At 36.3% G+C, this 107,397-nt stretch carries 75 protein-coding genes, 1 tRNA gene and 4 pseudogenes; 43 read left to right on the top strand and 37 right to left on the bottom strand.

What is annotated here, in order from left to right:
• Window positions 1-115: DnaJ domain-containing protein (locus FNZ60_RS00420; RefSeq protein WP_185913375.1), on the bottom strand; the 115-nt coding region annotated here is incomplete at its 3' end.
• A 1,868-nt stretch (window positions 116-1,983) separates the two neighbouring features.
• On the opposite strand from FNZ60_RS00420, the gene FNZ60_RS00410 reads away from it, so the two are divergent.
• Window positions 1,984-3,330, top strand: coding sequence for an L-cystine transporter (locus tag FNZ60_RS00410; protein ID WP_142415808.1), 1,347 nt, complete (start codon window positions 1,984-1,986; stop codon window positions 3,328-3,330).
• Window positions 3,331-3,345: 15 nt separating this feature from the next.
• Here the strand turns inward: FNZ60_RS00410 and FNZ60_RS00405 are convergent, their stop codons facing one another.
• Complete coding sequence (locus FNZ60_RS00405; protein WP_142415807.1) at window positions 3,346-4,224, bottom strand: methyltransferase domain-containing protein; 879 nt, start codon at window positions 4,222-4,224, stop codon at window positions 3,346-3,348.
• Window positions 4,225-4,421: 197 nt separating this feature from the next.
• Between FNZ60_RS00405 and FNZ60_RS00400 the strand changes: the two genes are divergently transcribed.
• On the top strand, window positions 4,422-5,207 hold the full coding sequence (locus FNZ60_RS00400) for a ComF family protein (protein WP_142415806.1): 786 nt from the start codon (window positions 4,422-4,424) through the stop codon (window positions 5,205-5,207).
• Between the two features lie 49 nt (window positions 5,208-5,256).
• The gene (gene grxC / locus FNZ60_RS00395; protein WP_142415805.1) at window positions 5,257-5,511 is read left to right on the top strand and encodes a glutaredoxin 3; all 255 of its coding nucleotides are present in this window, start codon (window positions 5,257-5,259) and stop codon (window positions 5,509-5,511) included.
• Window positions 5,512-5,550: 39 nt separating this feature from the next.
• On the opposite strand, the gene ubiG is transcribed toward grxC, so the two are convergent.
• Window positions 5,551-6,294: a bifunctional 2-polyprenyl-6-hydroxyphenol methylase/3-demethylubiquinol 3-O-methyltransferase UbiG gene (gene ubiG / locus FNZ60_RS00390; RefSeq protein WP_142415804.1), complete on the bottom strand. Its 744-nt coding sequence runs from the start codon at window positions 6,292-6,294 to the stop codon at window positions 5,551-5,553.
• A 189-nt stretch (window positions 6,295-6,483) separates the two neighbouring features.
• On the opposite strand from ubiG, the gene FNZ60_RS00385 reads away from it, so the two are divergent.
• Both FNZ60_RS00385 and tmk read left to right on the top strand, forming a co-directional pair.
• Window positions 6,484-7,740: an aspartate kinase gene (locus FNZ60_RS00385; RefSeq protein WP_142415803.1), complete on the top strand. Its 1,257-nt coding sequence runs from the start codon at window positions 6,484-6,486 to the stop codon at window positions 7,738-7,740.
• A 593-nt stretch (window positions 7,741-8,333) separates the two neighbouring features.
• Window positions 8,334-8,963 (top strand): dTMP kinase, encoded by a 630-nt coding sequence (gene tmk, locus FNZ60_RS00380; RefSeq protein WP_142415802.1) that lies wholly within the window; start codon window positions 8,334-8,336, stop codon window positions 8,961-8,963.
• Window positions 8,964-10,392: 1,429 nt separating this feature from the next.
• Here the strand turns inward: tmk and nhaA are convergent.
• Together nhaA and FNZ60_RS00370 are read right to left on the bottom strand one after the other, a co-directional pair.
• Complete coding sequence (gene nhaA, locus FNZ60_RS00375; protein ID WP_142415801.1) at window positions 10,393-11,754, bottom strand: Na+/H+ antiporter NhaA; 1,362 nt, start codon at window positions 11,752-11,754, stop codon at window positions 10,393-10,395.
• A gap of 149 nt (window positions 11,755-11,903) precedes the next feature.
• Entirely contained in the window at window positions 11,904-13,610 is a 1,707-nt protein-coding gene (locus tag FNZ60_RS00370) for a hypothetical protein (protein WP_142415800.1), read from the bottom strand.
• 371 nt (window positions 13,611-13,981) lie between these two features.
• On the opposite strand from FNZ60_RS00370, the gene FNZ60_RS00365 reads away from it, so the two are divergent.
• From FNZ60_RS00365 to FNZ60_RS00330, 8 genes are all read left to right on the top strand, one after another.
• Complete coding sequence (locus tag FNZ60_RS00365; protein WP_142415799.1) at window positions 13,982-15,754, top strand: SLC13 family permease; 1,773 nt, start codon at window positions 13,982-13,984, stop codon at window positions 15,752-15,754.
• A gap of 573 nt (window positions 15,755-16,327) precedes the next feature.
• Window positions 16,328-16,999 carry a DUF2659 family protein gene (locus tag FNZ60_RS00360; protein ID WP_142415798.1) on the top strand — a complete coding sequence of 224 codons (672 nt, stop codon included), beginning with the start codon at window positions 16,328-16,330 and terminating at the stop codon, window positions 16,997-16,999.
• A gap of 4 nt (window positions 17,000-17,003) precedes the next feature.
• Window positions 17,004-18,425: a ribosome biogenesis GTPase Der gene (gene der / locus FNZ60_RS00355; RefSeq protein ID WP_142415797.1), complete on the top strand. Its 1,422-nt coding sequence runs from the start codon at window positions 17,004-17,006 to the stop codon at window positions 18,423-18,425.
• A 1,836-nt stretch (window positions 18,426-20,261) separates the two neighbouring features.
• Window positions 20,262-20,696 (top strand): AtpZ/AtpI family protein, encoded by a 435-nt coding sequence (locus FNZ60_RS00350; protein WP_142415796.1) that lies wholly within the window; start codon window positions 20,262-20,264, stop codon window positions 20,694-20,696.
• A gap of 7 nt (window positions 20,697-20,703) precedes the next feature.
• On the top strand, window positions 20,704-21,462 hold the full coding sequence (locus FNZ60_RS00345; protein WP_142415810.1) for a F0F1 ATP synthase subunit A: 759 nt from the start codon (window positions 20,704-20,706) through the stop codon (window positions 21,460-21,462).
• Between the two features lie 54 nt (window positions 21,463-21,516).
• Complete coding sequence (locus FNZ60_RS00340) at window positions 21,517-21,747, top strand: F0F1 ATP synthase subunit C (protein WP_005773968.1); 231 nt, start codon at window positions 21,517-21,519, stop codon at window positions 21,745-21,747.
• A 124-nt stretch (window positions 21,748-21,871) separates the two neighbouring features.
• Window positions 21,872-22,438, top strand: coding sequence for a F0F1 ATP synthase subunit B (locus FNZ60_RS00335; RefSeq protein WP_142415795.1), 567 nt, complete (start codon window positions 21,872-21,874; stop codon window positions 22,436-22,438).
• 11 nt (window positions 22,439-22,449) lie between these two features.
• Window positions 22,450-22,944 carry a F0F1 ATP synthase subunit B gene (locus FNZ60_RS00330; protein ID WP_142415794.1) on the top strand — a complete coding sequence of 165 codons (495 nt, stop codon included), beginning with the start codon at window positions 22,450-22,452 and terminating at the stop codon, window positions 22,942-22,944.
• A gap of 616 nt (window positions 22,945-23,560) precedes the next feature.
• On the opposite strand, the pseudogene FNZ60_RS00325 reads toward FNZ60_RS00330, so the two are convergent.
• A pseudogene (locus FNZ60_RS00325) lies at window positions 23,561-23,989 on the bottom strand (DALR anticodon-binding domain-containing protein); the annotation flags it as partial.
• Window positions 23,990-24,287: 298 nt separating this feature from the next.
• On the opposite strand from FNZ60_RS00325, the gene FNZ60_RS00320 reads away from it, so the two are divergent.
• Complete coding sequence (locus FNZ60_RS00320) at window positions 24,288-24,482, top strand: hypothetical protein (protein WP_142415793.1); 195 nt, start codon at window positions 24,288-24,290, stop codon at window positions 24,480-24,482.
• Window positions 24,483-25,038: 556 nt separating this feature from the next.
• Here the strand turns inward: FNZ60_RS00320 and glyS are convergent.
• The 4 genes from glyS to FNZ60_RS00300 all read right to left on the bottom strand — a co-directional run bounded on the left by glyS (window position 25,039) and on the right by FNZ60_RS00300 (window position 31,168).
• Window positions 25,039-27,261 (bottom strand): glycine--tRNA ligase subunit beta, encoded by a 2,223-nt coding sequence (glyS, locus tag FNZ60_RS00315; RefSeq protein WP_142415792.1) that lies wholly within the window; start codon window positions 27,259-27,261, stop codon window positions 25,039-25,041.
• Entirely contained in the window at window positions 27,261-28,202 is a 942-nt protein-coding gene (locus tag FNZ60_RS00310; RefSeq protein ID WP_142415791.1) for a glycine--tRNA ligase subunit alpha, read from the bottom strand. Before FNZ60_RS00310 ends, glyS begins: the two co-directional genes overlap by 1 nt.
• Window positions 28,203-28,302: 100 nt before the next feature.
• Window positions 28,303-29,997, bottom strand: coding sequence for a tetratricopeptide repeat protein (locus FNZ60_RS00305; RefSeq protein WP_142415790.1), 1,695 nt, complete (start codon window positions 29,995-29,997; stop codon window positions 28,303-28,305).
• Window positions 29,998-30,091: 94 nt separating this feature from the next.
• The gene (locus FNZ60_RS00300; protein ID WP_142415789.1) at window positions 30,092-31,168 is read right to left on the bottom strand and encodes a polyprenyl synthetase family protein; all 1,077 of its coding nucleotides are present in this window, start codon (window positions 31,166-31,168) and stop codon (window positions 30,092-30,094) included.
• 179 nt (window positions 31,169-31,347) lie between these two features.
• Between FNZ60_RS00300 and FNZ60_RS00295 the strand changes: the two genes are divergently transcribed.
• The 7 genes from FNZ60_RS00295 to FNZ60_RS00265 all read left to right on the top strand — a co-directional run bounded on the left by FNZ60_RS00295 (window position 31,348) and on the right by FNZ60_RS00265 (window position 38,271).
• Complete coding sequence (locus FNZ60_RS00295) at window positions 31,348-32,136, top strand: tRNA1(Val) (adenine(37)-N6)-methyltransferase (protein WP_142415788.1); 789 nt, start codon at window positions 31,348-31,350, stop codon at window positions 32,134-32,136.
• Between the two features lie 190 nt (window positions 32,137-32,326).
• The gene (locus FNZ60_RS00290) at window positions 32,327-33,175 is read left to right on the top strand and encodes a S49 family peptidase (RefSeq protein ID WP_142415787.1); all 849 of its coding nucleotides are present in this window, start codon (window positions 32,327-32,329) and stop codon (window positions 33,173-33,175) included.
• 244 nt (window positions 33,176-33,419) lie between these two features.
• A complete protein-coding gene (locus FNZ60_RS00285) occupies window positions 33,420-34,328 on the top strand; it encodes a 4-(cytidine 5'-diphospho)-2-C-methyl-D-erythritol kinase (RefSeq protein WP_142415786.1) in 909 nt (302 codons plus the stop codon).
• Between the two features lie 253 nt (window positions 34,329-34,581).
• Window positions 34,582-35,223 (top strand): ribonuclease HII, encoded by a 642-nt coding sequence (locus FNZ60_RS00280; protein ID WP_142415785.1) that lies wholly within the window; start codon window positions 34,582-34,584, stop codon window positions 35,221-35,223.
• A complete protein-coding gene (locus FNZ60_RS00275; RefSeq protein WP_142415784.1) occupies window positions 35,220-36,182 on the top strand; it encodes an L-threonylcarbamoyladenylate synthase in 963 nt (320 codons plus the stop codon). The genes FNZ60_RS00280 and FNZ60_RS00275 overlap by 4 nt, the downstream gene beginning before the upstream one ends.
• A gap of 2 nt (window positions 36,183-36,184) precedes the next feature.
• A complete protein-coding gene (locus FNZ60_RS00270; RefSeq protein ID WP_142415783.1) occupies window positions 36,185-37,594 on the top strand; it encodes an FAD-binding oxidoreductase in 1,410 nt (469 codons plus the stop codon).
• A 149-nt stretch (window positions 37,595-37,743) separates the two neighbouring features.
• Window positions 37,744-38,271 (top strand): DUF6101 family protein, encoded by a 528-nt coding sequence (locus tag FNZ60_RS00265; protein WP_142415782.1) that lies wholly within the window; start codon window positions 37,744-37,746, stop codon window positions 38,269-38,271.
• Between the two features lie 1,202 nt (window positions 38,272-39,473).
• Here FNZ60_RS00265 and purD read toward each other — a convergent pair.
• On the bottom strand, window positions 39,474-40,748 hold the full coding sequence (purD, locus tag FNZ60_RS00260) for a phosphoribosylamine--glycine ligase (protein WP_142415781.1): 1,275 nt from the start codon (window positions 40,746-40,748) through the stop codon (window positions 39,474-39,476).
• A 90-nt stretch (window positions 40,749-40,838) separates the two neighbouring features.
• Here purD and ubiA point away from each other — a divergent pair, with 90 nt between their 5' ends.
• Window positions 40,839-41,843, top strand: coding sequence for a 4-hydroxybenzoate octaprenyltransferase (gene ubiA, locus FNZ60_RS00255; protein WP_142415780.1), 1,005 nt, complete (start codon window positions 40,839-40,841; stop codon window positions 41,841-41,843).
• A 535-nt stretch (window positions 41,844-42,378) separates the two neighbouring features.
• Here the strand turns inward: ubiA and pdxH are convergent.
• Window positions 42,379-43,002, bottom strand: coding sequence for a pyridoxamine 5'-phosphate oxidase (pdxH, locus tag FNZ60_RS00250; RefSeq protein WP_142415779.1), 624 nt, complete (start codon window positions 43,000-43,002; stop codon window positions 42,379-42,381).
• A gap of 331 nt (window positions 43,003-43,333) precedes the next feature.
• Here pdxH and FNZ60_RS00245 point away from each other — a divergent pair, with 331 nt between their 5' ends.
• The 8 genes from FNZ60_RS00245 (at window position 43,334) to FNZ60_RS00210 (ending at window position 51,961) form a co-directional block, all read left to right on the top strand.
• Window positions 43,334-44,236 carry a DnaJ C-terminal domain-containing protein gene (locus tag FNZ60_RS00245; RefSeq protein WP_142415778.1) on the top strand — a complete coding sequence of 301 codons (903 nt, stop codon included), beginning with the start codon at window positions 43,334-43,336 and terminating at the stop codon, window positions 44,234-44,236.
• Between the two features lie 127 nt (window positions 44,237-44,363).
• Complete coding sequence (gene fabI, locus FNZ60_RS00240; RefSeq protein ID WP_142415777.1) at window positions 44,364-45,182, top strand: enoyl-ACP reductase FabI; 819 nt, start codon at window positions 44,364-44,366, stop codon at window positions 45,180-45,182.
• A 146-nt stretch (window positions 45,183-45,328) separates the two neighbouring features.
• A complete protein-coding gene (gene aroC / locus FNZ60_RS00235; protein ID WP_142415776.1) occupies window positions 45,329-46,417 on the top strand; it encodes a chorismate synthase in 1,089 nt (362 codons plus the stop codon).
• Between the two features lie 15 nt (window positions 46,418-46,432).
• Window positions 46,433-47,536 carry a 3,4-dihydroxy-2-butanone-4-phosphate synthase gene (gene ribB / locus FNZ60_RS00230; RefSeq protein WP_142415775.1) on the top strand — a complete coding sequence of 368 codons (1,104 nt, stop codon included), beginning with the start codon at window positions 46,433-46,435 and terminating at the stop codon, window positions 47,534-47,536.
• Window positions 47,537-47,543: 7 nt separating this feature from the next.
• Complete coding sequence (locus FNZ60_RS00225; RefSeq protein ID WP_142415774.1) at window positions 47,544-47,798, top strand: exodeoxyribonuclease VII small subunit; 255 nt, start codon at window positions 47,544-47,546, stop codon at window positions 47,796-47,798.
• Between the two features lie 245 nt (window positions 47,799-48,043).
• Complete coding sequence (gene dxs / locus FNZ60_RS00220; RefSeq protein WP_142415773.1) at window positions 48,044-49,951, top strand: 1-deoxy-D-xylulose-5-phosphate synthase; 1,908 nt, start codon at window positions 48,044-48,046, stop codon at window positions 49,949-49,951.
• 16 nt (window positions 49,952-49,967) lie between these two features.
• Window positions 49,968-50,714 carry a TlyA family RNA methyltransferase gene (locus FNZ60_RS00215; protein ID WP_142415772.1) on the top strand — a complete coding sequence of 249 codons (747 nt, stop codon included), beginning with the start codon at window positions 49,968-49,970 and terminating at the stop codon, window positions 50,712-50,714.
• A complete protein-coding gene (locus FNZ60_RS00210; protein WP_142415771.1) occupies window positions 50,711-51,961 on the top strand; it encodes a class I SAM-dependent RNA methyltransferase in 1,251 nt (416 codons plus the stop codon). The genes FNZ60_RS00215 and FNZ60_RS00210 overlap by 4 nt, the downstream gene beginning before the upstream one ends.
• A gap of 1,797 nt (window positions 51,962-53,758) precedes the next feature.
• On the opposite strand, the gene FNZ60_RS00205 is transcribed toward FNZ60_RS00210, so the two are convergent.
• From FNZ60_RS00205 to FNZ60_RS00160, 10 genes are all read right to left on the bottom strand, one after another.
• Window positions 53,759-54,529 carry a hypothetical protein gene (locus FNZ60_RS00205; RefSeq protein WP_142415770.1) on the bottom strand — a complete coding sequence of 257 codons (771 nt, stop codon included), beginning with the start codon at window positions 54,527-54,529 and terminating at the stop codon, window positions 53,759-53,761.
• A 94-nt stretch (window positions 54,530-54,623) separates the two neighbouring features.
• Entirely contained in the window at window positions 54,624-55,397 is a 774-nt protein-coding gene (locus FNZ60_RS00200) for a hypothetical protein (RefSeq protein ID WP_142415769.1), read from the bottom strand.
• Window positions 55,398-55,487: 90 nt separating this feature from the next.
• Window positions 55,488-55,979 (bottom strand): hypothetical protein, encoded by a 492-nt coding sequence (locus FNZ60_RS00195; RefSeq protein WP_142415768.1) that lies wholly within the window; start codon window positions 55,977-55,979, stop codon window positions 55,488-55,490.
• Between the two features lie 1,610 nt (window positions 55,980-57,589).
• On the bottom strand, window positions 57,590-62,554 hold the full coding sequence (locus tag FNZ60_RS00190; protein WP_142415767.1) for a DEAD/DEAH box helicase: 4,965 nt from the start codon (window positions 62,552-62,554) through the stop codon (window positions 57,590-57,592).
• 579 nt (window positions 62,555-63,133) lie between these two features.
• Entirely contained in the window at window positions 63,134-64,741 is a 1,608-nt protein-coding gene (locus FNZ60_RS00185) for a YfjI family protein (protein WP_142415766.1), read from the bottom strand.
• Complete coding sequence (locus FNZ60_RS00180) at window positions 64,738-65,667, bottom strand: DUF7146 domain-containing protein (RefSeq protein WP_142415765.1); 930 nt, start codon at window positions 65,665-65,667, stop codon at window positions 64,738-64,740. Before FNZ60_RS00180 ends, FNZ60_RS00185 begins: the two co-directional genes overlap by 4 nt.
• 99 nt (window positions 65,668-65,766) lie before the next feature.
• Window positions 65,767-65,967, bottom strand: coding sequence for a helix-turn-helix transcriptional regulator (locus FNZ60_RS00175; protein WP_142415764.1), 201 nt, complete (start codon window positions 65,965-65,967; stop codon window positions 65,767-65,769).
• A gap of 175 nt (window positions 65,968-66,142) precedes the next feature.
• The gene (locus FNZ60_RS00170; RefSeq protein ID WP_142415763.1) at window positions 66,143-67,324 is read right to left on the bottom strand and encodes a tyrosine-type recombinase/integrase; all 1,182 of its coding nucleotides are present in this window, start codon (window positions 67,322-67,324) and stop codon (window positions 66,143-66,145) included.
• A 548-nt stretch (window positions 67,325-67,872) separates the two neighbouring features.
• Window positions 67,873-69,297, bottom strand: a complete 1,425-nt coding sequence (gene tldD, locus FNZ60_RS00165) for a metalloprotease TldD (RefSeq protein ID WP_142415762.1) — start codon at window positions 69,295-69,297, stop codon at window positions 67,873-67,875.
• Window positions 69,298-69,411: 114 nt separating this feature from the next.
• Window positions 69,412-69,951 carry an invasion associated locus B family protein gene (locus tag FNZ60_RS00160; protein WP_142415761.1) on the bottom strand — a complete coding sequence of 180 codons (540 nt, stop codon included), beginning with the start codon at window positions 69,949-69,951 and terminating at the stop codon, window positions 69,412-69,414.
• Window positions 69,952-70,389: 438 nt separating this feature from the next.
• Here FNZ60_RS00160 and FNZ60_RS00155 point away from each other — a divergent pair, with 438 nt between their 5' ends.
• The 4 genes and pseudogenes from FNZ60_RS00155 (at window position 70,390) to rnhA (ending at window position 73,989) form a co-directional block, all read left to right on the top strand.
• Window positions 70,390-71,325: a heme o synthase gene (locus FNZ60_RS00155; protein ID WP_142415760.1), complete on the top strand. Its 936-nt coding sequence runs from the start codon at window positions 70,390-70,392 to the stop codon at window positions 71,323-71,325.
• 171 nt (window positions 71,326-71,496) lie between these two features.
• Window positions 71,497-72,558 (top strand): 4-hydroxy-3-methylbut-2-enyl diphosphate reductase, encoded by a 1,062-nt coding sequence (gene ispH / locus FNZ60_RS00150; protein WP_142415759.1) that lies wholly within the window; start codon window positions 71,497-71,499, stop codon window positions 72,556-72,558.
• A pseudogene (locus tag FNZ60_RS00145) lies at window positions 72,558-73,516 on the top strand (homoserine kinase). The gene ispH and the pseudogene FNZ60_RS00145 overlap by 1 nt, the downstream one beginning before the upstream one ends.
• Before the next feature lie 5 nt (window positions 73,517-73,521).
• Complete coding sequence (rnhA, locus tag FNZ60_RS00140) at window positions 73,522-73,989, top strand: ribonuclease HI (protein WP_142415758.1); 468 nt, start codon at window positions 73,522-73,524, stop codon at window positions 73,987-73,989.
• A 31-nt stretch (window positions 73,990-74,020) separates the two neighbouring features.
• Here rnhA and FNZ60_RS00135 read toward each other — a convergent pair whose 3' ends face one another.
• On the bottom strand, window positions 74,021-74,899 hold the full coding sequence (locus FNZ60_RS00135; RefSeq protein ID WP_142415757.1) for a protein-disulfide reductase DsbD domain-containing protein: 879 nt from the start codon (window positions 74,897-74,899) through the stop codon (window positions 74,021-74,023).
• Window positions 74,900-74,970: 71 nt separating this feature from the next.
• Between FNZ60_RS00135 and FNZ60_RS00130 the strand changes: the two genes are divergently transcribed.
• On the top strand, window positions 74,971-75,555 hold the full coding sequence (locus FNZ60_RS00130; protein ID WP_142415756.1) for a YqgE/AlgH family protein: 585 nt from the start codon (window positions 74,971-74,973) through the stop codon (window positions 75,553-75,555).
• Between the two features lie 395 nt (window positions 75,556-75,950).
• Here the strand turns inward: FNZ60_RS00130 and FNZ60_RS00125 are convergent.
• The 7 genes and pseudogenes from FNZ60_RS00125 to FNZ60_RS00090 all read right to left on the bottom strand — a co-directional run bounded on the left by FNZ60_RS00125 (window position 75,951) and on the right by FNZ60_RS00090 (window position 87,103).
• Window positions 75,951-78,838: pseudogene (locus FNZ60_RS00125) on the bottom strand (EAL domain-containing protein).
• A 415-nt stretch (window positions 78,839-79,253) separates the two neighbouring features.
• The gene (locus tag FNZ60_RS00120) at window positions 79,254-80,528 is read right to left on the bottom strand and encodes a M16 family metallopeptidase (RefSeq protein WP_142415755.1); all 1,275 of its coding nucleotides are present in this window, start codon (window positions 80,526-80,528) and stop codon (window positions 79,254-79,256) included.
• 84 nt (window positions 80,529-80,612) lie between these two features.
• Entirely contained in the window at window positions 80,613-82,010 is a 1,398-nt protein-coding gene (gene thrC, locus FNZ60_RS00115) for a threonine synthase (protein WP_142415754.1), read from the bottom strand.
• A gap of 987 nt (window positions 82,011-82,997) precedes the next feature.
• Complete coding sequence (locus FNZ60_RS00110) at window positions 82,998-83,411, bottom strand: hypothetical protein (RefSeq protein WP_142415809.1); 414 nt, start codon at window positions 83,409-83,411, stop codon at window positions 82,998-83,000.
• A gap of 208 nt (window positions 83,412-83,619) precedes the next feature.
• Window positions 83,620-83,943, bottom strand: coding sequence for a hypothetical protein (locus FNZ60_RS00105; protein WP_246054682.1), 324 nt, complete (start codon window positions 83,941-83,943; stop codon window positions 83,620-83,622).
• A 226-nt stretch (window positions 83,944-84,169) separates the two neighbouring features.
• The gene (locus FNZ60_RS00100) at window positions 84,170-84,544 is read right to left on the bottom strand and encodes a hypothetical protein (protein WP_142415752.1); all 375 of its coding nucleotides are present in this window, start codon (window positions 84,542-84,544) and stop codon (window positions 84,170-84,172) included.
• Window positions 84,545-86,407: 1,863 nt separating this feature from the next.
• Complete coding sequence (locus tag FNZ60_RS00090; RefSeq protein ID WP_142415751.1) at window positions 86,408-87,103, bottom strand: HAD family hydrolase; 696 nt, start codon at window positions 87,101-87,103, stop codon at window positions 86,408-86,410.
• Window positions 87,104-87,473: 370 nt separating this feature from the next.
• Between FNZ60_RS00090 and FNZ60_RS00085 the strand changes: the two genes are divergently transcribed.
• Window positions 87,474-88,562 (top strand): site-specific DNA-methyltransferase, encoded by a 1,089-nt coding sequence (locus FNZ60_RS00085; protein ID WP_425456816.1) that lies wholly within the window; start codon window positions 87,474-87,476, stop codon window positions 88,560-88,562.
• Between the two features lie 1,206 nt (window positions 88,563-89,768).
• On the opposite strand, the gene mutY is transcribed toward FNZ60_RS00085, so the two are convergent.
• Window positions 89,769-90,875 carry an A/G-specific adenine glycosylase gene (gene mutY / locus FNZ60_RS00080; RefSeq protein ID WP_142415749.1) on the bottom strand — a complete coding sequence of 369 codons (1,107 nt, stop codon included), beginning with the start codon at window positions 90,873-90,875 and terminating at the stop codon, window positions 89,769-89,771.
• A gap of 157 nt (window positions 90,876-91,032) precedes the next feature.
• Between mutY and FNZ60_RS00075 the strand changes: the two genes are divergently transcribed.
• The 3 genes from FNZ60_RS00075 to ppdK all read left to right on the top strand — a co-directional run bounded on the left by FNZ60_RS00075 (window position 91,033) and on the right by ppdK (window position 95,121).
• Window positions 91,033-91,533 (top strand): DUF721 domain-containing protein, encoded by a 501-nt coding sequence (locus tag FNZ60_RS00075; RefSeq protein ID WP_142415748.1) that lies wholly within the window; start codon window positions 91,033-91,035, stop codon window positions 91,531-91,533.
• An 84-nt stretch (window positions 91,534-91,617) separates the two neighbouring features.
• The gene (locus FNZ60_RS00070) at window positions 91,618-92,274 is read left to right on the top strand and encodes a DsbA family protein (protein ID WP_142415747.1); all 657 of its coding nucleotides are present in this window, start codon (window positions 91,618-91,620) and stop codon (window positions 92,272-92,274) included.
• 180 nt (window positions 92,275-92,454) lie between these two features.
• Window positions 92,455-95,121, top strand: a complete 2,667-nt coding sequence (gene ppdK, locus FNZ60_RS00065) for a pyruvate, phosphate dikinase (RefSeq protein WP_142415746.1) — start codon at window positions 92,455-92,457, stop codon at window positions 95,119-95,121.
• Between the two features lie 201 nt (window positions 95,122-95,322).
• Here ppdK and FNZ60_RS09920 read toward each other — a convergent pair.
• Both FNZ60_RS09920 and FNZ60_RS00045 read right to left on the bottom strand, forming a co-directional pair.
• Window positions 95,323-96,124, bottom strand: a pseudogene (locus FNZ60_RS09920) (tyrosine-type recombinase/integrase); the annotation flags it as partial.
• A 1,803-nt stretch (window positions 96,125-97,927) separates the two neighbouring features.
• Window positions 97,928-98,761, bottom strand: coding sequence for a peptidoglycan-binding domain-containing protein (locus FNZ60_RS00045; protein ID WP_142415745.1), 834 nt, complete (start codon window positions 98,759-98,761; stop codon window positions 97,928-97,930).
• A gap of 1,356 nt (window positions 98,762-100,117) precedes the next feature.
• Here FNZ60_RS00045 and FNZ60_RS00040 point away from each other — a divergent pair.
• Both FNZ60_RS00040 and FNZ60_RS00035 read left to right on the top strand, forming a co-directional pair.
• Window positions 100,118-100,492: a DUF5330 domain-containing protein gene (locus FNZ60_RS00040; RefSeq protein WP_142415744.1), complete on the top strand. Its 375-nt coding sequence runs from the start codon at window positions 100,118-100,120 to the stop codon at window positions 100,490-100,492.
• 107 nt (window positions 100,493-100,599) lie between these two features.
• Entirely contained in the window at window positions 100,600-101,010 is a 411-nt protein-coding gene (locus FNZ60_RS00035) for a SufE family protein (protein ID WP_142415743.1), read from the top strand.
• Between the two features lie 99 nt (window positions 101,011-101,109).
• Here the strand turns inward: FNZ60_RS00035 and FNZ60_RS00030 are convergent, their stop codons facing one another.
• The gene (locus FNZ60_RS00030) at window positions 101,110-101,547 is read right to left on the bottom strand and encodes a Ros/MucR family transcriptional regulator (RefSeq protein ID WP_142415742.1); all 438 of its coding nucleotides are present in this window, start codon (window positions 101,545-101,547) and stop codon (window positions 101,110-101,112) included.
• 734 nt (window positions 101,548-102,281) lie between these two features.
• Here FNZ60_RS00030 and FNZ60_RS00025 point away from each other — a divergent pair.
• On the top strand, window positions 102,282-104,381 hold the full coding sequence (locus FNZ60_RS00025) for a S9 family peptidase (protein WP_142415741.1): 2,100 nt from the start codon (window positions 102,282-102,284) through the stop codon (window positions 104,379-104,381).
• 74 nt (window positions 104,382-104,455) lie between these two features.
• Here FNZ60_RS00025 and FNZ60_RS00020 read toward each other — a convergent pair whose 3' ends face one another.
• Entirely contained in the window at window positions 104,456-105,058 is a 603-nt protein-coding gene (locus FNZ60_RS00020; protein ID WP_142415740.1) for a superoxide dismutase, read from the bottom strand.
• A gap of 860 nt (window positions 105,059-105,918) precedes the next feature.
• Between FNZ60_RS00020 and FNZ60_RS00015 the strand changes: the two genes are divergently transcribed.
• A tRNA-Gln gene (locus tag FNZ60_RS00015) sits at window positions 105,919-105,993 on the top strand.
• Between the two features lie 82 nt (window positions 105,994-106,075).
• On the opposite strand, the gene FNZ60_RS00010 is transcribed toward FNZ60_RS00015, so the two are convergent.
• Window positions 106,076-107,113, bottom strand: a complete 1,038-nt coding sequence (locus FNZ60_RS00010) for a tyrosine-type recombinase/integrase (RefSeq protein ID WP_142415739.1) — start codon at window positions 107,111-107,113, stop codon at window positions 106,076-106,078.
• A gap of 2 nt (window positions 107,114-107,115) precedes the next feature.
• Window positions 107,116-107,367 (bottom strand): hypothetical protein, encoded by a 252-nt coding sequence (locus FNZ60_RS00005; protein WP_142415738.1) that lies wholly within the window; start codon window positions 107,365-107,367, stop codon window positions 107,116-107,118.
• Window positions 107,368-107,397: the final 30 nt, after the last annotated feature.

The raw sequence follows: 107,397 nt of genomic DNA, 5'->3' as shown, positions 1-107,397 counted from the left end.
CGTCTCTATTTCCTAAATTGCGATCAGGATGGTATTGCATGGCTAATTTACGAAAAGCAGTTTTTAGCTGTTTATCATTACATGTACAGTTTACACCAAAATAATCAATTTTTATTATATTACATCATTATGGATTTTTAATACTTGAACCGTTATTAAAAAAAGATAATTTCATGTGTTTAAAGAAGAGACTATGCTGAAAAAATATTTTTAATAAAGCAATTTCTTGAAATTATATTTTCAATATGAATGTTTCTTTATTATTATCAGAAAGTGCATTTTATTCTTTTTTATTGTGCAATATATGTTATTCTGTTTTTACAGGAATGAAGTCTTTTGATATATGGAATAGAATATAAAACTTTAGTCTTTGTCATGGTAGGCAACAAACGCTTTTTTAGCTAAACATATAGAGTGCGCTTTTTAATTTTGGAGCTGTTGCCATTTTTAATTGACAATATATTGATTTACAATGATAATCTACCGTTGTTTATATTAAAATGGTCTCAAATACTGTAGGGCTCTCTCATTTCAAATCTGTTGATACTGAAGCAATTCAAAGTCATTTATTTACGCGACATAAGAAGGGGATGTATGGATAAAAGTTACTAAAGAATAGAATAAAAAATGACTTTTATGAATTTTTTCAAATGCAAGATTTATCGCAATATTTTAAATTAGAAAAATCGTATGATGGCACACTGCCATGCACCTTCATAAGGATGAAAATAATACTATTCAATGTTATTATATCCTTTACAAGTGTTGTCATAAAATGGGATAAACAAACATTGAGAGATGGCCATTATCCTGTATTTATTATTTTGTCACAAAACAACAAAGCACTTACGAAAAAATATATCGTATGGGAATGTTTTTAAAATATCTAATGATAGAGTTTAATTTGTTGTGTCATTAAATATATTCTAAAACAAATCCTTATCCTATTCTGTAGATATGAAAGGTTCTGTCTTATGCTTAAACATTTTTATATATTCTTTTGCTATTTCAGCTTTTTCGCGATATTCTGCAATTCTATCGTTTTTATTGAGGTATGACGGATAAAGTTCGTCGTACTCACTCGACCGTTCACTTTTGTGTATCCAAGTGACACTAATACAGCAAACAAAAGTATCAATAGAGAAGATAAAACAATAAATGTTATGGTACGTTTCATGAATGATTTAACTTTCTTACTTCAGTAAATAGACCAATATTGAATACGGCTATTATGGTGGTTGATATCACTTAATTTGGTTATTTCGATAAGATATATGATATTTTTGTTGCTATTGTGTTTCCGGTTGTTTTAAGTGATGTTATGCCTTATTGGTTGTATTTTCTGCAATAACTTTTGTGGTTTTCAAAGCCTTCATATATGCGATGTCTTTTGTTATTAAGAAGGTATATTTTTATGCCTATAAAAAGAATTTCGAAAAATCAAAAAGCTTTCCCCAAAAGCTTCCATTGCGAGCAAAGAAAGAATGTATAAAAGATATTTTTAATAAAATAATTGTATTTGGAGTGGAGATCAAAGTGATTGAAAATGTCGTCCATAAAATTGGTAAAAAGAGCTTTTGATGGTGTATTTTCCAGAAAATTCATGAAGGTTCGTTTGTTAATTAATCAATTGTTTCAGAAAGTCCTTTCAATTTAAAGAGCAAAATAGAGTGGATATGAATAGGATAAGCTGTGTTGAAATTATTCATTATTAAGCTGTAATGAATACTGTTTATATTTCTCTTTTTTACCTATTTTATGAGAGCGCAAATTTTAAAGAGTAGGGAAATAATTTTATTTATTTTCTTTAAACTGTCATTCGTAGGTAAAAAGTTCTTTTTTAATCTATAAATTAAAAAATAATGATTTTTCAAAAGTCTTATAAGCTTTATACTTTAATTTCAAATATCATACATTGATTTTGAATTATGCATATTATTTCTATCAATCATAACAATAGTGGGCACAGACTGGGCATCGACAATGACATTTAATTTTTTCATCAATTTGTTTCTATTTATTATTTTTTTATTGTGGGTTGCTCAAAGTAAGAAAATGGAGTGGAGCCTTTCACGCCGTGTTATGCTAGGACTTATCCTTGGTTTGATTTTTGGAAGCATTTTGCAGTTTTTTTATGGAGAGAGTGACGCTACTTTATTGAAATCTGTTGAGTGGTTTAACATTGTTGGTACAGGCTATATCTTATTGTTACAAATGGTTGTTATGCCGCTGGTTTTTGTTTCTATCGTTTCAGCGGTTGCTCATTTAAATTCTGTTTATGCTGTTGGAAAGATGAGTATCATAACGATTTCAATATTGCTTATTACAACGGCTCTTTCAGCGTTAGTTGGTGTTTTGGTTGTGAATTTCTTTGGTTTAACCGCGAGTGGTTTGGTTCATGAAGGGCAAAATGTTTCTGCTCTTCTTGGAGAGCGTATTTCTCAACTTGGAGATATGAATATACCAAAGATGATTTTGTCTATGATTCCTAAAAATCCCTTTGCTGAGCTAAGTGGCGCTAAACGTACGTCAATTATTAGTGTCGTTATTTTTGCATCATTTTTAGGGGCATCGGTTCTTCTTTTAAAGAAAGATGAGCCAGAAAAAGGAGAAAAAGCGCTTTTATTTATTCAAGTAGCACAAGCTTGGATTATGCGGTTAGTTCGTATTGTGATTGCTTTGACGCCTTATGGTATTTTTGCTCTTATGACGAAAGTAGGAGCAACTTCGCATATTGCAGATATTTTAAATTTATTGATTTTTGTCATTGCCTCTTATGTCGGTATTATTTTAATTTTTGGAATTCATGGTGTATTGCTTGGAATTTCTGGGGTTAATCCTTTTCGTTTTTTCAAGAAAGTTTTACCGGTTTTAACATTTGCTTTTAGCAGCCGTTCAAGTGCTGCAAGTATTCCTTTGAATATTGAAGCGCAAACACAGTGGATAGGTGTACCCCAATCCATTGCGAGTTTTGCTGCTTCTTTTGGGGCAACAATTGGACAAAATGGTTGTGCCGGTCTTTATCCAGCGATGCTTGCGACCATGATTGCACCGACCGTGGGGGTTAATCCTCTTGATCCTACGTGGATTGCTACGCTTGTTGGCGTTGTAACGTTGAGTTCTATTGGTGTTGCTGGTGTTGGGGGAGGGGCTATTTTTGCTGCATTGATTGTTTTGCCAATTATGGGACTCCCTGTTACTTTGGTCGCTGTGCTCATCTCTATTGAACCGCTCATTGATATGGGGCGCACAGCTCTAAATGTGAGCGATTCAATGGTCGCTGGAACGATTACCAGTCAGGTGTTGCGGACAACGGACAAAACTATTTAAAAAAATGATTTTAGGTTATATTTTTTTGGATTGTAAAACATCCGTTAGAGATATTTGCGCGGTGCCAGGTTGTAGGGGTTTTTGTTGACTGGGGTGCGGAGCCCAACCAGAGAGCCAGATAAAAGAAAAATGTGCACGAATACGTCCATCAGGATCACTAAATTTTTGTGCATAAATTTCAGCGGCACGAAGAAAAAAGCGTTTGGAGACAGGGCGCTTTGAACGATTAATGAGGGCATTTTGCATTCCCATTGCTTTAAGATCACACATAAGGTCAAACATTGTCTTATAACGTATTGTGATATCTTCAACGTCTGCTACAGGTAGAGCAAAGCCAACACGCTGTAAAAGAGCGCCAGCGTCACGAATGTCTACAAAAGGATAGACCCTAGGGCTTGCTCCACCATAGATTTCAATTTCAGCTTGTAGGAGACATTCACGTAATTCTTTGAGTGTACCAGCACCCGCCATAACGGCCAGAAATAAACCATCTGGTTTAAGGATATTTTTTATCTGACTTAGAACACCAGGAGTATCATTCGTCAATTGTAATGAAAGAAGTGAAACAATAAGATCGCAGTAATTTTGAGGAAAATCAAGAAATTCTCGATGGCGTAAATGAAACTTTTTATCATCGCTTTGATAAAGCGTATCGGTTTCAATACGTTCTATAGAACAAACTTTTTCAGACTTCATGAGCGCTTGTGTGGCAAGGTCTGTATGGCTGTGTAAATCGAGTGCTAATGTAAAGTGGCGATCAACAGTGCTAAGACGTTTATAGAGATCTTCTGCCATGAGAGAGAGCAAAAAGTCATATCCTTTTTTTGCTTTTTGGAAGGCGCGTTTGCGGAATTGTTCAATGCGGTTATGATCAAAAATTAAAGGATGCGACATATTGTAGAACACTTTCGATCTATAAAAGAATATATTTTGAAAAGGTTCATATTTGTGGAAGCTCTGTCAAGTTTATAATGTAAAAGAAAAATAAATTTATGAAAGGTTAAGAGTTTTTAAAGAAATTAAATTTATAAATTGAGGAAATGCAAAGGAACTTTTGTTCTGTGGGGAAGTTGTAAAAGCCTAAATTCATAATGTTTTATTTTCGAGAAGCGGCTTTAAATAGCGGGGATATACTCAGTCAGTTCATTGAGCGCTTTAAAGCGGTGCTTTATCCACCGATTTGTCCTGGATGTAAGCAAAGTGTTTCTACTTATGGTACAATTTGCTCTGAATGTTGGAAAGATCTTCAATTTATCACAAAACCTTATTGTCCTGTTATGGGGACGCCGTTTGTTTGTGATATGGGGGATGGTTTTCTTAGTGGTGAAGCGCTTCGTAATTCTTACCCTTTTTCACGTGTTCGCTCAGTCATTGTTCATAAAGGGCTTGCACAAACTTTAGTAACGCGCTTAAAATACGGTGATCATATAGAATTGGCACCCTTTATGGCCAATTGGATGATGTTTGCTGGACGCGAGGTTATTGATGAATGTGATGTTATTATTCCCATTCCATTGCATTTTCGTCGTTTTTGGGAGAGACGTTATAATCAATCTGCTGAGCTTGCGCGTTATATTGCAGCATCACAAAAAAAGCTTTTAAAACCGGGTTGGCTTGTTCGTTGTCGGCATACGCGTCCACAAGTTAGTCTTTCTTCAAAAGAGAGAAAACTTAATGTAAAGAATGCTTTTAAGGTTTCGCATAAGGTTAAAAAATATCTCAAAGGACGCTCTGTTTTACTGATTGATGATGTTTTTACAACAGGTGCAACGGTTATGGCAGCAGCTTCTGCATTAAAATATGCAGGCGCACGACAAGTTGATGTGCTAACATTTTCGCGTGTCCTTAAAGAAGATTCTATTTTTCCCTCTTCTTAAAGGGAACTAAAAGTGGATATTATTAAAAAAATATTGGAGGATAATACTTATGAAAGAGATAATCATTTATACACGTCCTAACTGTCCTTATTGCATAAAAGCATGTGATTTACTTGATAAAAAAGGCGTAAAATATACGGATATTGATGCTTCCACATCTCTTCGTCAAGAAATGGTACAGCGCGCGAATGGGCGCAACACATTTCCACAAATTTTTATAGGTGATTATCACGTTGGCGGTTGTGATGATCTTTATGCTTTAGAAGCTGAGGGAAAACTCAATTCTTTATTGCAAGGCATATAACCGTTGTAAATGATATCCCCTTCAGAGCATGGTATATCCTTAAGATCGTTTTGCGAGAAGGAGATAGTTAACATCCATGTCTTTTGAGCGATTCCAGCTGTCGTTTAATGGATTATAAGTAATCCCTATCTCATCAATGACAGTTAGAGCGTTTTTTGATAAGAAATTTTTAAGCTCTTGGGGTTTTAGAAATTTTTTATAATCATGGGTTCCTTTAGGGAGCCAACGGAGGATATATTCAGCGCCTATAATAGCGAGCCCCCATGCTTTCCACGTGCGGTTGAGTGTTGCGACAAACATCAACCCTTGTGGTTTTAGCATTTTTGCTGTCGCTTCTATGAAGAGATTAACATCAGCGACATGTTCAACAACTTCCATACTCAGGATGATATCAAATTTTTCTCCTTCATTGGCGAGTGCTTCTGCTGTTGTGACGCGGTAATCAATTGAAAGATCATTTTGAGCTGCATGGATTTTTGCGACTTCAATATTCGTTTGTGCAGCATCAACGCCTACGACCATAGCGCCAAGACGTGCCATGGGTTCACATAATAAGCCTCCTCCACAGCCAATATCAAGAATTTTCAAATTATCAAAGGGCGTCAGTGAAACAGGGTCACGATTAAACTCTAAACAGATTTTTTCTCTGATGTAAGCAAGGCGTGTTGGATTAAATTGATGAAGAGGCCGAAATTTTCCTTGTGGATTCCACCATTCTGTAGCAATTCGTGAAAAGTGATCAATTTCACTTTGATCAATAGTGGTTTGAGTTTCCTCTACCATGTTACCTTCCTTTTATTTTTAACGATTGAGTCATGTGGATTTTATAAAAAGTTAAGAACAATTAATATAATTATAATGCAACTTGCACAAATGATCGATATTCGCTATGTCGAGAAAATGGTTAGTTGATAGAACATCTTATTCTCATTATTGGGCGAGATAAAAGATGTAAGGTTAAGAGTGTTATTAATGGCACGCATTGTCATGAAATTTGGTGGAACGTCTGTCGCAAATATTGAATGTATTCATAATGTTGCACGGCATGTCAAAAGAGAGGTTGATGCAGGTCATGAAGTTGCCGTTGTCGTATCTGCGATGGCCGGTAAAACTAATGAGCTTGTCCAGTGGACATGTGATGCATCCCCCATATATAAAGATGCGCGTGAATATGACCTTGTGGTTGCTTCTGGTGAACAGGTCACTTCAGGTTTGCTGGCTTTGACACTTCAAGCAATGGGCGTGAATGCACGTTCATGGCTTGGTTGGCAGATCCCTATTCATACGGACAATGCGCATGGTCGGGCACGGATTACTGATATTGATGGCTCTTTTTTAATAGAGCGTTTTCAGGAAGGTCAGGTTGCCGTTATTGCTGGTTTTCAGGGGGTAACCCCGGATAATCGGATTTCTACTTTAGGGCGTGGGGGATCAGATACAAGTGCTGTTGCTATAGCAGCGGCTGTACAAGCTGATCGCTGTGATATTTATACGGATGTAGATGGTGTTTATACAACGGATCCACGTATAGAACCAAAAGCGCGTCGTTTACCAAAAGTAGCTTTTGAAGAAATGTTGGAAATGGCGTCTCTAGGGGCAAAAGTTTTACAGGTTCGTTCTGTTGAATTGGCCATGGTTCATAAGGTTCGTACCTTTGTACGTTCAAGTTTTGAGGATCCTGATGCATTAGGCATGGAGGATCCAATGAATTCTTCTGGAACACTTATTTGCGATGAGGATGAAATCGTGGAACAACAAAATGTTACTGGTATTGCGTTTGCTAAGGATGAAGCACAAATTTCGCTGCGTCGACTTGCTGATCGTCCAGGGATTTCAGCAGCAATTTTTGGTCCTTTGGCTGAAGAGTGCATTAATGTTGATATGATTGTGCAAAATATTTCTGAAGATGGCTCAAAAACTGATATGACTTTTACTGTACCATCAGCAGATGTAGAAAAAGCCGTTGCATTGTTGGAGAAAAATCGCAAAGAAATTGGATTTGATGTTCTCCAATTTGAAAGAGATCTTGCAAAAATATCTGTGATTGGTATTGGAATGCGTAGCCATGCAGGCGTTGCTGCCACAGCATTTAAGGCATTGGCCGAAAAGGGTATTAATATTCAAGCAATCACGACTTCCGAGATTAAGATTTCTGTTTTGATTGATAGTGCTTACACTGAACTTGCAGTCAGGACATTACATGCTGTTTATGGATTGGATAAGAGCTAAATCTTTTTAAACGCTCAATTTTAAGAATATAAATTTTTAATAGGTTAATATGTATGAATGATTTGCTTTATAAGCATAATTTATACTTTTAATTTAAATAAGAATAATTAATACCGTGAAATTTTTTCATTAAAGATTTTCTTGTGATGAAGAAAAAAACTGTTTGCTTGCGTGTTACAAACAAGTTTAGCATATGCATAAAAACTATTTAAGAGATAACATAAAGTACTTCTTATAAATTATTTAGATATAATATAAAGTAAAATAAGAATTGTTTGTAAGTTAAGTGTTTTAAATAGAAGAAGAAGGTACCATATATATTTATAAAATGGTGATTTATACTTCAGAAATAACCCTCTAGAGCTTACATAACTTGCTTTTTAGTTGGTTCAAAATTAAAAATGTTATCCTAGTAGTCAATCAGTTATAAAAAATTTTAAGCCTTTGCGCTGAAGAGGATGGTGCTCTTGATATCATATCTCTGATATCAAGAGATAAAATGCTTTATCTCTAAACAAAAAGGTTTTAGATGTAAAATGATGTAAATTATGGATGGAGAGAAAATATATCTTAATAAAGATATTTATAATTCCATGTGGTCTTTGGAGCCATATTCTGGTTCTTTTGTTGCTTTATGTGGATTTGATGGGAGTGGAAAGACTACTCAAGCACAAGAAATTTCTCGCCATTACTCACAAGAAAAACATATAATGCAAACTTTTCAACCCAGCCACTGGTATAGAAATAATCAAGAGGTGAGAGGTTATTTAGAGAGTGGAAAACCAATTGATTCATTGCTTTTAGCGCTTTTAGCCGCAACAGATAGACGAAAGCATATACTTGAAATCATCGAACCTTCTTTAACTTCATCGCAAAATTTATTAATCAATGATCGATATGTTTATTCTAGTCTTGTTTATTTCTATGCTCGAGGACTCTCTCTTGAAAATGCGATTAAATTAAATCAATCTATTCCAAGACCTCATATCACATTTTATCTTCATTTACCGCTTGCTGCTATTATCGAACGATTGCAAAAAAGGGATGGTTTAACCTTAAAACACGAGGAAAAACGCTCATTTATTGAAAAAGTTTCTAAGGCATACCAACTTTTATCAGAAATAGATGAACGATTTATCGTCATTGATGGAACCGCCTCTGTTTCTTTAATTCATAATCAAATACGACACCATATAGACAAGGTTTGTTTTGACGATAAATAAAATATATCCATCTATGAATATTATTTAAAAACTTATCTATTCTCCTTTATGGCCTCGTTTAGATTTTATATCGAGGGCTTTAAAAGTTTGATTACGATAATCTAAGATTTTTTGAAAAAATATTATCTTAATACGTTAAAGAGACGTTTGATAATCATTACACTGCAACGCACTTTTTTGAAAAATTCAAAGGAAGCAAGCTATCCAAAAAGCTTATCAATTTCTGCACTGATCATGATATTTTTATTCTCATGAGAGATTCATATGGCAATATAAGAGCGACCTCTAGAGATATGCACAAAATATATTTGAGTATAGCAAATAAGCTAAGGGCAGAGGCTATAATAAAAGAAACTCTTGTTGAGGTTTAATATTTTTATCTCATGATAAATAAAACAACAAGAGACAATCCTTACATGTTTTTATGGGGATCTTTAAATTATTCATTAAACCAGCAAGAACATAAGATAAAAATACTCTAGCAAGCAAATACATCCATTTCAAGGACTGTAGGTAAAATCTTGATTATGCTAAAAGATCAATCCAACAAAGCAAAGGATTGTTTTTGTTTTAAAGAAACATCTCCCAATTCTCTCAAGCTTATTTCGCGCCAGTTACCGGTGCATGGTATAACGATAAAGCCATTGAGCACCACCATCTTTACGTTTGTGGAAAAACAAGCCAGCACCATCTATTTGCCAGCCTTTGAGTGTTGCGGACCAATCCTTGGCACTTAAGACTCTTCATAAAAGGCATTTTTAGTCCTTGCTTTAACAGTTCCACCCACAAAGCCACTCTCCACTTTTGATACGCAAGATAATGGTTTTGATTGATGCAATATAAACAGATTTGAAACGAGAGAATCTTACGTTATTCGGGACTCTCATTCAATATGAACAACGCTAGATTTCCATTATAAATCAATGTGTTATCTTTCCCATAAGGTTTATCAGTTGAGGGGATAGTTACAAAGAGAGTAATTCTTTTACGCATTTAACAATGACAAAGAAGAATATATTAAAATTTCTTTTCTTATTTATTATAATTAAATATAATATATTGATTTATAATAATAATTTACGGCTACTTCATAGTGAATAATTGCTTCGACGAAAGATAGTTTCTCTGAATCCATGAAATCTTTTATATTGAAACAATTAAAATTATTTCTGTGCACGTTACGAGCAGGATTGGTGTAGAAGTAAAAGATTCTTGAAGAAAGGAATAAAAATATCTCTTATGAATCCTCTTAAGTGTCAAAGGTTGTTTCAACATTAGAGGCTGGTAATAGTATGATAATGTTAGTTTTCTCCTTCATAAGTGTAAAGATGAGGTGAGAGAATAAATTTTACATTAAATATCATTCAAATCCAACAAATGAGCAAAATCACTTTTAAAAGGTTCACATAAAAATATATTTTCAGTTCGTTTATTGAGAACTATGAGAAACTTCTTTATTGCGCTTAATATAAATAAATCCATATCCCAGACCGATAAGAGCAGATAAACCAGAGCCACAAAGAACCCCAATTTTTGCCGCATCGAGCAGGATAATATCTTTAAAGGCGAGCATTGAAACAAAGATAGACATTGTAAAGCCAATTCCTGCTAAAAAACCAATGAGTAAAATGCCAGCCCATGTCATTTGTGGAGGGAGGCGGCATAGTCCTGATTTTATGGCTAGATAACTGGCTGTGATAATGCCAAGGGGCTTACCAACGAAAAGACCAATGACAACACCAAGAATAATTAAGAATGATTTGTCAGAAGAAAGGTCAAAGTTCGCAAAACTCACACCAGCATTTGCGAAGGCAAAAATCGGCATGATACCGTAGGCAACCCATGGATGCAATGTTTTTTGAACACGTGTTACTGGAGCAATCATAGCACGCTGTCCTTTGCGCATTTTTTTCAATGCAGTTGAAATATGGTGGAGATCTGTTTTTGCATTTTTTTCTTGAAGGATTTGCATAGCGTTGCTGAGCATGGTGAGCGGTGCAACAAGAGTGCGGGTAGGAAAAACAGGTGTCATCATACCTAAGATAACACCAGCAAGTGATGGATGAACGCCTGTTACCATTAAACCCCACCAGATGATTGCACCAGGTAAAGTGTAAAGCCATGCTGATGCAATCCCGATCCATTGAAAAAAGAGTACCAGAGCAATACCTGCTCCTGCAATCATTAAACCACTAGGATCAATGTTTGTTGAGTAGAAAAAAGCAATAATAAGAACAGCTATAATATCATCAATAATCGCTAATGATAGAAGAATAACATGAAGATTAGCAGGAATCTTTTTTCCAAGAAGAGCTAAAATACCTAGAGCAAAAGCAATATCTGTTGCTGTTGGCACAGCCCAACCGTGGATATGTCCACCGTTAGAGTTGAAGATGAAATAAATGATTGCAGGGACACAAACACCACCTATTGCAGCAATAATTGGTAAAATTGCTTGTTTAAAATCAGCAAGAGCCCCTTCATGAATTTCACGTCGAATTTCCATGCCTGCGACAAGAAAGAAAATAGTCATAAGGGCATCATTAACCCAAAAATGTAAATCCCATGAAAGAGTGAAATGACCCAAATTAAAGCCAAGAGGTGTATGCCAAAAAGATTCATAGAGATCAGCATATTGAGAATTGGCAAAAATCAGTGCGGCAGCAGCAGCGAGTAAAAGAACAATACCACTCAGAGCTTCAATATGAAGAAAACGCTCGATAGCAGAAAGCGCTTGATTGGTGACACGAGAAGCGCGATTAGGCAAGCGATTTGAAGATAAATCAGACATGAACAACTCCAACTATCGACAATTTTATAATTCTATATTTTTTGTGTAAATGACTCTATTCTGATGCTTTCTGTATCATATAAAAGCAAAAAGAGGAATAAGGTTCTAAAGTTTATAGACAAGATCATTATGTCGAAAGCACAATATGTTTAAGGGGATTTTTCATTTTTAATAGCGAGATCTACTTTACTTAAAACCTTGGATAGATCATTTTGTAGAGCGGTTTCCAGATCAACCATTGTGAGCCCTTTATTATCTTTTGCTTTAATTTGAACAATCAATGTTTGCGGGTTTTTAGCAAATTCACCTAAAGATTTTGAAATTTTCTCTGCTTCGTCATGATTTTTTAGCAATATTTTGGGGGTTTGCGTCATCATTAAATAGAAATCATCATAGAGTTCTTTTTTAAGATCATGTTGGCTGTCATTAAGATTTTTTGCAAGATAAGAAAAAAGCTTATCAATGAAGCCGGCATCTCTATATTGTATATCAATTTCATTGATGCCAAGGTCTTGAGAAGCAGCAATCATGACATTTTGTTGACCAGAAAAAAGCGTTTCATCAACATCAATAACTTTAGCTGATATGTTTCCAGAGCCAACGTCTTTCATGTTAAAAGCCATTGCATCAAGAAAGAGCATACGTTTCTTTTCATCGTAAGAAATATCAACTTTTCCTGAAATATCAATTTGTTCAAATCCCATCTTTTTTAAAAGTTCTAAATCTTTTTCATTCATTTTTTTAGGTGAAACGGAAAAGTTATTGAGAGAAAGAAAAAGCTTTTTAGGGATAGGATGTTTCCATAAGCTTGGTTTGAATTGGAATGATTCTAAAGTTGCTTTCAATGACGGGATATCAACGGTGACATTATTAACTTTGGCATCTGCTGAGGTAATGGCGAGCAGGATGTTTAGAAGAAGACCATTTTGTGCTATTTTTTCAGCGACTTTATTATTCTCTTTTCTTGCATTAAGATAAGCTTTGACCAGTTTTTCAGGCGTTTGTTCAAGGGGCTTCATCTTTAGACCAGATGTTTTAAATTGTCCGAGGGAGAAAGAGCTATTTTTTTCTGCTTCTTCAAAAATATCGATACTGATATTATTCAGAGAAATAGGGCCAGTGACGGTTTTTCCTTTATTGAGGACATTATTTTTTCCGAAAATGATAGAATAGGCATAATTGATATCAATATCTTGGGCTTTTACTGTATCACTTTTAGCTATCAGCTGCATCTGTTTATTACCATTGATTGCAACCGTTTTAAGATCCATATTTTTGATGCTAATGGAACCGATATGACCACCTTTAAAATCAGAAAGCTGAAAATTCTTAAATTCAATCGTTTCTGTGCGTTTTTTTTCATTTTCTATAGAAAGTTGTATATTGGGTGCAATAATTGAGGCAAGATTAATACGCATCACTGATTGTAAAAGATGTGATGTGATTGTTCTATCTTTTTCTTTTAAGGATACACTTTTAAGAGAAATTTGCGGAATTTTTATGTGAATATTATTATACTTTAAATCAACATTATAAAATGTAAAAGTTCCAGGAATAAAAGAAAGAGGAGGACGGGCAGACATGGCACCAATTTTCAATGATATACCGGCTGGAGCGGGAAGTGTAACATTCTTCAAATTGACTTTACCTAGAATACTGACTTCAGATTTTTCTGCCTTTATGGCACGACGGGCGATCTCTTTTCTTATAAAACTATCAAGATAGGGTTTTGCGATATAAAATCCACCAACAACTATAATTGCCAAGATAACAACAAATCCAATAATGCAAGTAAGCCAATATTTTAGGTGATTTTGATACCCACTATTAAGATTGCCCATTCTTTTTTCTTTCATTTTTGTCACCCTTTGACTGAGGGTGAAGATAAACTCTCACATTTAAGCAACGACAAAGGTTAAAATATAGCGTGTACCAGTTTCAACAGCCATCACCCTTCTATATTAGAGTTATTCTCATCTTTTTTGCAATATAGCTTTATCAACTTTTATCAATTTTCTTTGAATTCAGCATCTTATAGAGAAAGTATGCATAATAAATACGCATAATAAAAGAGAGGTGAATTTATGCACAGTATATTTTTTATCACTTTAAATTATCCTAAAATATTCTTATGTCTGTTTTTATCTTGCTGCTGTTTATAGGAATATTTAAAACATATAAAGATATGTTTTTGTTCATGATAATTTAATGGGGAGAGCTAAGTGTTATGACAGAAAATCAAATAATGGCCTTTTTGGTCATTGGTCTCATGATGGTTGTTTTTATTTGGGATCGATTTCGTTATGATCTTGTTGCTATTTGTACATTATTAACAGCGTGTGCTCTTGGTCTTGTCAGTCCGAAGGAAGCTTTTAGCGGGTTTAGTAATGATATTGTTATTATTGTGGGGAGTGTATTTGTTGTCAGTACGGCTGTATCACGCTCTGGTATCATGGAATTTGTTATTCAACGGATATGGCCAGATGTAAAATCGGTGCGTCTTCAATTAGCTTTTTTGGTTCTTTCTGTTGTCGTATTATCAATGTTTGTTAAAAACATTGGTGCTTTGGCGATTATGCTTCCAATCGCCTTTCAATTTGCGCGTCGTTCTCAAGTTTCTCCTTCTGTCTTTTTGATGCCCATGGCCTTTGGTTCTTTGTTAGGGGGACTCATGACACAGATAGGAACCTCGCCCAATGTTGTTATTTCAGCGATGCAAGAACGTTTAGCCGGAACACCTTTTACGATGTTTGATTTTACACCAGTTGGTGCGGTTGTTGCGACGGTTGGTGTCTTATATTTGGTCGTTTTTTATTGGCTTTTGCCTGTACGTGTGCGTTCAGGGGGATCATTTGATGACGCCATTGATATTCGTAATTATGTTGCAGAAGTGCATATTCCAATAAATTCACCGATTGTGGGGAAAAGTGTTGTTGATTTGGTTAAGCCATCAAGTGGTGATGTTATGGTAATTCAAATCATTAGAAACAAAGTATCGATTTCACCATTGCCAGATTTTGTCTTGTCTGAAAACGATATTGTTTTGCTGGAAGGATCGCACACAGGAATAGATAGTGTGATGAACTCTGCACGTTTAGAGTTTTCTAAGGAGAAAACGCTTTCTACACGTGATAAGGACAGTGATATTGATATTATTGAAGCGGTCATCACGCATAACTCGCCTCTTATTGGTATTAGTGCGAAAGAGTTTTCTTTATTTGATCACTATAATGTCAATTTACTTGCGCTAAGTCGTCAACATGAAAGGGTGCGAGGAAGACTTAATGATATTATCTTCCATCTTGGGGATGTGATTGTTTTGCAAGGACAAGATGTGGTTATTCCAAATTTATTAAGAGAATTGAAATGTTTGCCCCTAGCAAAACGAAATATTGTGTTTGGAAATTTACGATATGGTCTTATATCTTTAGCGATTTTATTTGTAGCCATTATTTTTACAGCTTTTCATATTGTTCCAGTTGCTTTTTCTTTTTTTTCTGCAGCCGCTGCAATGGTTATTTTTCGCGTTTTGCCTGCGCGTGATCTTTATCAGGCATTAGATGGTCCAATATTAGTCCTATTAGCAGCTCTTATTCCGGTGAGTGAAGCGTTAGAGAAAACAGGATGTACGGATCTCATTGGTCAATGGCTGAGCCAACTAGCAATATTTTTCCCGCCATCTGGTGCTCTAGCACTGATGTTGGTAACCGCTATGTTGGTTACACCATTTTTGAATAATGCGGCAACAGTGATGATGGTCGCCCCCATCGCATCAAGTTTTGCTCATTCTCTTCATTATAAGCCTGAAGCTTTTTTGATGGCGGTTGCCATTGGTGCGGGGTGTGAGTTTCTTACACCTATTGGACATCAAAGCAATATGCTCGTGATGGCGCCAGGAGGCTATCGTTTTAGTGATTATCCGCGTTTGGGGGCTCCATTGGCGGTGTTGATCGTTATTGTTGCTGTTCCCATGCTTATGTGGGTTTGGCCATTACAATAGGATATTTTTTAAATCTTTAAGGATTGATGACAAAAAGTTTTTAATCGTATGAAGATTAAGTTGAAGGGATATACTTTGAGTAAAAAAAATCTTGAAGCTTGGGGAATGTACTTTTGATAACGCTTCAGTATTTTTTCTACTTGGTGACAATTTGTTTATTTGATTTTAGGCAGAGACGTTTAGCTTTATTTTTTTGTAAAGATTGCGCATGTTGAATACAATTCTAAAGCCGAAGATAAGCTATCAGTTTTTTTTAAGGACTTTAAAAAATTGTCTTTCGTATACATTAAATTAGGAAAGAAGGGTTAACATTATCAAAAAGCATGTTAGAGACATTCAGTTCGTGATCTTTTTTATAAGGCATCAAGAGATGTAAAAGCAGTAATGCAAATCAAAAGGGCTTTTACATCGTTTTTGATTAAGATAGTTGCAAAAATATAATCAATTTTGTTACATGCTGATTTGAAGTAAATAAACGAACAATTTAGAGATTTTTCGTCAATTTAGGGCTACCATCTTTGTCCATTTATGCGTAAAAGTGTAGAAAGTAAACTTTTTTACAAGGTATATTATATGTCGTATGATAGTTTTATTGCTGAAGTTAATGCTGAATTTCGTCAGGAAAAGGCGCTTGCTTTTTGGAAACGTTATGGTTTTTCAATTATTGGGGCGGTTATTCTTTTCATACTCATGATAATTATTTATCAAATTTATCATCATACGCAAATAAAGAAAGCCAGCCATGTTGGTGATACATTTGTAAAAAGCCTTAATTTTGCCGATACACGTCATTTTGATAAAGCGATAAAGCAATTGGAGAGTGTTAAAGACTCTAATTTTGGGGGGTATCCTTTTCTTGCCCGCTTGCGGGAGGCTTCTTTACGTATGGAGCAAGGTGATTTTATCAAGTCAGTGGAGATCTTTGATTCTGTTGCAGGAGATGAGAAAGCACCGCAGATTTTGCGGAAAGTTGCAAAAATTCGAGCTGCCTATATTTTAGTTGATACAGGAACCTTGGATGATGTCAAAAAGCGTGTCAAAGATATGGCAAGTGATATTGATCCTATGCGTCTATCTGCGAGGGAAGCTTTAGGCTTAGCTGCTTATAAAGCAGGGAAGATTGATGAGGCCGTTGATTATTTCCAGAAAATTTCTAACGACGGTGCAATGGGATCAAAAATAACAGATCGGGCTCGAATGATGCTTGAGCTTATGCAAGCTGAGGGCAAGGCAAATAAGGAATAAATTGATGAGCCTTACCATTGCTATCGTTGGTCGTCCCAATGTTGGGAAATCAACACTTTTTAATCGTTTGGTTGGGCAAAAATTGGCTTTGGTTGATGATAAGCCGGGTGTAACACGTGATCGGCGTATTCATGCGGCAAAACTTCAAGACCTACGTTTTGATGTGATTGATACGGCTGGGTTGGAAGAAGCAGGGGATCATACACTTGAGGGGCGTATGCGTTCTCATACAAAAGCGGCAATTGATGAAGCGGATCTTATTTTATTCGTATTTGATGCAAAGAGCGGAATAACACCGAGTGATTTAAACTTTGCTTCATTGGTTCGCAAATCAGGAAAGTCGATTGTTCTCGTTGCCAACAAATCTGAGTCAAAAGCGGCAACAGGGGGAGAATATGAGGCATGGTCATTAGGTTTGGGGGAGCCGTGCCCAATATCGGCAGAACATGGTTTGGGACTTAGCGATCTTCGTGATGCCATTATAGATGCTGTTGGGTCAAAGCGCGCTTTTGGCAACAACAAAGAAGAAGAGATGATACAGACAGCATCTAGTGGTGATGACATCAATTCTTCGAAAGAAGAAGGGCTTATTTACGATGAAAGTAAGCCCATTCGGATTGCCATTGCGGGGCGGCCCAATACAGGGAAATCAACCCTTATTAATAGCATGTTGAAGCAAGAACGGTTGTTAACGGGACCAGAAGCAGGGTTGACACGTGATTCTATTTCTGTCGATTGGGAATGGCGTGGTCGTCATATTAAACTTTTTGATACTGCGGGTTTGCGTCGAAAATCGAAAATTCAAGAAAAATTAGAAAAGCTATCGGTCGCTGATACTTTGCGTGCTATTCGTTTTGCAGAAGTGGTGGTTATTGTTTTTGATGCAACAATACCTTTTGAAAAGCAGGATTTACAAATTGTTGATCTTGTGATTCGTGAAGGGCGTGTTCCAGTTATTGCTTTCAATAAGTGGGATCTTATTGAAAATAGTCAGGCCACATTGATTGATTTGCATGAGAAATGTGCGCGATTTCTTCCTCAAGTTCGTGGTTTGAGGGCAGTTCCTTTATCAGGGCAATATGGTCAAGGGATTGATAAGCTCATGGAAAATGTCATGATGATGCACCGTGTATGGAATCGCCGCATTTCTACGGCTAAATTGAACCAATGGCTTGAAGCTGTTGTGGCACATCATCCACCACCTGCAGTTTCAGGGCGTCGACTTAAGGTTAAATATATCTCACAGGTAAAAACACGTCCTCCTGGATTTATGATTTCTTGCTCACGACCCCAAGTTATGCCACAGTCGTATTTGCGTTATCTTGTCAATGAATTACGTGATACATTTGATATGCTTGGCATCCCAATTCGCTTATCATTACGAACCTCTGATAATCCTTTTGCGACACGTTCTAAAAAGAAATGATATCTCTTTATTTTAGAGTGAATGAAATCTACAGAACTTTTAAAATAAGTTTTTTCATGATGATAATGTTCTAAATATCAAAAATAAAATGATAACTTGCAACAGACAATTGCCTTCATTTTTATAAAAGAAAAAATTTTTATTCGCTAAAGTCTTGATTTATCGGGTTATTGAATAGAATTTTCTCATTTTTATTATCTTTTGATAAAGATTCTTTGCTTTCATGTTATGAGATGAATTTAATCGGGGTATTTTAGAAAAAAAAGAGCACACAGTTCTTTTAAGGATTATTTTAATGCAAAAACAGAAGCGCTATGAGGAGAAGAGAATACAATGGGATGCTCGTTTGAAAAGAAAATTTAAATGCTCTTTTCATGAAAAATAAAGGGTATTCATAAGCGCTTGTGCTTGCGATGGTTTATTCTAAATAAAATAGTAAAAATATCTGCTGAATTGAGCGATGTTCAATTGTAAAGGGTAAGATTCAAAAAATGGATTAAAATTGTATAAGGCGGTAGAGTGGTCATATTCAAGTTTTATTGTATTCTATTTAAAATTTTAAATTTATTCTATCTTGTACTTAAAGAAATCTCTTTATTCTTCTAAGCCCATTTCACGGTGGTGTCTGTAAATAGCTATAATGTAAAATAGTTTGCGAATGGCATCCTATACAACCCATTGAGCATTTTCATTTAAACAAAAAGTGCAAGTTTATTTGAAAAAAAGCATAAGCTCATGCTTTCATATTATTTTTCAGCTTTCAGTGTTATATCAATTTTATTTTTATCAATCTTCTTTTTGAAAGAAAATATAAAAGGTCGTTTTTTCAATTTTAAGCACGCATCACCCCTTCTTGTGATATGCAAAAAACAGCTTGGATTATTTCGATACGAATACGCAAGAATATCTTATCAGAGTTCTTATTCAAGCCGAATAATTATAAATTACTATTATAAATCAATGTGTTGCATAAAAAGTATAAGAATTCCATTGGCATCCATTTTTTTAACGCATAATGGATAAAGCTTACATCATTGATTCACAACCAGTGAATATGTATTTAGTATGTTACCAAGAATAACACTTCAGTTATATTTATTAACTTTTATCAAAGTGTTACACGATATACTTTATATGTTTTGTGTAAATGAATTTATATATTCAGAATATTGCAGTGACATGAGACATAAATATAATTTTGATGGAAAGCAAGACAGCATTATATTCGTTTGTAAAATAAAATGATTTATGGCCAAGTCTGTAAATTTTTAGTGTTATAAATTTTATAATCCTTTGATTTATGATCATAAATCATCATTTTTTTATCTAAAATTAATAATGCCAAATATCGTACGCCTTTTTATATTTCAAACATGTCCATATTGAATGAATTAAAGCTATTTTCTTGTACATCACAAGTAGGGTTGATGTGTGCGTAAAAACGATGAAAGAAAAGAAATACCTTTTATGCTTTTTTCAAGATGAGAGCTGTTGCAACATTGCAAGTTAGCAAAGTGTACAATGATGTTGGCTTGTCTTTTATATTGAGTATAAAGATGTATATTGAGTATGATGGTGAATTTATGAGTTTTATATGTTTCACGGAATTTTATGTGTTCTCAGGGGATACTGTAAAATCAATTTAGGGACTTTAAGACATATCGTTGGTAAAAAAGCATATGAATTAAAAGATACGTCAATTTATGTGATAAAATTTATACGATAAATTGGTGATAGATTTCTTTTAGTGTCTTGACGAATAAATTCGAGAACAATATGATGCACACGGTTTTATGAGATGCATTTTTGCTTTGCTTTTTGATTAGGGAGCCAATAATGGCTATGGGCGAAAAATCCCTTACAAGCCGCAGAGAGGCTGAAGAGAAAAAGCAAGGAGAGTGTTTCCATTCAGAGGATTTGGAATGTCGTAGTAAGAACTTAAGCGCGGCTTTAGTGCGCAAACAAGCATTAAAGGAGCGCGAGCATAAGGATAGGCAGGAAAAATCACAAGGAAGAATGGCGGATGCAATTAAGCTTTCCAGTGAGTTTCTGGCAAGTGTTATTGTTGGTGTTGTTTTGGGGGTGGGATTTGATAAGTTAGCAGGTTCATGGCCTTGGGGATTGGTGTTTTTTCTCTTCCTTGGATTTGCTGCTGGTGTATTGAGTATTCTTCGGTCTGTGGGGACTATTTCCTCCAGTCAATTAGGGCAAAAAGGCGTATTGCGCCAAGATAAACAAAATAAAGGGGCCAATGAGAGGTCCGATAAATGAGGTTGAAGTGACGGCGCACGCTCCAGATCCTATTCATCAGTTTGAAGTTTCACGGCTGATTAAGATTTCCATAGGAAATATGGATTTATCGTTTACAAATGTATCGTTGTTTACAGTCATTACAGTTGTTATAACTTCTATTTTTCTCTTCCTTTCATCATCAAGTCGTGGATTGGTTCCAACGCGCATACAATCTCTTTCAGAAATGGCCTATGAGTTTGTAGCATCGACTTTGCGCGAATCATCCGGCGCGCAGGGAATGCAGTTTTTCCCTTTAGTTTTTTCTCTGTTTACTTTTATTTTGGTTGCTAACTTTATTGGTCTTTTCCCCTATTTTTATACGGTGACTTCACAGATCATGATCACGTTTTCGTTGGCAATGGTGGTTATTTTGACTGTGATTGGTTATGGTTTTTATAAGCATGGGGTTAGTTTTTTGAAACTGTTCGTTCCCAGTGGGGTTCCAGTGGTGGTTTTGCCTCTCGTAACAATGATTGAGATTATCTCTTTTCTTTCACGCCCCGTCAGTCTTTCGCTTCGTCTTTTTGCGAATATGCTTGCTGGTCATATTACGCTCAAAGTATTTTCGGGGTTTGTGGTTTCAATGATTGGGGTGGGAATCGTAGGTGTTGGCGGTTCGGTTTTGCCCCTTATTATGACTGTAGCGATTACGGCTCTTGAGTTTTTGGTTGCATTTCTTCAGGCTTATGTCTTTACAGTTTTAACATGTATGTATCTTAATGATGCAATTCATCCAGGACATTAATAGAATTGGCGGGTTTCCGTCGGATAGTGCAATTTCACTTTAAAGGAGAATAATATGGAAATGGTGCTTGCAGCAAAATATATTGGAGCTGGTCTTGCTTGCTTTGGTATGGCTGGAACGGCTTTAGGGCTTGGTAATATTTTTGGAAGCTATCTTTCTGGGGCGTTACGTAATCCATCAGCAGCAGATAGTCAGTTTGGACGTCTCGTCTTTGGTTTTGCTGTGACAGAAGCTTTGGGTATTTTTTCATTGCTCATTGCTTTATTGCTTCTTTTTGGGGTCTGATCGTTATCGAAAGGGTATGTTTGTTCTCGCTTATGAGGAAAGATTTACCCTTTTAGCTCTCAAGCTGAGAAATGTGATTGATCATCAGTTATAGAGGGTTAAGTTATTGAAAGGATGAAAGAAGATGTTCGTTTCCAGCGCTTATGCACAGAATACTGAAATGTCGATGGGACATATCAGACAAGTGGCAGAACATGCAAATCGTGTGTTTCCGCCTTTTGATTTTGTTCATTTTAGTTCGCATTTTTTCTGGTTGGCAATTTCTTTCGGACTTTTTTATCTGTTTATCTCTCGTGTGATTGCGCCGCGTATTGGTGGTGTTATTGAAACACGTCGAGATCGAATTGCATCTGATTTAGATCAGGCAATGCGCATGAAGCAGGAAGCAGATACTGTTGTTGAAACTTATGAGCGTGAATTAGCACAAGCGCATTTAAAAGCTCATACGATAGCACAGGCAGCTGGTGAAGAATTAAAACAAAAGGCAGAGCTTGAACGAAAGGAAATTGAGGAGAGTTTAGAAAAAAAACTTGCAGATGCTGAAAAACAGATAGCAGAAATTCGGGATAAAGCGATGCAAAATGTTGGTTCTATCGCTGAGGAAGTCGCTCTTGAAATTGTGAAAAAATTGATTGATGTTGATATCAGTAAAGAGGCCGTTTGTTCAGTTGTTAAAGCTGCGGATTATTGAGGAAGACAAAGATGAGTGATACTTTTTGGGCTTTTGTTGGGTTAGTTCTTTTTTTGGCTCTTTTAGTCTATTTCCAAATTCCACAGAAAATTATACACCATCTTGATGCACGCGCGAAGCGTATCAAAGATGAGCTCGATGAGGCTCTGCGTCTTCGCGAAGAGGCACAGGAAATATTAGCTGAATATCAACGTAAGCATGCAGAAGCAGAAAAAGATGCACAAGAAATTATCGCAGCAGCAAAACATGAGGTTGAATCTGTTATTGCTGAGGCGCGTAAAAAAGCAGAAGAATATGTAAAAAACCGCAATAAAGTGGCAGAGCAAAAAATCGCTCAAGCAGAAGCGGATGCAATACGCATGGTTTCTACATCGGCTATCGATTTGGCAATTTCTACGGCACATATCCTTATTGCAAAGGAATTAGATTCTAACAGGGAAGATGGACTCGTTAAAGAAGCTCTTTCGAAAGAGTTATTGAGCAAAATGAAAACACATCTTAATTAATGGTATTTTAGAGATAAAAACTGTTTCTTGAGGTTTATAGTTTTTTCAATATTAAATGTTTAATCTATTATGTTGTGATGCGAGTTCTTGAGTTGGTTACGCATTGACTTTAGAGAGCCGTATTCTCTAGCTGAAATTCGTCTTTTAATTCTATTTATAAAAATTATTAAGGCAGTCTTATTGTCTTTGTTTTTATGAAGCAATAAGCAAGCACTGTGATTATGTTATCAGTTAAGATATTGTGACGATTTTTATATTGAGCAATTGCTTTTATGTTTAGCAGTTTTATGGAAAACGCCTCTTTTATTTTTCGAGAGATCTTTTTATCTGTTGTTAATTCCTCTTATGAAGACGGTTAGATTCATGAGGGGAGAGTTTTAGGTAAGAAAATTTAATTCTATATTCTCATTGAAATATTGAATATGAGAAAGCGATAAGGGACTTAACACGACGTGCAACCCATAAAAAATCATCAGAACTCTTGTTTAAAACGGCTTCAAGACTATCATAACGAGTCCCTTCTTCTTTGAGAGCTTTCATATTGATTTTTTTGTTGTACGAAAAAATTGGTTGCCAACTGAAATAGTGGCATAAGATTGATTTTCCAATCCTTCGAAAGGACAAGTTTTGAGAAATCTGCAACTGCTTGTGTAAGTGTGTAAGTACGTTTGAGAAGAGCAAGACGGTTAGCGCGCACATCAGGATTTTTATCGTTCACCAATACCTTTTCAAAAAATAGATCAATCCATTTTCCAAGTGGTGCTAGAAGATCGAGTCCAATGATAAATTTGTTGCATTGATAGCGTCAAGAATCTTATTTTCGATCTCACAGATTGCATGAGAGAGCTGCTTTTCTTTTTTTCTCAACAAAGAGCTCAGGATTAATTTCATTCGCTATTACGGTGCTTTTTTGAAATTCATTTTCAAGAATATTGGCTGTATGTTTTACAGGGGCTACAAAGCTCATGCCGTTATGGGTATTGATAAAAGCGATAAGCTGATGATTATAAATCAATAAAAATTTGTTTTTTGATGATTTAATCAATCATTACAAAGTATCATTTACACTTGAGAGTCTACAATTTTTAAAAGTTACCTCAAAATTCACAGAGAAATGTTTTTAAGTGGAAGCATGCTTTTTATAAAAACAGGTAATATACCATACAACATATTGATTTATAAGGATAATTTTGTGTTATTTAATTTGAGTTGAGAACTCTGAATATCATAAGATTTTTTCATTTCAAATCTGTTCTATGTTGAATCGAGCAAAATCATTTTCTTGTACGTGACAAGTGGGAATGGTTTGTGGGCAAACATTGTAAAAGAAAGGATTATCTCTTATGATTTGTCTCAAGTTTCTAAAGGTTATCGGCATTGGGATTGGGCAAAAGTGTGTGACAGTACTCGCGCGCTTTTTTTATAAGTGTAAAGATGGTGGTACTCAATGGCTTGATCATGATATCATTCCTAGACTCCATCGCGAAAAAGGCTCGGCTTTCTTTAAGAAATATTTCTTAAAGAAAGCCAATGAATAAGCTATCCAATAGCGTTTTGTTTTACACAATACCTATGTTGCTACACATTGATGCGTTTGTTTTGAAGAGACAGTTCTTAGGCATATATTCTTTCTTCATTTTAAGACGATATTTGTGAAGAGTAGCAGCCTTTTCGTAAAATGTATAAAATCTACTTGGCATGAGAATTTTTTTGTTTAATAAAAGTGAAAATCAATAGCACCTATGCTATTTGATCCATTCTCTTAATTTTGCAACAGTACTTGGCACTGTTCATGAAGAACACTTTTACTCTTTTCTTCAATATTTTATCCACACACGAATTCCCCGTATGGTGTGCAGAGGAGTATTTTAAATTGATTCAATTAAAAGAAGAGGGGACTTATGATGAGAAAAATTGACGATATTTAGTGTTTATTATTCAATATAAAGTACCATTGACGATAAAAAATTTTACTTCTTTTTAAAGTAAGAGCAAATTTCATGGGGAAGTTCTTTATAATATTTTGAAATATTCATAAATACAAAGAAACAATTTATCTTTATTATTTTTATCCGTTAATAGAAGATTTTTGTTTTAAAGGACAAGTTTTGAGAAATCTGCAACCGCTTGTGTAAGTGTGTAAGTACGTTTGAGAAGAGCAAGACGGTTAGCGCGCACATTAGGATTTTTATCGTTCACCAATACCTTTTCAAAAAATAGATTAATCCATTTTCCAAGTGGTGCTAGAATATCGAGTACCAATGATAAATTTGTTGCATTGATAGCGTCAAGAATCTTGTTTTCTATTTCACAGATTGCATGATAGAGCTGCTTTTCTTCTTTCTCAACAAAGAGCTCAGGATTAATTTCATTTACTATTATTGTGCTTTTTTGAAGTTCATTTTCAAGAATATTGGTTGTACGTTTTACAGAGGCGACAAAGCTCATTCCGTCATGAGTATTGATAAAAGCGATAAGGGATTCAACACGACGTGCAACCCATAAAAAATCATCAGAATCTTTGTTTAAAACGGCTTCAAGAGCATCATAACGAGCCCCTTCCTCTTTGAGATAGATTTTCAAACGGTCATGAAAAAAGAACAACAGATCTGATAAAATATACGCTGTGTTTTCTGGAAGCAGATTCTGCAATTGTCGCTTTTCGCTTTGAGAGATCTCATATTGATTTTTTTGTTGTACGAAAAGATTGGTTGCCAACTGAAACAGTGGCATAAGGTTGATTTTCCAATCCTGCGAAAGGACAAGCCTAATAATTCCTAAGGCTGCTCGTCTTAACGCATAGGGATCTTTTGAGCCTGTTGGTTTTTCATTAATGAGCCAAAAGCCAACCAGCATGTCAATTTTGTCGGCGAGCATAACGGTTATAGCAAGAGGTTCTTGCGGAAGATGATCTGTTGGTCCTTGAGGTTTATAATGCTCTTTAATGGCTTCAGCTACGCGAGGATCTTCCCCTTGAAGAAGGGCATATTTTTGCCCCATTATCCCTTGTAGTTCAGGAAATTCTCCGACAATTTCTGTTTGCAAATCAGCTTTTGCAAGGATTGCTGCACGTTTCGCTAAAAGAGGATCTGCTTGTATCAAAGGGGCAATTTTTTGTGTGAGTTGAGCAATTCGTTCTACTCTTTCACCTTGCGTTCCTAATTTGGCATGAAAAGTTACATTCAAATGATCAAGTCGCGCTATTCTTTGATCGAGAGGTTTCTTTATATCAAGATCAAATTTTTTTATAGAAGATTCTAAATGTTGAATATCAGGTAAATCACGCTGATCTGTTTGCCAAAAATAGAGTGCATCAGAAAGACGGGCATGGACAACCTTACTATTTCCTTTTGAAATTTCTTTGCCTTCATCATTTGCAAGAATATTAGAAACGAGAATAAAATGATGAGAAAGTTTTACTTTTTCTCCTTGTTTACGGGTGACAAAACATTTTTGATTGGCTCGAATAGTCAAGCGAATAATTTCTGGAGGAATATCAAGAAATGATTTTTCAAAATCACCCATAAGGATAACAGGCCACTCAACAAGACCAGCAACTTCTTCGAGGAGAGCATCGTCTTGAACCAGTTCTAAACCGTTTGCAAAGCAAAGATTTTGGGCATCTGCTAAAATAATATTCTTTCGTCTTTCAGCATCCAAAATGACTTTATGGGTTTCAAGTTGCGTCACATAATCATCAAAGCGGCGTACTTGAAATGGCTTTCCATCACTTAAGAAACGATGACCATAAGTGAGATTATTACTTTTTAGAGAACCAATTGTAAACGGAATAACATGCGTTTCACCAATTTCTGGTCCGAAAATGCAAAGAATGTTTTGTAAAGGCCGAATCCACTTTAAAGCACCACTTTTTGCCGAATCTTTTCCCCAACGCATAGATTTTGGCCACGGAAAGTTGCGGATAATATTCGGTAAAATATCAGCAATAATTTCTTCTGCTGTTCTGCCTTTTTTTACAATTTTAGCAATATAAAAATCACCTTTTTTATCATCATGTCCAATATGGGCTTCAGAAATATCGTTAAGCCCCGTCGCACGCAGAAAACCATCAATCGCCTGCTGTGGTGACTTTGTAGAGGGACCTTTACGTTCTTCATGGATATCTTTTGAGCGTATAGAAAGTCCGCGTATGTCTAATGTTAGCCGACGAGGTGTCCAATATTCTCGAGCCGCTTTATAGGTCAACCCAGCATCTATAAGTTGATCTGTAACTGCTTTTTTAAGATCAGCAGCCGCTTTTCGTTGCATACGTGCAGGGATTTCTTCACTGAAAAGTTCAAGAAGAAGATCAGACATTAGGCTTCTCCAGTGTATATTTGTCCAGCTTCTGTGAGTAAGAAGGCTTCCCCACAACGGCGCGCGAGATCACGAACACGAAGAATGTAATTTTGTCGTTCGGTTACAGAAATAACACCACGTGCTTGCAAAAGATTAAAGATATGGCTTGCTTTAATACATTGATCATAGGCAGGAAAAACACAGCGATGGAATGTACCTTCTTTATCGGGGCTTCCCGCATCAAGAAGTGCATCGCATTCGCGCTCGGCATCGATAAAATGCTGGTGGAGGAGTTTGGTATCAGCAAATTCGAAGTTATAATATGAGTATTCCTGTTCTGCTTGTAGAAAAATATCTCTATAACTTATTTTGTTTTCTTCTTCCAAACCATTAAAGTTCAGATCATAGACATTATCAACCTCTTGAATATACATCGCTAGACGCTCAAGACCATAGGTGATCTCTCCTGAAACCGGGGCGCACTCAATGCCGCAAACTTGCTGAAAATAAGTAAATTGAGAAATTTCCATTCCATCACACCAGCATTCCCACCCTAACCCCCAAGCACCAAGGGTTGGACTTTCCCAATCATCTTCAACAAAGCGAATATCATGCAATTTTGTATCAAGCCCGATAGCTTGTAGCGATTTGATATAAAGCTCTTGTAAATTAGGCGGAGAAGGTTTGAGAAGCACTTGGAATTGATAATAGTGTTGTAAACGATTTGGATTTTTACCATATCGGCCATCTGTTGGACGTCGAGAGGGTTGAACATAAGCAACATTCCAAGGCCGTGGACCTAGAGAGCGTAGTATGGTTGCTGGATGAAAAGTTCCAGCGCCGACTTCCATATCATAAGGTTGCAAAATCGCACATCCATAGTGGGCCCAATAATTTTGCAAGGTTAAAATTAGTCCCTGAAAAGAACGTTTGGGGTCAAGGTGTTCAGGCAGTTTCACGCTTTATACTCTTTAAATATTGAACAATATAGATAGCAACCAAAGAAACCTTAGCTTCTATGACATCTATTATTTTATGTGGTTTACGGTTAAGCATCATTTATTGCAAACCAAATTTCAATTTTTCTTGAATTTGTTTAGCATTTTCTGGTTTTCCATCAATGGCGTGGTTCCATTGAAATATGGCTTCCCGTTTACGTCCAACTTTCCAATAGGCATCCCCTAAATGATCATTCAATGTTGGGTCTTCTGGTTGTAGTCTGACAGCTTTTTCTAATATTTGCACTGCTTTGTTATAGTCTTTTAATTTATAATAAGCCCATCCTAAAGAATCGAGGATATGACTATTATGAGCTTGCAAAGTAGAAGCTTTTTGCAGCATATGTAGCGATTCTTCAAGCTTCTCACCTCTCTCTACAAGGGAATAGGCTAAATAATTAAGAACTTGCGGCTGGTTTGGAAAAAAATCAAGGGCTTTTCGCAAGTCAATTTCTGCTTTTGGCCACTGTTTTAAACGTTCAAAAGCAATACCACGTTGATAAAAAAGTTTCCAATCGTCCTGCTGAAAGTTTTTTATTTGGGCAATCGCATAGTCTAGAGTTTTCGTGGCTTCCAGAAAATTATTGTTCTGCATATAAAAAGCAACGAGTGTTATCAAAATGCTACGATCATTGGGAAACTTTTTATTTAACAATATGAGTAACTTTATTGCTTCTTTATAATTGTTGTTATTGGCAAGAAGAAATGCAAGATGAAGTTGTCCATCTTTATAATAAGGAGATTTAGGGGATAAAGCGCGATAAAGCTTAATGGCTTGCTGAGAATCATCTAATTTAGCAGAAATGTGTGCGAGCTGAAAGAGTGTTGCGTCATTTTGAGGGTATAAGGTGAAAGATAATTGTTTTAAAATACGTGCAATCCGCCCTGAGTTTTTGTAGTTGAGAGCTGTTCCAAAATTATACAATACCTCGGCTACTCCTTGCTGAGGTGTTTTTATCAACCTTTCTAAAAAAACATTTTTTTCAATTTTTTCTCGAAGGTTTGTGAAGACTTCTCGAGTTGACAACATTTGTTCACCATGCTGGATTGTCTGAAGAGCTTGGTTGCGCATATTATGGCGGAATTGGAATGAGGCATAGGCTGTAATAATACGTTCATAGGTATTTGGAGCAATAAGAGTTCCTTGTTTGTTACTCAGTGCTTTAATGAAATATTTTTTTGCATCTTGTGGTCGTTCTGCAAGATCGCTCATAAGTGCTAGATGATAAGATATAAAAAGCTCATACCAGACAGGACCTTTGAGCTTTTTAAGAGTAGCGATTGCTTGAGATTTTTGTCCAGATCCAAAAGTAATCCAAGCATCGATGAGTTCAGGTATTGGGTTATTGGCTGTAGGAGGTTCTTTTAATTGCAGGAGAAGCTTGGCATTCTTATAATCTTTTTTGATGAGACTTTCTATTGACAATGTTAAGGAAACAAAGGGCGTTATAACATCTTGCTTTTTGAGCTTTTGGGCTTGTTGTACAGCTTCTTTAAAATCTCCCACCGAGAGCATAGCTTCAAGGAGTTCTTTTTGTGTTTCAATGTTATCAGGTTGATAGACGAGTGCCTGTTTAAAATAATCGATAGCAAGATCTATTTTATTTTCATGATTTGCAACCCTTCCAGCGAGATATGCACCTGTAAAAGAGGTTGTATGAATCGCGGTGCTTATTTTACTGTAGGTAGGGGATGGCATCAGCATGATACCCACGATAAAGAGGGTAAAAAGTCGGACTACCGTTACAGAGCACATGGAGTTAATCCTTTTCAAGATAATCAATTGATTGTGTCGTTTATAGATCATATCTCATTACTTTGTTGAGAAATACTGTGATTCTTGCAAAGAATCAGTTTACGCGCGCAATACAAAACTCAACAGTTTCAACGAGAGCATTGTAAGCAGGATTTCTATTCATAGGAATAAGAGCATCAATAGCATGTTTTCCATAGATACGTGCTTGTTCTATGGTATCTGCAATGCTATCACATTTTGCCATTAAGTTTTGTGCATGTGTAAAGGCTTCGTTATTGTTATTGCCGTCTTCAAGCGCTTGTTTCCAGAATTTTTTCTCCACCATACTCCCACGCTCATATGCGAGAATAACAGGCATTGTAATTTTTCCTTCTCTAAAATCATCGCCTATATTTTTTCCTAAATTTTGAGCACTACCACTATAATCAAGGGCATCATCAATCAATTGGAAAGCTAAACCTAAAGATGTTCCATATTCACGTAATGCAGAACGCTCTTTGTTTCCATAACCAGCAATAATGGGGCCAACTTCAGCTGCCGCTGAAAATAGTGCTGCGGTTTTTGCATTGATGATTTTGAGATAATCTGAAGGACTAGTTGTGATATTGTTTGCAGCAGAAAGTTGTAAAACTTCTCCTTCAGCAATAATTGCTGCTGCGTTTGCTAGGACAGAAAGCGCTTCCATGGAACCGACATCAACCATCATTTTAAAAGCTTGCCCTAACAGGAAATCCCCCACAAGAACACTTGCTTGATTTCCCCAAATCATCCGTGCCGTGGATTTTCCACGTCGCAAATTACTTTCATCAACCACATCATCATGGAGCAATGTTGCTGTATGCATAAATTCAACAGCTGTTGCGAGTTTTATATGCCCATCACTTTGATAACCGAACATATGAGCAGAAGCGAGTGTGATCATTGGGCGTAATCGTTTTCCACCAGATGAAATAAGATGATTAGAAATTTCAGGGATCATTTCAACTTCTGATTTTGCCATAGAGAGAATAAATTGGTTGACGCGCTCCATATCTTGTTGCGTAAGATTGACAAGAGACTGCAGAGAAATTTGATTATTTCTTATTGGTTCTGTTTCGATAGCTACACTCAATATATTTACTCCTAGAGTATTGCAATGGACATATCTAAAAATTATTTTATTGACTAGCATAAAGGGGGTTTTGTTTTGACTCAAGCTTTTGATGACGTTTTAAAATGTAAGATTGGAATGGTATTGGCAAGAAATGTTCTTTAGCGTGTGTAATGTTATTGTTATGAAATGATAAAAAAATTAAAACAACCGCTGAATGACAAAAGGGTGGTTTATAAAGGTGAATATTAGACTTTTAAATGGATAAAACAACGAATCAGAGTGGTGAAACAATAGACAGTTTTCATCGTGGAAAATTTTATTTGGTTCAACCCTATAAACAGGGTCATCGTTCTGGGATGGATGCGATGTTATTAGCCAGTTTGGTTCCCAGTCATTTAAAGGGCAAAGTTGTTGATTTAGGGGCAGGTAGTGGAGCGGCAGGGTTGGCTGTTGCTTCGCGTTGTTGGCAAGTTCATGTTACATTGGTTGAACGCTCATCTTTTATGGTATCGTATGCTCAAAAAACGCTTATGCTAAAACAAAATAAACAACTTGCTGACCGAATTTGTTTGCTAGAAGCCGATGTTACCTTGAGAGGGAATGCGCGTATAAAAGCAGGTTTGATAGACAATAGCTTTGATTTTGCAATTATGAATCCACCTTTTAATAATCCTACGGATCGCAAAACACCTGACAAGCAAAAATCTGAAGCACATGTTATGCCTGAAGCGATGTTTGAGAACTGGTTACGCAGTGCAGCAGCAATTGTTAAGCCAGGGGGATACTTAGGACTCATTGCACGTCCACAATCACTGACAGATATTTTACGTGCTTTAGAGGGGCGTTTTGGTGGTATTTGTATCATTCCTGTGCATGCGCGTGCCAAAACAGCAGCAATCCGCCTTTTATTTTATGCAAAACGAGGAAGCAGAGCTGCATTATCTATTTTACCGGCATTGGTTATCCATGAAAGTAATGACCATACTTTTTCGCCACAGATTGATGCAATTAATAATGGATATATAAGCTTGTGGGAACTTTTTTAATGGTCTCTTGTGTTTTCCAGTTTATTATTTAAAGTCTAAACTTTGTTACTAGGGAGATTTTGATTTGTGGGAAATTGTATTTCTGATTTTCATGTGGGGATTGATTGGCTTTTTTGGATACTATCGTATTCTTCCTTTTTGTTGTTCTTGCCTATTTAATTATTCTTAAAATTAAGGAGATTCTGTTTTGATGGATGTTATCAAAAATTTTATTCCACAGCGTTTTTCTTCCAATAAACTTGAAATTCCTGTTGTTCGCCTTCAAGGGGCCATTATGGATTCATCAGCATCTATATCGCGTACCCTTTCTCTTAGCAGATATGCAAATATTCTAGAGAAGGCTTTTGCGCACAAAAAAGCACCAGCTGTTGCACTTATTATTAATTCTCCAGGTGGTTCTCCAGTACAGTCGCGTTTTATCTTCAAGCGTATTCGTGACTTGGCAGAAGAAAAAAATAAAAAGGTTCTTGTGTTTATTGAAGATATCGCAGCCTCTGGTGGTTATATGATTGCTTGTGCGGGGGATGAAATTTTTGCAGATCCTTCTTCGATTGTGGGTTCCATTGGGGTGGTTTCAGCTTCCTTCGGTTTTCCAGAACTTTTGAAGAAAATTGGTGTCGAGCGTCGTGTATACACAGCAGGAAAGAACAAAGTTTCATTAGATCCATTTCAGCCGGAAAAAAAGGCGGATATTGAGCATTTGAAATCTCTCCAACTTGAAGTGCATCAAACTTTTATCGATTTAGTTAAAGAACGGCGTGCGGCAAAATTATCAGATGATTCTAATCTCTTTACAGGAATGTTTTGGAGTGGAAAAAAAAGTGTTGAACTTGGTCTGGTTGACGGATTGAATGATGTACGTTCTGTTATTAAGGAGCGTTTTGGTAATGAGGCAAAACTTCGACTTATTACACCTCCAAAAAGTTTTTTAGGCCCTAAAATCCCTGCAGGAGTAACGGCTCATACGGTTTATACAGCTATTGATAGTGCATTGATAGCAGCAGAAGAGCGGGCACTTTGGCAGCGTTACGGTTTGTGAGGGAAAGAATTTTTCGAGTAAGGAAGATTTTTATCTAAAAATAGATGTTAGAAGAAACAAGCTTGAAATGATACGAATGAGAATATGCCATTTATTTTGTGTGAGAGCTCTCCATAATATTTATTGTTTGTTTAGAAAAAAGTTAGAATATTTCGAATTCGAACTAGTTGATAGGTCTGATACTAATATGGGTACAAAGGGGGATTGTTGTAAAATCACCCTGTAAAAATGAATATGACGTTATATGATACCGGATGTACAAGTTTCGTTTCAAAGACATTCTTATGTGTTTACACCCATTAAATTGAACTTAGCTCTGCATGTTGTAGGGCAACGTGCTGATGGTTATCATCTAATAGAAAGTTTGGTTTATTTTAGTCTTAGCGGTGATTGTCTACACTATGCACCTTGTGAAAGTGATCAGTTTGTTTTAACGGGACCATTTGCAAAAGAGCTTGTGTCTCATTCAGACAATTTGGTTATTCGCGCACGGTATTTTATGCATAAGACTTTTCCTGAAAGTGCTCGACCTGCTTTTTTTCGACTTGTAAAAACACTTCCTATTGCTTCAGGCATTGGTGGTGGTTCAGGCGATGCTGCTGGGGTTATCAGTATATTACGTCAACAGTGGAATCTTGATTGCTCTTGTGAAAAATTAGCAAAAATGAGCTTAATTCTTGGTGCTGATGTTCCTATGTGTCTTTTTGCATTGGAATATCAGCAGCCACTTTTGGTTAAAGGGATTGGCCAAGAGATTATACGACTAAAAGAAGCCTGTTCTCTTGCGCTAGTCTTGGTTAATCATGGACAAGAGATTTCAACACAAGCTGTGTTTAAAGCGTTAGACAAGCGTCATCATCCTTCTTTAAAAATTGATCCCGTTGCTTTAAAGAGTGTTGATTCATTGGTTGAAGCTTTACAAGAAACGCGAAATGATCTTTTTGCCCCTGCTTTTAAAATAGCACCTCAGCTTGCTGAAGTGTTATCTGTATTAAATGAGAGTGGGGCGCTTTTTTCTCGTATGTCTGGAACAGGGGCAACGTGCTTTGGCATTTTTAAAAGTCAACAAGCAGCGCAACAGGCAGCTCTTTTTATCAAGTCAACGCACCCAAACTGGTTTGTAAAACCGATTATGACGTTAGGGACTATTTGAGAAATAACGATAAAAGCTTTTATTTTTTCATGATTTTTTATACCCAATGGGGAGGGGAAACAAAGAAATGTATTTTTTTGTTTTTCAGATAAAACAAATACATGCTAAAATGCTCTTTGTTACCTATTTTTTTAATCTTTTGTGCCAAGAATTTTCAGAATGCTTGAAGAGCTATTAAAAACTGTAACATTTACAAAAAATAAGCAGGTTACAGAAATAGATGGATATTTGTTGTATTTGTGATTGATCAAAGATGTTGAATTTGCCGCTTCAACCAAATTTTTCGTGCGAATTAGATTTGCAAAACCAAGGTTTTTTGCATATAGCAGGGGTTGATGAAGTAGGACGGGGGCCTCTTGCGGGGCCCGTGGTAACGGCCGCAGTTATTTTGGATAAAGAGTATATTCCTGATGGGTTAAATGATTCAAAAAAGCTCTCTTTTCTTCAACGGAGTAGGCTTTATTATGAAATCTTGCAAAGTGCCTTAGCGGTTTCAGTTGCTAGTCTTTGTGCCCATACAATTGATCAATCTAATATTAGAAAAGCAGCTTTAGAAGCAATGCGTCGTTGTATTACTGGGTTAGCTGTTCCAGCTCACTACGTCCTTGTTGATGGACGTGATATCCCCTCTCGGCTGTTCTGTCCCGCAACGGCGTTAATTAAGGGGGATCAGCGGTCGGTTTCAATTGCAGCCGCATCTATTATTGCGAAAGTAACGCGTGATCGGATGATGGAATGTGCAGGGCAAGTTTATAAAGGGTATGGTTTTGAGAAGCATGTAGGGTATGGGACACTCGTTCATCGTACAGCTCTTGATAAAAATGGTCCAATTTTAGGATTACATCGTTATAGTTTTGCGCCACTCAAAGAGCGTTATAGGAATGATGTATCATGACGATTCGACCTCTCAATAGAGCTTCGATAAAAGAAGCAATAGCGCTTCTTGAACAAGGCAGGTTGGTAGCGTTACCAACGGAAACTGTTTATGGATTAGCGGGTGATGCAACCAATGGAAGGGCACTCTCTTCTATTTTTTCTACAAAAAAGCGTCCGCAATTTAATCCTCTTATTGCGCATGTTAACGGTATCGAAATGGCGGAGCACTATGTTGAGATTGATTTTCTTTCACGCCAATTAATGGAAGCGTTTTGGCCCGGTCCTTTGACATTGGTTTTACCTTTAAGGAAACAACATAATATCCATCCTTTAACGACTGCTGGTTTGAATACATTGGCTATTCGTTTTCCAGACAGTCGTTTTGCGGAAATTGTACAATGTTTTGGCCGTCCACTTGCAGCGCCTAGTGCAAATCAATCGGGGCGTCTTAGTCCTACTTCGGCTGAAGCTGTTTTTGCATCTTTGGGGGAAGCTGTTCCTTTGATATTGGACGGAGGACCCTCTCAAATAGGGCTTGAATCGACGATTATTAAGATTTGTGGTGAAAATGTTTATCTTTTGCGTCCAGGGGGGCTTGCGGCTGATAAAATTGAAGGAGTTTTGGGAAAGCCTTTAAAACGGATCGATCAAAGGGCGGCGATTGAAGCTCCAGGGATGTTAAAGTCACATTATGCTCCCAATACTGCGATTCGTTTGAATGTAGAAAAGGTGGAAAATGGTGAAGCGCTTTTAGCATTTGGTCCAAAGCGCGTTATGGGGGCTGAAAATGCCATTTTTATTTTAAACCTTAGTGAGGAAGGAAAGTTGGAAGAGGCAGCTTCTCATTTATTTCAATACATGAAGGAATTGGATTCATTGAAAGTGAGATGTATTGCCGTAGAACCTATTCCATCATATGGATTAGGGGAGGCGATCAATGATCGTCTTATACGTGCTGCGGCTCCAAAGGAGAAATGAACATGGAGCAGGAGTTAATTGAGAAATTTACTAAAATTGTTGGTGCCAAGCATGCGATAACAGATCAATCCTTGATTGCACCCTATTTGCTTGAAGAGCGAGGGCTTTTTCATGGAAGAACACCCTTACTTTTACGTCCCTCTTCACCGCAAGAAATTTCATTAATTATGCAGCTCGCAAGCCAAACACGTACACCAATTGTACCTCAGGGTGGAAATACAGGTCTTGTCGGGGGGCAACAACCAGATGATAGCGGAAACAGTGTTATTTTATCCATGGAGCGATTAAATAAGATTAGAGCAACAAATCTTGAGGGGAATTTTGTTGTTGTAGAAGCTGGAGTTATTTTACAGGATTTACAAAAAAAAGTGGATGAATTAGGTCGTTTTTTTCCTCTTTCTTTGGCATCTGAAGGTTCTTGCCAAGTAGGGGGAAATCTTTCATCGAATGCTGGAGGAACAGCTGTTTTAGCTTATGGCAATATGCGTGATCTTTGTCTTGGTTTGGAAGTTGTTTTACCCGATGGCCGACTTTTGGATGATTTGCGCTTTGTTAAAAAAGACAATAGCGGTTACGATTTGAAAAATCTTTTTATTGGTGCGGAAGGCACGCTGGGTGTTATAACCGCAGCCGTTTTAAAGATTTTTCCAAAAATAAAAGGAAAAGCTGTTTCTTTGGTGGGATTACATAGTCCCGCAAAGGCTCTAGAATTTTTATCTCTGGCTCAAGAATATGGAGGAGGGATGGTGACGAGTTTTGAGCTTATGGGAGATCTCAGTTTGCAAATGGCTTTAGATTATAAGATGTGTGAGAAGTCTCCTCTCCAGCAGAAACATGAATGGTATGTGTTGATGAATATTTCATCGTTGCAAGGTAATGATGAGGCGTTATCTGTGTTGAGTGTTATTTTAGAAAAAGCTTTAGAGAATGCGATGATAGAAGATGCAGTTATTGCGCAATCTTTAAAACAACAAGAATTTTTTTGGCAATTGCGAGAAAGCATATCACCAGCACAAAAGTTAGCGGGAGGGTCTATTAAGCACGATATTGCCGTACCACTTGCTTCCATGCCTGATTTTATTGCTAAGGCAGCGCTTATTATTGAAGAGATTTCTCCAGGGGCACGGGTGGTTTGTTTTGGACACATGGGCGATGGAAATTTGCACTATAATATTACGCAGCCTATTGGTGCTGATCCTAAAGTCTTTTTGAAATTATGGTCAAAAATGAATCATCACATTCATCGTTTAGTGATGGACTATCAAGGTGCATTTTCTGCTGAGCATGGAATTGGTCAGCTTAAGCGTGAAGAACTTCGTTCTTTTAAATCGCCTGTCGCATTGGATATTATGCAAGGGATTAAAAAAACACTTGATCCTTTAGGGATAATGAATCCTGGAAAAGTCTTATGATTCAAGAATAATGAATTTTATCATGTGTTTTTGTTTAGATTTTAATAACCAAAAAAGAAACCAGTTGTTTTTTTATTCAAACTTTTAATAATTCAATGAGGAAAAGCTGCTAAAAGGGTATGTATTTAAGATCAATTGGGACACTATATATGGCTAATCAATGCTTTAATCAGGCAAAAGCGGTGCTTGAATTTCGGTTAGATCCGTGCCATTTGCCACAAACAACGACATATTTTTCATCCAAAACGGGCAATCAGGTTATTTGTTCGTTAAATGAGCGTGGCGTTTTTTTTAAAACGGATACACCTTCAAGCATATCGCATTTAATACCTCCTTATCATTTTAAAGGAATTGCAGCACGTACCGTAAAAACACGTTCAGGAGAAAGAGCTGTTGCATTAGAGTTACTTCATGCAGATGAAGAATCTTGTATCCCGCTTTTGGTTTCTAGAGATTTGAATAATGTTCTTTTGGATTGGCGATTATGGGCGGACACTTATGGTCTCCCCATGCTGATGATTAATGAAGATAATCGCATTGTTGTTGTAAAAGATCGTTCTGATTTACATCGATTTTTTTGCACAACGCGTCATTCTAAACAAAAGCATTTTTTACTTCGTTATAGCAATCCGTTAGGTTTGCGTTTGGTTATTGCAAATCAAATTGCACTTCAGTAACATTCATATGCATTCATTTTTATACGACCATAAGCATTGATTTTGTTGGGCCGTAAAATGCTCTTATTTAGTGCGGTGATATAAGTCATGCAAGTGTTGCGCATGAAGTGTTTTTAGAAGATGTGGTGAATATTCGTTAAGTTTTGTTATTGGTTCTTGTGTAAGTGAAGTACATGGGTGAGAATTAAAAGGAAGCCACTCAATAAGAGATTCTAACTTTTTACAAATCGAATAGGGTAGGCGTTTTTATTCTTCAAGGCGGTGAGAAAGTTAGTGATTGTAATTAACTGTAAATGAGAGATTTTGACAGTACCATTTTCAGAAAATATACAATTTATATATCCATTTTTTGTTGTAAAAATCGAAACGCTTTTTTCAGGTCGGGGAGTTTTTGCAACAAATAGGATAATTTGTTGGCAGTATAAATTTTTGTTTTTGTCACATCATTAAAGCAGGAGCAGATTTCTGTAAGTATTTTTTTACTTTGTTTTTTATAAATCAAGTTTATGGATTTATAAAAGATACCTCATCATTTTCTTATTGAATGAGAGATATGAATATCGTAGGCTTTTTTTATTTAAAATCCTCTTAGAAATAATCAAAATGATTGCCTTGCACGTTAACAAGGAGGGGATACTCATGTGGATGAAGACCATTAAAACAGAGCAAAAACTCTCTGATAAATTTTCTAGATAACAAGGGTTATCGTCACATTGGACGTTGGATACAATGATGGTATCTTTTTTTATTCAATAAAGAGAGCAGAATGGACTTATACTCTTCACGGTTAATAGCGTGAAATGGGAAAAAGAGCATGAAAGCTATTGCTTTTTGCGCAACTAACATGAAGTGCGTTTTTGGGGAACATTTTATTGTCTGAAGAAGGTAGAATTGTAGTAAGAATGCGATAAATGAAAATGCATGATATTTATCTTGAAGGTTTAATAAGAAAAAAATTTTTATAAAATGGGTAAAAAACGCGTTTAAAGTCTATAAAAGAGTGAAATAATCAGTTTTTATTACAATTGCACTTTCAAAAAAATCTTCTTTTCACAGAAGTCGATATTTCCTTTGAATATTTTATTTTTAAAAGGAAAATATACTGTTTTTTCCAAAGTTACGGTCAACATAAAACGGTGAGAAAATTTGTGTCTCACGTTCTTAAGAGAAAGAAACAAATCGCAAAAAGAATAGCAAAAGATTTAGTTTTCTCGTGCAATAGCGCGCCATCCAATATCACGACGGACAAAGCCTTCTGGCCAATCAATACAATCAACAGCTTCATAAGCACATTTTTGTGCGTTGGTAATCGTTTTTCCTGTTGCTGTTATATTGAGAACACGTCCACCATTTGCAATAAGTTCTCCATTGCGCAATGCGGTACCAGCGTGAAAAACTTTCACATCGGGAAGCGTGTTTACTTTATCAACGTTACGAATAACAGTTCCTCTTTGGGGGGAACCTGGATAACCATTTGCGGCCATAACAACAGTGAGAGCCATTTTTTCAGACCACTGAAGAGGTTTATTTTCGAGCCTTCCTTGAGCTGCGGCAAGAAATATCGGTAGAATATCATCTTTGAGACGCATCATTAAAACTTGACATTCAGGATCGCCAAATCGTACGTTAAATTCAATGAGTTCGGGGCCCCTTTGTGTTATCATTAATCCGACGAAGAGAATGCCTTTAAAGGGGGCGCCCATTTCATTCATGCTTTTTAAAGCGGGTTCAACAATTTCCTTAAGGGTACGATTTACCATTTCTTCGGTCATAATGGGTGCAGGTGAATAAGCCCCCATTCCACCAGTATTTGCTCCCGTATCTCCATCCCCCACACGCTTATGATCTTGAGCAGATCCAAAGGGAAGGGCAATTTTACCATCACAAAGACAAAAGAAGCTTGCTTCTTCACCTTCAAGAAAGGCTTCTACAACAATTTTGTTTTCTGCATCGCAGGAGGCACTTTTGAAACAAGCATCAATGGCGTTCAATGCTTCTTCCATGGTTGTTGCAACCACGACACCTTTGCCAGCTGCTAAGCCATCCGCTTTAATGACAATGGGAACACCTTGTTGATGAATGTAAGCTTTGGCTTGAGCTGCATCATTAAAACATTGGTAACTTCCTGTAGGAATGTTATTCTTGCGGCATAAATCTTTTGCGAAAGATTTTGAACCTTCCAGTTGAGCAGCTTTTTGAGTAGGACCAAAGACACAGATGTTAGCGCTATTAAGAGAGTCGGTTATACCGGCAACCAATGGTGCTTCTGGTCCTACAATTACAAGATCAATAGAATGTGCTTTACAAAATTCAATAACAAGGGGGTGATCATTAATATCTAAATTAATATTTTCACCAAATTCTGTTGTTGCAGGATTTCCAGGAGCGCAATATAATTTTGTGAGCAGTGGTGACGCTGCGATTTTCCACGCTAAAGCATGTTCTCGTCCACCTGAGCCAATAAGAAGAATATTCATTGCTTGCTCCTCTCATAAAAGATGATTAATTTCATCTTCTTCTCATAAGAATGAAATGTCTCTATCGCAAGACTAAAGGTAAATCATTTGATGAAAAAAAATAAAAATATTCCTCATGTTCAGTCCTATGATAGTCAAGGACGGGTTATGGATGCATCTTCTAAACAATGGGTCTATAATTTTCTTCCCAGTTCTTTATGGTTTTATGCTCAATTGGCGCGTTGGGATAGGCCCATCGGATGGCAATTGTTGATGTGGCCTTGTTTTTGGTCAACAACAATGGCTTTTCTCTCTTATGACATGCATTATGAGTCTCTTTTATCAATGTTGTTTCATTGGGTTTGGTATCTTTTTCTTTTTTTTCTGGGATCCATTGCTATGCGAGGGGCAGGGTGCACTTGGAATGATCTTATTGATCATAAAATCGATTCTCAAGTAGAGAGGACACGTTCTCGTCCCTTACCGACAGGTCATGTGAGTCGGTTTCAAGCAAAAATTTTTATACTTGTGCAATGTTTGGTTGGTTTAGGTGTTTTATCACAATTTAATAGGTTTAGTTTTTTTCTAGGTATTTCATCATTGATCGCTGTTGCGCTTTATCCTTTTATGAAACGCGTAACCTATTGGCCGCAGTTTTTTTTAGGGATTGCATTTAATTGGGGGGCATTAATGGGGTGGGCTGTTGTGTTTGGAAATTTAAGCTGGGCACCCATTTTACTTTATGTGGGATCAATCTTATGGACGATAGGATACGATACAATTTACGCACATCAAGATAAAGAAGATGACGCGACGATAGGTGTCCGTTCTACAGCACTTCTCTTTGGTAATGGAACCAAGCAAGCTTTAGTCTTTTTGTATGGTGGTTTTGTCCTATTCGTGAGTTTAGCATTTTATTTGGCGAAAGTACCTCTATTGAGTTTTTTGGGAATTTTTGTGGCAAGCATCCATATGTTTATTCAAATTAAAGTCATCGATATCGATAATAGTTCACAATGCCTTAGGCTTTTTAAATCTAATTCATTGATTGGTTTTGTGATTTTTGCTGGTTTAGTCTGTGGTGGTCTATGGATGATATTTTATCCTAAAGTTTAACAACATGTTGGATAAAGTCACATATTCTGTAATGATGGTGAGAGAAATGAAAACTCAAAGATATTTTCTTAAAGTTTATAATTCTTTTGAATTTTCAAAGTTTATTTGTATTTTATGATGAGTTTTGTTTCAGAGCTTTTTGGATAGAAAGAATGATTTTATCAAATTTTATTGAAATAAAAATAAACTTTTAAGAGGGATGAATTTTTTTAATTGAAAGTGCACTTTCTATTTATTCATTAGAATCAAAATATATAGGACTATTTTATTAATCTAGGTTTCATTTAAATATCACCGTTTTCCTTATCATAAGTGCAAAAGTCAAATCATCATTTTTGCTGATACAGAATTTTCTCTTTAAAATAAATTTGTCGTTAACCTAGCTATCAAGCGGTAGAAAATATTATCAACCAACGTTTATCGTAAAAATAAAATGCTTCTTTAAATGAAATAAATCATCTCTTTTTAGAATTTTACCAATAAAAAAATCATTTCATTGTTAGGAAAAAGCGCAGAATGATGAAGCTTGAAGGATTTAAGGGTAGAGTTTTTGTCTTTTCCAATTGCTATGTTCAACACAGTCGCGTGTAAAAAGCAGCCGATCATGTAAACGAAAAGGGCGATCAGACCAGAATTCTATAGAAAGGGGTTTAACACGAAAGCCAGACCAATAAGGTGGTCGTGGAATATTGCCTACAGCATAGCGCGCCGTATATTGAGCAATTGCTTTTTCGAGCACAAAACGATTTTCTAAGGGGTGAGACTGTTTCGATGCCCATGCACCAATTCGGCTGCCACGAGGGCGCGATTGGAAATAGGCATCGGCTTCCTGTTGACTGACTTTTTCAACAATTCCTCTTATTCTGATCTGACGACGGAGCGATTTCCAATGAAATCCTAAGGATGCTTTCATTGATTTTAAAATTTCTTGTCCTTTACAGCTTTCATAATTGGTATAGAAAACGAAGCCTTGAGGACTATAGTCTTTGAGAAGAACCATACGAACATTCGGGAGCCCTGTTTCGTCAACTGTTGCGAGTGCCATAGCATTTGGATCATTTATTTCGCTTATCGTTGCTTCTTCAAGCCACTTTGCAAAAAGTTCAAAAGGTTTTTGCATTTGCATAAAATGATCATCTGTTGGTATTTTATCGCTCATAGTTTCTCCAAATGTCAGTAAACATGGGCATTTTTTCATTTACTTTTTTATCAAGAAGTAAGGTAGCATTTTTTCTTATTTCCAAAAAGCGAATGTCTGCATATATTTTTCATGAGTATTTTTATGGTGTCTGCGTTATTTTTATCTTTAGCATAGATGATAATGAACTATATTAAATAAATATCTCATTTTATCTGGTATTTTAGTTTTTTGATAGACATATAAAGAAAAGAAGAAATTATTCTTTAGGATAGGTTGATAAATCTGTAAGGAATACTGAGCAACGTATCTGTTGATATTTGTAAAACGAAACAATTGAAAGAGGACAAATATGCGTGATCCCTACACGATTCTAGGTGTGGCACGTACCGCAAAACCGCAAGAGATTAAATCGGCATTTAGAAGATTAGCAAAGAAGTATCATCCAGATCATAATAAAAATGATGTAAAGGCTAAAGAAAAGTTTGCTGAAATTAATCAAGCTTATGAGATTATAGGTGATAAAGATAAAAAAGCACAATTTGACCGCGGTGAAATTGATATGGAAGGTAAACCGCTTTATCAAGCTTATGGCGCTGGTGAAAATTTTAGCAATAAACAAAATCCCTTTTCAGGAAGAGCGAAAGGATTTGATTTTTCTTCTTCAGGGGGGGCAGGTTTTGATGCGAGTGATATCTTTCGCGATCTGTTTGGAGGAGGCAGTAGCTTTTCAAATTCCGCACACTATAACCGTTCTCAACAAGGAGCCCATATCCGCGCTAATCTTACCATAACATTAGAGCAGATGGTTAGCGCAGAAAAGGTGGAAGCTGTTTTTCCTCATGGAAAAAAATTAAAAATTAAACTTCCAGATTATATTGAGGATGGGCAAACTATTCGTTTAAAAGGTCAAGGAGAAGAAGTGCCTCATGGGCAAGCAGGAGATGCGTTGATAACCATTCAGATTCAAAAACATCCTCGCTTTCGAGTTGAAGGAAGGGCGCTCCATCTTGATTTACCGGTTTCTCTTAAACATGCTGTTTTGGGGGCAAAAGAAGAAGTTAAGACGTTGGAGGGACGTGTGGTTTTAACGATTCCTGCTTGGTCAAGTTCTGATCGCGTTTTGCGGTTGAAAGGAAAAGGGCTTCGTTTAAAAAATGGTACAAGAGATGATCTTTATGTGCATGTTCGTATTATGTTGCCGGAAGATAAAAATGCTGCGCTAGAACAGTTTTTGCAGACGCAAAAAGGTTAATTTAAATTTTTTTATATATTAAAGCGTCGTTTTTGTTTGATTTTAATCCAATTACTTGAAGAAAAAGTTGACCTGTGTCATAGGCAGATGAATAATATTAATTTTAAGTAACAATGGGGCAGTGCTAATGGCTAAGGGTAATGGTTTATTGTGCGGTAAGCGTGGTTTAATTTTGGGATTGGCCAATAATCGCTCCATCGCTTGGGGAATTGCTAAAGCAGCGAGCGCTGCGGGGGCAGAGCTTGCTTTCACTTATCAAGGTGACGCAATGAAAAAGCGTGTTGAGCCTTTGGCTGATGAATTAAAGGGGCTTGTTTTTGGACATTGTGATGTTTCTGATAGCGCTTCTATTGATGCGGTCTTTAGAACCATAGAAAAGAAATGGGGTAAACTCGATTTTTTAGTTCATGCTATTGGTTTTTCAGATAAAGATGAATTAAGTGGTCGTTATATTGATATCAGCGAATCAAATTTTATGATGACCATGAATATTTCCGTTTATTCCCTAACGGCTTTGACAAAGCGTGCAGAAAAATTGATGCCAGATGGTGGTTCAATCTTAACACTGACCTATTATGGGGCAGAAAAGGTTGTTCCCAATTATAATGTAATGGGGGTTGCCAAAGCAGCTCTTGAAGCGAGCGTGAAATATCTAGCGGTAGATTTAGGCCCCCAAAATATTCGTGTTAATGCAATATCTGCTGGACCCATCAAAACGTTAGCGGCTTCAGGTATTGGTGATTTCCGTTATATTCTAAAATGGAATGAATATAATGCTCCCTTACGTCGTACGGTAACAATTGAAGAGGTGGGTGATTCTGCCCTCTATTTTCTTTCGGATTTGTCTCGTTCTGTTACCGGTGAAGTTCATCATGTTGATTCGGGTTATAATATCATCGGTATGAAAGCCGTTGATGCACCAGACATTTCCGTCGTTAAAGAATAAAGTTTGGTTTATAAGATTGTATTGGACAGCGGTGATTTGACCAATTTAAATCGGCCAAGAATATTTTGGCGTAAAGAGCTGTTTTGTGTAGAGCTCAACATGCGTTGTCGTTGTGTATATTTGACAAAGAAACGGATCTTTTTTTCATGTCGCATAATACATTTGGTCATTTGTTTCGTGTAACAACATGGGGGGAAAGCCATGGGGTTGCTCTTGGTTGTGTCATCGATGGTTGTCCCCCCGGAATTATTTTTACGCGTGCAGAAATTCAAGCTTATCTTGATAAGCGTAGACCTGGGCAATCCTTATATACAACGCAGCGTCTTGAGCAAGATCAAGTAGAAATTCTTTCAGGAGCGGTTGTTCAGGACGACGGAATAACATTCGTTACAACGGGCACACCAATTTCTCTGTTGATTCGAAATACAGATCAGCGCTCTCAAGATTATGGAGAAATCGCTCATCAATATCGTCCTGGTCATGCCGATTATACTTATGATGTTAAATATGGTATTCGTGATTTTCGAGGAGGAGGACGCGCTTCAGCACGTGAGACAGCAGCGCGTGTTGCGGCTGGTGCTTTTGCGCGTAAAATTGTTCCTGGTTTGGTTGTACGAGGAGCCGTGGTCGCCATTGGTCCCCATAACATTAATCGTGATCGTTGGGATTGGTCAGAAGTTGAGAACAATCCTTTTTTTACACCTGATGCAGAGATGGTTCAGATTTTTAGTGATTATATCCGTAAAATCCGTAAAGATGGTACATCTGTTGGCGCGGTTGTAGAGATTGTTGCGGAAAATGTTCCGGCAGGTTTAGGAGCCCCTATTTACGCAAAACTGGATCAAGACATTGCATCCTTCCTTATGTCCATTAATGCGGTCAAAGGGATTGAAATTGGTGATGGTTTTGCGGCAGCCCGCTTGAGGGGAGAAGAAAATGCTGATGAAATGCGGATGGGAAATGATGGAAAACCACTTTTTTTATCTAATCATGCTGGTGGTATTTTAGGGGGAATATCGAGTGGACAGCCGATAGTTGCACGTTTTGCTGTCAAACCTACGTCATCAATTTTAACGCCTCGTCGCTCTATAGATGTTGATGGTCATGATGTAGACGTTATAACGAAGGGTCGCCATGATCCATGTGTTGGGATTCGTGCCGTTCCTGTTGGTGAAGCGATGGTTGCTTGTGCACTTGCTGACCATTATTTAAGACATCGCGGTCAAGTTGGGTGATTGAGAAGGTGAATAATGGCGTATGATGAAAAAAAAATTGTTTCTGCACTTAAAGCTTTTGAACGCGGTAAAATTGTTGTGGTAACAGATGATGATGACCGTGAAAATGAAGGTGATTTAACGGTTGCTGCTGTCCATTGTACAGAAGAAAAGATGGCATTTATTCTTCGTCACACAACAGGTATTGTGTGTACACCTATGCCAAAAGAAGAAGCGCAACGATTTAATCTTACTCCTATGGTACAAGATAATAACTCTGCACACGGGACGCAATTTACGGTTACTGTTGATTATAAACACGGCATAACAACAGGGATTTCAGCGCACGATCGTACATTAGCGGTACGTAATCTTGCAAATTTAAATGCAAGTGCGGATGATTTTGTTCGTCCAGGACATGTTTTCCCTTTGATTGCGCATGAAGGGGGAGTTCTCATGCGTTCAGGTCACACGGAAGCTGCTGTTGATTTATGTAAATTAACTGGTTTACCGCCGGTTGGTGTTATTGGTGAGTTAGTCAATGATGATGGTAGTGTTAAACATGGTGATCAGATTAAAAAATTTGTACAAGAACATCGGTTGCATACCATAACGGTAGCAGATTTAATTGCTTACCGCCAGCGTAAAGAAATATTAATCAAGCATGTCGGAGAAATGCCGATTGAAACACCTGTTGGTCCCGCTATTGTTCAAAGTTATCAACTCCCTTGGGAAACCATTCAGCATATTGCCATTATTTTTGGCGATATCAGTGAGGGTAAGGATATTCCTGTGCATTTACATTATGAAAACATTATAAATGATGTTTTTTGTCAATCTTCAGATCTCATGGTTATGATGCAGCGTATGATGGAAAAAGAAAAACGCGGTGTATTTGTTTATTTGCGTGAAGGATCTGTTATAAAGTCAACTCTTGGCATTCAAAACATGGCAAGAGAGAGTTCAGAAAACCATGTGCAGGCGATTGAACGCGAAGAAGAATGGCGTAAAATTGGTTTAGGATCACAAATTTTAAAATATTTAGGAATAGACTCTGTTATTGTTTATGCTTCTAAAGAGCATCATTATGTAGGTTTAGAAGGTTTTGGAATTCGTATATCCAGAACAGATATTTTTTGAGGTTCATATGACAAAAGAGATACAAGAGGGGGATATTTCAACTTTAAGCTTTGAGCAAGCGCTTAAGCAACTTGAAGTTATTGTTGAAAAATTAGAGCGTGGCGATGTGCCTTTGGAACAATCTATTGATATTTATGAACGTGGTGAAGCGCTGAAAAAACATTGTGAAAAACTTTTGAAGGTTGCTGAAGCCAAAGTTGAAAAAATTCAGCTTTCACAGGAAGGTTCTCCGGAAGGAGTAGAACCACTTGATGCTCAATAATATTAAATATTTTTGGATATTTAAATTGTGGGACTGAAGAGATGCAATAATCCTAGTTTATAGAGAATGAAATTTATTGATTTCTTTTTTATAAAATAAGTTAAAAACAGAAACAATCATCAATCACCTCAAAGAGAGAAAAGTATTTTTCAGTAAAAAAGATGCAATGCTTTCAATAAAAGATTAAAAAAGATATATTTTTATCGTTGCTTTCTTTTGAATTAAGATAATAGGAAGGATTTTTTTTGTCTCAGGTCTTAACACCATTACTTGACCGTGTTTGTTTTCCGCAAGATTTGCGGGCATTACCCGAGTCTGATTTGGCACAGTTAGCTGATGAGTTGCGGGCTGAAACAATTGATGCTGTTTCTGTAACAGGTGGTCATCTTGGGGCAGGACTTGGTGTTGTTGAGCTTACGATTGCATTACATTATATTTTTAATACACCAGAAGATAGGATTATTTGGGATGTTGGTCATCAAACCTATCCGCATAAGATTTTAACGGGGCGTAGAAAAAAAATTCGTACATTACGTCAAGAGGGGGGGCTATCAGGTTTCACAAAACGTTCAGAAAGCGAGTATGATCCATTTGGAGCGGGTCATTCGTCTACTTCTATTTCGGCAGGTCTTGGTATGGCGGTGGCGAGTGCTTTGAAAGCGGAGACAAAACGCAATATCATTTCTGTCATTGGTGATGGTGCAATGTCTGCCGGCATGGCTTATGAAGCAATGAATAACGCTGGTGCTTTGGATGCACGTTTGATTGTTGTTCTGAATGATAACGATATGTCTATCGCACCGCCTACAGGTGCTATGAGTGCGCATCTTGCACGGTTAGTCTCTCGTCCTTCTTATCGTCATTTGCGTGAACGCGTAAAGGTATTGAGCGAAAAGTTGCCAAGATTTTTTTTGGATAAAGCACGTCGTTCAGAGGAGTTTGCGCGTGGCCTTTTGGTTGGGGGAACTTTATTTGATAAGCTTGGCTTTTATTATGTTGGTCCCATAGATGGGCATAATTTGGGGCACTTATTGCCTGTTTTAAAAAATGTTCGTGAATGTCCTCATGGTCCTGTTTTGGTTCATGTCGTAACCCATAAGGGGAAGGGATATCCGCCTGCAGAAGCTTCATCTGATAAATATCATGGTGTTAATCGTTTTAATGTTACAACAGGACAACAGGTTAAAGCATCAAGCAATATTCTACCCTATACCAAGGTATTTTCTAGAGCTTTAATAGAAGAATCTTGCCATGATGATAAGATTGTTGGCATAACAGCAGCGATGCCAACAGGGACAGGACTTGATGCTTTCGCAGAAAAGTTTCCTGAAAAGATGTTTGATGTTGGGATTGCTGAGCAACATGCCGTAACTTTTGCAGCAGGGCTTGCTTGTGAAGGGTATAAGCCTTTTGTTGCAATTTATTCTACTTTTTTACAGCGTGCTTATGATCAAATTATTCATGATGTATCAATTCAAAAGTTACCGGTACGTTTTGCCATTGATAGAGCAGGTTTTGTGGGGGCAGATGGCGCAACGCATGCCGGCAGTTTTGATATTGTTTTTTTGGCGACACTTCCTCAGTTTGTTGTTATGGCGCCTTCAGATGAACTTGAACTGATGCATATGGTGCGTACAGCTGCAGCTTATGATCAGGGGCCCATTTCTTTTCGTTATCCGCGTGGTGAAGGTATTGGTATCGATTTACCAAAACGTGGTGCGGTATTAGAGATTGGAAAAGGACGTGTTCTGCGTGAAGGGAATAGGATCGCTCTGGTTGGTTTCGGAACACGGATGTCAGAAGTATTGCGCGCTGCTGATATGTTGGGAGCTAAAGGGTTATCGACGACGGTTGCAGATGCACGGTTTGCAAAACCTTTGGATAAGGATTTAATGCGTCGTCTAGCACGTGAGCATGAAGTACTGGTAACTATTGAAGAAGGGGCAATTGGTGGATTTGGAGCACATTTATTACAATTTTTAGCACAAGAAGGGCTTTTAGAGCATGGTTTAAAAGTTCGTACACTAAAACTTCCTGATGAATACTTGAATCATGGTTCACCAGAAAAAGTTCTTTCAACTGTTGGGCTTGATGCTATGGGTATTGTCAATATGGTGTTGATGGCTTTGGGACGCGAGATTCGCATGGAATAGAAAATTCAAATATGAGATGGCTTCTAGAAAAAGGCTCGATATTCTTTTAGTTGAAAAAAACTTTTTTAAGACACGTTCCCGTGCACGTGATGCTGTCATGCGCCAAACTGTTAAAGTTAATGGTGAAATCGTCTTTAAAGCGGGGCAAATAGTGTTTGATAACGCAGAGATTGTTGTTTGTGATCCAGCGCAAAATTATGTTTCACGGGCAGCATTAAAATTGATTGCTGCACTTGATGCTTTTCCGATTGTAACAGATAAAGTGACAGCCATTGATATTGGTGCATCAACAGGTGGTTTTACACAAGTTCTTTTAGAGCGTGGAGCAGTGCATGTCATTGCTGTTGATGTTGGGCATCATCAATTTGATAAACGTTTATTGGGCAACAGTGCGATAACCTTATTAGAAGGCTTGAATGTTAGAGATTTTCAACAGGAGCATTTAGGTGGGCGGGAAATTGATCTTATCGTTTCAGATGTTAGCTTTATTTCTCTCAAACTTGCATTGCCTCCTATTTTATCCTTAGCCAAAAAAGGGGCTCAAGCTGTTTTATTGGTAAAGCCTCAGTTTGAGGTTGGCCGTCAATACCTTGGTAAGGGGGGGATATTAAAAGATCCATCAAGGGCTAGAGAAACTGCTAAAAATCTTTTTGATTGGCTCAATATACAAACGGGATGGCGTGCAAAAGCTTTACTTCCTTCCCCTATTACAGGTGGGGATGGCAATGTGGAATATTTACTATTCGGAGAAAAACAACAGTGAGTGACAATGTCATCATCAACCATATAGGAGAAAATGGTTGTGGTGTTGCTAAGACAGCGCACGACTTTGTTTATGTTCCTTTTACTTTGCCAGGAGAGCATGCTGAAATTATTGTTCACGGAAAATATGCGACATGTATCGCATTAAAAGAAAAATCATCAGAACGCATTGATGCTCTTTGTCAGCATTTTGGAGAATGTGGAGGGTGTGCTCTTCAGCATTGGCGTGCTGATGCTTATCGCGTATGGAAACGACAATTGGTTGTTGATGCGCTTCAAAACTATGGAATTAAGAGCGTTGTTGCGCCTTTAATAGAATGTAAACCTTATAGCCGACGGCGGATGACTCTCACTGCATCCATGACCCCACAAGGTCAAAAAGTTGGTTTTAACCGTTATCTCTCTCATGAGATTGTCGCTTTTGAGGAATGTCCAGTAAGCCATCCAGAACTTATTTCTCAGTTGCATAATATCAGAGAGCTCTGTGCTTTTTTAAGCAGTTCTGTTAAACGGTTTCATGTCACGATAACACGCGTTAAAAATGGTTTAGATGTTGCGTTAAGCGGTTGTATTGTACCCCAATCACTTCGTCAAAAGATGATCAATGTCGCTCTTTCATCTGGGATAACACGTTTATCTGTTGCTGGTGAAGTTTTGATCGAACGAGAAAAACCAGTAATTTATTTTGGAGATGTCCGTGTTGAATTTCCTTCTGGTGGTTTTCTTCAAGCAACCTGCGAAGCTGAAAATATAATGGACAATATTATTTTAACTCATTTAAAAAAAGCAAAGAATGCTCTTGATTTATTTTCAGGGGTAGGAACATTTACTTTGCGTATGGCAAAAAAGATGAATGTTCATGCTGTAGAAAATAATGAAGGTGCATTAAGAAATTTAAACTCATCCGCTCGTTTTGCAACTGGTTTGAAAAGAGTCACGTGTGAAAAACGTGATCTTTTCCGTCATCCTCTTTCTGTCAAGGAACTTGAGTGTTTTGAGAGTGTTGTTTTTGACCCTCCTCGTTCTGGGGCAGAGGAACAAGTCCGTGAACTGGCGAAGGCAACAGTATCACGCGTTGTAGCAATTTCGTGTAATCCTGCTACATTTGCGCGTGATCTATCTCTTCTTGTTGCAGGCGGATATATGATAGAAAAAATCATACCAATCGATCAATTTTTATGGTCCCCCCATGTTGAAGTTGTTGCTGTTTTGAGCAAAAAGAAAAAGAAGAAGAGCTGGAAGCTTTAGCTTGAAGTTTTTTTTACGCCATGAAGATTTTTTAAAGTCTCGTTGAGTATTATTATAAAAATATCTCCAAAATTTATCGATAATAATGACTTTTTTCTCATGGAATGAAGAACACGAAATATCGGAAGCTTTTTTATTTGAGATTTTTTATTATGAAATATAAAAAACAGTGTTACTCCACACAAAGGAAACATTTATTGCATAAAAACATAGTAAATTCAGTATCTTATGTGAATTTATTTTATATGAATCCACTTAGGAATCCACACTTTTATACGTGATTCATTTGACCATTTTTTATATAAGATTGTCACGTATGAATAGAGCATAAAAAGCAAATCATGATGTAAATATTATAACGCATGTGTGTATTCGAATGAAATGAAAAGCAGCTATCATTCATAACAGTTTATAAATTTTATGATACGTTTTTATCACTCAAAAATCGCATTGTTTTAAAATTTAGTCGTTTTAAATTATCGATAACATAATTTCATGCGTTTAAAGAATGGTATGTATTTTGCTCTTTTTTGAGCGAAACTTAAAAGGAATAATCGTTTGAAACTGTTATAAGCTTATAGGTTTTCATTCATTAAAGGCGCATAAAAAGATTTAAAGACAAAATCGTTTTTAAAGCGCTTTCTAAAAATTTAGAAAATGATAGGCAGATAATTATACAGACACTACCATCATGCATTATAACAACTATGAAATTCAAAACGTTATATCTTATGAAATCAAAAGCCTTTTTTGACGTATGCAAGCAAGCTATCAAAAAACGTTTTAAAAGTTATCGTTTAAAAATACAAAGTCAAATGGGGGCACCTATTAAGACAAAGATAAGCAAGCAAAATTCAAAACCGTTGTAATCTCAATACATAGGATTTTACTCAATTTTGAGTCAAAAGCTATAATGTTTAAAGAATGCTTTATCTAAAGATAACGAGATCAAATTTGAGCTGGTTAATTTGCAAAGAAATTATGTTTGAGTGCAAAATTAAAATACGCTTATGAGAACCTCTTTAAGTGAATGTTTAAACTTTGAAACATAAAATGAGATCTTTATAAGAAACGTTTAAAACACTTTTTATAACAGTTATCACTTAGTTATCATTTTCTCTTAAGAACGTTTCATTTACGAAAAAACAAAGATCTAGATTTTATAGCAGAGCAAATCTTGAAATCTTTACATTCTATAAAAAAAGCATTTGTTTATTTGTCTTATGAAAAGCTGCTTTTAAAAACCAACGCTTGTAAATATTAAAAACGGGTTTTGTTATAGACATTTCACTTAATACATATTTGCTTTTGATTTGTTTTATAAATTTGATTTTAGAATGTCATTTATTTCAATTTACTCAATTCAATTTTGAGCTTAGTAGCATATTAAAACGTTTTAAAGAAGCGTTTTGACAATGTGCTTTATTTCAAATGAATCTCTTTAAAGAAAAGGGCGTTATGATTAATACGTTTGATAGTCATAAAAGCGTTTATAGGCTCTAAATTCACTCTCTCATTCAAATGCATGCTATCAAAATTATAGCCATCATTTAAGGTTCTTTTGATAAGTTTTCATAAAGACAATAAAGCGCTTGCAATATGATACGTTTTGTATATAGGCATTCATTATTGATTTCATTTGTATGAATCATTTTTACATACCTCCGTTAAAAAGCCGCGTCATATCACTTGGCACGGCTTTCTTTTTGAATTCTCTTTTTTATGATACGTTTTAAACAATGTATTTTATAATGCGTTTATAGCCATAAAGAAGGCACTCACACACTATTATTTGTTTTATTTCTCAATCTTTACAACCTCATCGCTTTTATAGACCTCATAATTATCAGGAACCAATTTTATCTTACTTTGTGTATCTATTTTTGCTCTTCCATAGGCACGACCCCAGACTTTGACATAACCAGAGATTTTTGCATTCCCATAAACAGAGCCATAAACCGCGGCACGACCACTCACAATCGCATTGCCATAGACCTTGCCATAAATCTTTGCAAAGCCTTTGATAGCAGCTTGTCCATAAATTTTTGCACTGCTGTAAATACAAGCAGACCCAGAAACCTTTGAATGACCATAGATCCTTGCATGATCATAAACAAAAGCATTATGAGAAACGCGCGCATGATTATAAATATGGGAATTGCTATAAACGCGGGCGCCACCACTCACATGCGCATTGCCATAAATATTGCCTGCGACATGAGCACTGTCATAGACACAAGCATGGTCATAAATTTTCGCATATCGAGTGATTACAGCCTTGCCATAAACCTCAGCATTGCCATAGACACGCCCCCGCACATGAGAAAGATGCCTTACTTTAGCATGATCAGAAACATGAGCATAGCCATAGACAAGAGCCTCATCATAAACCCAGCAATTGCCATAGTGTGATAAGTTGCTTTCATTTTCGATATAGCCACCTAGATCGCCAGTCTTGACATCATCAAAATCTTTTAAAGCCCGAATGCGATAAAGGTTTGTCATTTGTTTTGTTAATCTGTCTTTAATTTGTTTTATTTGATTGGTTAATTCATATTTTTTAGACATAAGGATACCCTCACAATCTAATGTGATAAACATTGGATAAAATTTGAAATAGAATGTTTTAAAGAGAGGGCGCCCCCGCCGCGCCCGCTGTTATTTAAGCAACGTCTTTTATAGACTGATCATTATCACAAATATCATTACGAATTTTTGCACCGCTATTCACAACAGCATTGCCATAGATTTGCACGTGATGATCAATATTGGATTTACCATATACATGGGCATCATCATAAATTCTCACAAAGCAACCAACACGCGCCGAGCCAGAAACCCTAGCATTGCCATAGATACTAGAACAATTCTTAATCCAAGCATTACAAAAGACATGGGCATTATCATAAACCCGTGCAAAGACATAAATACGTGACTTGCCATATACACAAGCATTGCCAAAAACATAGCCACAAACATGAGCACTTTCATAAACATGCGCATTGTCATAAACATAGGCATCATTAGAAATGGTAGCATTATCACTGATCACGGCATTGCCATAAACATGGCCACAGACCCTAGCGTTATCATGAATTTTTGCATTTTCATAAATATGAGCGGTTGTATCAAAAACCAAAGCTTTTCCATTTATGATAGCATTGCCATAAACCTTTGCACCTCTAAAGATTTTAGCTTCCTTATAAATTTTAGCATTCTCATAAACAGTTGCATTCAAAAGAACGGCAGCATTATCATAGACCCAGCAATTCCCATTATGAGAAAGGTTATCTTCACTTTCAATAAAGCCGCCTAAAGAACCGGCTTTAACATCATCAAAATCTCTTAAAGCACGAATGCGGTATAAAGTAATCCCATCAAAAGTGAAACTTTCATTAGTAAATTCATATTTTTTAGATACAATTGTACTGGTCATAGGTAACTCCTAATCTAATATTCGATAAATTTTTAAATGAAATGAAATGTTTTAAAGAGGGGGCGCCCCCGCCGCGCCCGCGTTTATTTATTACTGCTTTATTATGGGCCTACACATCACAAATGAGATCTCACCATAAGGAGAAAGGCGTTCTGTATAAACATTCTCTCTTGTATCACCAAAGGCATTTTTAGTGACAATAGCCATGCCATAAGCACAAGCATTTTCATAAATATGCACATGACTGATAATTTTTGCACTGTCAAAAACCTGAGCGTTATCATAAACATGAGCATGAGCAAAAACCTTGGCAAAATCATAAACCTTGGCATTACCATATACATAGCCACCAACACCAGCATTGCCAAAAACCCTTGCATTTTCATAAACACGACCAGTTTTTACAACATAAGCATTATCACCAACCCAGCAATTCCCATTATGAGAAAGGTTATCTTCACTTTCAATAAAGCCACCTAAAGTACCTGCTTTGATATCAGCAAAATCTCTAATGGCTTTAATGCGATGTAAGGTAAATCCTTCAATAATCTTAGTTTCATTCGTAAATTCGTATTTTTTCATTGGAATATTTCCTAGTAGTTTAAAAAGTTTTGAAATTGACAGCCTATAAAGGCGCCGGGCGCTCAAAACACGGCTACTAGTCCGTTGTTACACTTTTCTCATAAAAGAGTATTGTATGGTGTAACTACACCCGACAAAAATCTCTATATACTAATAAAAGCATAAAAGACAATTAGTATTTTAAATACTTTGGAAAGGTTATTTCGTAACCTATTCGCTAGTAGTTTAGTGTTTTGATCACTTGAGTATTTATATAACAAAATACGTATTTATTGTCAAATAATATTTTATCTTTTTTGATATTTTTTATGATTTTTTTAATGCATTGTGTATAAATATTTATCATATGCTTATTAATTTCTTCTTTTGTATTATGTGCTTTTAAAGATATATTATGGGCTTTATTAAGCGATTGCGTTATTTTTTGAATCTATACATTTATAATATTTAGAAACGCTCTCATCATGCGTATTTTTAACTTTATAACCTATCTTGTTTTTTACTAAATGGTTTTAAAGATTTCTGTTAATTTCTTTTAATAACACATTTGCAACTTAACAGATTTTTATAGGAACTGTCTTTATAACCAATGCTTTCATTTGCATTTTGATTATAAAACCTGCTTTTTTCACGCATTCTCTATAGCTCTTATCTGCTTTATAGCCACCGCATCATTTTTCATTTTCATAAGAGAGATTATAAATAGGATAATTGTGATTTATAGCTTGTTATGAAAACATCTAAAGAGAGATTGATAACTATAGAGATGAGCAAAATCCCTTTTAATAGACTTTTGTCAGTGCTGTCAGTTAACTCTAGACCCTCTATTATTTTTTTTTTTAAATGAGAGAAAATTAAAAACATTATATTTCAATATATTAGCATTTTAATGATACAACCTATATCGACAACACAACCATAAATTCAATCCATAATATATATATGTCAGTTATGTGTCAGTAAATTGAACTGACAAAAGTGATCATTTTAGTGAGTGATTAAAACATGTCTTATGAAAGCATGTGATCCTTTAAAGCCTTTCAATAGAAAGGGGGTATAATCATAAGAAATGCTATTAAAATTATTATGGTTATGAGTTTTGGAGGTTTAGGGGGTTTTGGGTGTTCTTTTTACACCCCTTCTATATATTTTTTAAATCAAAAATAAAAGTTATTATATTTCAATATGTTAATGTTTTAAATAAACAACCTATATTAAACACAACACGTAAATACAATCTTTAATATATATTTAAGAGGGTTTTGTAGGGGTTTTGGGTGTTTTAAACACTGTCAAAACCTATAGATAAAATTCTCTTTAAACAAAGCTTATGAAAACAATAAAGCTATCATTTGAGATTACGGTATAACCTTTTAAAGGTAATCCAAAAGAAGCGTATTCTATTTAAGAATGGATTTCTTATAAGTCTTAAAGCAATACAAATAAGGGTGTTTAAAAGTGCAAATGATTTCTTTTTAGAAGAACACATATAAACACTCCTTTTAAGATTGTATCTAATTAACTTAATAAAAGAAGTATAGATTATGATTATAAGACTCTATACCCCTTATAAGATAGCATACCCATTATATGAGCATACCTTAATAAGCTTATTCAGTTTCTTTAATTTCTAATTTTGGTAGTTTTTTCACGATTTTCATTGTCTCTAAACTTACGGTAATAACCCTTTGAAACAATTCTAGAGGGTATGCAGGGTTTCCAACGGTCTCAACAGCATAGCGATTGGCATCATTCACAATACCACTCTTTTTATCAGTCTTTACACATTGACGACCCATAACCCATTCAAGGGCGGGTCTACCATTTACGATATACTCATAAGCTTCAAGAGGGATATCTGTTATGATGATATTGCTGTTATAAATAACTGTTGTTTTATCCTTTTCCTTACTATTCTTAACTTTTGCGAATTTCATTTCTTTAACGTGGTAAAATTCTTCTGGATTAGAAATATCTGTCTGTTTTGGATTGCCTTTTTTAAAGGTCACTGGATAAGGCTCTACATCTTCATAATTTACGTGCAAATGACCCAGTTCACGCCCTGCTGTAACAAATTTCCAAAAATCATCAGCACTCTTTACACAAGGGATACGAGGTAATTCTTTAGAGAGATTATCAGCATAACGGGTACGATAATCTTCCGAATGTAAGATCCCATAAACATAATAGAATAGATCATCTTTAGTAATTTTTTCATTCGGATAAGTAGCTTTAAAATGGTCTAGTCCTTCATCAGTAATGGCATCACGCCTCTGTAAACCAGTATTTTTGCTTTTCTCTATAGAATTCGTAAATAAATAAGACTGATTATTATCTTTTAAGGCTGTAACATCTTCATAAATATATAGTGGAAAGCATTGGCTAGTATCTATTGCATGAAAATCAGGTACTTTCTTAATCATGATGACAGAAAAGTCTTTTGTTGCTCCTGTACTTGTAAGTTGTATCACCTTATTATCAACCGCTTGCCCTATTGGGAATATACGCGGCATTTGATAAATTGCTTCATTAAAGGTATGATTATAATAGAGCCATTGTTGTGTAAAAGGGCGATATGAACTTTGCATAAGGCATGTATCTTCAAAGTCAAAAACCTTTCCTCTAATTAATTGCTGTTTAATACTAAAACTCCAACTAATTTTTTTCACATCTGAATTTACGAAATCATTTACAACTTTTACACGTGATTTACGTTCAGCATGTGCATAAGTATCATTAAAACGCTCCACTTCACTATTATAAAAAGTGATCATAGATTTCATATTTTTCGCTAAAGCTTCACGGCTTGAGTTATAAACCCATGCATCACGACTTGTTACAATACCACAAGAAAAAGTATCAAAAAGCTTTTTATTACCAACCTTTTTATCACCTAACACTAAAAATGATTTGAAACTTTCATCACGTTGATTGATCCAATCACCGTGCTTATCTGGTGTAATTATTTTCCAACCTTGTTCACTCCGTGTGATGCCATCAATGCTTCCAAGGGATTCAATTATCGTAAGTTTTTCTTCTCTTTTAAGATAATCTCCAATATCACGGAAATATATCTTGCCACGTTGTTCAGATTCTGGATTTTTTACAAGAATGGAAATAGCTATAGGGGCTCGAGATCCCTCACCAAAAATTCCCCCACTTTCTTTTTTACGCTGCTCTCCAGACGTTCGTGCATTCCCCCGTAAATGGAAAATATAAAGGCTGCTAAATTCCTCAACGAGGCATTTTCGTAAGCCAGCCATAGCGTTTGCATCTACAAAACTTGCATTTGTAACAAAACCAATAACACCACGGTCTTTTATACGGTCACTAGCCCAGCGGATAGCACGGATATAACTATCATACAGATTTCTTTTTAGTGTTGCTTGAGATCTTGATGCATATGTATTACGAATTCTTGTATCAAGTGCAATATAGGTTATATTAGCATTATTATCATTTTCACTTTTTTGTCCTATGGAATAAGGAGGGTTACCAAAAATAACTTTGATATCCAGTTTCTTTTGATGTTCTAAATATTCACTGTTTTCTTTGAGTATACCTTCCATAAGATCTTTCTCTTCAAGCATTCGAAACGTATCGGTTAAACCAATATGCTTGAATGGGATATAATCACCTTTCATAAGACTATGATAGGTCGATTCAATGTTAATCGCGGCTATGTAATAGGCGAGCAAGACAATCTCATTAGCATGAATATCATGACGGAACTTATATTCCATATCTTCTGGTTTGATGAGATTTGATTGTAACAACCGTGTGATAAAGGTTCCAGTACCTGTAAAAGGGTCGAGAATAGAAACACCCCGTGATCCTAGACTTTTGCCAAATTCATTGCGTAAAACATCATCAACAGAGTGAATGATAAAATCAACAACCTCAACGGGGGTATAAACAATTCCAAGCCTATCCGTGGTTTTCTTAAATGCCTTGGTAAAAAAGTCTTCATAAAGTTTGATAATAAGGTTCTGTCTTGCTTGGGGGGTTGTAATTCCAGAGGCACGGAATTTTACACTGTCATAAAACTCTTGTAATTCTTTAGAGACTTGCTGGATATTGGTTTTATCCAACTCAGCTAAGATCTTTTCCATCGCTTGAGAAATGGCATTGTTTTGCACAAATTCATTGCCATCAAACAAAGCTTCAAACACGGGGCGCGTTACAAGATGTTGTCCTAACATCTCTAGAGCTTCTTCTTGTTTGATGTCGCTGTTTAAGTTGTTTTTTAGTTCTTTATGAAAGCTCTCAAAAGCATGATAGGCTTCACTGCTTTCATCGGATAGGATATCTTTAAGATGATTGATATGATTTTGCGCAATCTCAGCAACATTGCCAGCCCATATGCCCCAATAATCCGCAAGGGTAAATTTCTTAGCCAGAAGAGTTTTAAGGGCATTAGGAAACTCTTTATAAAAGGGTAATCTTCCGGTTACGCTATGAATGTATTTTTGTGGTTCATAGGCTGCTTTTCCAATATCAAGACCCGTGCTTTCTGGTTTCTCATAAACATGGAGTTTATCTTCAACCGTCGTCATACTCTTTAAGGCAGCAATCTCTAAAGTATGACTGACGTCTTGACCTAAAATCATCTGGTTAAGGGTTACTTCAAAATTCTCATCATGGGAAAGCAACGCATTGATCACTTGCCAGACAACACTGTATCTCTTGTTGTATTTTAAAGCCTCTTCAGCAGAAACCCCAGCAGGTACCCCAACGGGTAAAATGATATAACCTCTCTTCTTGCCTTTGGAACGACGCATGATACGCCCCACCGCCTGTATCACATCCACTTGGCTTTTGCGCGGGTGTAAAAACATAATCGCATCAAGAGCAGGAACATCGACACCTTCAGATAGGCAGCGCACATTGGTCAACACACGACACGCATGCTCCCCCGCATCTTCCTTTAACCAATCAAGGGCTTCATTGCGTTTCTTGGCACTTTGTGTTCCATCAATATGCGCAAAGGTGCACTGAAGAGGCGGTGTCTCTTTATAGAGCTTATGAAGATTTAATAATTCTTTCTGGATTTCTTGAGAGTTAAATGTATCACGGATACGTTCAGAGGTCTTGATATCTTTACAAAAAGCCAAAGCCCGCCGCATAGGGTTAGGGTCATCACTCAAATCAACTTTCAGATCTATTTTACTCAGAGCTTGATAACAGCCTATAATCTTAGTCTTATCATCAAGGGTAAGTTCATAATTTTCATCGGTCATCAGATGTTGAATGGATTCACTCACTTCTTCTTCATTAACACCCAAGATAATAATCTTATAAGGGACTAAGAGTTCATTCTGGACGGCTTTTGAGAATGTATAGGTGTAAAGCTCTTTTCCATAAAGCGCTTCATCATCCATAGACGCCAGAATGCCATTCATTTCATGAGCTTGTTTTTTAGCATTGTCAGCAAAGATCTTAGGCGTTGCTGTCATATATAGACGTTTTTTGCCGCCAATGATGCTGTTGTCATGAACCTTGATAAATTCAGATTCATGCTTGTCTGTTCCCAATACAACCCCCGTCGTCCTATGAGCTTCATCGCAAATAATCAGATCAAACTCGGGTAACCCATAATCCTTTTGTGCATCCGAAATCACTTGAATGGAATGATAGGTTGAAAAGATGACGGTCATCACATCAAGAGAGGTTTTATTGGCTTTACGTGCAAGCTCTTGTGAATCCGTGGTAGCGGGTAAAACAAGATCAGAAGCATCGAGACCAGATTCATCATCATGTTTCCCTTTACGACGTTTTCCTACTTGTGTATCAGAACATACCGCAAAAGAACGTAAAGGAATTTCTGTATCAATGGTCCATTCGCGTATCGTTTGTGACATCAAAGCAAGAGAAGGCACTAAAAACAACACACGCTTGCCTTTTCCGGCGAGAGTTTCTGCTATCTTCAAACTAGTAAACGTTTTCCCCGTACCACATGCCATAATCAGCTTGCCACGGTCTGCTTCTGTTAAACCTTCACAGACATCTTTCAGTGCTTCCTTTTGATGATCTAAAAGCTTTTTTTTCGGTTGCTCTTTAAGGACGGCTTGTCCTCTTTCTTTATAAGCCCCCCAATCAATTTGACTGTTTTCTAAATCAAACAGATTAATCTGTTGAATACGAACTTCTTGACCATCACATGTGTTGTTCGCATTATCACTCCAATTGCTTTCAGTGCTATCAACCAATATGCGACGTGTGAATATTTTCTTCCCAGAGGCAGCGATAAAACTATCAATATCTTCTTTTTTAATGATGTGAGAAGCATCATAGCATTTACATTGAATAGCCGCATAGCCTCCGTCATCACGGATTGTAGCGACCAGATCAATGCCAATATCACGCCCATCTTCATCATGCTCCCCAGCCCATTCCAAATAAGTTTGAACCTTTTCGTATTCTTGCTTTTGCAAGGGGTCTTCAGACAGATAATCCTTCACAAGATTTTCAAACAGAGTTCCCAATTCACGGGGTGATTTTGCTCGTTTACGATAATAGTCCAACAGAGAGCGTAGAGTGACTTGTTCATGATCAGACTTAATAGATTGCAGCATATTACAACAGAGCTCCATTTTGGTATGATATGGTCAATTCTTTTCAAAAGAATCGAAATGAAGCTTATTAAATCCATTTTGAGTGAATTGAGAAAAAAATGTAGAAAAATGCGAAAAAATGGATAAATTTTTTCAAAATGGTGTTTTTAAAGGGACTTATCCACAGCCTATGAGAAAGATCAGATCAGCAAAATAGTGAAATTTGCTTATCGTTTGATATGTTAATCAAGACAGATGCAATACGTTCTTTTAAAATATCATAATGATTATTTTAAAGCATTTTATCACGAATTTAATAGATAGGTTTTGACGGTGTTTAAAACACCCAAAACCCCTACAAAACCCTCTTAAATATATATTAAAGATTGTATTTACGTGTTGTGTTTAATATAGGTTGTTTATTTAAAACATTAACATATTGAAATATAATAACTTTTATTTTTGATTTAAAAAATATATAGAAGGGGTGTAAAAAGAACACCCAAAACCCCCAAAACCAATAGATGCGGAATGCTTTGAAGGCTCTCTTCGATAATACAAGGTTATAGGGTTTAATGTTTTATAAGATATCCAGATTGCCTATTGTGTTGTTTTATGACTTTTTATTAAAGGATTCCATTCATAGCGTATGGTAGGTCGACCGCCTTGAGAGTTATTGTCTCCAGAGATTTCACGAATATAGTTACAACAGCATAAAAGCTCTAAAGCTTGCTTAACTGTTCCATTGTCCTTTAAACATTTCCAATTACGTTTATAAACATCACGTGAAGTAAAACCATCGGGTAAATAATCACAGCGTTCAACAATTAATTTTGCACGCTCTGCTATTAATGTATCATGCGCCGCATAAAGGCGTTTTGCGTGACTTATCAGATATTTTTCCCAATACAAAGCTCTCTCAAGAGCATTTCTATTGATTTCAAAACGCCCCCCTTCGCACAGTTCAAAAATCAACGCAAGGGTTGGTATGGTTTTATCCATTTTCAAGAGATGTGCTTGTAAACTTTCGGAGAAATTTTCCCCTTTGGTTGTTTTTTGAAAATTTTCCCACCATTCACGAAACATCTCTTGGGCTTCGGCAGAAAAACGTATGGTAATGGGGTGTTTTGGTGATCCTAAAGGTTTATCGTAAAGAGAACGAAAGACTTCTTGATAATTTTCCCATGCCTTTTGCTTGAAAGGTTTATCAACCCATTCACGTTCTTTTCGTTCATCGGGAAAAACTAGCATTTGAAATCGTTGCAATAAACCATCATCGTTTATTCCACGGTGCATTGCTTGAATGACTGGAATAATTCGTGAAGGTTGAATGCCCCCAATAACGGAAAGAGTTGCATTAGGAATATGAATGGTTCCACGCTCGATACGGTCATAGGTATATGGCTTATTGCCATTAAAAGCTGTTAGATAGAAAGAACGGTCTGATTGATATTCCTTTCTTTCTAGATTGGTTAAAAAACCAGATAATTCATCACGAACCAACAACAGACCACGGGGGTTTTCTTTTAACAATTCCCCAAGCTTTTCGACCGTGACATCATTGACGATAAGACGTCGTTTATTAAGCGTGTCATCATCGTCACTTTCTTTGTGTTCAAGAGCTTGAGAAAGAAGAGCAAGGGCGTGTTCCTCGTCTTGATCTTTGAGTGCTTTGTAGGCTTGTTTTTTCTTTTCTCTCTTGTCTAATTCAATCAGAATATCTTTTGTTTCTTGCTGTTTTTTCTGCTTTATCCATTCTTGATGCCATTCCTCTTGAAAAGCATAGAGAGGGGCTAAAGCAGCTTCCATGGTAGGTGTTTTCATGGTTGAAGGTTGCCCCACAATGGCGCCCCAGAGATTAGGAACAATTTCCCAATTGGCATATTGTTTTGGAGCGATACGCACGCCATTTCCAATAACAGCAGCCAAACCGCATAAAGCAGAGATAGCAACAAAGTCGATAGAAGATTGTTGCATATCAGAAACGTCATAAACATAGTCTATTAATGGTGTTGGGAGCAGATATACTTTAAAAGGCTCGACGGGTAAAAGAGCTTTATCAATAGACTGTAATTCCCCCCAACCGTTTTGTTGCAAGGCTTGTTCATAAGGAATAGCTTTTAAACAAGTATTATCATTTAAAAAGGCATGATCGTTATCATTAACGGGAGCAGTTTTATTATTGTGTTGTAAATTACTATTTTTCATATTTTCCTTTCTCTAGAAACTAATACGTTATTAAAGTCCATTCCTTTTGGGGCTTGCATCATAAAGACCTCAAAGCCTTGTCTATAAGCACGATTTGCTAGGGTAAAACCTGCTTTACGACCCGCATCATCGCCATCCATTGCAATTGTCAGACGCCCTTTTATCGGGGGTAAATTCACACGCATCATGCCATTGGTAGAAAGAGACGCCCATACATTCACGGGCTCTGATAACAATCCAGACAGCAGAGACAGCCCCGTTTCAATGCCTTCACAAATAACCAGATGTTTGGGATTGTCTTGACTTAAATGCACAGCACCGCCCATGACAGAACCCAACATGGCTTTGGCTGGTTTCTGATCTGTTTTGCAGCCATTGGCTTTTAAAAAGGTCCTATGAATGGCAAAAGAGCCAGCCCCCTTAACAAGAGCCACCAACGCGGGCAGTGTCATTCCTAATGGATGTGGACATTTATCGTGAAAACGTAAATCAGCAGGCAATTCACATGTGGGCCCCCGCATGCGTAAATAGGTTTCTGCTAAAGTATTTTTGATCGGTTGACTTTGTTGCCAAATCTTTTTTGCTCTTTCTGCTTTCTGTTTTGCTCTTTTGAAATCAGCACAAAACTGTTTTGAGAAAGAAAGCGTATGATCATAAGTTTTATCAACAAAGGCTTGTTTCTCCAGCAAGCCAATTCTTCTAAGCGCTTGTATGATCTCTCTAAAAGAGCAACCGGCATAACAATAGAGTAAAAGACGCCCATCAAGTCCATTGGTAATGGATAAACTAGGCAGCCTATCATCATGAGCAGGGCAACGGGCTGTTCCATAACGTCCATGCCAAACTCCACGTAATGCACAAGTAATTTTTCGAGCTGTTGTATGCAATGCATAAGCATTGCTTGTTGTAGCATTTGTAAAATGCATAAAATCCCTTCCTGCTACTTGCATTACAGGACAGATTCTGTTATTTCAGGATTTGTGAAAGTCGAAATACTTTGTCTGTCCTATAAGGCGAAGTTTTCTTTAGGCGGCGTCGTTGCTGCGTTGGTTTTTTGCCTTTTCGATTACGTCGTCAAGGTCGGATTTTAACCAACGCGCTAAGGAACCAATCTTTAAAGGTTTTGGCACCGAGCCATCAGCGACCCGCCGCCAAAGTGTTGAAACGCTTATATTAAGTATTTTTGCACTCTCACGTACCGTGAGAAGTGGTTCATTTGGAATCACGGAATCCCCTCTCTATTTAAATGATCGAATCAGCATCAATTTGCTATATATAAATAGCAATTCGTAGCAAACTTTTCCAGCAAAAAAACAATATCTTGTGATTTTTTATTCAAAATAAGCCATAATTTGTGATTATACTATTCATTATGGATTAAATATGAAAAAAGAGATAGAGCTATCCACAACTTTTATTGTTTTGACCAGTGACATAAGAAGCCCATTTATCCATATAGATGCGACGCTGTTCTAAATAATCTGTACGACGATAGGCACGTTCCACTTTACCCCCGACCGTATGACCTAGAATGGTTTCTGCGACCTCATAAGGAGCATCGGTTGTTTCTGCGAGCCAATCGCGTAAACTAGAGCGAAAACCATGGGGACAAGCTTCCAGACCAATTTTTTTCATGTATTGTAGCATGCTGTTTTGTGCAAGAGGACCACGACCGGTTGCAGAAAAAAGAAAACCATTACGAGAAAGCAGATGTGCTTGTTTAATCACTTTTAGTGCTTCTGATGATAAAGGAACGCGAAATTCTTCTGTAGCATCGCGTCGTCCTTTCATACTTTCAGCAGGGATAGTCCATATATCCCCATCAATCTGATCTTCACGCATATAACGCAAAGGGCGAGTACGAACACCAGTCAAAATAAGTAAACGCAAAGCCAGTTGTGTCATGGTTGTTGTTTTGCAGAGTGACTGATAAAAGGCAGGCACATCTTTCCAATCCATTGCAGGTAAATTTTGTGCTTTATGGCGTTGCTTCCCTAACAGAGCGCGTGCTTTTATTGTTGCTTGTAAATCAACATCCAATCCTAATGCAGCAGCGTGTTTGAGACAAAGATTAAGACGATTTATTGCTTTCTCTGCTGTTGCAGCTTTTGTATGCCATATGGGAGCAAGTACATTGCGTATCTCTGTTTGGGTAATCTCTGAAATGGGAATACAGCCTAATTTGGGGAGAACATAAAGTTGTAAAGGTAGAAACCAGTTCCCAGCCTTGCCATCTCCTTTTAATTCAGCTTTACGACTTTCAAAAGCATCTAAGGCAATGTCTTTTAGATAATGGAGGTTACTTATTGCCTCACGCTTTTGTTTTTCACGTTCTTTAATAGGGTCACGACCCTCATGTAAAACAGAACGCCATTGGTTTGCCAATTCACGGGCTTTTTTTAAAGAGACGTTTCTCAACGCGCCTAATCCCATTTCGCGACGACGCCCATGAATAGTATAACGATAAAGCCATTGAGCACCACCATCTTTACGCTTATGGAGTAACAAGCCGGCACCATCATTATATTTGCCAGCCCCCAATGTTGCGACAGATCTTGCATTAAGACGGTTCATAAGAGGCATTTTTAGTCCTTTCTTCTATAGTTTTTACCCACACGCCAGCCCCGCTTTTGACATGCAAGCAAGTGATATTAATTGATACGATATGAGAGGGTTTGTGATGAAAGAATCTTACTATATTCGGAGCTATGATTCAAGTTGAAAAAGAATGATTTATCATTATAAATCAATGTGTTGCCACACAAAAGACGAACATATTATGAAAAAGATATGTCTGAGGGGGCCTAAACAAGTCGATACCACCTTTATATTTACTACCTTGCAATATCATGACGGCCTTTGGCATGTGGAAGAATTCATGAAAGGTATGTTTTTCTTATACAGTTTCACGCCACACAGCTCTCTTCGCTTATAGCATATAAACCAATGATTTTTATTGCTTCAATATACACAGATTTAAAATAAGAGAATTCTACGGTTCGAGGTTTTCATTCAAGTTAAACAACGCTAGACGATCTTTATTAAATAATATGTTGCATAAAAAATGCACCCCCTTACAAACCGCCTTAATAGATTAAGAAGGAGAAAACCTTTGGAAGAAATGAGCAAGTTTATTCATTTATCAGTGCAGTTCCACCGATTGTCATATTATTGATTCGCAAATGAGGCTGTCCAACACCAACAGGAACATTTTGCCCTGCTTTTCCGCACATCCCAATACCATTATCCAATTTACTATCATTTCCAATCATTGTGATACGTTTCATAGCATCCGGACCATTTCCGATAAGAGTTGCTCCTTTGATGGGTGCACAAATTTTACCATTTTCTACGCGGTATGCTTCAGTACATTCAAAGACAAATTTTCCAGAAGTAATATCCACTTGTCCTCCACCAAATGAAACAGCATAAATACCATTTTTTAGGGAAGAAAGGATTTCTTCCGGTGTTTTGTCTCCTCCTAACATAATTGTATTGGTCATTCGTGGCATTGGGGCATGTGCATAGGATTCACGCCGTCCATTTCCAGTTGATTGTCCCCCCATAAGCCGTGCATTAAGCCGATCTTGCATAAAACTAACGAGTTTTCCATCTTCAATGAGAACGTTATATCCTGAAGGGGTCCCCTCATCATCGATAGTAAGTGAACCACGGCATTGCGGAATTGTTCCATCATCCACAACTGTAACACCTTTTGCTGCAACTTGTTGTCCTAAAAGTCCAGCAAAAGCAGATGTTTTTTTGCGGTTAAAGTCACCTTCTAAACCATGCCCCACGGCTTCATGGAGCATAACGCCAGGCCATCCATTGGCTAAAACAACATCAAATGTTCCAGCAGGTGCTGCTTCTGCTTCTAAATTTGTTAAAGCCATACGTAAGGCTTCATCTGCGGCTTTTTTCCAATTGTCTTCACGAATAAATTGGTCAAATGCTTGTCGCCCCCCACAGCCATAAAAGCCATTTTCACGTCGATTGCCTTCAGCAGCAACCACAGATATAGAAAGCCGTACAAGGGGACGAATATCACGAATCAAATGTCCATCTGCCCGTAAAATCTCGACATGTTGTAGTGAACCAGAAAGAGAAACAGTCACTTGGTGCAATTTATCATTTTTAGCCCGTAAATAGGCATCAATTTTTTGCAAAAGAGCACTTTTTTCTTCAAAAGACGGCGTATCAAGGGGATTCTGCGGTTGATAAAGTCTCTTATTTGTTTGTTGAGGAGCTATGCTATAAGGCCCTCCATGATTATTATAGGTAACAGCTTTAGCTGCTTCACTAGCGCGTTTGAGTGCAGCAGCAGATAATTCACTAGAATGTGCATATCCAGTCGCTTCTCCAGCAACGACACGCAGACCAAACCCCATATCTTGATGGAAAGAGCCGTTTTTAAGCTGTCCATTATCAAATAAAAGAGCTTCGCTTTCTTTATACTCGAGGTAAAGCTCGCCATCATCAGCATGATGAAGCGTTTCCTGTACCAGAGACTGAATTTTAGAGGAAGCAACATCAAAATGATCAATCAGCGATTTCATAAGAATTATCCTATTGTTATTATTGAGGGTTCAGAAGATTTTTATTGATCTAATTTAAGAAGCTCTTAAGACATGCGTTGAGATTTTAATCGTCCAATATGCATTTGGTTCCATTCATGTAGGGAGGGCTGCATAGGCTTCATTCAGGCCTTGAAGATCAACGAGACCTCCAATTCCTTGTTCAGGGGTTGTAAAGATAAAATAGGTTGCCATTTTTCCTTTTAAAAAGAGTTGCAGTATGTCTTCTTTAAGAAAAGCTTCAGCAACACAATTATCACCAAGACAACGACGATATTCCATTCTTCCCATATTTTTATCATCAATTTTAATTCCAACACCGGGACGTAACTCAACGCGACTTGGAACAAAAACACGCATTAAAGTCCCTTGCTTTTGAGGAAGTTTATAAAATGTAATGCGCAAGGTAATATCATGACGCCCTTGTGTGTGGACGTTTTGTACAGCTTCACATTGCATATTAGGTGTCCCTGGTGGTAGAGCACAAACCTTTGTCCATGCACCATAGTTTTGTGGCGCAGGCACATTTTGCGCATAGGATGTTTGTGCAAAAGCATGACTGATCAAAGCACCATAAAGTATGTGAAGAACAGCACCAATAAAAAAAGTTTTTTTAAGTAATTTATAAAATATCACAGAAAATCCTATCCGACTCAACACACACACAATCATGCATAGATTTGCATAAAAAAATGAATTCTTCACATAAAAACTATAACACAAAACCAGTATTTACCAAAATATATTCATTTCTATGCAAGAAAATAAAGAGAAATGAGAGACAAGAGCATTTTATAGGAGATAAATTTTCAGCATGGCTTTATGATGCTAGGTAGGATACATTTTTATGATACATTTGTAATATAGAGAGAGCGTGTTAATTGAAAAAGTGTATTTTTGTTGCAAATATTCCTCCCTATTTTTAAGGGGTACAAGAACAGTATGCCATATTTTCTCAAAAATACGATGGATCTTAATTGGTCATTACCATACGCTAGATAATGTTTGCCAAATAATATTTGCCAAATAATATTTGTTTGTAAATGACAGAAATGAAAAAGGGTTTTGAGTGGAATGTCTGTTTCAGAAGAGTTATCGGTTGCGAATGGTAAATCAACGCCACCAAAATCCAGTATCATTGATTATATCACATTATTAAAGCCACGTGTTATGTCACTCGTGGTCTTTACAGCATTGGTTGGTTTAGTGGTATCTCCTGTTCCCATCAATCCGTGGTATGGTTTTTTGGCAATCTTATGTATTGCTGCTGGTGGCGGTGGTGCGGGAGTACTGAATATGTGGTATGATGCTGACATTGATTCCGTGATGGAACGGACCAAAAAGCGTCCTATTCCTATGGGTAAAATCAGCCCCCGGAGAGCATTTATTTTTGGTATGGTTTTGTCTCTGCTTTCGGTATTGGTTATGGGGAGCTTTATTCATTGGTTTGCGGCATTTTTTCTTGCATTTACAATTTTCTTTTATGTTGTTATCTATACAATTTGGTTAAAGCGTATTACACCACAAAATATTGTTATTGGTGGTGCTTCTGGGGCTTTCCCACCAATGATTGGATGGGCTGTAACAACTGGAACAGTGAGTTTCGATAGCTTTTTATTATTTTTAATCATTTTTATGTGGACTCCTCCTCATTTTTGGGCACTTTCTTTATTTTCATCTCTTGATTATGAGGCTGCGGGTATCCCAATGATGCCTAATGTACGAGGTGAATACTCAACAAAAAAACAGATCTTATTTTATACTATTTTGATGGTGCTCTGCGCTGTGGCGCCTTGCTTTACAGGTCTTGGTGGAATTTTTTATGGTATATTTTCGACAATTTTAGGCATTATTTTTATTCATTTTGCTTATCGTTTGTTGAAAGCTGATACACATGATGAAACTATTTTGATGGCCAAAAAAACATTTTTCTTTTCATTACTTTATTTGGCAGCTCTCTTTGGCGTTCTTTTGATTGAATCCCTTGTTTGGCATTTTATCGACCTTTAGGCTAATAAAATAAAAAAAGCGAATTTTAAAAGAGCCTTGCTGCAAGAAAACACTATAGAGTGTGTTCTTATGAAAAAGATGGTATTGCGCATTTTTTTTACATTACTTATTCGTGTATAATGATAGGTTGTTTGAATATGAGACTAAAGCTATAGAGATTAAGGATGGTGTATGTCTGGACTTCCCCCTTTAACGATACGTCTTTGTGGGCCGCGTGGATTTTGTGCAGGGGTTGATCGTGCTATCCAGATTGTTCTCCTTGCATTAAAAAAATACAGTGCTCCCGTATATGTTCGTCATGAAATTGTACATAACCGCTATGTAGTTGAGGGATTACAGCAAAGGGGTGCTGTTTTTGTTGAAGAACTTGATGAGATTCCAGAAGAACATCGCAATCAACCGGTTGTTTTTTCTGCCCATGGTGTCCCAAAATCTGTCTCAGAAGAGGCACGACGCTATAATTTGTTTTATCTCGATGCAACATGTCCGTTGGTCTCGAAAGTTCACAAACAAGCAATAAGGCATCAACGCCACGGTCGTCATGTTATATTGATTGGTCATGCTGGTCATCCCGAGGTTATAGGAACAATGGGACAGCTTGAAGAAGGGGCTGTGACGCTCATTGAAACGATAGAAGATGCTTTGCATTATCATCCCAATGATCCAGATAAATTAGGGTTTGTTACCCAAACAACGCTTTCTGTTGAAGATACAGCAGGAATTTTGGATGTATTACAACGACGTTTTCCTACATTAGTAGCTCCAGCAGCTGAGTCAATTTGCTATGCTACAACAAACCGACAAGATGCGGTTAAGGCAGCAGCAAAGGGGAGTGATTTGTTTTTGATTGTTGGAGCACCCAATTCTTCTAATTCACGACGTTTGGTAGAGGTCGCCCAAAAATCTGGTGCGCAGCAGGCCATTTTAGTGCAGCGCGCTGATGAAATTAATTTTGAAAAACTAAAAGCTCTTTCTGTTTCTGTTGTTAGTCTTTCAGCAGGGGCTTCGGCGCCTGAAATTATTATTGATGAAATTATCTCAGCATTTCGTGCGCGTTATGAGGTAACAATAGAATTAGCTGAGACACTGGTGGAAACGGAAAGATTTTTAGTGAGTCGAGAATTACGTGACGTCATTTTAACATCCCAAGATATGGCATTTGTGAATGGTCGCGCAAATACTGCAAAACATGAAAATCAGAACACAGATATGTCTACAACGAAAGCAGAATAATGGCCGTTTATACAAATATTCACTCAAACGATTTAAAAGCGTTTTTAACACGCTATGCAATAGGATCACTTTTGTCTTATCAAGGGATAGAAGAGGGGATTGAAAATTCTAACTTTATGCTGGAAACAACACAAGGGCGGTTTATTTTAACACTTTATGAAAAGCGTATTTCAAAAGATGATTTACCTTTTTTTGTCGCTTGATGCAGCATTTAGGGCAGCGTGGGATTTCTTGTCCACAACCGGTGATTCAAAATGATGGAATGATGATCAGTGAACTAGCAGGGCGTCCTGCTGCTATTATTACCTTTCTGGAAGGAGAGTGGATCCGACAGCCCGATATAGTTCATTGCAGCGAAGTCGGTAGAGGATTAGCACAATTGCATTTAGCAGGACAGGACTTTACACTCAGTCGTAAAAATACGCTTTCTGTTATGGATTGGCGAGTATTGTGGCAACGTTGCCAAAACACACAAGATGCATTGTTAAAAGAATTTGGACAAAAAATTGAGTTAGAATTGGCTTTTTTACAAGAAAATTGGCCATTCAATTTACCAACAGGTATTATCCATGCAGATTTATTTAATGATAACGTCTTTTTTGTGAATCATCATCTTTCTGGTATAATAGATTTCTATTTTGCTTGTAATGACTTTTTTTCTTATGATTTAGCGATTTGTTTAAATGCTTGGTGCTTTGAGCCTGATCATTCCTATAATCTTACCAAAGCACGTAAGTTATTAGAAAATTATCAAAAAATAAGACCATTGATCCCTTTAGAATTGGAAAAGATTGTTTTATTGGCTCGTGGCGCATCTTTACGTTTTTTACTCACACGTCTTTATGATTGGTTTTATACACCGCCTGATAGCTTTGTTATTAGGAAAGATCCATGGGAATATTGGCATAAGCTTTGTTTTTTCAGTCATGTAAATTCGCTCAGTGAATTAGGTTTTTAAATTTTATGGCAACTCAACAAAAAATCGTTGAAATTTATACAGATGGTGCGTGCTCAGGAAACCCTGGAGTCGGAGGTTGGGGAGCAATTTTACGCTGGAATGGTCATGAACGGGAGCTTTATGGTGGTAAGGCCCACACAACAAACAATCAAATGGAACTCATGGCGGCAATTTGTGCATTAAAAGCGCTTAAAGAGCCTTGTTCAATCGATCTTTATACAGATTCAGTTTATGTGCGTAACGGTATATCTCAGTGGCTTGAAGGTTGGAAAAAGAATAATTGGCGCACAGCATCAAACAGTCCTGTGAAAAATATGGAACTATGGCAGACTCTTGAAGATGCTTGTTCTTGTCATACAGTCAGATGGCACTGGATAAAAGGGCACGCAGGACATCCAGACAATGAACGCGCTGATGCTCTTGCTCGCAAAGCAATTACTCAATACCGCGAAAATGGGGGGGGCGCAACGTAGTTGCTGTTTTAAGAATTTTTTCTCTCTCTTATCATGGGATAGCAAGAGGGGATGATTGTGTATGGAATATAAATGTTCCACTTAAAGCATGATCTTTAAAAGAAACTGTATAAAAAATTTTTTGATCTGTTTCCTCTGGTACGAAATAGAGTGGAGCGCTAAAGAGTGTATATTCTGCGTTATCACTGATCTTTTTTGCGACTCCAATTTGCATTTCTCCTCCATCTAAAAAGAGAGAAAAAGGCTTAGTTTTGTTGTTATTTTGTATTTTTATAAGGAGAGTATTATTATTTTTTTCGGCACTTATTTTTAAAGCATTGTGCATCATGCGCGGCAAAGAATCTTGGGCATTTTTTAACAAGGAAGCGGGAAGAGGGTTGTTTTTTAGAGCAGATGGTGAAAAATCAAAGTTAACAGTCAATGGAAGGCAGATTTCATGGCATAATCCAAGAGTGAGAGTACCACTTAAATTTTTGCTGGAAGAAGATAGCTTAAAGGGCAATATCACTTTATCTTTATAGCCTAATGACCAATCATTTTCTGTTTCAAAAAGTTGTGGAGTAGGATAAAAGATTTCATAAGAAACCTGTTGGTTGAAATTAAAAAAGGGTGCCATTCCTGAATTACCTGGATTACGCCAGTACGTTTTCCATCCTGGTGTAAGCACAATTTCAATAAAGCCCTCTCTCATTCCACTAAGAGAAGGTTCTGTGATTGCCAATCGAATACGACCGCCCTCTGATTCATACCAAGAGGTTGGAAAAAGCTGGAATTTTTGTTCTGTTTGAGCCTTTACAGAAATATTAAGTAATTCTAAAATTATGAATGTTAAGCTTAAAGTAACGAAAATCTTTTTATAAAAGAAATTTGAGATATTTTGTAAATTTGTAAATATGTAACTTTTTTTCATTGGAGTTTTATTTTCCTACTGTAATAAATGAACAAACTTTTATCGTATAAATTATGGAGAATAACAGATTAATGAAGCAGTGTAATGGCTTTTGGGGCGGACAATTACTCATAGCAATGCCTGGGATCAATGACAAACGCTTTATTCGTTCTGTTATTTATATTTGTGCGCATTCTGATGCCGGTGCGATGGGCATTATTCTCAATCGATTGCATCATATTGATTTTCCAGAGCTTTTGCTTCATCTTGGCGTCATAGATAGTGGCCAAAAAAAATGTCTTTCTGAACCAATAAAACAGTTTCCAGTTCGCTATGGTGGTCCTGTTGATCCTTCGCGTGGTTTTGTCCTTCATTCAGATGATTATGTTTGTGAAGAAACTGTTTTTATTGCAGATAAGGTCTGCTTTACTGCAACAATTGATATATTAAAAGCGATCAGTTGTGAACAAGGTCCACAGCATGCGTTGGTAGCATTAGGCTATGCCGGATGGAAAGCAGGGCAACTTGAGGCAGAAATTTCTACAAACGGTTGGTTAATCAGTTCGACATCACCTAGTTTTCTTTTTGAAAGTGATTTAAGTTGCAAATATGATAAAAGTTTAACACGCATGGGGATTGATCCAACTTATCTTGCGTCTGAAATGGGACATGCGTAGAGCTTTTTGAGCTTTTTAACTGTACACGTTATTCTACTCCTTATGTTTTAAAACATTTCTCAGTACGCCCAAACCCATTTCGCGATGGGGCATGCTTGTGAATGGTATGGTAAAACCATTAAGTCCTCATTTTATGCTTGTGAAGCCATAAGCTGGTAGCACCATCACACACTTTATTAGCCCTAAAATATTGCAGACAAGCTCTTGGCATTTCTCGACGATTCATAAAAAGGCATTTTTACTTCTTTTTTTTAATAGTTTTTGAGCCACACGGCTCTCCTCACTTTGTGATGAACCAAGCGAACGGTTCAACATGAGAGAGATTTGAAGTAAGAAAATCGTATGGTATTCAGAATTTTCATTCAAGTTTTATAATGCTAAACTATCATTATAAATCAGTATGTTGTCTTATAAGGGAAATGGCTTTGAACGAGAGTGATTAATTCTTCTATGGCAATAGGTTTTGTTACAAGTGTGCTTTGAACATATTTACAACCCTCTTGACGGAGGAAGATCGCTTCTTTTTCATTTTCAACACCTTCTGCGATAATTTGCAAGTTAAGATCTGTTGCCATATTAATGATAGATTTAAGAACAAGTTTCTTTTTGAGTGAGTCAATTGAGATAAGTGAACGATCAAGTTTAACCATATCAAATGGATAACGCACAAGATAGGTCAGTGATGAATAACCAGTTCCAAAATTATCAAGTGCGAGATTCATTCCAAGTGCTTTAATTTGTTCGAGAAAGTGTGCAGATTGTTCAGGATTGTTTCTTAAAACAAATTCAGATATTTCAATCATCAAATGCCCTTTGTGGAGCGGATTGCGAAGCAGAGCGGCACGCAATTGACTGATAAAACGAGAATGAATCATTTCTGCGCTTGGTAAATTAATTGAAATAAAGAAAGGCTGTTGGGAAAATTTTTCTTGTACATTTATAAGATCGATAATAGCATTATCGATAATAAATTGTGACAAATCCATAACGATTTTCTCGTTTTCTACGATCTTTATGAAATCAGAGACATTTAATTTTCCATAAGTTGGATGATGCCATTCTAAAATTGTTTCAAAACCAATAATATGTCCGTCTGATAAATTAAGAATAGGATGGTAGAGGATTTTCATCTCATGGCGTTTTATGGCATAGTGGACATCCTTTTCCAGCGTATTATGTTCGAGACCCAAAGTGCGAAAATTAGGACGAAAAGGTTCAATATGGTTTCCACCCATTTGTTTTGCACGAATCATCGCTAATTCACTATCATTAAAAATATCTTTCGCTGTCGATCGGCTTTCGCTCCATGTAACCAATCCGATAGACGTTGAAAGGACTATTTTATTTTCTGAAAGTGAAATAGGGGCTGAAATTGTTTTGTGCAAATGATCTGCAAATGCTGCAATTTTTTGTGGTTCAGTTTCACTGAGTAAAATAATTGCAAAACGGTCTGCTGAAAGGCGCGATAAAGTATCTTGAAAGTTAATAAGGCGATTTAAACGACGGGCGATTATAAGGAGTACAGTATCGCCAACAGCTATGCCTAATTTACGATTAATTTGACGAAAATTGTCAAAATCAATCATAAAAACCGTGGGTCTAATTTTGATATTTGCTTTCGCCAAAGAGGTATAATTTTGTAGCCTATCAAAGAAAATTTGTTGGTTAGGAAGGCCGGTTAAGCTGTCGTGGATTGCATCATGCAATAAGCGTTCTTCAGATTTTTTATGGTTTGTAATGTTGACAATGGTTCCAATGACACGCGTGATTTTCCCATCTTTTTGCATAGCTGGACGTGCACGAAGAGAAAACCAATGATAATAACCTCCACCAGAAGAAAGCCGAAAAATTTGATCAATGCGTCCTTTTTTTATTTTTAAGAATGATATCCAATACGGCTTGAAAGCGCTCACGATCATCGTAGTGCAAAGCTGAAATCCAGTTGCGCATAGTTCCATTGAGGTTGTGGCTTTCAGTACCAAAAAAGGGTTGTCATGTTTGGATGAACAACAATACGATCACGTTCAATATTCCAATCCCAAATAATATTTCCAGCTCCTTTTGCTGCGAGAACTTGTTGTTCAAGGTCGGAAAATATTCCTTCATGGAAAGCGTCATTAGAAAAAGTTTGTTGCAGGACAGTAAAGCTAATGAGAAGAACAATGAGAACTAATCCTCCTGCCAATGCTGGCTGGATAATATCATTGTTTAAATGTCCTTCTATGCAGGCATAGGCTCCAACACACCAAAAGCTAATAAGCAACCATGTTGGGATAAGCATAATGGCGCGGTCATAATTTCGGATTGAAAAATAGAAGATTAGCAATATGCCAAGCACTGCGGTAAGGCCAAATGATAGACGAGCAATTCCTGCTGCTCTGATCGGATCATAAATAGCAAAGGCTCCTAAACTGCAAAAGGCAATGATCCAAGCAATAGCACCATAACTAAAGTGATAATGCCAGCGATTAAGATTGAGGTAGGTAAAAAGAAAAATAAAGAGTGTTGCCGCAAGTGCGACCTCTGTACCAGCACGCCAGATTGGTTGTGTTGCGAGGGTAACGGAAAAAAATTTATTTAAAAAATTAAAGTCAATCCCAATATAAAAAAGCACGGCCCAAGCGACAGCGGCTGTTGCAGGAAATAGGCCTGTCCCACGGACAACGAAGAGAACAGTTAACAAAAGTGCTAAGAGACCGGATATTCCAAGAAGAATACCATGATAAAGCGTATAAGAATTAATAGCATCCTTATAAGCTTCAGGCTTCCACAAATAGATTTGCGGTAAATTTGCAGAGTTAAGTTCGGCTACAAATGTAACAACAGCACCAGGGTTAAGGGTAATACGAAAGATATCAGAACTTGCACTAGGTTGACGATCAAGAGAAAAACCTTCACTTGGTGTTATAGATTGAATCCGTTCTGATCCAAGGTCTGGCCAAAAAAATCCAGAATGCGCCATGCGGTAATGGGGGGCAACGATGAGACGATCGACTTGTTCATCTGTTGGGTTTGCAAGAGAAAAAACTGCCCAGTTTCCAGAAAATTTTTTACTTTTTGCCTGCACTTCAATACGCCATACAATACCATCTGGTCCTGGCGCTGTACTTGTTTGAAAAATAGCGTTGTTTGTATGATGAATTTCAATTGCTTTTGAGAGATCAAGAGCAGCATCCTGAGAAGAAATCTTAACGGGCTCAATGGCATATGCTGATGTAAGATGGACAAGAGAACTAAAGACGATAATGAAAATGATGTCAATTATTTTACGCAAACTCTTCACAATGTCCCACTCTCAATATTTTAAGATGTTTAATATCATTTAGATTTTTGAGAAAAACATCCACCTTTTATCATTTTACAGAATAAATTGTTATCACTTTCTCTTAAAGTTATATGATTTTATCTATAAATAGATCATATACCCATTTGCTTCAATAAAACTTGAAGTGGATGGAATCTCATATTTTAAAAGGGCAACGTTAAACCATGAATCGCTAAATTTCGCAGATATATCTTTTTACTCATTAGGATCTCTATCACATGAAGGAGGAATTGGATAGTTTTGTATACCTCTTTGTCCAATATTTCCAAAACTTATTTAATGAGGAGAGTCTTTGTAGTAAATTTTATGATAAAAATAAAGTATGTGTATATTGGTGTATATTATTGTGATGCGGCTTTAGAAAAGCAGTTTTTTACTTTAACTTGTGTGAAAGAGTTGATGTTAAATCATCAAAATTCATGAGGGATCCTACAGGTCCTACAGCTGTGAGTGTTGGTGTGGAACTTGTAAAAAGACGATGGGCTAAATCAGTTAACTTTTTAGGCGTGATGAGATCGAGACGTTCAATTGTTTCTGAGATTGGAATGGGGCGACCGTAAAGAAGTATTTGGCGCGCAATGAGATGTGCTTGACTAGAAGGATTTTCTTGTGACATTATGAGATTAGAACGATATTGCGTTTGTGCTCGTTGGAGTTCATTGGCATGAATGTTGTTGCTTGCCTTGGAAAGTTCATCAAGAATCACAGGCAGAAGTTCTTTGAGACCTTCTTGTCCAGTTGCGGCATGAACACCAAAAAGCCCAGTATCTGAAAACCCCCAATGGAAAGCATAAATAGAATAGCATAATCCACGTTTTTCTCTTATTTCTTGAAAAAGACGTGAGGACATCCCCCCACCAAGGAGGATGGAAAGAATTTGGGCCGCATAAAAATCACGCGCGTGATAAGCACGTCCTTCAAATCCTAAAACAACTTGTGTATCCATTAAATCGCGATATTCACGAAAGTCGCCACCAACATAATTTGCAAGATTAGTAAGGGAGGCGGTTGAATGAGAGCGAAAAGTGCCAAGACGACTTTCAACTTCTTTTAGAAAGCTTTCGTGCTTTACAGCTCCTGCTGCAACGACAATCATACGATCTGCACTATATTGTTTATTGATGAAATCATGAAGATCGGCAGATGTAAATGATTGAATAGTTTTAGCTGTTCCTAAAATAGAACGACCAAGGGATTGATGACGAAAGGCTGTTTCAGTAAAATGATCAAAAACAATGTCATCAGGCGTGTCATGAGCGGCACCAATTTCCTGAAAAATGACTTGCTTTTCTCGTTCTAGTTCATCTTCGTCAAACTTTGAATGCATCAAAATATCGGCTAAAATGTCGATAGCAAGTGGTATATCGCTTTTAAGGACACGTGCAAAGTAAGCTGTTGTTTCAATACTGGTTGTGGCATTGATTTCACCACCAACATCTTCAATATCGGTTGCAATTTGAAAAGCAGTACGGTTTTCGGTTCCTTTAAAAGCCATATGTTCAAGCAGATGGGCGATACCATGCTGTGTGAAGGTTTCATTGCGTGAGCCTACTTTAACCCATATTCCAAGTGCAACACTCTCAATCTGTGGCATTGTATGTGTGGCGATAGTCAAACCATTACTAAGACGACTAACATCTACATCCATGTATTTACGACTCCATTAAACAAGCTACACACCTCATTGTTAAGGGTATTAGAATATTCTTGATTTAAATTAATGCAGCTAACTTTAATAAGATGCACGTGATTTTAAAGAAATATAATCTTTTACTATTTTTTCATCATTAGCAAGGCTTATGAAGTGTTCTTCGCATTCCATGATATCATTGAGATGAGATGGCCATGGGGCATGAAGTCCACAAGCACTTTTGATTGTATCAGGAAACTTAGCTGGATGAGCTGTGGCAAGGACGATCATGGGAATATGCGGTTTTTTATTTTCGCGCGCTACTTTAAGGGCGACGGCTGTATGTGGATCAATAAGATAGCCACTTTCTTTATAGACACGATCAATTGTTTGTGCTGTTTCAGCTATGTTACTTTTTCCAGCCGAAAAGAGGGAACGAATATTTTTGAGTTGCTTTTCATCAAGAGTAAATGATCCCGTTTTTTTCAAGTTTTCCATCGCATTGCGAATCCACATTGGGTCACGATTGCTACTTTCAAAAAGTAAACGTTCAAAATTAGAAGAGACTTGAATATCCATAGAAGGTGATGTGGTATGGACGATTGGTTGTGTTTTGTAAGTACCGCTGGTCAATGTCCGAGCGAGGATGTCATTATCGTTGGTTGCTATAATCAGTTGAGCAATGGGTAGTCCCATACGAGCAGCGACATAACCTGCAAAAATATCACCGAAATTTCCAGTAGGAACAGTAAATGAAACAGCTCTATCAGGAGCACCTAAAGAAAGAGCAGATGAAAAATAGTAAACAATTTGTGCTATGATACGCGCCCAGTTTATAGAATTAACACCTGAAAGCGCTCTTTTTTTACGAAAATCATGATCGTTAAACATTGCTTTAACCAGAGCTTGGCAATCGTCAAAATTTCCTTCAATGGCAATGGCATGAACATTGGTATTTTTATTGGTTGTCATTTGTCGTTGTTGAATCGGCGATACACGTCCTTTAGGAAATAAAATAAAAATATCTGAGTGTTTTTTTCCAGCAAAAGCTTGTATCGCAGCTCCTCCAGTATCACCCGATGTTGCAGCAATAATTGTTGCACATCTGTTTTTTTCAGTTAAAACATAATCCATCAATCGAGAAAGAAACTGCATGGCAACATCTTTAAAAGCTAAAGTGGGCCCATGAAAGAGTTCAAGGATAAACTCATTTGTTCCAGTTTGTCGTAACGGGCAGATTGCTGGATGGTGAAAGGTTGCATAAGATTCAGCAACCATATTTTCAAAAGCTGTATACTCGATCTCATTATTCACAAAAGGCCACAGAAGTGTTTTAGCAATTGTGGTATAAGACTGACCACGAAGTGCGCGTAACGCATCAAATGATAGTTGCGGAAATTTATCTGGAAGGTAAAGTCCACCATCACTTGCCAGTCCTGTCATGATGGTTTCTGTAAAGTTTAAAGCAGGAGATTGACCTCTCGTGCTGATATATTTCATAAGTTTTATCCTTTTTTTATTTCTGTTTTTTTATTTCTAGCAAATTGGTGAAGTTATTTATTTCACGTTTTTCATAATATTTAAATTATTAATTCCATAGAAGTTTATTTTTGAGCTATAAACTCAGATATTTACAAAAAATCTGTTACAACTGAAAATTTTCTCTCTATTATTCATTCACTTGAAATTTATAGCATATCTTCACTTAATGTATCTTTTTAAATCATGAAATCAAATAGATAAAATAGTATTTATTGAAGATCTCTTCTGTAAAACTCAACTGTTCAGAGCTATTTTATGCTCTGAATACTTTGTGACAATTAAGTTCGCTAAAATGAATATTGAAGTGATACCTCCTCAAATTCATACTGGAAAATTTATAAGGTAAATTTAGGGCATTTCATATGCAAATATATTTTTAATAATCTTTGTTTAGCTTAATTTCTCTGCTTATATACGAAGAATAGAGTGCCATTGGTTTGCACATTCACGGGCTTTTTTAAAGAAACATCTTTCAAAGCACACACCACATTATTTCACGATGCTGCCTGTGAATGGTATAACGGTAAAGCCCCCCTAGAATAATATAAAATCCATTGATCTCCCCCATCTTTACGCTTATGGAGTAACAAGCTGGCACCATCATACTATTTGCCAACCTTTGAGTGTTGCGACAGATCTTGGCACTTAAGACGGTTCATAAAAAGCCATTTTTATTATACAGTTTTATCCACACACTCATCTCGTTTGTGACGTGCAAGCAAGTGATTTTTATTGATTCAACATGGAGCAGGTTTGAAATGAGAAAATCTTACGATATTCAGGACTCTTATTTCAAGTTGAATGACGCTAGGTTATCGTTATAAATCAAAGTATTATCAGAATAGATATTATGTTTGTGCTACACAGGGTGGTCATGTAAAGTTTATTCATAGAAAGCATAAAAACAGCCTGCTAAATGATGCAAAGCAGGCTGTAAATTCCTATTTAACGCGAACACGCGTATCCAAATGGCCAAAATAATTGAGCCTCTTTAGCTTGTTCGCCTTTAATTTTCCCTATGGCGTATCCAATAACCGCACTAAACATAGCCATAACAGATCCGGTCAGGAATCCAAAACCCAAAGCACCTACTGTAGAAAAAACGCCTAGAGTAATGGGTTCAAAGACTTTCTCTACTTTTCCTTCAATGGTAGATTCATTTTTTGCTCCATGAATGAAATTAGGGATATAGAAAGTAGCGATATTGACAGCTTTTTTCTTTGCTTGTTCCATGAGAGTAATCGTTTCCCATTGAGTATCATTTTTCAAATGATTGGCATGAACATTTGTAATTTGTGAAAGTAAAAAAGCAACTGCTATAAAAACATTTAATACATAAGTTTTCAATACCTTAATCATCATTTCACCAATAATTTTATTTTAATCTGAATTGAATAGATACATCAACAAAATGAGTGTACATTAAGAAAAACAGAAGCATTCAAAGCTTTTTTTATTCTTAATGGGATAATTCATTCACCTTTTATCATCAACAATGGATAAAAGCAGGGTGTATCTATAGTTTATGTTTTATAAAATAAAATTGTATTCTTATGAATTTTCAATTTTAACAAGATTTAAAATAGCATATCATTTTAAAGATCATCCATCCTAACAACATGCCTACCGCATGTGATGCATATCCAAGTGCCATTCCCAAACCAAAATTCCCCAGTCTAAGAGATTCAACGACCTTTTCAAAGTTTCCCTCAAGGGTAATTTCATTTCCTACACTACGATTTATATTTGGTGTATAGAGAGAAACGAGATGGACTGCATCCTTTCTTTTTTGTTCTATTGCAGAAACAAAAATATTTTCACGGTGAGTACTCTCTTGCCAATAGCTTGCATGGACATTTGCAACCTGTGAAAGAGAGAAGGTAGATATCATGAAAATACTTAATATATGACTTTTAAAAAACTTAATCATAATTTACCTCAAATACTTTATACTATTCAATATATATGCGTACATTTATAATTTGGATATTTGGTATTTGGATATTTAAATGTATTCTACAGCGTTTATATTGTTAGTAAAAGTAGCTTCATTATGTAATTACTTACAACAATCCAATAATACATAATGAAGCCATTATTCTCGTGTTATACTAGATTTAATATTTAAACATCACTACGATGTCTTTTATCCAACCTATGATCGATCCTATAAAACTCACTGCATATCCAGCAAATAATAGTCCCATTCCTAAAGTCACAGGTTCAAGGACTTTTTCAACTTTTCCGTCTGCATTGGTTTCATTTTCTGTTTGATAACTTACAGATGGAGCATAGAAAGCAGTTGTAGAAACAGCATCAGATTTTGCATTCTTTACGTGCTCGATGAAAGAAACAGAAAGTTCCTCTTTTGGGGTATTGGTTCTCAAATAGTTTGCATTAACATTTATAGTTTGTGAAAGAAAAAAAGCGCTCGCTATACAAACACTTAAGACATAACTTTTAAATATTTTACCATAACTTACCTCAAATATTTTAATTTTTATATATTAGTAAATATAACAGTATGTGTATATAACTTCATTTATAATGAGTATAGATATATCATTATGTATTTTTAGTCAATATTAAAAATACATATTAAAAAATATAGATATACTTTTTTATAAAATATTGCAAAAAAAGTAACAGTAATAGTTACGAAAAATATTTTTAAAATTTAATTTATAAGTTAATATATATTATTTTATAAAATAATATATAATGATCTTATCAATAATAAATATGAAGTGAAGCACTGAATTTTTATTTGCTATGATGGTTTTTATTATAAAGTGTGTGTTCTATAGATGGTATAAATTATTATACAATTTTTTTAATTATATCATGATAATATATTAATATTAATTACTTTACGCTTAATTATATTTCCTTTTGTTTTATAGATGCTAAAAAATGTACATTTTTTGATAGTGAAATAGACCTCGAGTTGGATAGAGATGAATATTATTATCTTTTTCATTAATGTGAACAGCATGACCGCGGATAGTGTATGAAGAACATAAATTCAGACAATATTTACGCATGCTGAAAAATGAGCATTGGATAATTTTTTCTATATTCTTTGTTTAAATGGAAAAGCCATTTTTGTTTTTTAAAAAGGGTATTTTTTCTAAAGTTAAATTACGATAGAAAGATCTGGTTTCATTGCTTATTTTTAAATTTTATTAAGTGTTTTCAGAAAATTTTAAGCCGTTTGCGCATATCTCTTTCGTTATTCAATATTATTACAATATTATTATATGCTTTATGTTAATCTTTTTTGTTTTAAAGAAATCTTTCTCAAGGTACACAAGCTTATTTCACAATGATGTACGTGAGAGGTGTAATGATAAAGCTCCATAATATCAAATTCATAGGGCACTGCCTTTTTTATGTTTATACAGGAAAAGATGGCACTATCACACACCTTTCTCGTTCTGAATGTTATGCAAATCCTTGGTTTTTAAGATGCTTCATGAAGAGGCGTTTTTATTCATTGCTTTAATTGATTTAACATATCCAGATTTGAAAGGAGAGAATTTTACGATATTCATTTTTTTGCTTAATCTAAATAAGGCTAGATTATCAATTATTATCATTATAAATCAATATATTGATCATCAGTTTCTTGGTAAGAAATATTGCTTATAAAAGCGCATATCTTTATCAAAGATATATTCTCTTAGTTTTTATATAATCTTAGAGAGATTACACCAATCGATGTTGTCAAAAGATTGTTTAAGCAGTAAGATCAATAACTCTTCAACAAATTTACGAGATTTGGTTTGAGGAAGCATAAAATCTTGTAACCCAGCAAAAGTTCTTTTGTTGTTTTCAACAAACTTTTGTAATCTATAGATTTCGTGAATTTTAATGTGTTCCCTTATGCTCAATACGCACATACCACAAAATTTTATCATGCTGGGTCATGTATTGAATAAGCTAAGGGGGCGTTGTTTCAGCATAGCAATTTTTATATCTTATTGAATAAGGTAGCATAATATTCTTTTTTTGACAAATCTAACCATTTATCGGGATGGACGACTGATGGTGAGACTAGGCTATTGGATTTGAGAGAGATAAGTCGTTTACCGGTAGATTTGATTTCCAAGAGGCTGGATTTTATGGGTTCATATCCTTACTTTTTTGCTTCTGTTAAAGCATGTGCAATGGTTAGACTCGTGGTTTATGGACGAGGGACCATATTTTTCTTCACATTGAGATGCAGTTATTCCGTATTGTGAATCGCGTATTTCTTGAAGTTATTATAAAAGGAAAGAAACGAGAAGGGGAGGACATTTGGGGTAAAATGCCCTCTTAAAAGAGTTTACAAACTGATATAGTCAAGAGTTTTTTTATAATAAATCGCGCCATACTGCCATTGCTTCTAAGACTTCTCCTAAATGTGCATGTTTTGCGATAACCGTTTCCGCACCAGCTTCTGCAAGTGCATTAGAGTGGCCAAGATAGCTATGGGATCCTCCTGTAAAGCCGATAACACGCATACCTGCTGCTATGGCAGCATGCACACCATGAAGTGAATCTTCTATAACAATCGTGTTTTGAGGCTCTACCTGTAATTGTTGTGCGGCAAAAAGGAAAACATCAGGGGCAGGTTTCGTTTTTTTTGTTCCAACTTCAGGTGCTGAAAATATTTTTCCTTCAAAAAGGTCATAGAGATCAACCGTCGTGAGCATCTCTTTTATGTCTAGGCTCTTTGCATTAGAGCAGATACAGTAGGGATAGCGCGTTTGAATAATTTCTACGGCTTCTCTTACATCATTAATAGCCCGTAATTCAGTTTTTATTTGTGTACGAAAAATATTGGACATCTGATCTATGAGATGAGCAGAAACTGGTTTTTCTGTTTCCTGTTCAACGTGTTTAAGAATATCGCGAAAGATAAGCCCTGAAAAACGTTCACTTAATTCTTCGGGTGATATTTCATATCCTGTTTGTTTGAGCAATTGGGATCCAATTTTTGCGGCAAGATATTCAGAGTCGACGAGAACGCCGTCACAATCAAAAATAATAAGATCTATCTGAGGCATAAGATATTCCTTTATATGTTACGAGATGGATAACTTTCATGAAAACAATATGAAGAGGACCTTATTTCATAAAAATATGCTTTGAAAATGATTTTTAATTCTTTTACGAAATAAAAGATATGGGAATAGTACATTAAAGAAAGAAAAATAAGCATTCATTCAGATGAAAGTTCTTTTACTTAAAAAAATAAAAATGAATATCAATTTTGCAGAACTTTAACGATACGTTTACTCTATTTTGTAAATATGGATTGGTAATGCGGGCCTATAAACTATTTTGATTGATTATAGGGCAAATTAAGTTCATTTTGTTGGGTTTTTCATGACAGTTATTCAGCTTCAAAAAGATTTCATTCGTACTCCCTCACAGATGCCATGGCGCAATAAAATTTTTAAAGGAGATTGTGTTGCCGTTTTAGAAAAATTGCCAAAACATTCCGTAGATATGATTTTTGCGGATCCCCCCTATAATTTGCAATTGGATGGTGCTTTATACCGTCCGGATCATTCGCTTGTTGATGCGGTTGATGATGCATGGGACCAGTTTGAGAGTTTTGCTGCTTATGATGCTTTTACCCGTGCATGGTTGCTTGCGTGTCGTCGTGTGTTAAAACCCAACGGAACGCTTTGGGTGATCGGATCCTACCATAATATTTTTCGAGTTGGGACGGCATTACAAGATTTAGGTTTTTGGATGCTTAATGATATCATTTGGCGCAAGAATAATCCGATGCCTAATTTTAGAGGGCGCCGTTTTCAAAATGCCCATGAGACACTCATTTGGGCTGTGCGAGATCAAAAAGATAAAAAGTACACCTTTAATTATGATGCTTTGAAAGCAGCCAATGAAGATTTACAAATGCGATCAGATTGGCTTTTTCCTCTCTGCACTGGTGCTGAGCGTTTAAAGGATGATTCAGGGCGTAAGTTACATCCGACACAAAAACCACAAGCGTTATTAGCGCGTATTATTATGGCTTCTAGTAAACCTGGAGATGTTATTCTTGATCCATTTTTTGGTTCAGGAACAACAGGTGCTGTTGCCAAGCTTTTAGGGCGTGATTTTGTTGGGATTGAACGCGAGCAAGATTATATTGATGCAGCATGTGAGAGAATTGCGGCGGTTAAACCTTTAGCGCAACCAGAATTGGCGATTTTGGATAGAAAAAAAGCAGAACCGCGCGTAGCATTCAATAGTTTGCTTGAAGCCGGTTTACTCTATCCTGGAGAAGTTCTTTATGATCGCAAGAAGCAGGTATCTGCTATTGTAAGAGCTGATGGTACGATCATGCATGGTGGTGAAGCAGGTTCAATTCACGCAATGGGAAGAAAGGCTCAAGATTCCCAGAGTTGTAACGGTTGGACCTTTTGGTATTATGAGGAAAACGGACGGTTAAAGTCTATAGATCATTTAAGAATGATCATACGTTCACAAATGTTAAAAACGGGTGTTTTATGAACTAGGCTGATCGCATCATTCTTGTTTTATTTTATTGATCACCAATTTGCTTTCGATAGAGTTACGCCTTTCATTCAAAACACAATGCTATTGGGTTGCCGATTGATGTGCTTTTTAAAAGAAACATTTTTCAATGCACTCAATCTCGTTTCGCGATGGCATATATGACATCCATGAATAATGTAATGGTAAAGTCCTATGACATGTATAAAATTTATAGAGTATTCCGATTTTTATGCTTATGAAGGGGCAAACGGGTGTTACCACACACTTTGCCAACTTCTATGTTACAACAACCCTTGGCATTTGAGACAATTCATGAGAGACATTTTAGTTCTTTCTTGTTGAGCTGTTACCCATGTGCCAGTCCGCTTTTGGTGTGCAAGCAAATAATTTTGATTGATTTAACACGCAACAAGTCTGAAATGAAAAAATCTTACGTGATTTTAGGCTCTAATTTAAATTAAATAACTCTAAATTATCTTTATAAGTCAATATGCTGCATGATTTTAGGTGAACATGAGAGCATTTTATGCTTTGTCCGAGGCATTTTTTCAATATAACAATCTCGCTTGTAAGCGGTAAACGCGTGTTTTTATGTTTTTTATAGAAAAATTAAAATGAGAAATTTTTACTCTATGCTTTCATTTAAGTTCCAAAATAGTCAAATTCTCAATCGATATACTTTTATGCAAATAAAATAACAGAAAGGCTCATTCAGAAACTCAAAATTGAATATTTTTTTAAAGGCAAACATACATCTATAAATTACATACAATGCATTGATTTATAAATATAATTTATCATTATTAAACTTACCCCCCGAATATTGTAAGACTTTTTCATTTCAAACTTGTTCCGTGTTGCAACAATTAAAATTACTAGGCTTGCGTGTCATAAGCGGAGCTGCGTATGGATAAAAGCCTACAAGAAAAAATTAAATATCTCTCGTGAACTGTCTCAAGTGCCAAGGGCTGTTGCAGAGGGCTGACAAAATGTATGAGATGGTGCTGTTTTTTCATAAGCACAAAAAGGATAAATCTTGAAATTTAAATCTAAGATTTCTAAGTTTCTTGATTCCTTTTTAAATTTTATCTGTCAAAAACTTATTATTTAACGTTCTTAAATTTTTCTTTTACAGAGGAAGAAATGGTTTCTAGAGATGCAAAATTCTCTATTAGAAAGCATTTTCACGAATAGGAACGGTTATTTAAATTTGAAAGCATTGGGAAGTGCTATGGATATGGCTTTTTTCATAACAGTAGGGAGCGCTTCTTCGGCAAGATGTTGAATGTTACACCACCAACCATTTTCACAATTCATTTCATGAACCTCCTCAGTATAGTAAACATCGAGTTTTAGAGAAAAGTGAGTAAAAACATGGGTAATTTGTCCTTTGAATTGCCAATTGGCAGTAAAGGGTGCATTTTGGAGTCCATTTTCATTATTTATGCCAATATTGTTAGGAATTTGAGTCATTCCGCCAAGGAGTTTTTGCGTTTGTCGTTTTTCCAAATAAATTTGTTTCTTTTTATTAAGAACTACAAAAGCAATACCTGTTTTGGAAGGACGTTCTTTTTTAGGAGCTTTGACTGGAAAAGATTCCGCTTGTTGCATCTTTGCTGCTTTGCATAAAATTTCAAGAGGGCAGATATAACAAGATGGTTTGCGTGGAGTACAAATTGTTGCTCCCAAATCCATCATTGCTTGAGCAAAGTCACCAGGGCGGTTTAAATCAGTAATTTTTTGTGCTTTTTCTTTGATTTCAGCTTTTGCTTTTGGCAATATTGAAGTGATAGCAAAAAGGCGGGCGACCACACGTTCGACATTACCATCAACCACGGCTACAGGGTGGTTAAAAGCAATTGCAGCAATGGCCGCGGCTGTATAATCTCCAATACCAGCGAGAGTTCGCAAGGCTTTTACAGATTGTGGAAATTGTCCTGCGTAGTTTTCAACAAGCTGTCTTGCACATTTTTTAAGATTACGTGCACGTGAATAATAACCAAGCCCAGCCCATGCTTTCATGATGTCATCTTGTGAGGCTTTTGCTAAAGAAGAAAGATCAGGCCAAAGTTTCAGAAACTTTTTAAAATAAGGCTTAACCGTTTCAACGGTTGTTTGTTGAAGCATGATTTCAGAAAGCCAAATTTGATAAGGATCAGGACGGATACCTTGTTTTTGCTCTTCAGGAGTGATCCGCCATGGGAGATGTCTGTGCTTTTGATCGTACCAAGAAAGGAGGTGCGAAGAAATTTCATACATAATTGTTTTCAAGCATAGGAAGAGGTAAAATGCAAAAGAAAAAAGCATTTATTGGGGAATTCATGTGTTTTTGTTCTTTTATTATCGAGGCTCTGGTTAGGAGACAAATTTCTATTTTGTTGATATTTTATAAATTAGAAAAGAAATATTTTTTAGATGAAACAAGTGATTTTAATTGGATAAACAGTTGAACAATGATCTAAAGATGAGAAAACAACTAAAAAAACATGCTTTTCATTCTCTTTCTGAGACGGTATTCAAAATACTTGATCCAGTTTTACGCAAACGGACAGGGCTCAATGTCGCGCTAATAGAGCATTGGCCACAAATTGCGGGCTATGATATCAGTGAACATACAATGCCCCTTAAAATTATTTGGAAACGTCACGCGGATCAAGATGAAGTTTTTCAGCCAGCAACACTTATTGTTGCATGTGAAGGATTTTCTGCGTTAAAATTGATGCATGAAACAGAGGAATTGCTTCATAGAATTAATGGATTTTTTGGCTATATTGCTGTTGATCGTATCAAGATTGAGCAAAGGAGTATGTCGATTTTTATGAAGCATGTGTCTTTCAAGCCGATTTTGAGTGAACAGGATAAAAAATGCGTGGAAAAAATGCTTGAAGGAATTGAAGATAAAAGCTTACGCCAATCACTTTACAAACTTGGCTGTTGCATTTTCTCGGAAAAAAATAATAAATAGAAAGATATTTTATATATTTTCCTTATAGTATATGAGAAAGCATTGGGTTCCTATTCGTTTAATAACAACAGAAAAGTAATATTTATGATAAAGTGTCGTTCTTTTTTATTTTTCGGGATAATTTTTCTCTTCATAACGATTGTACAAAACAGTATAACAGTTGCTTTAGCGCGTGGTCCCAAACCCGTTGCAACGGTGGATATGGCTGAACTTCTTCAATCAGGTAAAGTAAAGGACCGCTTTGAGGGAGAGGCAGATGCACCAGTGATCATTGTTGAATATGCTTCGTTAACATGTACGCATTGTGCGCATTTTTATAATGATATACTTCCTCAAATTCGTAAGAAATATATCAAAACAGGAAAAGTAAAACTGATTTTCCGCGATTATGCTTTTGATCCTCGGGCAACAGCGGGTTTTATGTTAGCGCGCTGTGCGCCAGAAGATCGTTATTTTCCTTTGATAGAGGTTTTATTTCAAAAACAAAATGATTGGGTTTGGGGAAAAGACGCTCTAACACCATTGAAAAAAATTAGCTTAATGGCAGGTTTTAGCGATGAAAGTTTTACTGCGTGTTTGAAAAACCAGACCATTTTAGATGAAGTGAATGCATCTTTTGAGCGTGGTAAAGAACTTGGTGTTACAGCAACACCTACTTTCTTTATCAATGGTGATAAATATGAAGGTGCTATGAACGTAGAAGACTTTTTGTCGGTGATTGATCGTTATCTTAAAAACTGATTTTTAATTTTCCAGAAGATGGATAGTGGTACTTGTGGTTATTATCTCTTTTGGAAGGATTGGTCTTATGCACTTATGAAGCGGTATTATTTTGTTTGTTCGATTTTTAAATCAAATCATTGCTTTTAAATGAACCTAGGTTGAATAATGTTTTGATGCTGATATGGGAGGATTTGTACAATGAAAAAATGGGTTTATAGTTTTGGAGATGGCAACGCAGAAGGAAGTGCAAGCGAGCGTAATCTTCTAGGAGGTAAAGGCGCTAATTTGGCAGAAATGAGTAATCTTGGTTTGCCGGTACCGCCTGGTTTTACTTTGACAACCGAAGTTTGTAATTTTTATTATGCCCATGACAAATCATATCCAGAAGAGTTACAGGAAGCTGTTAAAAAAGCACTAAGACGCATTTGTGAACAAACAGGACGTGAATTTGGGAATAAGCAAAGACCACTTTTGCTTTCTGTTCGTTCAGGAGCACGAGCATCTATGCCTGGGATGATGGATACAGTGCTGAATCTTGGTATGAATGATGAAACCGTAAAAGCAATTGCTTTACAAGCCAATAATGAACGTTTTGCTTATGATAGTTATCGGCGTTTTATCCAAATGTATTCTAATGTTGTTTTGGGATTAGATCATTCGTATTTTGAAGAGATTCTTGATGAAGCAAAAGCACGCAATGGTTACACTATTGATACAGAAATGACAGCTGATGATTGGAAGGATGTTATTACTTCTTATAAGGCTTATGTTGAAGAAAAATCAGGAATCCCTTTTCCTCAAGAGCCCGAACAACAGTTATGGGGGGCGATTGGGGCTGTTTTTTCAAGTTGGATGACAGCACGTGCGGTGACTTATCGCCGTTTACAGAACATTCCTGAAGATTGGGGAACAGCAGTGAATGTGCAGGCTATGGTTTTTGGTAACATGGGAGAAGATTCGGCAACAGGTGTGGCTTTTACACGCAATCCGTCGACGGGGAAAAAAGAACTTTATGGTGAATTTTTAGTTAATGCGCAAGGGGAAGATGTTGTAGCGGGTATTCGAACGCCTCAAAATATTACAGAAAATGCGCGTATTGTTGCTGGTTCAAATAAGCCGTCTTTAGAAAAAATCATGCCTGAAGCTTTTTTGAAGTTATGTCAGATCGCACAGAAGCTTGAGCAGCATTATCGGGATATGCAAGATCTCGAATTTACCATTGAAAAAGGTAAATTATGGATGCTGCAGACTCGTTCAGGAAAACGCACAGCTCGTGCCGCTCTCAAAATGGCAATTGAAATGGTTGAGGAGGGGCTCATCAGTCGTGAAGAGGCTGTGATGCGTATTGATGCAAAGTCACTTGACCAACTTTTACACCCAACACTGGATCCAAAAGCAGAACGTTTTGTTATAGGACGTGGTTTACCAGCTTCTCCTGGAGCTGCAACGGGTGAAATTGTTTTTACCTCAGAAGAGGCAGAAACAGCGTCGGCAGAAGGGCGCAAAGTTATTTTGGTCCGTGTAGAAACAAGCCCAGAAGATATTCATGGTATGCATGCGGCTGAAGGAATTTTAACAACGCGTGGCGGCATGACAAGCCACGCTGCTGTTGTCGCGCGGGGGATGGGAAAGCCATGTATTTCTGGTGCTGGTAGTGTACGAATTGATTATAACACAAATACGCTGTTTGCTTCGGGAGAAAGCTTTAAAAAGGGTGACATTATCACGATTGATGGTGGAAGTGGAGAAATTTTCAAAGGGAAGGTTGCGATGTTGCAGCCAGAGCTTTGCGGAGACTTTGCAACGTTAATGGAATGGGCTGATGGCATGCGACGTATAAGGATTCGCGCTAATGCTGAGACACCATCTGACACGCGTATGGGGCGTTCTTTTGGGGCTGAAGGTATTGGTCTTTGCCGTACAGAGCATATGTTTTTTTCTGGTGAACGTATTGTTGCCATGCGTGAAATGATTTTAAGTCATGATGAAAGTGGTCGTCGCAAAGCGTTAGATAAGCTTTTGCCAATGCAGCGTTCAGATTTTAGCGAATTATTTGAAATTATGTGTGGTTTGCCTGTGACCATTCGCTTGTTAGATCCGCCACTCCATGAATTTTTACCTAAAACCGATGCAGAAATTCTTGAAGTTGCAACAGCTATGGGCGTTTCGGCTGAGGTGCTTTCTGAACGAGCACAGCAGTTGCACGAATTTAATCCTATGCTTGGATTACGCGGGTGCCGTTTAGCCATTACTTATCCTGAAATTGCTGAAATGCAAGCGCGAGCGATTTTTGAAGCAGCAGCAGAAGCTGCCCAAAAATCTGGCTCTCCTGTTATGCTTGAAATTATGGTGCCACTTATTGCGCTTAAATCTGAACTCGATTTTGTAAAAGCGCGTATTGATCAGGTTGCTAAGGACGTGATGCAAGAAAAGAAAAGTACTATTCAGTATATGGTTGGGACAATGATTGAGCTTCCAAGAGCAGCGCTTCGAGCCGATGAAATTGCTGAAACAGCGGAGTTTTTTTCATTTGGAACAAACGATTTGACACAAACTACTTTTGGAATTTCTCGTGATGATGCTGCTCCTTTTTTGGCAACCTATTTTCAAAAAGGCCTTTTGGAACAAGATCCTTTCGTATCGATTGATCGTGATGGCGTAGGAGAATTGATTGCCATTGCTGCACAGCGTGGACGCTCAAAGCGTGCAAAAATAAAATTGGGAATTTGTGGTGAACATGGAGGTGATCCTGCTTCTATTGCTTTATGTGAAGAAAATAACCTCGATTATGTTTCATGTTCTCCTTTTCGAGTTCCAATTGCTCGTTTAGCAGCAGCGCAAGCCGCAATAGCAAAAAGGGTATAACAGGTTTAATATTTTTATTATATCGTTACCACTGCAATAAATTTTTATGGACACTCTTTTATTTCTTTCCTTAAAGAAAATAAAAGCATTTCTATAATGCACTTATAATTTATATCATGAGAAAAAGTATATTCTTGATAGAGCAGGGTGTGCCATTGTGCAGTTAATTCATACGCTTGCTATTTTATAGGGGGAGCTTCTATATTGAGCTATACAGTTTGCAGTAAGGAGACCGCGACTGGATATAAAAAAAGAAATCATGGCGAGAAAGCAAGCGTACTTGTTGTTAAATTTCTAATGTTATCTGATGATAGAGGCACGCGAAATTCTGTTGTAGCATCACGCTTGCCTTTCATATTCTCGAGTTAAGAATAGTCTAGGTATCTCCATCAATTTGATCTTTATGAATATGACGCAAAGACTATATACGAACACCTATAAGAATAAGCAAGCGCAAAGCCAGCTGTGTTATGGTGGATGCTTCACAAAGTGTTTTATAAAAAGTTGGTATATCTCTACAATCCATAGCTGGCATGTTTTGCGTTTTATGGTGTTGTTTTCCTTAAGAGAGCACATGCTTTCTCTATTGCTTGTAAATCAACAGCCAAACTCAAGGCAGCCACATGTTTGAGACAAAGATTAAGACGCACCAATGCTATCCGAGCAGTTCTAGCTTTTGTATGCCAAATAGGGGCAAACCTATTGCGTATTTCTGTTTGTGTAATCTCAGAAACCGGTAGACAGCCTAATTTGGGGAGAATATGAAGTTGTAAAGATGCAAACCAATCACTAGCCTCACCCTCTCTTTTTAATTCAGCTTTGCGACTTTCAAAAGCATTTAAAGCAATGTCCTTTAAATCATGAAGATTACTTATTGCCTCACGCTTTTGTTTCTCACGTTCTTTAATAGGGGCACACCCCTCACATAAAATAGAACATCACCCTGTTGCCAATTCACGGATTTGTTTTTTAGAGACATCTCTCAAAGCGCACCCAAACCCATTTCGCGACGACGCTCGTGAAGAGTATAACGATAAAGCCATTGAGCACCGCCATTTTTACGTCTGCGGAGAAGAAAGCCGGCACCCTCGTTATATTTGCCAGCCCTAAAATGTTGTGGACCAACCCTTGGCACTTAAGACGATTCATGAAAAACCATTTTTACACCTTTCTTATACAATTTTTACCCACACACCAGCCCCGCTTTTGATGTGCAAGAAAGTGACATTAATTGATTCAATATAAACAAGTTGGAAATGAGAGAATCTTACATTATTCGAGGGGCTAATTCAATATGAATAAGACTAGATTATTTTTATAAATCAATGTGTTGTCTTACAAAGACAGAACACTCTAAAGGAATGTCTTTATCTTGCGGATTTATTTGTTATTTTGAACAAATGTCTCTTAACCCATTTCATGTTATTAGCTGTGGAATGGGGCTATGTAAAACTCTTTGTAAGTTTATAAAATTCCCTCTAGAGTTTAAAAATCCATTACGTGCGACCAACTTTACACATATGAAGGAATATTATAATTATATAACATATTGATTTATAATGATAATTTTCATTTCTTATATTGAGTGAGAGCTTTGAGTATCGCGAAATTTTTCTCACTTCAACTTCTTTTATAATTGAATCAATCAAAACTATTTCTTTTGCGCATTATAGATGGGGAAAGCAAGATGAATAAAAAAATTAAAGCAAGGATATATCTCTTATAAATTGCTCAAGTGCTAAGAGTTATCGCAACATTGGAGAAAGGCACAGTGTGTAATGGTGCCTGCTTACTTATTTACAAGTGTAAAGATGATAGATAGCCCCAGAGGGGTATATTATTCATGGGTGTTGTTGTGAAATGGGCTTGGGGATTTTGAGAGATGTTTCTTGAAAGAAAGCCCGTGAATATGCAACCCAAGTATATTCCATTTAGGATGTTTTGTTTTCCATGAGGGGGGGCCTAAAAAGACACGTGTTAAAAAAGTGTAGGGCAATAATCGCCATTATTTAAAAGAAGTCACTCCTTTAGATATCTTTGAAAGCCGTAAAGCCGAATGAAAAGAAATGGGCAAAATGGGAAGATGGTTTCTACCCTTAAAATTTTATATTCTGCTCAAATTACAAGCTGCCTCTCTATTTCAAGAGATTACACAAAACGAGATACACTATGCGCTTGTATCCATTTGGTATGCAAAAGCCACAACAGCAGAAAAAACATGCATGGTCTTTATCACAATCATGCGATTGAATGAGGATTGAATATTGATTTACAGATAACAAAAAAGCATAGGATTTTTTAGAAAACAACGTCATAAAATACAAAACTTTTCCAGTCATGAATTAGAGAAATGTGCTGTCCTTTTATAAAATACTTTGCAAAACAAAAATTATAACACAACTAGCTTTTCATCTACTGATTCTTATAGCTGTTCGTATATAGTCTTTGCGTCATATGCATAAAATCAAATTGACAATAAGAAATGGATCATTGCTGGCTAGAGAATATGAAAGGCAAGCGTGATACTACAACAGAATTTCGCGTTCTTTTATCATAAGAAGCAATAAAGTTTTTAAAATAAGGGCGTTGGCTTTCTCACAATGATTTTTCTGCAACCGGTCATAAGTTGTTTGCAGAAAAATGTATGGTTCAATATGGAATGTGTATAAGAAAACCATTCTGATTATTTAATATAAAAGGGTTTGCGGGGAAGGAATATTTTTGTATTTGGAGGGCATTAAACAAGAAGATGATAAATTATCATTATCGATCCATAGCTTGTTTTTATAATATAGATGATTAGCTTTTAATTTAATAAACCAACTTCACGCATTTTCATCAAAACTGTGTGGTTAATTTTACCTGTTACAGAAAGATCAAACATTTTTTGAAACTGTTTTAAGGCTTCTATTGTCTCTTGATCTTCTATTCCTGTGACAATAACCTCTTCATGACCAAAAATATGTAAAGCTTTTTGCACCTGTATAATATCTTCGACAGAAGGCTCTAAAACAGCTTCTTTTGAGTGCGCCATATTTTCTGTCTTTGCTATTTCTACTTCGCTCTGTTTAATTAATATTGCAATTTCATCTTTTTGAGAGTTAGGTGAAATATTGTTTGGCATTTTCTGAGCCGTTTGTTGTTTCCATAAAGCGATAGCATGACGCGTCTTAGGTCCTTCCAGTCCATCTAAAGGTCCATCATAAAGTCCCAATTCTGCTAGTGCTTTTTGCTTTTCCAGCATTCTTGCTGATTGAGAGGGAAAAGATGAGTTTGTATGGGGATGATTTGGAAAATTTACAGAATCTACACGAGAGAGTTTTTGTGATTTTACTGTCTTTTCAGATAAATGAGGGGTTTGCCCTATATTTTGAGCGGAGGAAAATTTCATTTGAGTTAAAATATTTTGATGCGTTGTCATTTGTGAAAATAAAGCATTAAATGAAACAAATAAAAAACTGATGCTAAAAAGAAGAGATCCAACAAAAAATAAAGTATTTTTTCGTGTATAGAAATAAAGAGTTTTTCCTATCCAAAAAATAACATGAAAAATTATAAGAATAAGTGTGATAACAATACTACTCTGGTATTTACGATGTTTCACAGTTTTTCTTCGGGATGTCTTTCGTTTTGCTGTCATTATTTTTTATTTTCAGTTGCGTTTATTTTTCAAAAAAGAAACGAATGTAAATTAGTTCTTACTTTTAGCCAGAGAAGAGTGTGTTTACATTATTGATTTTTTCCTTTCAAACTCCTGAAATAAGCAATCTCATTATATCAATTTATACGTTGATAAATCAACAAGAGCTCTTAGCAACGTTCATTAATTTTATATTTTAAAAATCTTTAATATGTATAAAGAAAGTGTTGAATGAATTAACATTCAAGGTTATTTTGGTTTTTGCAAGTTGCCTATAATTTAAAATTAAGTTGAGACTATTTGTCTATAACGCTCAAAAAAGACAACCATTATATATATTTTTCATAATTTACATATAGAAGGGGTACTGTTCTGTAAAGGGTTTAAGAAGAGAAATGATCTCTTAATAGTGTTATATTTTCGTATAAATGCCTTCTACGCATATTCAATAATTTGTATAAGGATTAATGAAATTGATGTTTACATATTATAGAAAAACTTCTCCTTTAGATGGAATTATAAGAAATGTATCTATTTTTTTAATGTTTTATCGACATGTTGATTATTGTCATGACGTGCCAGTAAAAAATTCATGAATAAAGTAAAATTTTATAGGCAATGTAAAGATTTTATCGATAAGAGAATAAGAATAACAGAATTTAACTCTTTTTAGACTTTGCAGCTAAGATTAAAATGATGCGTTATTATTTAAAATAAATATATAGACAACATAGGAAAGAAATTGGACTATATATTTAATCCTTATCTTATTGTTGCATTTTTTGTGGAATAAAAAGTTGCAGAGCTGTGTTGTAACGGTAAATTTATTGAGCACCTTTATCTTTGCGCTTATAAAGCAGTAAGCTACACTATCACACATTTCTCCAGCGTTCAACGTTTTTAACGGCCCTTACCATTTGAAACTCTTCAATAAGAAGCATTTCTAGTTTTTTATAAGGCTTTTATCCATATAGCTCTCCTCGTTTGTAATGTGCAAATGAATAGTTTTGATTGTTTCAATATGAACAGACTTTCAATGAGATGATCTTGCGATCTTAAGGTCTTTCATGCAACATAGGCATTGATAAGTTATTATGATAAATCAATATGCTGTACATTCTCTATTCCTTATGCACTAACATAATTATATCTCTCCGTATACTCATTATATATAATGAGCCTGTAAGTGTATAATTTTTATGCCGCGGCATTATATTATTTATAAAAAAACCAATGATATGGATCAAAGAAATGAAGACTCAATTCTATAAAACTCATTTTATAAATTTTTTATAAAGAAGCGGCGTATAAAATGCTTTTTTTATTGTGTTGACCACTGCGGTACAGTGATTGCCTATGATACGTTTTTTAATCAAATTATCATTTTTTTTGTTTTTTATTTTTATCATTATTTCATTTTTTGTCGCAAATCCAAGTAGTAACCATTCTCCTAGCTCCCAAAATAATGAGACAACAACGAGCGATGTGATTGTTGCTTTTAAGGAAGCTTTAAGTGACTTAGGAACATTTTGTGACCGTAATATAGAAGCCTGCAAAGTAGGTAAGTCCTTTTTAAGTTTACTTGGCGAACGCGCATATTACGGTGCAAGAGCTGCTTATGAATATTTAGGGAACATATTAGGAAACAAAAATAATATAGAGAATTCTTCTAATATTTCTCGCAAAATGGAAATACAAAAGTTCTTACAAAAATGTACAATGTTATCCTGAAATAATATTTTTTAACGCACTTCATATTCATTATGTTAGGAAAATAAATATTGATCTGTCAATAAATGTACTTAACATGATTATTCAGATAAAACAGGACCAAGATAATGACAGAAACAATCAATAATATTATAGAGAACTTTTCGCTTTTGGATAATTGGGAAGATCGTTATCGTTATGTCATTGAGCTTGGTCATGAGTTACCGCCTTTTCCAGAAAGTGCTCGAAACGAAGCCCACAAAGTTCCTGGTTGTGTTAGCCAAGTATGGCTTTTATCTTCACGGAATAATTCGGAAGATCCAATATTAACCTTTCAAGGCGATTCCGATGCTCATATTGTACGTGGACTCATTTACATTCTTCTGGCTTTTTATTCAGGCAAGAAAGCTTCTGAAATTCGTAATTCTAATGCTCAAGATCTTTTTGAAAAACTTGGCTTAAATGAAAATCTCACACCACAACGATCAAACGGTCTAAAATCAATGATTAAACGGATTCGCAACGAAAGTTATGTATAATCCTCTTTGCAGAGAGGACTATACACATAAAAACTCTACAAAAAACACATACAATAAAAAACAACTTTATATACGAATCATTTTCTCGCAAAATATGACTTATTTAGCTTTTTTTCGTTTGCTTTTGCGTCCAAGCCCCATTTCTTTAGCCAAAGCTGATCGTGTTTTTGCATAATTAGGCGCCACCATAGGATAAGAGCTGTCTAACTGCCATTTTTCACGATATTCCTCTGGCAACATTCCATAATGTGTCATGAGATGACGCTTGAGAGATTTAAATTTTTTTCCATCTTCAAGACAAATGAGATAATCAGGAAATACTGAACGCTTTGGATTAACGGCAGGCCTTTGTTTTTCAACTTCGACTTCCGTTAACTCTGGATTCCCTGCTTTACGAAAAGCAGCATGGACATCAGCAATTAAACTTGGCACTTCAGTCGGTCGAATAGAATTATTACTCACGTAGGCAGCAACAATATCAGCAACCAATGTAATAACTAAATTGCTTTCAGTCTCTAAGACTGCACGATGTTCCATTCTTGTTTCCTTTAATTTAAAATCGAGTAATTCAAAATCGAGATATAGTGCATATACTCATAATACAAAGATGCCATGCACATGAGCTTCATATTGTACAAAAATCTTTTTGTCAATTCAATTATTCTATAAAATTGCCAAAATCACAAAAAATCAAATAAATACCTCTTTTTTGTCATAATATACAATAAGAAAAATGAAATTTTTTACATGTTAAAATATAGTTCTATTCTATAACATGTTATGCATAATATATAGCATATCACAAATATAAAAAAATATAAGATAATTTATTGATTTTTTTTGAGAATGTAAAATAAATTTAGGAATTATAAAAATATAACTATAAATATGACAATATATTATTGTTTATAGTATAAACTATTTATCGATATTTGATAGAATATTTATTTATTTTTTTATGGTATGATGACAAAAAAATTAGATATATTTATTTTACTGCTATAAAACTATAAATTTATACTGTTTCAAAAAAAATCAATTATTCCTCTTATGACTTATATTGTCTGACCAGTCACTTCTATTATAAAAGTGGTATTCCATCTTTAAAAAACAATAGCTATGACAGCTAATGAATAGAAGGATATTAAGTGTAAAAATTATCACGACGTTATTTTTGCAGTTAAGTAGAATTTATATTTTTGCGCTTGCATCAATAATTGTGATTCTAACATATAAATGAAGCTATTAACATATTTTATATAGGATTGTGTATGACCCACACTTTTGTAATTCCTCCCAAAGCATCTAGAATCACTCATAAGGAAATATATCATGGTATTTTTCGTGATGATCCCTATCATTGGTTACGTGCGTCTAACTGGCAAGATGTTTTAAAAAATCCTAACTGTCTTGATTCCAATATTCGACATTATCTCGAAAAAGAAAATGCTTATCAGGCGGCTCAAATGGCTGATACAAAGCCATTACGAGATTTGCTTTTTAGCGAAATGAAAAGCAGGATCCAAGAGAACGATAGTTCCGTTCCTATACAAAATGGACCTTTTGCTTATGGTTTTTCTTATGTTACCGGAGGGCAACAACCACATTATTTTCGGACACTAAGGAATGGTGGAGAAAGACATGTTTATCTTAATGGTGATCTTTTGGCTGAAGGTAAGGAATATTTCAATTTTGGTTCCATTCAAGAATCTCCTGATCATAAATATGTTGTATGGACCTATGACGATAAAGGATCAGAATTTTATACAGCTAAAATTCGTAATTTAGACACATTATCTGATTTTATGGACACCATTACTGATACATCTGGACAAATTGTGTGGGATGCTCAATCTGAAGGTTTTTTCTATACAAAAGTAGATGAAAATCACCGTCCTTCTAAGCTTTATTATCATCGCTTAAACACAGATCAATCGCAAGATATACTTATTTTTCATGAAGATAATCCAGGCTTTTTCTTAAATGTAAGCGGTTCTAAGCTTCATGATGTTATTTATATGAGTATTCGTGACCATGAAACGTCAGAGATCTGGTTAATTTCTGCAAAAGCGCCTCTTAATGCTCCTCAATGTGTACGAAAACGGCAAAAAGGTGTTGAATATTCACTGACAGAAGGTGGTGATGTCTTTTATATCCTTACCAATATAGATAATGCAAAAGACTTTAAAATGATGGTTGCGCCGTATGCTGCGCCGCAATCAGAAAATTGGTCAGAGCTTGTGTCTCATCAGCTTGGACGTTTGATCCTATCTCATGATGCGTATCAAGACTTTCTTATTTGGCTCGAACGCTTTGAAGGACTTCCTCGTATAAGAATTATGGATCGTACGACAAAACAAATCCATTCCATTGCTTTTGATGAAGAGGTTTATTCTTTAGGTTTGCAAGGTGCAGCGGAATATAATAGTCAGTCCATTCGTTTTTCTTACTCATCGATGACAACGCCTGATCAAATCTTTGATTATGAGGTAAAAAGTCGCAAAAGAACATTGTTAAAGACGCAAATAATTCCCTCTGGCCATAATAAAGATGAATATATAACGCGACGCATTATAGCCACTGCAGAGGATGGTGAAAAAATTCCCATCTCACTTTTTTATCATAAAACGACACCTCTTAATGGTCGTGCACCTTGTCTGCTTTACGGTTATGGTGCTTATGGGATCTCTATTCCTGCGAGTTTTAATAGTAATGCACTTTCTCTCGTAAACAGAGGTTTTATTTATGCTATTGCACATATTCGTGGAGGCAAGGAAAAAGGGGTTGAATGGTATGAGAAAGGAAAACATCGTTTTAAATATAACACATTTACCGATTTTATTGCGTGTGGGCGTTATCTTGTAAACAATAACTTCACAGCTCATGATCGGCTTATTGCGCACGGTGGGTCGGCAGGAGGAATGTTGATGGGGGCTATTGCCAATATAGCGCCACAAGATTTTTCTGGAATCGTAGCGAATGTGCCTTTTGTTGATGTTTTAACAACGATGCTCGATGCTTCCTTACCCCTAACGCCCCCTGAATGGCCCGAATGGGGAAATCCTCTTGAATCACGAGAAGATTATAATCTTATAGCTTCTTATTCTCCCTATGATAACGTCAAAGCGCAAAAATACCCCCCCATGCTTGTAATCGCAGGATTAACCGATCCTCGTGTAACTTACTGGGAACCTGCAAAATGGGTAGCAAAATTGCGTGCGTTAAAAACAGATGATAATGCAATTTTATTGCGGATTAATATGGACGCAGGACATGCTGGTGCAGCTGGACGTTTTTCAAAGTTAGAAGAAGTTGCCTATATCTATGCTTATATTCTAAAGATAGCAGAAAAGACAGTTGTTAATCTATAATATCTTTGCTTATCAGACCCTATAATTCATTGAATTATAGGGTCTGATAGACACTAAAAAATTATCTAGATAGTTTACAAACCGCAATTTTCATAAAGTTTTAAAACATAATCCCAATTGATCAAATGATCTACGAAAGCTTCAAGATATTTCGGGCGAGCATTGCGATAGTCAATGTAATAGGAATGTTCCCACACATCCACACCCAGGATAGGTTGAGCATCATGGACCAAGGGATTTTCACCATTCGGCGTTTTCATAATTTCAAGCTTACCATCTTTAACAACAACCCATGCCCATCCGGAACCAAATTGGGCACCAGCAGTAGCAATAAAATCAGCACGGAACTTGTCATAGCCACCTAGATCAGATTCAATCGCTTTTGCTAGCTTTTCAGGCAGCTTTTGACCACCACCATCTTTTTTCATCCAATGCCAGAAATGGTTATGATTGTAATATTGCGCTGCATTATTAAATAAACCAATATTTTTTCCAAAACTTTTTTTAATAACCTCTTCAAGGCTTTCATTTTCTAAGCCTGCGTCTTTTATAAGATTGTTGGTATTGGTGAGATAAGCGAGGTGATGCTTATCATGATGATATTCAAGCGTTTCACGTGACATATAAGGCGAAAGAGCATCGTAATCATAAGGCAATGCAGCCAATTCAAAAGCCATTTAAAAATCTCCTCGATTCTAATTGTTAAGCTTACTTTAAAAGCCTAATTTGCCATTTGCAGCATCTAAAAGCAAATGTTGAATGCTTATATTAATTAATTTTAATGTCTTTCTTTTTGTTGTAAAAGTAGCTTTTAGGAAATGTATGTTAATGAATCAAAAAAAAGACTCTGATCTATATAAATAGTGCTTTTGAAGATTTTTTATGTCTATGAACGGGCAAAAATATCATGATTTTGCGAATGAAAAGTAAATGGAGAGAACTGTCATTTTTTGTTCTTATACCTAAAAATATTTTTTCACATACGACATAAAATACTTTTATTTTTTTGCAAATCTTTTCTAATCCATTCACGGATCATAGTATTTACAATAAAAATTAAGTCATATGTTTAAGAGACATTTCTCAATGTGCTTAATCTCATTTGATAGCGCTATCTATGAATAACAAGCCATTGGATATTATCATCTTTATGCTTAATGAAAGAGCACAGCGGTCATCATACATTATGTCAGTTCTCAATATGGTGACAGCTTTTGTTTTAATTGAGCAAGATGAGATTTGGATATATCAAAAAAAGTAAAGCATATGTTAATTTATTAGAGACATGAGTAAACGATAAAATTTTCTATTTCTAGAAAATCAACAAAAGAGCAAAATAATTGATGGATCAAGGTTTATGACTTGTGTTAGAAGGATAACAGTCTATCCCTTTCTGTTGCGAATGGGTATCGATGCATTATATTGCACACAGCAGGGAGATTTTGTGATAAAAAAGTAAAGTCTTTGATTTTCAGATATTGCGTCCAATCACAGGAATCGCTATAAGGTGCAAAAGTAATTATGAGGCATATTTTTTTGGGGTATAGCCAAGCGGTAAGGCACCGGTTTTTGGTACCGGCATTCCCTGGTTCGAATCCAGGTACCCCAGCCATACTTTAATGAAATCAATGAGTTATCAGGAAGTGCGGGAATTTTATTTCCGTTGATTCTTTTAACTTATTTTCTGTATATCCCTAACTTTTTTGAAGCTTTTTAATTGCTTCTATTGCGAGACGTTTACGATCTGCGCTCTTTGTGTAAAGAGATGCCATATTATCCTCAGTCCAGCCAAAAAGTGCTTTCATTTGTGAAACTGTAGCACCGGCATTAGCTGCGCGGGTGGCTGCTAATTTTCTCAATCCATGGGCTGATTTTTTTATCCCTGATGCATTGCAAGCTTTACGAAATAAGTTGCCAAAACTTTCCTTAGTCAGTTTTTTACCTTCTTTTCCACAAATAAATGTTTCATCACCTACGGGACCAACTTTAAGGGTTTCTGCAAGCTCTGGTAAAATAGGAAGAAAAACATCTGTTTTAAATTGGCTCTTTTCTGTTTTGAGATGAATAATATCATCTTTGACATCTTTCCAGCCAATGCGAACGGCGTCACCACGGCGTAAGCCCGTATACAAAAGAATATCAATCCAAACGCGTTCATGGGTACCATGATGCCATTTGTGATAATATTTATCTATGTCTTCTTCTAACCATGGGGTGAAGCCTTCTGCGTTAAAGGATTTTGGCGGTTTTATGTTAAAAGCGGGGTTTCTGTTTAAAAGAGCATTATCAACCGCCCAATTAAAAAGACCATTTAAAGCCGTTAAAAAGTGTCTTGCTGCTGCGGGAGTATTGCGTCTTCTTTCTACGGCATCAAGAATATGTTGTTTTTCTATGCTTTTATAAGCGCGATTACCAATATGTTTAGAAACATTGTTTAGAATTCTATATTTAACTTTTTTTGTTGACTCTGATTGATTATGCCATTGCATGCTTTGTAAATACTGATGCAATAACCAGTCAAAAGATCCTTCTGTAAGCTTAGTGCGTTTTATTATTTTAGAAGAGCCATTTTGCGCATGCTTAAGGGCAAGTGTATAATTGTCAACAAATTCTTGCGTTCCGTAAGTTCCTTCAATCCGAAGCCGTGGTCCATGACCAATACGGACATACCATATGATTTTACCATGGCGTGTACGTTCACGAACAAGATAGGGTGGACGACGTTTAGGCATGGTTAGAATTCTATGCCGTCAACAGAGGGACAAGATGACTGAGTACGACATTCTTCTTGTTCGTTTTCAAGAGGTGGAAAGTCTTCAATACTATAAGCATTATGCCTTGTTGTTGGTGGTTCTACAGTTTTATTGATATGAATGAGTAACTCTCCAGTGGGTTTTATTTCTACAATCTCTGCACCTTGTTTTTTGGCTTCTCTTAAAGCGCGTGCAATGGCTGGTTGGGTTATGGTAGGTGGGCGGTGTGCCATGTCAGTTCCCCTTAATTTAGGTGCAATTCC

The organism is Bartonella massiliensis (genome assembly GCF_902150025.1).
Lineage (GTDB): Bacteria > Pseudomonadota > Alphaproteobacteria > Rhizobiales > Rhizobiaceae > Bartonella > Bartonella massiliensis.
This window is presented reverse-complemented; position numbering and strand designations above follow the sequence as displayed.

What these genes read in the sequence shown, in the direction of transcription:
- FNZ60_RS00185 (WP_142415766.1), bottom strand. Translation starts at nt 64,741, where the DNA reads ATGAAAAATAGTAATTTACAACACAATAATAAAACTGCTCCCGTTAAT.
- FNZ60_RS00120 (WP_142415755.1), bottom strand. Translation starts at nt 80,528, where the DNA reads ATGGATGTAGATGTTAGTCGTCTTAGTAATGGTTTGACTATCGCCACA.
- FNZ60_RS00295 (WP_142415788.1), top strand. Translation starts at nt 31,348, where the DNA reads ATGGATAAAACAACGAATCAGAGTGGTGAAACAATAGACAGTTTTCAT.
- FNZ60_RS00400 (WP_142415806.1), top strand. Translation starts at nt 4,422, where the DNA reads ATGTTTTATTTTCGAGAAGCGGCTTTAAATAGCGGGGATATACTCAGT.
- ppdK (WP_142415746.1), top strand. Translation starts at nt 92,455, where the DNA reads ATGAAAAAATGGGTTTATAGTTTTGGAGATGGCAACGCAGAAGGAAGT.
- FNZ60_RS00075 (WP_142415748.1), top strand. Translation starts at nt 91,033, where the DNA reads ATGAGAAAACAACTAAAAAAACATGCTTTTCATTCTCTTTCTGAGACG.
- ubiG (WP_142415804.1), bottom strand. Translation starts at nt 6,294, where the DNA reads ATGGTAGAGGAAACTCAAACCACTATTGATCAAAGTGAAATTGATCAC.
- FNZ60_RS00200 (WP_142415769.1), bottom strand. Translation starts at nt 55,397, where the DNA reads ATGACCAGTACAATTGTATCTAAAAAATATGAATTTACTAATGAAAGT.
- FNZ60_RS00195 (WP_142415768.1), bottom strand. Translation starts at nt 55,979, where the DNA reads ATGAAAAAATACGAATTTACGAATGAAACTAAGATTATTGAAGGATTT.
- FNZ60_RS00130 (WP_142415756.1), top strand. Translation starts at nt 74,971, where the DNA reads ATGAAGCAGTGTAATGGCTTTTGGGGCGGACAATTACTCATAGCAATG.
- FNZ60_RS00300 (WP_142415789.1), bottom strand. Translation starts at nt 31,168, where the DNA reads ATGCTAGTCAATAAAATAATTTTTAGATATGTCCATTGCAATACTCTA.
- FNZ60_RS00225 (WP_142415774.1), top strand. Translation starts at nt 47,544, where the DNA reads ATGACAAAAGAGATACAAGAGGGGGATATTTCAACTTTAAGCTTTGAG.
- FNZ60_RS00410 (WP_142415808.1), top strand. Translation starts at nt 1,984, where the DNA reads ATGACATTTAATTTTTTCATCAATTTGTTTCTATTTATTATTTTTTTA.
- FNZ60_RS00170 (WP_142415763.1), bottom strand. Translation starts at nt 67,324, where the DNA reads ATGCCTCTTATGAACCGTCTTAATGCAAGATCTGTCGCAACATTGGGG.
- FNZ60_RS00070 (WP_142415747.1), top strand. Translation starts at nt 91,618, where the DNA reads ATGATAAAGTGTCGTTCTTTTTTATTTTTCGGGATAATTTTTCTCTTC.
- FNZ60_RS00025 (WP_142415741.1), top strand. Translation starts at nt 102,282, where the DNA reads ATGACCCACACTTTTGTAATTCCTCCCAAAGCATCTAGAATCACTCAT.
- FNZ60_RS00270 (WP_142415783.1), top strand. Translation starts at nt 36,185, where the DNA reads ATGGAGCAGGAGTTAATTGAGAAATTTACTAAAATTGTTGGTGCCAAG.
- FNZ60_RS00180 (WP_142415765.1), bottom strand. Translation starts at nt 65,667, where the DNA reads ATGCATTTTACAAATGCTACAACAAGCAATGCTTATGCATTGCATACA.
- pdxH (WP_142415779.1), bottom strand. Translation starts at nt 43,002, where the DNA reads ATGAGCGATAAAATACCAACAGATGATCATTTTATGCAAATGCAAAAA.
- FNZ60_RS00275 (WP_142415784.1), top strand. Translation starts at nt 35,220, where the DNA reads ATGACGATTCGACCTCTCAATAGAGCTTCGATAAAAGAAGCAATAGCG.
- FNZ60_RS00385 (WP_142415803.1), top strand. Translation starts at nt 6,484, where the DNA reads ATGGCACGCATTGTCATGAAATTTGGTGGAACGTCTGTCGCAAATATT.
- der (WP_142415797.1), top strand. Translation starts at nt 17,004, where the DNA reads ATGAGCCTTACCATTGCTATCGTTGGTCGTCCCAATGTTGGGAAATCA.
- tldD (WP_142415762.1), bottom strand. Translation starts at nt 69,297, where the DNA reads ATGAAATCGCTGATTGATCATTTTGATGTTGCTTCCTCTAAAATTCAG.
- FNZ60_RS00340 (WP_005773968.1), top strand. Translation starts at nt 21,517, where the DNA reads ATGGAAATGGTGCTTGCAGCAAAATATATTGGAGCTGGTCTTGCTTGC.
- FNZ60_RS00090 (WP_142415751.1), bottom strand. Translation starts at nt 87,103, where the DNA reads ATGCCTCAGATAGATCTTATTATTTTTGATTGTGACGGCGTTCTCGTC.
- FNZ60_RS00330 (WP_142415794.1), top strand. Translation starts at nt 22,450, where the DNA reads ATGAGTGATACTTTTTGGGCTTTTGTTGGGTTAGTTCTTTTTTTGGCT.
- fabI (WP_142415777.1), top strand. Translation starts at nt 44,364, where the DNA reads ATGGCTAAGGGTAATGGTTTATTGTGCGGTAAGCGTGGTTTAATTTTG.
- FNZ60_RS00155 (WP_142415760.1), top strand. Translation starts at nt 70,390, where the DNA reads ATGTCTGTTTCAGAAGAGTTATCGGTTGCGAATGGTAAATCAACGCCA.
- FNZ60_RS00135 (WP_142415757.1), bottom strand. Translation starts at nt 74,899, where the DNA reads ATGAAAAAAAGTTACATATTTACAAATTTACAAAATATCTCAAATTTC.
- grxC (WP_142415805.1), top strand. Translation starts at nt 5,257, where the DNA reads ATGAAAGAGATAATCATTTATACACGTCCTAACTGTCCTTATTGCATA.
- FNZ60_RS00035 (WP_142415743.1), top strand. Translation starts at nt 100,600, where the DNA reads ATGACAGAAACAATCAATAATATTATAGAGAACTTTTCGCTTTTGGAT.
- FNZ60_RS00005 (WP_142415738.1), bottom strand. Translation starts at nt 107,367, where the DNA reads ATGGCACACCGCCCACCTACCATAACCCAACCAGCCATTGCACGCGCT.
- purD (WP_142415781.1), bottom strand. Translation starts at nt 40,748, where the DNA reads ATGAATATTCTTCTTATTGGCTCAGGTGGACGAGAACATGCTTTAGCG.
- rnhA (WP_142415758.1), top strand. Translation starts at nt 73,522, where the DNA reads ATGGCAACTCAACAAAAAATCGTTGAAATTTATACAGATGGTGCGTGC.
- FNZ60_RS00020 (WP_142415740.1), bottom strand. Translation starts at nt 105,058, where the DNA reads ATGGCTTTTGAATTGGCTGCATTGCCTTATGATTACGATGCTCTTTCG.
- FNZ60_RS00335 (WP_142415795.1), top strand. Translation starts at nt 21,872, where the DNA reads ATGTTCGTTTCCAGCGCTTATGCACAGAATACTGAAATGTCGATGGGA.
- FNZ60_RS00085 (WP_425456816.1), top strand. Translation starts at nt 87,474, where the DNA reads ATGCCATGGCGCAATAAAATTTTTAAAGGAGATTGTGTTGCCGTTTTA.
- FNZ60_RS00010 (WP_142415739.1), bottom strand. Translation starts at nt 107,113, where the DNA reads ATGCCTAAACGTCGTCCACCCTATCTTGTTCGTGAACGTACACGCCAT.
- FNZ60_RS00245 (WP_142415778.1), top strand. Translation starts at nt 43,334, where the DNA reads ATGCGTGATCCCTACACGATTCTAGGTGTGGCACGTACCGCAAAACCG.
- tmk (WP_142415802.1), top strand. Translation starts at nt 8,334, where the DNA reads ATGTGGTCTTTGGAGCCATATTCTGGTTCTTTTGTTGCTTTATGTGGA.
- FNZ60_RS00110 (WP_142415809.1), bottom strand. Translation starts at nt 83,411, where the DNA reads ATGATTAAGGTATTGAAAACTTATGTATTAAATGTTTTTATAGCAGTT.
- FNZ60_RS00205 (WP_142415770.1), bottom strand. Translation starts at nt 54,529, where the DNA reads ATGTCTAAAAAATATGAATTAACCAATCAAATAAAACAAATTAAAGAC.
- FNZ60_RS00105 (WP_246054682.1), bottom strand. Translation starts at nt 83,943, where the DNA reads ATGATATCTACCTTCTCTCTTTCACAGGTTGCAAATGTCCATGCAAGC.
- FNZ60_RS00365 (WP_142415799.1), top strand. Translation starts at nt 13,982, where the DNA reads ATGACAGAAAATCAAATAATGGCCTTTTTGGTCATTGGTCTCATGATG.
- FNZ60_RS00045 (WP_142415745.1), bottom strand. Translation starts at nt 98,761, where the DNA reads ATGACAGCAAAACGAAAGACATCCCGAAGAAAAACTGTGAAACATCGT.
- FNZ60_RS00370 (WP_142415800.1), bottom strand. Translation starts at nt 13,610, where the DNA reads ATGAAAGAAAAAAGAATGGGCAATCTTAATAGTGGGTATCAAAATCAC.
- FNZ60_RS00320 (WP_142415793.1), top strand. Translation starts at nt 24,288, where the DNA reads ATGATTTGTCTCAAGTTTCTAAAGGTTATCGGCATTGGGATTGGGCAA.
- ispH (WP_142415759.1), top strand. Translation starts at nt 71,497, where the DNA reads ATGTCTGGACTTCCCCCTTTAACGATACGTCTTTGTGGGCCGCGTGGA.
- FNZ60_RS00030 (WP_142415742.1), bottom strand. Translation starts at nt 101,547, where the DNA reads ATGGAACATCGTGCAGTCTTAGAGACTGAAAGCAATTTAGTTATTACA.
- FNZ60_RS00350 (WP_142415796.1), top strand. Translation starts at nt 20,262, where the DNA reads ATGGCTATGGGCGAAAAATCCCTTACAAGCCGCAGAGAGGCTGAAGAG.
- thrC (WP_142415754.1), bottom strand. Translation starts at nt 82,010, where the DNA reads ATGAAATATATCAGCACGAGAGGTCAATCTCCTGCTTTAAACTTTACA.
- FNZ60_RS00305 (WP_142415790.1), bottom strand. Translation starts at nt 29,997, where the DNA reads ATGTGCTCTGTAACGGTAGTCCGACTTTTTACCCTCTTTATCGTGGGT.
- FNZ60_RS00290 (WP_142415787.1), top strand. Translation starts at nt 32,327, where the DNA reads ATGGATGTTATCAAAAATTTTATTCCACAGCGTTTTTCTTCCAATAAA.
- FNZ60_RS00190 (WP_142415767.1), bottom strand. Translation starts at nt 62,554, where the DNA reads ATGCTGCAATCTATTAAGTCTGATCATGAACAAGTCACTCTACGCTCT.
- ubiA (WP_142415780.1), top strand. Translation starts at nt 40,839, where the DNA reads ATGAAAAAAAATAAAAATATTCCTCATGTTCAGTCCTATGATAGTCAA.
- FNZ60_RS00215 (WP_142415772.1), top strand. Translation starts at nt 49,968, where the DNA reads ATGGCTTCTAGAAAAAGGCTCGATATTCTTTTAGTTGAAAAAAACTTT.
- glyS (WP_142415792.1), bottom strand. Translation starts at nt 27,261, where the DNA reads ATGTCTGATCTTCTTCTTGAACTTTTCAGTGAAGAAATCCCTGCACGT.
- FNZ60_RS00265 (WP_142415782.1), top strand. Translation starts at nt 37,744, where the DNA reads ATGGCTAATCAATGCTTTAATCAGGCAAAAGCGGTGCTTGAATTTCGG.
- nhaA (WP_142415801.1), bottom strand. Translation starts at nt 11,754, where the DNA reads ATGTCTGATTTATCTTCAAATCGCTTGCCTAATCGCGCTTCTCGTGTC.
- FNZ60_RS00040 (WP_142415744.1), top strand. Translation starts at nt 100,118, where the DNA reads ATGATACGTTTTTTAATCAAATTATCATTTTTTTTGTTTTTTATTTTT.
- FNZ60_RS00280 (WP_142415785.1), top strand. Translation starts at nt 34,582, where the DNA reads ATGTTGAATTTGCCGCTTCAACCAAATTTTTCGTGCGAATTAGATTTG.
- FNZ60_RS00285 (WP_142415786.1), top strand. Translation starts at nt 33,420, where the DNA reads ATGATACCGGATGTACAAGTTTCGTTTCAAAGACATTCTTATGTGTTT.
- aroC (WP_142415776.1), top strand. Translation starts at nt 45,329, where the DNA reads ATGTCGCATAATACATTTGGTCATTTGTTTCGTGTAACAACATGGGGG.
- FNZ60_RS00360 (WP_142415798.1), top strand. Translation starts at nt 16,328, where the DNA reads ATGTCGTATGATAGTTTTATTGCTGAAGTTAATGCTGAATTTCGTCAG.
- mutY (WP_142415749.1), bottom strand. Translation starts at nt 90,875, where the DNA reads ATGCTTTTTTCTTTTGCATTTTACCTCTTCCTATGCTTGAAAACAATT.
- ribB (WP_142415775.1), top strand. Translation starts at nt 46,433, where the DNA reads ATGGCGTATGATGAAAAAAAAATTGTTTCTGCACTTAAAGCTTTTGAA.
- FNZ60_RS00405 (WP_142415807.1), bottom strand. Translation starts at nt 4,224, where the DNA reads ATGTCGCATCCTTTAATTTTTGATCATAACCGCATTGAACAATTCCGC.